The sequence below is a fragment of the Leucobacter insecticola genome (genome assembly GCF_011382965.1).
Lineage (GTDB): Bacteria > Actinomycetota > Actinomycetes > Actinomycetales > Microbacteriaceae > Leucobacter > Leucobacter insecticola.
In genome coordinates this window covers 515,470-628,246 of record NZ_CP049934.1, presented here as the reverse complement: position 1 = coordinate 628,246, position 112,777 = coordinate 515,470, and the positions used below count along the sequence as shown (strand labels likewise).

Here is a 112,777-nt window from a genome sequence, read left to right as displayed (position 1 = left end):
TCGCCCTCACCCCCGCCACCTACATCGGCGACGCGGTGCGCCTGCTCGACTACCTGAAGCGGTAGGGGTTCAGCCACGTTCGTCGCGTGTGCGCAGATGGTTCTTATGATCAGGGTTAAGAACAATCTGCGCACACGCTGGAGTGGATCTTCCCCGAAATGAGGGCGGCATGACCAGCGGTGCGAACAGGATCAGTGAGGTGGGTGCAGCGCAGCTTGCTGACCTGAACTCCGGCCACGCGGAGGCGCGAACCCTCACCGAGGCGCTCGCAATCGATCATCTCGTTTTATTGGCCGCGGTGATACCGAACGCGCCCGCCCAGCTTGTGTCCGCAGTGGCCGAGGCACAAAGCCTCGGGATTCTGAAACGCATGGCCGCGATCGGCTCAGCTCTCAAGCACCATCTCAGCAGTGGTGACCTCGCGGCGCTCGCGATCCACCCCTCCGACACCGTGCGCGGATGGTGGTGCTTTGCAACAGCATCCAGCGCCACCGATGGCAATGCCGCGTTGCTCGCAGCCTGCAGGCCTCTAGCTGACGACAACTGCTTCACAGTCCGGGAGTGGGTGTGGATGGCGGCGCGGCCAAAACTCGTCACGGATCTTGAAGAGTCAATTGCGCTGCTGACGCCCTGGACCAGTGAACCATCGGCGAATCTCCGTCGTTTCGCGAGCGAATCACTTCGACCCCGCGGCGTCTGGGCCAGCCACATCGCCGCGCTCAAGACAAACCCGGCCCTTGGCGAGCCGCTCCTTGAACCGCTCCGCTCGGACCCATCCCGCTATGTCCAAGATTCAGTAGCCAACTGGATCAACGACGCATCCAAAACCTCACCCGAGTGGGCTAAGGAACTCTGTTCCCGCTGGAGCACTGAAAGCACTACGCCCGAGACTGCACGCATCACCTCCCGAGCTCTCCGCTCACTCAAGTAGAGGTTGGGCGAGACTTCCCTGCCTCCCTTACCCTTCAGTCCTTCGCGCCCTCTTTGGCAACGCACGAAAAGGGCAGGGAGGGAGCCGCGGTTCTCGCCGAAGCACTAATCCGCCAAGACCGGGAAACATACCTCGGTGACCCAGCTGCTCGGGTCAGGGTTCTGGGCCGGGCTGACCCGGTAGATGTTGAACATCGGCCCGGTCGAGAGCGCGTGCTCCGCAATGTAGGCACCGATGGCCCCGGTCACCGCGGGCATCTGTGAGTAGTCGCCCAAGAGTGTCGCGCTGACAACCTTTTGCGGCGCGACGGCGCGATATTCCAGCGGCGCAATAGGCGTGAACGGTCCGTCAACCTGAATCCACACCTCAACGTCCACATCGGATTCCCGAAACTCGGGATCGTGGAACGTCGCACCGGAGATTCCACCGGCCGGAAAAGCGACCCCGGACTGCTGCAGCAACGGCCACATCTCTTCCCACAGTGTGCCCTCGTCGCCGTAGCTTGGCAGGGTTTCTCGAAGACTTGCAAGATGCATTGCGGGCAGTGTTGTGAGGGTTACATCGGTCATTTCTGGCCTTCCTTTCAGAGTGATACTGACAAGGTCCAGGGCAGCCAGACGCTCGTGAAGCCTCTCACGCTCAGCGGAGAGCATCTCGCGCTGCTGCGTAATCGCGGCAGCCACCTGGACAGGATCAGAACTCTGGGCAAGCTGAGCGATCTTCTCAACCGCAAAGCCAGCTTCTCGAAGCTGCACCACAAGGTGCGCCTGCATCAGCTGATCGGCCCGATAGAAACGATGTCCGTTGAACGGGTCAATCACGGCGGGCGAGAGCACGCCATGCTCGTGATAGTGGCGCAGCATCCGAATACTGATGCGAGACAGTGTCGAAAACGTGCCGATCTTGAGCAGCTGTTCTTCCTGATCCATGATTCCAGTCAACAATCTCCCACAGTGTCAGTTTCAAGTTCGTATGCACTCATTCTGCAGGCTGTGAAACATCCAATACGGTCACAGTGGTGAATGAAGGCGTGCATCGGCTCAGCCTCTGCTCACAGCAGCACGGCTGTGAGCAGGATCCGGCGCACCATCTTGCGGGTCGGGGCAGACTGAGCACATGAGCGATCAAGCCAAACCCCCCGTCTTCACCGAACCGCATCGGCGCGAACTCTACGAGCAGCGCGTGCTCATGCTCGATGGTGCCCTGGATGACGACAACGGCACCCTGCTTGCCACACAGCTCGTGGCGCTCGCGGCGGCCGATCCCGCAGCAGACATCGCACTGTGGATCCACTCGCCCGGCGGCTCCGTGCCGGCGATGCTCGCGATCCGCGATCTGATCCGACTCATCCCCAACGATGTCTCGACGCTCGTGTTTGGTATCGCCTACAGCGCGGGGCAGTTTCTGCTCACCTCCGGCACGCCGGGAAAACGGCGTGCGCTACCCCACGCGCGGGTGCTGATGCACCAGGGGTCCGCTGGCATCGGCGGATCAACGGTCGACGTCGAACGGCAGGCCGGGGATCTCCGGCACACCCGCGACACACTCCTGCGGCTGACATCCGAGGACACGGGCCAGCCGATCAAGAAGATCTACGAAGACTCTCTGCACGACCACTGGTATTCGGCGCAGCAAGCCGTGGAGTACGGCTTCATCGACAGCATCGTGCAGAGCTTCGACGAGATTCTGCCACGCAGTCCGGCGGCAAACCCGACGGCAGGAGCACGGCGATGAGCGGCAGTTACACGATCCCGAACGTCGTCTCGCAGAGCCCCCGTGGCGACCGGATCATGGACGTCTACTCGCATCTTCTGACGGAGAGGATCATCTACCTCGGCACCGCAATCGACGCCGGCGTCGCCAACACCACCATCGCACAGCTGCTCTACCTTGAGTCTGCACAGTCTGCGAGCGACATTCACCTCTACATCAACTGCGAGGGCGGTGACCCGAGCGCCATGCTCGCGGTCTACGACACGATGCAGTTCATCCGCTCAGACATCGCGACCACCTGCGTCGGCCAGGCCGTGGGGGTTGGTGCGGCGCTTCTTGCGGCGGGCACCGCGGGAAAACGACTGGCGCTCCCGCACACACGCATCGTGCTGCACCAGCCCGGCACGCAGGGGCAACGAGGCACCATTCCCGACCTAATCCTGCAGGCAGACGAGGCCGTGCGGATCCGTGCCGATCTTGAGGGGGTGCTGTCGCGTCACACCGGCCGATCAGAAGCGGAGCTGAGGAAGGACACCGACCACGACCGCGTGTTCACCGCCGAGGATGCCAAGCAGTACGGGCTCGTGGATCACGTCATCGCACAGCGCTGACGGCGCAGCGGGAAGATCGGGGATCGCTCGGCGCTCAGGCCGCCAGCGCCAGTCCGGTCAGGCACACGCCATTCTGCACGGCCGATCCCAGGCTCTGGGCCGCACGCGCCGCGGGCGCACCGTGCGCATGCTCAGATACGGCGCGGGTGAGATCCACCAGCGTCACCCGGAGCGCGCCGGCGACCGCCGCAATCATCTCGCTGGACGGGTCCTTGACGCCCCGCTCCATCTCGGAAAGGTACTGGGGCGACACGCCAGCATGGCGCGCGGTCTCCTCCAGGGTCTCTCCCCGCTCATGCCTGAGTCGCCTCAGCTCATCACCCAATAGGTGCCGCCACAGCGGCAAGAAGACGACGGATCGCGGCTTCGCCGGCCCCGGCGCGCTCGCGAGCTGCGGCGTTTCAACGGCTTTCTGCAAGCGATCACTCATGGTCTGATCGTACTGGGGCGCAGGCATCGGGGCGCGACTCTCTGCTGAGAGCAGAATCTTGGTTTGTTGCGCGGGGAGGAATCCGGATCGCCCGCATCGAGCGCGGCTCGCTGCAGGAGCGCTCGAGATCACAGCATGTCAATCGAGCGAGAAACCAGGGACCGTCATTCAACGCCCGAACGCCAGACCAAATCCCAACACACCACTAAATATCTTCGACGACGGCTGTGAGTTCACCGCCCGCGTCGCCGGTGTTGACAACCCCAGCTGGTTCCATCAGCAGGGCCTGCACCTCTTCATCGGCGCGTGGGCAGTGTTCGACTCCCTTTGGCACGACGTAGAGCTGCCCGGGCCCGAGATGTACGTCGCGATCCCGCAATTGAATGGTGAGCTGCCCAGAGATAACAAAGAACAGCTCGTCAGTGTCGTCGTGACTGTGCCACACAAATTCGCCCTGCAGCTTGACGAGTTTGACGTCGTAGTCGTTGAGCTGGGCGATTCGCTTGGGGAGCCAGTGCCCGGAAAAGAGATCAAATTTGGCCTGAATATCCACCACATCGTTTGGCATGCTTCGACTGTAGCAAGTGTTCTAAGTTGAATCGCGATGGCGGTGTGCCTCACGCAATATGCCCGCGAAGCAGCACGCTGCCGATGAGAAACACGCAAGGAGTCGCCCTAAACTCTAGGCATGCAGCAGTTCGTCGAGATCCCCGCGGGCGCCGTGCATCTCAACGACGCACGGCGCGGCGAATCACGCACGGTACAGCTTCGCTCGTTTCAGATCGGGGTGGTTCCCGTGACCGTGGGCACTTATGCCCCTGCAGCTTCCTCAGCTGAGGCGCCCCTCCCCGCAACTGGAGTGCGCTGGATCGACGCCGTGAGGTGGTGCATTTCTGCGGCAGAGGCCGAGGGCATACCGCCGGCGTACGCAGTTCAGGGCGACGAAGTGTTGTGGGATCTCGCCGCGGATGGCTGCCGTTTGCCGACTGAAGCCGAGTGGGTACGCGCGTGCCGTGCGGGCAGCAGCGGTGCACGCTATGGCGAACTCCCAGACATCGCCTGGACCGCCGCAGATGCTGTTGAAGGGCCGCAGCCGGTGGGGCTCAAACAGCCAAATACCTTCGGTGTGTATGACATGCTCGGCAATGCTTGGGAGTGGTGTTGGGATCGCCTCGATCCGGCACGCTACGGCGACTATCGATTGCTGAAGGGGGGCGGCTGGGCCGACCCCGAGTGGAGTTGCCGAGCTGGAGTGCGCAGGGGCGACTCACCCACTGCACGGCTCGAAGATGTCGGGTTTCGGGTGGTTCGTGGTGCCGCCGGGCCTGAAGGCCAGGGATGGTCGGAGACCGTCGATCGTGCCCGCGCGGCGATCACCGGCCCGCGCCCGGTCGGCTGGACTCCACTGAGGTAGTTATCGCACCACCGTCGATGCGAACTATGGGGCGGGCTTCAGATCAAGGTTCGAGCCCCGCATCACACACTCGCCGGTTCGGTGTGATCCGGCGGGAGCGCGGGCTGCGGTGGCTGCAACTCCGGGTGGTTGGCATCAAACGCCGGTGACTCCGAGCGGATGCGCGGGATCGACACGAAGTTGTGCCGCGACGGAGGACACGAGGTGGCCCACTCCAACGACCGGCCATTACCCCACGGATCGTTCACTTCGACCAGCGGGGCCTTCCGCGCGGTGACGTAGATGTTGAGCAGGAACGGAATCATGGAGACGCCCAGGATCATCGCGCCCACCGTCGATACCTGATTGCCCCACGTCACGCCGTCCGCCGGCAAATAGGTCGCATAGCGCCGCGGCATCGCCATCACCCCCAGCCAGTGCTGGACCAGGAAGGTGGTGTGGAACCCAACGAAGAGCGTCCAGAAGTGGATCTTGCCCAGGCGTTCATTCAACAGCCGCCCGGTCCACTTCGGCCACCAGAAATAGAAACCGGCGAACATCGCAAACACGACCGTGCCAAACACGACGTAGTGGAAGTGGGCGACCACAAAGTACGTGTCGGAAACGTGAAAATCGAGCGCTGGAGACGCCAAGATGACGCCGGTCAGCCCGCCAAACACAAAGGTCACCAGAAATCCGAGCGACCACAGCATCGGGGTTTCAAAGGTCACGGACCCTCGCCACATGGTGCCGATCCAGTTGAAAATCTTGACGCCGGTCGGCACGGCAATCAACATGCTCATCAACGCGAAGAATGGCAACAGCACCGATCCAGTCACGTACATGTGGTGCGCCCACACGGTCATCGACAGGGCAGCAATCGCGATAGTGGCGTAGACCAGGGTGCGATAGCCAAAAATGGGTTTCCGGCTGAAGACGGGGAGGATCTCCGAGACGATGCCGAAGAATGGCAACGCAATGATGTAAACCTCGGGGTGGCCAAAGAACCAGAACAGGTGCTGCCACAGGATCGCGCCACCCTCGCCGTTGAAGATCATGGCGCCGAAGATCCGATCCGCCGCCAAGCCAAACAGCGCCGCCGCCAGCACGGGAACACCAGGAGCACCAGGATCCCTGTAACGAGTGTGTTCCAGGTGAAGATCGGCATGCGCCACATCGTCATCCCGGGCGCACGCATCGTAATGATCGTGGTGATGAAATTGACGGAGCCCAGGATCGTACCGAAGCCGCTGACACCAAGCCCCAAGACCCACAGATTTCCGCCGACACCCGGTGAGTACATCGTTTCCGAAAGCGGGGCATAGGCGAACCAGCCAAACGATGCCGCGCCCTGTGGCGTCACAAACCCTGCAAGTGCGATCACGGAGCCGAAGCTGTACAGCCAAAAGGCAAAAGCGTTGAGCCGCGGAAACGCGACGTCTGGCGCACCGATCTGCAGCGGCATCATGACGTTCGCGAATCCCGAGAACAGCGGCGTCGCGAACATCAGCAGCATGATTGTGCCGTGCATCGTGAACAGCTGGTTGTATTGCTCTTTGGTCCCGACAATGTCGAGGCCGGGAGCGAAGAGTTGGGCCCGGATCAGGAGCGCGAGGACACCCCCTATCAAGAACCAGACAAATGACTCAATCAGGTACATGTACCCGATGACTTTGTGGTCGGTGGACGTGATCCAGGAGAGGAGGACGCTGGTGCGTTTCATGTTTGCTCCGAGCTTTGGCTCGGCCGACGGCAGGATCACCTGACGTAGCCATGGCCCCCACACAACCGGAGTGGTTTCGTTAGCCCCGTGAAACTCTCTCGCGACACCGCGAACCGTGTTGCTCCCCTGCCGCGCAGTGGTGGGGGGTTCCGATCCCCTCATCTCCCAAGGAAGAAGGTTGCCTTGAGGCTAGCAAGGGCGGGAACGGGTGTCAACGAATATTCGACACTGCCCGAACTAGCCTCACAACAGGCGACAACATCGGGTAGGCGTTCGAGAGAGCACCGACCCTGAGCGCAATCGTCTACGGCTTCGCGATGCTCTTGAACCCACGCAGACGCAAACTGTTGCCAACAACAAACACGCTCGAGAGTGCCATCGCCGCCCCCGCGAGCATTGGGTTGAGCATGCCGAGGGCCGCGACCGGGATCGCCGCGACGTTGTACGCAAACGCCCAGAAGAGGTTCGTCTTGATCGTTCCGAGAGTCTTTCGTGAAAGACGAATCGCATCGACTGCGCTACGCAGGTCGCCCCGCACGAGCGTGATATCAGACGCCTCAATCGCCACATCCGCTCCGGTACCCATTGCGAGCCCAAGATCCGCCTGCGCGAGAGCCGGGGCGTCGTTGACACCGTCGCCGATCATCGCAACAGTCCTGCCTTCACGCTGCAGCTTCGTCACAAGGTCGACCTTTTCTTGCGGAAGAACCTCGGCGAAGACCTCATCGATACCCACTTCGGCGGCGATCCGGCGTGCCCCTGCGGTGTTGTCCCCGGTCAGAAGTATCGGAGTCAAACCGATCGCCTGGAGCTGTGCGATCGCCTCGGCGCTCTGTGGCTTGACAGTATCTGCCACAATCAAGATGCCTCGCGCCTGCCCATCCCAGCCGACGGCAACGACGGTCTTGCCCTCCGCCTCAGCAGCGGACTTCTTCTCCCGCAGTTCGTCGCTCAAGCTTTGAGACCACTCCGCGAGTAACGATTCTCGGCCCACGAGCACCGCATGGCCGTCAACGATTCCCTGTACGCCCTTGCCCTCGATATTGGCAAAGTCTTCCGGTGTTGGGAGGCTACCAACCTGCTGTGTTGCCCCCTTGGCAATCGCCTGCGCTATGGGATGCTCGGAAGCATCCTCCAATGCACCCGCGAGCCGCAAGAGTTTAGCGCGGTCGGTGTCACCCTCAGCAAGCACCTCGACCAGCGTCATCTTCCCAGTGGTGACCGTTCCGGTCTTGTCGAGCACAACAGTGTCGATCTTGCGTGTGGATTCCAACACCTCAGGACCCTTGATGAGGATGCCCATCTGAGCCCCACGACCCGTGCCAACAAGCAATGCTGTGGGCGTAGCGAGTCCCAAGGCGCAGGGGCAGGCGATCACGAGCACCGCAACAGCGGCCGTGAACGCCGCAGAGACGGGGAATCCGGCGCCGAGCCAGCCACCGAGTGCGGCAATCGCGATCACGATCACAATCGGCACGAAAATGCCGGAGATCCTGTCGGCGAGCCGCTGCACCTCGGCCTTCCCGGTTTGCGCATCCTCAACAAGCTTCGCCATTTGCGAGAGCTGCGTGTCTGCGCCGACCCTGGTGGCGCGCACGACGAGCCGCCCACCAACGTTCGTTGTGGCTCCGGTAACAAGGTCGCCCTCCGCTACCTCAACGGGTACCGCTTCACCAGTGAGCATCGACGCATCGATCGCGGAAGTTCCCGAGAGCACCGTACCGTCGGTGGCGATCTTCTCCCCCGGCCGCACGATGAACTCGTCGCCAACGCTCAGATCCTCGACTGGCACGAGGGTTTCGACGCCGCCGCGCAACACGGCAACCTCTTTTGCGCCGAGCTCCAGCAGCGCGCGGAGTGCTGCACCCGCCTGCTTCTTCGAGCGTTTCTCGAAGTATCGACCGGCGAGAATGAACATTGTCACCCCGGCACCTACTTCAAGGTAGATGTTCGCGGCGCCGTCAGATGGAGCCAACGAGAATTCAAAGCCGTGAGTCATTCCCGGCGTACCGGCGCTGCCGAAGAACAGCGCGTACAACGACCACAGAAACGCTGCCGAAGTCCCCATCGAAATGAGCGTGTCCATCGTGGCGGTGCCGTGTTTGAGGTTCATCCACGCTGCTTTGTGGAATGGCCACGCCGCCCAGACAATCACCGGAGCCGCCAGCGCGAGGGATGCCCACTGCCAGTACACAAACTGAAGTGCGGGGATCATCGCCATCGCTACGACCGGCACCGTCAAAATGATCGACCCAATGAGGCGCCGCCTCAGCGACGCCAGCTCAGGCGCAGCGGAGTCTTCGCCGTTTTCTGCGGCCGCGACGTCCCTCTTTCGCGTCTTCGGGGCGGGAAGTTCGGCGGTGTACCCAGTCTTCTCGACCTCGGCGATGAGCAGTGCAGGATCGTATCCCTCCGGCACGCTCACTTTCGCCTTCTCGGTTGCATAGTTGACGGTAGCGACGACACCTTCGAGCTTGTTGAGCTTCTTCTCGATCCGCATCGCGCACGAGGCGCAGGTCATTCCGCCGATCTGTAACTCGATGCCGGTGGCCCCACTTGGGGGTGCTGAAATACTCATTGTTCTTCCCTTTGTTGCGTGTGAAGGCACAGACCCGACGGTCAGTGGCTTTCGGTGTGCGAATCGCTTCGCTTGCCCGCGTCGTGCTGGGACCCGTCGCCATGAACAGCGTCGAGCACGAACTCAGCGGTGTGTACGTTTCCTTCAACCTGAAAGTCGAAATACAGCAGGTAGCTGCCCACGGTTGGGGCAGATGCAGCGAAGCCGATCTCTGGCCCAGATGTCGTGCCGACGGCCGGGGTTTCTCCCGCGGGATGGACGTGCAAGTAGGCCAAATCTCCTTCGCGTAGCGCGACGAGGTGACCAAATGCGCCGAGATAGGGCTCTAGGGTAGTGACCGGCTTCCCGTCACGAGCAACGCTGACGACGAGATTGCTTGATGCCCCTTCCACCAATTCACCCTCGACGGTCACCGTGAATCCGTCAACCTCAGCGACCCGAGTGAGCTGCGGCGTCCAGGGGGCATAGTGCCCGGCGACCTGAACCGTGCGCGCCAGGGTGAGCGAGGGCGCATTCGGTCCCTCGGGCGTGAAATCTGCGAACACACGGTACCCGCCGGCCTCGGTCCACTCCCAGGGAGTCGACCATGTGCCAGTGGTGTGGTCGAGTTCGGGGTGCACATGCCGATACTGGCTACCGTCGGAGCGAACCACAATCAGGTGCAGGTCTTTCTCGTGCGCGGTCGCATATTTCGACACGGCCTCGCCGTTGGGATCAAGGATCTGGAAGCTAAGTGTGCCGGGGTCACCTACTATCGTCGGTGCCTGAACCGGCGACAACAGGTACCCCTCGGCACCGAGCGAAAGGCCCTTCAAGGCTTCTGTTGTTGCGGACGTATCGTCTGCGGCGTGCTCATTCATTTCGTTGCCTGTTGTCCAATCGGCTGCGGCGTTGTCTGGTGCGACGGCGGCAGCAATTCCAAATGCGCTGCCAAACGCCACCACCAGGCCAAGCCCGTATAGTGCGAGGCGCGCCCCCGCGTTCATGCCTGACGCACCGCCTGGTAGCCCGCTTCGCTCACGGCGCTTAGCACCAGCGCATCATCAATAGGGTCGGAGCTCGTAACAACGAGCTTGCCAGTCTTCGCACTGACCTGAATATCCTCGACGCCCGCGATCTCACTGACTTCTTCGCGAACTGACATCTCGCAGTGTCCGCAAGTCATTCCGGTGACCTGAAACTCAGTAGTAGCCATGGTCTGTTCCCTTCAGTTCCGCAAATACCCCCTGCGGGTATGCACGACATCAATATATACCCCTGGGGGGTATAACGCAAGCAAATTCTTTCCCTTCTGCGCCGATCTTGAGAGAGCAGAATCTTGGGGAATCGCAGTGCTCACGCCCCGCGGGCTGCCTTCTCGCTCCAGGTCAATCGCACCCGGCCCAGCAGAGGCTCATGCGACCCTCATGAGCAAAATCCAACACAGCGACGCCATCTCCCAAAAATGGCGCAACCACGCGGTAGTGAGACCTTGGAACTCAGACAACCGTGCACGATCGCCCCGCCGCTCGGTCACCAACATCCACGCGGGCACCTTCCTGCCCGACACAACGAGGCGCTCGACGCGTGATCGGTGTCTTGCGGGCGAAGGATGACTGTCTGCAGGGGTTCTCGGCCTTCAGCGTGCGGTTCGTTGTTGCCGAGGTGGCTCACTGCTGCCGAGGTGGCTCACTGCTGCCGAGACTGACTTCCACCGCCGAAACGGCGGTTCCTGACAGCAGGTTCGACGGTGAACAGCAGCTTCGCTGAGGACGGTCTCGACGAAGCAAGCTTTCGGGCCGTTTCGAGGAATCAGATCAACCTCGTGACGAAGCATCTCTTCCGCGATACACCGCATGCGCAGCAGCGGATCGGATCCCCTACACGGCAGCGACGCGGGCAGCGGCGGGCAGCGCACTGACCACACGCTCCAGCGCCGCCGCGTCGTGGGCGGCCGACACGAACCACGCCTCGTAGGCGCTCGGTGGGAGCGAGACTCCCGCGTCGAGCATGGCGTGGAAGAACGCACCGTACTGCGCCGTGTTTTGGCGCTGCACCTCGGCGTAACCGAGCGGCGGCGTCGGGAAGTCACCGAACAGCACGCTGAAGAGGGTGCCGGCGCGCTGCACCCGGTGCGCGACGCCCGCAGCCCCAAGCGCCGAGGCCACCTCTGCGGCGAGCGCATCGGCCGCAGCGGCCAGGCGAGAGTAAGCCGCATCGTCGGCCGCACGCAGTGTCGCAAGTCCCGCGGTCGCGGCGATGGGATTCCCGGAGAGCGTGCCGCCCTGGTAGACGGGCCCGAGCGGCGCGAGCAGATCCATGATCTCCGCCCGACCACCGACCGCAGCGAGCGGCAGCCCGCCACCCACCACCTTGCCGAAGGTGAAGAGATCAGGCCGAAGCTGAGCGGGCACCTGATCCCGTTCGAGCCCCCAATACCCGGTGGGTCCGGCACGGAACCCGGTCAGCACCTCGTCGGTAATCACCAGCGCGCCGTGCGCGTGGGCAATCTCAAGCAACCGCGCGGTAAAGCCGGGGAGCGGCGTGACGATCCCCATGTTCGCCGCGGCTGCCTCGGTAATCGCGCCCGCGATCTGCGCGCCGTGCTCGGTAAACGCCCGTTCCAGCGCGGGCACATCGTTGTAGGGGAGCACGATCGTCTGCGCCGCGGTTTCGGCCGTGACGCCGGCGGACCCCGGCAGTGCGAGCGTCGCGAGCCCCGATCCTGCAGCCGCCAGAAGCCCGTCGGAGTGCCCGTGATAGTGCCCGGCAAACTTGATGATCAGCGGCCTACCGGTCGCGCCACGGGCGAGCCGGATCGCCGTCATCGTCGCCTCGGTGCCGGTCGACACGAGCCGGACCTTCTCGACGTCGGGCAGTTTTGCGACGATCAGTTCGCACAGCTCAACCTCCGCCGGGGCGGACGCCCCAAACCCGAAGCCGCGCGCCACCGCCTGCTGCACCGCCTCGACGGCGACCGGCAGCGCGTGCCCGAGCAGCGCGGGTCCCCACGCCCCCACGAGGTCGACATACTCGCGGCCCTCAGTGTCGGTGACGAACGCGCCGCGCCCCGAGACGAAGTAGCGCGGCGTGCCGCCGACGGAGCCGAACGCGCGCACGGGCGAGTTCACGCCGCCGGGGATCACCCGCGCCGCGCGCGCCGCGAGTTCTTCGTTCGTTGCGTGAGCCGTCACATCGCTGCTCATCAGTTCCATGCTGCTGCCTCCAGTGCGTAGTAGGTCAAAATGGTGTCGGCCCCGGCCCGGGCGATGCTCAGCAGGGACTCGCGGATCGCCGCCTCCCGGTCGATCCATCCGTTCTGCGCGGCGGCCTCGATCATCGCTGCCTCCCCCGATACCTGGTACGCCCACACGGGCACGGTGCTGAGGCGGGCGACATCGGACAGCACGTCGAGGTAGCTCATGGCCGGCTTCACCATCACGATGTCGGCACCCTCGTCGAGGTCGAGCTGCGCCTCACGCAGACCCTCGCGGCGGTTCGCCGGATCCTGCTGGTAGCTGCGCCGGTCACCCTGCAACTGCGAATCAACCGCCTCGCGGAACGGACCGTAGAACGCGGACGCATACTTCGCCGCGTAGGCGAGGATCCCGGTGTCCGCGTGCCCCGCCGCTTCGAGCGCACCGCGCACCGCCGCGACCTGGCCGTCCATCATGCCGGACAGCCCCAGGATCTCGGCGCCCGCCTCGGCCTGCGCAACGGCCATCGCTGTGTACCGTTCCAGCGTCGCATCGTTATCGACGAAGCCCGCCGCATCGAGCACCCCGCAGTGCCCGTGCGAGGTGAACTCGTCCAAGCAGAGGTCGCTCTGCACCACCAGTTCGCCGCCGACCTCAGCGACGACCGCGCGAAGAGCCCGGTTCAGGATGCCGTCGGGATCGTCACCCGCGCTGCCCTCGGCGTCGCGCTCCGCGGGCACCCCGAACAGCATGATGCCGCCGAGTCCCGCTTCGGCTGCGGCCGTGGCGACCTCGCGCAGCGAATCAAGCGTGTGCTGCATCACCCCGGGCATCGAGGTAATGGGCCGGGGCGATTCGATCCCCTCGCGCACAAACACGGGCAGGACGAGGCTCGCCGGGTGCAGTCGGGTCTCGGCCACAAGGCGGCGCATCGCCGGCGAACGGCGCAGACGGCGAGGGCGGTGGGTGAGTGCGGGAGAAGGCCTTGAGCTAGCGTGCATCTGGGTCATTTCTGTGAGGGATCGTAAGACTGTGGATCGCTGAGCTGGTCTGCAACCGCGTCGAGCAGCCCGTCGATGGTCTGGGTGGGAGCAACGATCTGTGGCTGGATCCCGGCGCCCGCAAGCGCGGCCGCCGTGGGCGCTCCGATCGCTGCGATGGTGGGAAGTGCCTCGGCAATCGCTGACTCCGGCAAGGCGGAGAGGCGGGATGCGAGTGCGCGGGCCGCGGATCCGCTGGTCACCAGCACCGCTTCACAGCCAACGAGTGCCTCAGCAAACTCGACGGCAGATTCTTCATCCTGGGTAATCTCGACGGTGCGATACGCCGTGACTCGTTCGACCAGATGCCCCGCCGCACGCAGCCGCGTCTGCAGCCGTTCGTCGCTCAGATTCGACAGCGGTAGCAGGAAGCTCCGGATCCCCTCCTCAGCTTCTGCGCCAAAAGCCGCTTCGAGGGCTGTCAGCAGCCCGTCCGTTGAGAAGTTCGACTCCGGCACAAGGTCGACGGCGATCCCGGCGGCCTCGGCCGCAGAGGCGGTGCCGGGGCCCACAGCGGCAACCCGGGATCGCGGCACCGACTCCGCCACCACACCGGCGGCCACCACCGCGGCCACCGCGTTCGCGCTCGTCAGGATGACCCAGTCGTAGTCCCCGCGGTTCCAGCGTGCGACCGCTGCGGGAAGCTCGGGAGTGCGCTCGGGCACAATCTCGATCAGGGGCCGGATCACTGGCACTCCGCCGCGCTCGCGCACTCGCGCCGCGACCTGCTCGCCCCACGGGCCGCCGCGCAGGATCAGCAGGCGGGCGCCGTTGAGGGAGGGCGACGAGGTATCAAGTCCCTTGATTTCGACTCGGCCTTGGGGCAGTGGCCCCAACAGCGAATGTGAGAAAACGCGATGCGTTTTCTGTTCAACATTCGCTGCGCTCAATCTGCGGCCGCCGTCAGCGCGCTCCTTAGGCGACACGAGCGGCCCTGAGATCTGTAAGCTCGGCAGCACCCAGGCTGAGCAAAGCTTCGGCCACGCGTCGGCCCAGCTCATCAGCAACTTCGGTTCCTATCGCATAGGCCGCGACGCTCAGCGGAGCGCTCAGCTCCACCTCCAACTTCTCCGCGCCGTCGGTGCGATACACGGCCGCGTGCAGACGGAGCGTGTCACCGTCAACGCTCGCGGTCGCCCCAATCGGTGCCGCGCAACCCGCTTCGAGCGTCGCGAGCACAGAGCGCTCCGCCGTGGCGGTTAGGCGTGAGGCTGGGTGTTCCAGTGCCCGAAGCGCGGCCGTGATCGCCGACCCCGCGGCCGCATCGGCGCCGCGTGCCTCGACAGCGAGCGCCCCCTGGCCGGGCGCCGTCGGCATCGCGCTGAGGGCGAACCGCTCGGTAATGTGCGCGGTGCTCCCTGCTCGCTCAAGCCCCGCGGCGGCGAGCACTACCGCGTCGAGCGTGTCTCCTACAAAAGCGAGCCGGGTATCGACGTTGCCGCGCAGATCCACCACCTCTAGATCAGGACGCGCCGCGAGCAATTGCGCCGTGCGTCTGGGCGATCCGGTGCCCACCCGCGACCCAGCGGGAAGCTTCTGTAAACTCAGGCCATCGCGTGCGCACAAGGCGTCGCGCGGGTCCACCCGCTCCGGCACCGCCCCGACCACGATGCCTTCGCACGGGCCCGTTGGTAGATCCTTGTACGAATGAACGGCGAGATCGCAGCGACCATCAGCAAGTGCCTCGCGCAGGGCGCTCACAAACACACCCGTGCCGCCAAGCTCCGCAAGTGGCGCGCGCGAAATATCCCCTTTGGTGGTCACCGTAACAAGCGCGACATCGCGACCAGTTTCACGTGCAACATGTTCCGCCACCTGCGTCGACTGTGCAACCGCGAGCCTGCTGCGGCGCGTACCGATGCGGATGAGGCCCGGCTGCGGGGGCAGATAGGTGTCGCCGTACACTCCAACCCTGGCCGCGGGGTGGCTCCCCGGAGCAAATACTCTTCCGGTCACGGCGCAATCCCAGCCGCGGCGGGTTTGAATCCGGCGCGTACGTTTTCGCAGCAGGCGGGGCGGCAGACATCAAACCAGGGTCCGAGCTCGGTCAACGCGGGGCGCTCGCTCGCGGGGGTCCCATCGCGCCGCTCAAGCACCAGATCGATGAGCCCGCTGACGTAGGCGCGGTGTGTGCCGGGGGTCGGTACCCGCACCGCAGCGAGTTCGTACTCTTCGCAGGTCTCCAGCGCCTCGGTGTCCAGATCCCACAGCACCTCCATGTGGTCGCTGACGAATCCGATCGGCACGATCACGACGGCCCGCACGCCCTCGGCGGGCAGGAGCGCAATGGCGTCGTTGATGTCCGGTTCGAGCCACGGCTGCGACGCGGGGCCGCTGCGTGACTGGTACACGAGCTGCCACGCGGCACCCGCACCCGCGGCGTGCGCGACCACCTCACTGACGGCGAGGTGCTGCGCCGCGTAGGCACCGCCGGCACCGAAGTCGCGATACTCAGCCGCGCCCTCGCGGGGTCCGGATCGTTCGGCGTCTGCGGTAGGGATGGAGTGGGTGGCGAAGAGGATCCGGACCTCCTTCGCTACATCAAGATCCGGGAGCTGTTCGCGCAGCTGCTGGATCCCGGTGCGGACGCCCTCAATGAACGGCTCCACGAATCCTGGATGATCAAAGAACGGGCGGATCTTGTCGATGGTCATGGTATCCGCGAGCCCCGTGTCTTCAAGGGACTGCGCAAAGTTCTCGCGGTACTGTCGGCACGACGAGAACGACGAATAGGCGCTCGTCGCGATCGCGATCAGCTTGTTGTGGCCGCGCGCGTGCGCCTCACTCAGCGCGTCGGTGATGTACGGGTCCCAGTTCCGGTTGCCCCAGTAGACGGGCAGGTCGATGCCGCGCGCGGCGAGCTCCGCCTCAAGCGCGGCCTTCAGCTCCCGGTTCTGGTCGTTGATCGGGCTGACCCCGCCAAAGTGTCGGTAGTGGTGCGCGACCTCCTCGAGGCGTTCGTCGGGGATCCCGCGCCCGCGGGTGACGTTGCGCAGGAACGGGATGACATCGTCCTGCCCCTCGGGCCCGCCAAACCCGGCGAGCAGGATCGCGTCGTACGCGGTCGGGGATTCGACGTGTGCGGGGCCGGATCGTGCGGCGTCGCTCGCGTGCGGCACGATCGTGGTGGCCGCGGCTGTGGGGGCTGCGGTGTTGCTCATCGGATGACCTCCAGGATTTCGGTGGCCGCGATGCGACGGCCGGTGTAGAAGGGGACTTCTTCGCGCATGTGGCGGCGGGCGTCGGTCGCGCGCAGATCCCGCATCATGTCAACCAGTTCGGTCAGTTCATCGGCCTCCATCGGCAGCAACCACTCGTAGTCGCCCAGCGCAAACGCCGAGACCGTGTTTGCCACCACCCCGCGGTGTGCCGCGCCGACGCGGCCGTGCTCGGCCAGCATCGCGCTGCGTTCGGCGGTCGGCAGCAGGTACCACTCGGTGCTGCGCACGAAGGGGTAGAGGCACAGCCACTCGCGTGCGTGTTCGCCGCGCAGAAACCCGGGGACGTGCGCGCGGTTGAACTCGGCGTCACGGTGCACACCGAGCGCCTGCCAGCTCGGAATCAGCCGCGCGAGGGCCGCCGTGCGACGCAGCCGCCGCAACTCGGCCTGCAATCCTTCAGCGGTGGGGCCGTGCAGCCACACCATCAAGTCGGCGTCGGCGCGGAGGCCCGAAACGTCGTACCAACCGCGCAGCGTCACCCCGTTGGCCAGGGCCTCGGCCTGCGCACGCTGCAATTCGGCTGTCTCTGCCGCGGCATCGAAGCTCGGGTCTTCGCTGAGGCGCTGCTGCGGATCGCGGCGGTAGATCGCCCACAGGGCGTACCCCTGCGGGGACTCGGTGCTTTCTGTGGCGGCTTCACGCGTGTGGCCGGTGCTCATGGTGCGCTCCTTCGTGTGGGGTCGGGCTGGAAGATTGAGGCGTTGAGGGCCTGCAGGACGGTAGCCGCGGCGGCGCGGGCAGAGGGCACCACCGCAGCGAAGCCGGTTCCGGCGACCCACTCGCCCGCGCAGACAACGCCGGGCGGAGTGAGCGCAGTGGGCTCGACGGACTCGGTGGACTCGGTGGACTTGGTGGACTCGGGCTGCCGGGAAGTGGGAAGGGTGTGCTGCTGGCGCACGATGCCGCGCAGACTCAGCGCCTCAACGGGCACGCCGAGGATCGCACTGGCATCAGCGAGCGCGAGCCGTCCCGCGGCTTCGTCCGCGAGCGGAAGGGTGACCGCCTCACTGCCGCGCTGCCCGTATGACAGGCGCAGCAGGTGGTGGTCTGGGGGCAACTGCTCGGCCAACCATCGCCACTTCATGTTGGCGTGAGTGAGCGCTTTCGCCGCGATCGGAGGCGTCGCGTACCGCGCATCATCGGCGACCAGCACACCGGTGCCGCGCGGGCCGGCGTTCAGCGCCGCGGACTCGACGAGCAGCGCAAGGACCTCGATACGCTGTGCTGGGGCCTGGGTTTCGACTCGACCTCCGGTCTCGCTCAACCGGCGGGGAGGAACAACACCGGGCACGGTAACAACCACCGCATCAAACCGCTCCACATCATCCCCGGCACTGACCTCCCAAGCCGCTCCGGCACCCGACACGAGCTCCCGCATCGCCGTCACCTCAGCGTTCAGCCGCAGCTCGACCCCAAGGAGCTCAAGTTCGTCGACCAGCCGGGTGACGAGGGTGTGGATCCCGCCGCGCAGTCCGGCGACGGCGGCCCCTGAGGCGCGGGCGCTGCCGCGCTGCGTGCGCGCTGCAGCGCGGAGGGTGCCGCGATCCCGATAGGCGCGAGCGAGTCCGGGGACCGCCGACAGCGGCAGGGCATCGGCGCGGGCGGAGTAGACACCGCGCACGACGGGATCCACGAGTCGGTCGAGCGTGCGCTGGCCGAGCCGCGCCCGCACGAGTGCGCCGAGCGAGGGGGCTGTCGCGCCCACGGACCGTGGCAGCCAGGGTTCGATGGCGCAGCGCAGGGCACCCCCGAGGCCAATGATGCGCCTGACCTCGCGGCTGAGGGGCTGCGCGGGGATGCCAATGGCGGCGGCAGCGGGGAGCGGGGCTGCGCGGCCGTCGCCGACGATCCAGCTGCGGCCGCCCGCGGTGGGAGTGATGCACTCGCGCATTCCGAGATCGACGAGGAGGCGCTCAACCTCTCCTCCACGCGTGGCGTACGACTCGGGGCCGACATCGAAGCGGACGCCGTGGATTTCAGCGCTGGCGATCCGTCCGCCGAGCCGTTCACTCCGTTCGAAGAGGCTAACCCCGACGCCGGCGCGCGCCAGTTCCCAGGCGGCGACGAGACCCGCGAGGCCGCCGCCGATAACGGCGACGCGTGGCTCAAACTGCTCGGTCACGCCGCACGCCGCCGATTCATCAGATGAATCCTGTTCATCAGATGTTTCCGAGCGCGTGAGCCCGCTGCACCAGCCAGCTCAGGACCTCGGGATCGGTCTCCGGCGGCACGCCGTGCCCAAGATTCAGCACGTGCGCCGGCGCGCTGCGGCCGGCCTGAATCACCTCACGCAGGTGCGCCTCAAGCGCCTGCTCGGGCGCCGACAGGAAGGCGGGGTTGAGGTTACCCTGCAGCGGCACGCCCCCGCCAAGCCGCGCGCTCGCCTCATCGAGTGGGATCCGCCAGTCGATGCCGAGCGCGTTCGTGCCAAGTCGAGCGAAGTCTTCGAGCAGATGATCGGCACCCACCGCAAAGTGGATCGTCGGCACGGGTTGTTCCTCGCCGTCGGCAGACGCGGGATCAACCCAGCGCAGCTGCCGTACGCGTTCGAGGGTGTGCATCGACGACGGCGAAACGTGCGCCGTGTAGTCGCGGGCGCTGAGGGATCCCGCCCACGAATCGAAGAGCTGCGCGGCGCTCGCGCCCGCGCTGACCTGCGCCTCAAGGAACACTCCGCTGAGCTCCGCCGCCCAGGCGAGCAGCCGTTTCCAGGCCTCGGGATCGGTGTGCATGAGCGCGCGTGCGCGCAGGTGGTCGCGGGAGGGCCCGCCCTCCACCAGGTAGGCCGCGAGCGTAAACGGCGCCCCCGCGAACCCGATCAGCGGGGTTGCGCCGAGTTCAGCCGTGACCCGCTGCACAGCCTCGCGAATCGGCGCAATCGCCTGACGTAGACTCTCGGCGGGATGCTCCGCGCACAGGCGCTCGACGTCGGCGGCCGTGCGCACGGGGCGCGGAAAGACGGGGCCCCGGCCCGCGACGATATCGACCTCCACGCCGGCGAGTTTCAGCGGGATCACGATGTCGCTGAAGAAGATCGCGGCGTCGACGCCATGGCGGCGCACCGGTTGCAGTGTGATCTCCGCGGCCATCTCCGGATCGAGGCAGGCGTCGAGCATCGGGGTGCCAGCGCGCAGCTGGCGGTACTCCGGCAGTGACCGCCCGGCCTGGCGCATAAACCACACCGGCAGGCGATCCGGGCGCACCCCCTGGAGTGCACGAACGAGTGCTGAACTGGCCGTGCGGCCGGCAGCGAGCGGGTGGGTGGCGGGCAAGATATTCATCAGATGAAGATGCTAGCATGTTCATCTGATGAAGTTGTTTGCAGGATCCGGGCAGCAATCGCCCGGCAGCGCACGCCACAGCAGGGTCCCGGATCCGGCCAGCTGCGCCCCCGAATCGACGAAAGTTGGCGCCACGACGTGTTAGTTTGCCTCTCCTTTGAGCACCGCAACGTCGATCTCGATTTTCTTGGCGCTCTCGAGCGACACACCGCACCAGTGGTCGAAGCGCTCGCGGATCCCACGCTCACCGAAGGCTCGGTGGTGCTTGCGACCTGCAACCGCTTCGAGGCCTATCTCGACGTCGCGTCACACGCCGCGGTCGAACAGAGCATCAGCCGCGTCTCGGGAATCACGGGCATCGCAGAACCGCAGCTGCGTGAGCGGCTCGTCGTGCGCTCAGACCTCGACGCCGTCGAGCACCTGTTTTCCGTCGCCGGCGGGCTCGAATCCGTCGTGGTCGGCGAGGGCGAAATCGCCGGTCAGGTGCGGCGTTCGCTTGAGCAGGCCCGCGAGCGCGGAAGCACCTCCAGCGAAATCGAACGCCTGTTTCAGACCGCAGCGCGAACCTCCCGCCAGATCAAACACCGCACCGGCGTGCAGACCGCGGGCCGCTCCCTGGTGCGGCTCGCGTTGACGATGGCGCAGAGCCGCATCGGGGACTGGGCAACCGCGCGCGTGGTGCTCGTGGGCACCGGGATGTACGCGGGGGCGAGTCTCGCTGCGCTGCGTGCACGCGGTGCCGAGCGGGTCGCGGTGTATTCCCCTTCCGGCCGCGCGGAGGGGTTCGCGGCATCGCACGGGATCGCGGCGATCGCCGAGACCGAGCTAGAGGAGGCCCTCGCGCAGGCCGATCTCATCGTCACCACCAGCCTCGCGCACGAACCGATCTTCAGCGCCGACATCTTGGACCGCACACAGCGGTCAGCGCGACAGCCCTTCTGCCAGACAGTCGCGGGGCGCGCGAACCGGGGTGAGTTCGGCAGGGCAACCGGATCCACAACCCTTGCCCGCGCGGCGGCCAGACCGCGCCTGGTGATTGATCTGGGAGTCCCCCGTAACGTCGAACACGCGGCCGAGCTGGTGCCCGGCATTGAGCTGCTTGACCTCGACCTCATCGCCAAACACGCTCCGCTCGCCGAACTCAGCGCCGAGGTAGAGGCTCGCGGTATCGTGCGTGACGCCGTGTCAGAGTTTTCGGCCGCGCGAGCCGAGAACGACGCCATGCCGGCGCTGGTCGCACTGCGCGAGCACGTTCACGAGCTCCTCAACGAGGAGCTGCAGCGCATTGCGCCCGACGACGCGGCAGAGGTTCGCGCGCGCACCGAGGCGGCACTGCGCCACTTCGCGGGCCGCCTGCTGCACCGCCCCGCCGTGCGGATTCGGGAGGCGGGACGCGCCGGCGAGGCCACCGAGGCCCACGCCGCGGTGGAACTGCTGTTTGACGTTCGCGGGTGAGCGACAGAGAGCCAAACGGCAGCAATACGAGTCACTGCCCCGGGAGTAATTTCTGCATGTGCGGGCGCGCCTTCATCGCGTGAATCACCAGTTCGTTTCCGCTATCGAACACCAGCACGACGGTCTCGAGCAGACGTCCGCTATTGTCAAACCCAAGCCTCAACTGCCGGGCTGGCGAGGCTTCATCAATGTCCTCAATCCACACCGCCCACGTCGCCGCCTGAACCACGTCCTCGGCCAGAATCCCGTGTTTCAGAGCCGAGTCGTTGACCCTCACGTGCCTGAAAGGTGTAGCGCTTCGCGAATCACGTCCGACCGGGTTTTGCCCGCATTCTGGGCGCGTTCGTCAAGAACTGTGATCTCATCGACAGTCAAACGAAGCGCAACCACCTGAGACGGCTCAGCACCTCTCCCTGGGCGCCCACGTCCGCGTTGTTTCAGCACCTCGGCGTCGTAGCCGGCTTCAGCCTCAGCGACCCATGCGGCGATCTGCTCTTCAGTGACCGGAACACCGTTAATCGTCTCGTTCGTTTCCATGACATTATTGTATAACGAAAATGCGCCCCCGTCAGCTTGTCTGATCCAGCGAGGCCCCTAGGCTGTCTGTCTAACTAGATTGCAGTACGATCTATTTATGGAAGAGGAGGCGTGGCCGTCAGAATGGCTTCGCGGAGTGCTCGGACCCGCGATCCTGTCGATCCTGTCTGAGGGCGAGGCCTACGGATATCTGATCGCGCAACGACTGGAACAGGGCGGCCTGGGTCGCGCCAAAGGCGGGACGCTATACCCGCTGCTTTCAAGGTACGAGTCCGCGGGGCTTTTGGCGTCCTCTTGGCGAGAAGGAGAGGGTGGACCGGGGCGCAAGTTCTTTACGATTACCGGGGAGGGGCCGCGGAACTCGAAAGATTGCGTAAAAGGTGGGCAGAATTTTCCTTTCGCACCGGGACACTCATCAACCCACAGGAAGGAACGAAATGACTGGCACCAAGGTCGACGCATATCTCGACGAGCTCCAAGCTGCACTGGAAGTGCGCGATACAAACGATGATCAGATCACAGATATCATTCGCCAAGCACGAAACCACCTGATCGACACCGGAGAAAACCCCTACGAGACTTTCGGCAACCCCCGTGACTACGCGAAGCAGTACGCGCCGCACTCGACACCCCCACTCGATACTGGGTGTTTGTCATCAGTGCGGTGGCGCTGGCCACGAGCGGTGGGTGGATCCTCGTGAACGGAATTATCAACTTCGTCGGCGAGAGGACCATTCTCTGGGGCCTCAGCCCGCTCGTGGGGATCATCGCCGGCAGCTTGCTCATCGCGCTATGGATAGCGATTCTTGTTGTTATTGGATTGAGGCGCGCTCGGCAGAACCGAAACTGAGTGGCGTTCTTCCGCCCTTCAGTTTCCAGACAACCATCCAAAGAGCTTTCTGAAGCACTCACGAGACGAGGATTCCACTACGAGCGGTAGTACACCGCGACCGGGTGCCCGCCGTGCTGGATCACCTCGACCGGGGTCTCAAACACCCGCTCGAGCACCTCGGCGGTGATGATCTCCTCGGGAGTACCCGACGCAACCACCTTGCCGTCGGCGAGCGCCACGATCCGATCCGCGTAGGCGGCGGCAAAGTTGACGTCGTGCACCACCAGAATGATCGTCTTACCGAGCGCATCGGCGGCGGCCCGCACCTGCCCCATCATGCCCACCGCGTGCCGCATGTCTAACCCGGTCAGGGGTTCATCGAGCAACACAAAGTCGGTATCTTGTGCCAGCACCATCGCCACAAACGCGCGCTGCCGCTGCCCACCCGAGAGTTCATCGATAAAACGATCCTCCAGGCCGGCGAGATCAAGGAACGCGATCGCGGCGTGAATCGCGCGCCGGTCAGCCTCGGTCACCCGGCCAGCGGAGTGCGGAAACCGTCCAAACGTCACGAGCTGGCGCACGGTCAACCGCGCGGTGAAGTGGTTCTCCTGCTTCAGGATCGACACGACCTTCGCTAGCTGCTGCGATTTGGTCGCCCGGACGTCAAAACCGCCGACCGTAATGCGGCCACTATCAGCATCGAGCAGGCGCCCGATGATGGTCAGTAGCGTCGACTTTCCGGCACCGTTGGGGCCGATCAGCGCCGTCACGCCGCCGCGCGCGATACTCAGATCGACCGGGCCCAAGACCAGACGACCGCCGTAGCGCTTATCAACACCGACCACCTCGATGCCCGCGTCACGCGCGGTCTCGCGCTCGGCGGCAACACCGTCAGAAAGCGCAGCAGATCCCGAACTCACCGCATTCCCTTCCTGAGCAGCACGACGAGAAACAGTATCCCACCCGCAAACTCAATAATCACCGTCACAAGTCCGGCGGCCGCGAAGACGTGCTTCAAAACAAACGTTGCCCCGAGCAGCGTCGCCATCCCAATCGCGATCGCGAGCGGGATCTTCTCCGCGTGAGAATCACCCCGCGCAAATTGATACGTCAGGGTCGCCACGAGGAACCCGAAGAAGGTCATCGGCCCGACCATCGTGACCGCCACCGACACCAGCACGGCGACGAGGATCAGGATCGTGCGCACCTCACGCCGGTAGTTCACGCCGAGCCCGATGGCAACATCACGGCCGAGAGACACAACATCGTAGGTACGGCGGCGCAGCCACACAAACACGAGGATCGCGCCAACAATCGCGGCCGCAAAGGGCAGATACTCGGGATTCCCCTTGCTGATACTGCCGAACAACCGAGCGCTCAGCACATCGAACTCGCTTGGGGTAAGCAGCCGCTGCATCAGCGTGGACACGGATCCGAAGCCGATCCCGAGCACCACGCCAACCAGCAGCAGCAGGTGCAGATTTTGGCGCTTGCCCGAAAACAGCCAGCCGTAGAGCAGCGTCGCAAACAGCACCATCAACGCGCTCTGCGCCAGGATTTTCGGGATCCCTTCCAAGCTTGAGGCCGACGCACCAAACACGAACACCAGTGCCGTCTGCGTCAGCACATACAGCGCGTCAAAGCCAAGAATGGAGGGGGTCAGGATGCGGTTGTTCGTTGCCGTGTGAAACAGCACCGTCGCGAGCGCCTGGCTCACCGCGACAAAGGCGATCGTGCCGAGCGCCGTCAGCCGCGACTGCACGATGATCCAGTACCCGGGGCTGTCGATCGGCACCGGGTTTCCGTAGCTCAGGATCCCGGCCGCGAACACCAGCGCGAGTGCCGTGACGGCAAGAATCGGCCATGCTCGGTGCCACCAGGAACTTTTCGCGTACGTCTCGAGTGCGGGCAGACCGCTGCTCGGAACCGTAATTATGCTTGCCATGGTGCTGCTAGCCTCGCTGCCGCCGCAGCAACAGCGTGATAAACACCACGGCTCCCACGAGCCCGAGCACCATCGACACGGGCACTTCGAAGGGACGAATGATCACGCGGCCAATAATGTCACACACTGTCACCAGCGCGATCCCGCCGAGCGCAACCCACGGCAGGTTCGCACGCACGTGATCGCCACGAATCATCGACACGATGTTGGGCACGACGAGGCCCAGCAGCGGCAAGAACCCCACCACAACCACGGTCACCCCTGCGGCAATGGCGACGAGCGCCGTGCCGCTGTAAAGGATCGCGCGATAGTTCAGGCCGACGCTCGTCGCCACGTCCTTGCCGAGGCCCGCGACGGTGATGCGATCCGCCAGCAGAAACACCAGGAGCGTGACGATCGCCACGACCCACAACACCTCGTATCGCCCGCGGGTCACCGCGGTGAAGCTGCCCATGAACCACGTGCCCAGCATCTGCAGCAGGTTGAACTGCGCCGCGATAAACGTCGTGGCCGCGCTCACGACCGCGCCGAGCATGATCCCGATGAGCGGCACCACCAGAGTGGTGCGTATCACTACCCTGTTCAGGATCAGCATGAACAGCATCGCGCCGACAAACGCGAAGCAGCTCGCGACAACCATCTTGCCGACGAGCCCCAGATCCGGCAGCAGGAGGGCGCTGAGCAGGAGCCCCAGCGCCGCCCACTCCGTCGTACCGGAGGTGGTCGCGTCAACAAAGCGGTTCTGCGTCAGCATCTGCATCACGAGCCCGCTCGTCGCGAGTGCGGCTCCGGCGAGCACCAGCGCGAGGGTCCGCGGGACGCGGGTGATCCACACCAGTTCGCCACCAAAATCGTCGGCCGTGATGTCGTAGACCCCGATGGCGATGGAGGCAACAAGCAGGCTCGCGACCACGAGAATCGCGGTCGCGAGCGGCCACCAGCGCTGTTTCAGCCGCGGTGGTTCTTCAACAGTTGAGGCGAGCGTGCTCACTTCGCCGAGAAGGCAGTGCCCAGTTGCTTGAAGAGCTCCGTGTAGGCCTGAATCCCCTCGGTCAGGTAGAAGTTGGCATCGAGAATGACGATGTGTCCGTCTTTCACCGCGGTGACGTTCTTCAGCGCCTCGGCGTTGCTGATGAGCTCGGTTGCGGGCGCGGATCCGGCCTCACGATCCTCGACCGCAAAGGCGGCGTCGCGGTCGAGCGCCACAATCCAGTCAGGATTCGAATCGGCGATCGCTTCAACCGAGATGTCGTCACCCTTGTGGTTGCTGGTGCCACCCTCAACCTCAAGCGCGGGCACCCAGCCGAGGGCAGGGAATACGGGGCCGAGCGCGCGGCCTGTCTCCGGAGCGATGTACCCGATCTTGCCGGCGGAGGTGTTCACGGCCATCACGGTGTCAGTGCCGTTGTACGCGGTCTTCGCGTCTGCCATTGCGGCCTCGAGCTTGTCGTTCAGGGCCTTGGCGTCGTCTTCACGGTCAAATATCTGGCCGAGGATCTCTGTCTGACGCTCAAGCTCGGCGAAGACGTCTTCGCCCTCACGCGGCGCAATCTCGATGACGACCGCCTGCGGGTTCTGCTTCTTGATCTCGTCGTAGTAGTCGCCGAAACGGTAGCCCCCGATGATCAGGTCAGGCTGCGCGGCGACGATCGCCTCGAGGTTGGGCTCGCGGTGGTTGCCCACGTCGATGACCTTTTCGTCATCAGTGTATTCGGGCCACACGGAACCCATGACGCCCTTCGGAACCGCCGCCAGATCGACATCCCAGGCACTGAGCGTGTCAAAGGAGGTGTTGTCGAGGGCGACCACCGTCTTCGGGTTCACCGGCACCTCGACCTTGCCGTGGTTGTCGGTAATCGTGACCGTGGTTGCGTCTGCACTCTTTTCGTCGTTCGCGGGACCACCCCCGCTACACGCGGAAAGCAGCAGGGCTGCCCCCAGTACGAGAGCGACTGACGTCACACCACGAACGGCAGACTTCGGGCTGAGGAACCTAGTCACGTTTACTCCTTATATCGAAACACGCGATCAAGGTAAGCATACACTTATATTCATCTGATGATTAGAAATTAAGACAATTCGAATCCCGCCGCCCGAAACACCTCAGCCGGTTCTCACACGTCAGCCGGTTCATTTCGGACGTTTTTTACCGGCTGAGCAGTGAGAACCGGCTGAGGTGCCGGAGCGCTTCGCTATCGTTTGGCGCGAACCGTGGGGCGACGCGCGAGCTGGATCGCTCCAGCCAGCACAGCTACACCCGCGAGCGCTGCCCACCCAAAAGGACCGCCGCTGCCGGTCTCAGCCAGCGGAACCGCATCACTACCAATGGGGCTGCGGTCACTGGGAGCTGCACCACCACCAGACCCTCCCTGGTTACCTGTCTCGCCTCCCCCATCCGCGCTGGCGGCGACCAGAAAACCACGCTGCACCACCGTCCCGCTCGGGTCGGCACGCAACTCCATTTCCACTGCCTTGCCCTGTAGCGCCTCGGGCACGGCAAAACGGACGCGCGCTGCGCCATCGATGACGGGGGCGGTGAGCTGTGTCTTTCCGTTCAACAGCACGGTCAGCTCGGTGTTCTGGGGTGCCCCAAGGCTCGTGAGATCGAGCGCCGAAACTTCAAACTCGATCACGGCTCCCGGCTGCACAGTCGGAAGCTGCGTCCCTTGAGCAGAAACACCAGCGGCGGCAGGATCACCGCTCAGCGCGGAGCCTTCGACGTCAACGATCTTCACCCCGTGCTTCGCGAACGACGGCGCAATCGGGCCCGCGGCACTCTGTTGAGCGAAATACCGCTGAAACCCTTCGACATCGAGCAGCCCAGATTCCGTCACACCGCCAAGGTTCACACCCTCGTGGAAGTTCACGATCCCAATCAGAATCGCCCCTGATAGACCCACCCGATAGCTCATCGCAGCATCGACCGGGTGCCCATCGAGCGTGATCGACGTGACGCGATCCCCCACCGGACGGGTGTCATCGTAGGTGTAGCTGATGTTGTCTGAGAGTGCCAGTTGGATGTAGCCCTTCGCTTCTCCCCCGAGCGTGTGCTGCCACTGCTGTTCAAAGAGTGCCTTGAGCTGCGCCCCCGTAACGTCAGCTGCCACAATGGAATCGCGAATCGTGAAGGTCTCTATCACTCGCATCACCGAAACATTCCCCTGGTCATCCGGCATGAGGTCGTTGCGGATGAAGTTCGGAATCGTGAGCCCAAACTGCGGCGGTCGCGGCTGATCCTGTTGTACATCACGGAACATATTGGCGACGAGTGTGCCGAGTGACGATTCGAGCGTTCGATTGCCGGATGATCCGCCCGCGTAGCCGCCCTCGCCGTAAGCGCCGCCGCTGAACGCCGTCGTGATTGGGGCTGTCACTTGTCCAGCTGGCCGGTTTCCCTCCTGCTCCGCGACCTCGAGCGCCGCGTCGACGATCCCGCTCACCGAAGCAACGCGCGGGTAGTTCGCGATGAGGCTCTGCTCAGGCGTAACAGTCAGCGCAACAGCGCGGGCTGACGATGCCACCACCTTGCCCTGATCGCGGCTGTATCGCAGTTTCACCTCCCCAACCCCCTGACCAAACGCGGCCCCTTGAATCACCGGGCGGGTCCGTTCGGGATCCCCCGGCACTGGAGCGTTGTAGACGTACTGGTTGTGCGTGTGCGCGGTGAGGAGCGCATCGATACTCGGAGCGGCCTGAGTGATGATAGTCGCGAGCATGCCGCCGGTGGCCATCTCATCCTCGAGCGTGGCGGGCGGCGCGTTCAAACCCCCACCTTCGTGTATGAGCGCGATCGTAACATCAGCGAGGTTTTGATCCTCGATCTCTGCGGCCGCCTCATTCAGCGCGGGGACGAGAGGAAGAAACTTGGGGTTCCCCCCAGGGAACTGCACCTGGGTGTCAGGTGTCACCACGCCAATAATCCCGACGCGAACCCCTCCGAGCTCCCGAATAATATAGGGCTCAAACAGGGGAGCACCCGTGGTGGCATCAACAATATTCGCTGCCAGATAGGGCGACTGCATACGTTCTGAAGCAAGTTTCTTAAAGTTGTCGTACCCGATAAAGAGATCACCGTTGCCGACAGCCGAAGCTTCAAGCTCAAGCGCGTTGAGTACATCGACTGTTGGCTTCTCGCCCTGCACGGATGACGCGTAGAGGGAGTTGCCAAAGTTGTCACCAACGCTCAGGAACATCGATGGCTCCGCGTCCGCCCGCAGTTCCTCAATGGTGCCGGCCCAGCGCACCGTGTTTGCGTCGATACGGCCGTGAAAATCGTTTGTCACGACAAAAGTAAGCTCAGTCTCGCTTCCTGCCGTGGCGCTAGCGGTGCTCGGCGAGCCGAACCCCGAGAGCATCATCATGAGCGTGGCTGCCCCCGCAAGCACTGAACCCGTTCGACGCGTTGCCATTTTTGTCTCCTTCGACACTTCAACTGTTTCCTGCGCGGCACCTAGCTGGATCGGGATCTCCGTCGAGAACTACGCGCCCTCAGAGCCAAATGCCAGTAAAGCACCCGCTACAAATTTCGTCAACGTACGTAGAATAAAACTTGTTTCGCGAACAGCTCCCCAAATCTACGTAATTCCCACGGTGCCGGATCCGCGAGTGACTGCATAGCGTGATCGGCAAGAAGGCGCTCTATGGTGGGGTTGCCAAACTTGGCAGGAGCTGATCATGTTTCGAATCAACGGAGATTCTTCTCATCCCTCCGGGTACATCATGGCTTTCGTGTTAACGCCGCTGTTAGTCAGTGGAATGACATTTATGGACCTGGGAAGTGGCGTTGTAGCGCAGGCGAGCGACGACACGATGACAACCGTGCCCGTCGATCCTGAGCCCGAACCCACTGCCCCGGTTACAAAAGGGGGCAAAGAAGGATCGCAGGAAACGCCCACCCCGAGCACCCCGAGCACACCTACTCCCGAGCCGTCGGCGCCACCAACGCCGTCTCCGACGCCGACAGAAGCGCCAACACCGACGGAGGCGCCCGCCAAGGAAAAAACGAAGAAGGTGGACACGACCGCAGAACCCCAAATGGCAGCAGCGGAAATCACCCCGTTCCTCGTGCCGGCTCCCTCCGCCACATCCTCGGTGATCACCGTTTCCGTCGCGGGTGATCGCACGAGCATCACCAGCGTCTCGGGCCTCGCGGGCGTCACCCTGCAGTTGTACAGCGGTGGGGGTGGCGGCCCGAATCCCGCGCCCCGCCCCGAACCGTGGGCAAGCTGCGTGTCTGACAGCGCCGGCGACTGCAGTTTCACCATCCCCGACACCCAAGACGCGAGCGGCGGCAACCCCGCGGGCGTCAACCGCAACGCCCGTTTTTGGATCAAGCAGGCTGGCGCACCCACGGGCTATTTCGCCAACTCCACGCTCGCCGCGGGCACCACGCCAAGCAGCCTCGCATACCAGTTCCGCACCGGAAACCAGTTACTCGCGAACACCACCTACCGCTCGACCGTGAACTTCATGATCGCCTCGGGTTCAGAAAACAACGCCTCGGGCGGCATTTGGCAGAACTCCCGCAACAACCCCTCGTTCCCGCAGCAGTGCGGCATTCGCGTTGCCCTGGTGGTTGACCTCTCGGGCTCGGTGTCGCCCTACATCACCCAGATGCGGGCTGCGGCCAAGGGCTTCGTGGATGCCCTCACCGGCACGCCCAGCCAGGTGGCACTGTTCACCTTTGCCGCGAATGCGCCAGCTCCCACGGGGCGAACCTGAACTCGACGAACGTCTCGACGACCGCGGGCGCAACCACCGTCAAGAACCGGATCGATAGCTACACCGCGGGCAGCACCACCAACTGGGACCGCGGCATCTATCAGGTCGCCGCAAGCACTTCGCAATTTGATGTTGCTATCGTGCTCACCGACGGCAACCCAACCTCCTACGCCGAAGCCGAGGGACCCGGAAACAGAACCCGTTTCCGGGAAGTTGAGAACGGCATTTTTTCCGCGAATGCGGTCAAAGCGGAAGGCACCAAGGTAATCGCCTTTGGTGTGGGCGACGGCGTCAACGGTTCCCCCGACAACCTCCGCGCCATCTCCGGACCGATAGCCGGATCGGACTACTACCAGAGCAGCGACTACGCCGCCGCCGGCGAGGCTCTCCGTGAGCTCGCCCTCGGAAACTGCGCGGGTTCGGTGTCCGTCGTCAAGCAGGTCGTTTCGGCGACCACCTCAGGCGAAGACATCACGGGAGCATCTCCTGCCGCTGGGTGGAACTTCACCGCTACGACAAGCTCCCCGGGGTCACGCCAGCATCACAGAGCAGTGTCACCAATGACACCGGCGCGGTGAACTTCCCCCTCAACTATGCAGGCGGAACCACCGTGGGAACCATCACCCTCGCGGAAACCCAGCAGCCCGGCTACACCCTCGTCACCCAGGGAGGTGCCCGCGGCGTGTGTGTGAACATCTCGACCGGAGCCTCCGTCCCCGTCGTCAACGATCCGCTTCACGCAACGGCCTTTTCGGTTGAAGCCCCCGCGAGTGCGGCAATTTCATGCACCGTTTACAATCGCCCACCGGCTCCGCTGGCAAGCCTCGCCGTTGACAAAACCTGGGTGGTCAATGGCGTCACGTACAGCAACGGCAACCAGCCCATCGGCATTGACGGTCAGCTCACGCTCGGCGGCACCGACCAGGCGTGGGGCGATCCGCGCGGCGGCCTCACCGTTGGCAGCACCTTAGAAATCAACGAGGAGGTAACCTTCACCGGACGCGAGCTCTGCTCCCTGACCAGCCAAAGGATCACCCTCCACAACGGCGCCCCGGTTGATCTTCCGCTCCCCTACTCCGCCACGATCACGGCGGACAACACCTACACGATCACGAACGTGGTCACCTGCACCGCGCAACTCACCCTTAAGAAAGTGGTGCAGGGAGGCAACGCGGATCCGGCCAGCTGGACCCTCGACGCCGTCGCACCAGCGGGCGCACTGCCCGGACCGAACGGCGCTTCGGGCTCAAGCGGTGCCACCGCGGAGGTCACCCCCAACACCCGCTACCCTCTTGCGGAGTCGAGTGGCAGCCAGCTCTACACCCAGACCATCACCCAGGGCGGCAACCCGCAGCTCCCGTCAACCGGCAGCTGGCAGTGCCTGCAGGTTGACGACCAGGGAAACGTCATCCCCGGTTTTGCAGACGGGATCAACGGTGCCGTGATCGTACCCCTGGGATTCCGCGTCCAGTGCACCGCCGTCAACCAGACCGCGTCACTCACGCTGATCAAGCAGGTCACCAACGATGACGGTGGCACACGCGAACCCGCGGACTGGGAACTGACGGCAAGCCCAACGGGCACGTTCCCCTCCGGGCTCGAAGCCGAGACAGTGACGGGGAGCGAAACGGGTGAGACCGTTTCAGTTCGCCCCGGCACCACCTACGCGTTGAGCGAGAGCGGTCCCTCCGGCTACGCCCTCGAATCCCTCAAGTGTGACACCGGCCCGAACGGCACATTCGAGGCGACAACGTCGGTCACTGTCCAGGCCCTCGGAAACGTCCGCTGCGTATTCGTGAATACGGATCAAGCGGCGACGCTGAGCCTCGTCAAGGTCGTCGATAACGGCACCACCGGCGCCACGACGGCTGCCTCCGCCTGGACGCTCAGCGCGACCGGAACCGACACCGTCAGCGGTGCAGCCGGAAGCCCCGAGGTGACGGCGCAGTCGGTGGCCGCGGGCGTATATGACCTCGCGGAGACCGGCCCCGGAGGATACGACGCCTCCGACTGGAGCTGCACGGGGGCGACATCTTCGGACGCGTCCTCCGTCACCCTGTCCCCCGGAGAAAATGTGATCTGTACGATCACGAACACGGCGATCGCGCCAACTCTCACCCTCGAAAAAGAGGTTCAGAATTCCCACGGCGGCAGCCGTGCGGAGAACGAGTTCCCGCTGAGCGCCACGGGCCCCACCACCGTAAACGGCCTCAGCGGGACACCTGCCACCACCCAGGTTCCGGTCCAAATCGGCACCTACACTCTGGGTGAAACCAACATCGACCCCATCGGCTACGAGCTGAGCGGCCTCGTCTGCAGCAACGACGGCGAGCTCCTGGGCACGAGCCTTGCGGATCCGACCGCGACACTCGCTCTCGGTGACGAGGTCGTGTGCACCTTCACCAACGCGGATCGTCCCGCAACGCTCACCCTCATCAAAGAGGTTGAGCAGGGTGACACTGGCAGCACGAGGCTCCCTGCGGAGTGGACGCTAACGGCCACCCCCAACGGTATCGCGGGCCAGGAGTCAGTATCAGGCAACGGAACGGGCGTCAGGGCGGGCGGCGGCGTCGAAACCGTCTCGGTCTTCGGGGGGGACTACACCCTCTCTGAAGAAGGACCGGGCGGTTTCGACGCCGGTGACTGGATCTGTGAGGGTGGTGTGGTCTTCGATACCGTTCTCGGCGGCCAAGCCGTTACCGTGCCCACCGGCGGCAATGTCATCTGCACGATCACGAACACCGCGCTCTCCCCGAACTCACGCTCATCAAGGTCGTCGAAAACGGCGCCACGGGCGGCAGCGGGGAACCCGGTGATTGGACGCTGACAGGATCCGGCCCCACCCCGATCACCGGGGTCACCGGGGACGCCAGCATTACCAACGCACAGGTGAAGGTGGGATCCTACGATCTCTCCGAAGCGGGCACCGCGGTGGGATACGAGGCAGGCACGTGGAGCTGTGATGGCGGGGTGCTTGCGGGTTCCACGATCACCCTTGCCGAGGGTGAAAAGGTGAGCTGCACGATCATCAACACGGCTCTTGCACCCACATGGACCGTTTCGAAGTCCAGCACCCCAGCGAGCGGATCCACCGTCCTCCCCGGCACCACGGTGACCTATACGATTACCGCGACCCACACCGGCGGCGTGTATCCGACGGACCTGCTCATCACCGATGATCTCGCTGATGTGCTTGACAACGCTACGCTGCAGGGCGAGCCGAACCCGTCAGTGGGCACGGCAACACTGGGCGCGGCGAGCAGCACGCTCGACTGGCAGATCGACACGCTCACGGGCACCGCGACACTCGAGTACACCGTGCTCATCAACGACGACGCATTCGATGAGACGCTACACAATGTGGTGACGCCGCCCGTGGGTTCAAGTTGCGAGGGATCGTGCGAGACGACCCACGTCACGCCGGGTTGGCGCCTCACCAAGACCAGCGATCCGGCATCTGGCAGCATCGTTGATCCCTCATCGACGATCACCTACACACTGCATGCACTGAACACGAGCGACGCAACCGTGACGGGGGCAACCGCGCTCGACGATCTCAGCGATGTCCTCGATGAGGCCAACCTCGTGCAGCCGCTCTCCCGGGTCTGACGTTTGATCCGGTCACGAAGCAGTTGCGCTGGGACATCCCGACAATGGCGGCGGGCGATCCGGAGGCCACCATCAGCTACGCGGTCACGGTGCACGCCGATGCTCACGGGGAGACGCTCAACAACGTCGCCACCCCGGGAACCCCCGGCGGCGAGTGCCCGGTCAGCATGCCGGATCTTGCCAATCCGTTTGCAGACCCACCCGCGGTGCTCCTCGAGCCCGATGACTGCGACACCACCGACCGTGTGCGGGACGTCAATCTCGGTATCGAAAAGACGCACGCACCGATCCCGGAGGGCGCCGTCGATACCGGGAAGGATGAGGTAATCAGCTACACCATCACGGTAACCAACACGGGGCAGGATCCCGCTGAGGCGGTGACCGTGACGGATCCGCTGCCGACCGGCCTGAGTTACGTGGAAGGCACGCTGTCCGCCCCGGATGGCTGGACCGCCGCATTCAGTGACAGCGTATTCATCGCGGACTATCCCGAGCAGTTCATGGCCGGCGAGGTCGCCGTGTTCACCTTTGACGTGAGCGTCGGCGCCCTCCCTCGTCCGAGCGAATCGGATCCCTACCCGCCGATCGTCAACACGGCGTGCGTCTCGGAGGGTGCTGGCACCGACAACATCGAAAGCGACAACTGCGCGAGCGTCACGACTCCGGTGAAAACGATCGCAGTTGAGGCCGATGCGGTCTGCCGGGCAGACACGCCCTATGCAAGCTACTCGGTAACCCCGTTCAACGTGGCCGATGTGCCAACAATCTCGCTCATCTGGTGGACGCTTGACGCCTACGAGAATCGGGATCCATCGATTGACGCGGGTGACGCCGCAGCGTTGCTCGCGGACGGTGCATCGCAGGTCGACCCCATCGACGTGCCGAGTGGGTGGGCAGATGGCACCCCTCTTGAGGGACAGTTGCTCTGGCCGGGCGCCGCGGTCGACGCCGCGGGCAACCCCATTGCTTGGCCCGGTTGGACTCAGAACCCAGACGGCAGCTGGGTGCTCGATCCAAACGCTCCGTTCTACAACCTCCGCGGGGAGGCCGTGATGGAGATCCGGATCAATCCCTCCTCTGCGGCGGTGGTCGTCTACCCGCCGGCCACGCCAAACTGCAACGCGACACCGCCGACAAACCCACCGGTGCCGCCGACGCCGCCAACACCGCCGACACCATGGACGACCCCGGTGAACACTCCAAGGAGCGGCTGGCTGGCCTCAACCGGCAGCGATGCCTGGGCCGCGTGGCTCGGCGGACTCGGACTCCTGACGTTGGGCCTCGTACTCGGACTCCCGGCTCTTCGCCGCCGAGCACGAGGTGGCGGGAGAGTCTAGCGACCCCGCCGGTTGAGCGAGCGCTAGCGAGTCGAAACCAAGGAAACTGCACCCTTGGTTTCGATACTTCGACTCGCTGCGCTCACTCAGCACGGCGCTCGGCCCTAGGGCCTCCCTCAACCAGCGGGGCACTGACTACGATGTGAACATGGGATCAAAGCACACGGTACCGGCCACCCCGGCACGCCGCCGCGCGTCTCTGACTGCCCTTTTCGACCACTTCTTCTTTGTGTACGCGGGCCTGGCGGCGGTGTGGCTTGCCTGGCTCATTTTCACCGAGAGCTTCCAGTTCGGCTGGTTCGGAATCCTGTTCTTCGTCGTGTTCTGGGTGATCCTCGCCTACCTGGTGCTTCCTCGTCTCCACCGCATCCTCACAACCGTATACGTGCCCAACTACTTCATCGGCAGAACCCGCACAAGCGACGGGCTGCTGGGTGATCCGATCAATATTGCGGTGTTGGGGAGCGAGGATCAGCTCCACGCCGCCATGAAACGCGCCGGGTGGATCCAAGCTGATCAGCTGACACTACGCTCCTCCTGGAGAATCGTGCTGGCCACACTCACCAGACGCAGCTACGACGAGGCTCCGGTGAGCCCGCTCTTTCTGTTCGGCAACATGCAGAATTTCGCCTACCAGCAGGAGGTCTCTGGGAACCCCGCAAAGCGACACCACGTCCGCTTCTGGCGCACACCCGATGACTGGCTGCTCCCGGGCGGTGCACGCGTCGACTGGCTCGCGGCCGGCACCTTTGATCGCGCCGTCGGGTTATCGCTCTTCACACTACAAATCACGCACAAGATCGACGCAGACACCGACATCGAGCGCGACCACGTCGTGCAGACAGTACTCACCAGCGATCCCGATATCACTGTGGAAACCCTCATCGACTTTTCGACCGGGTATCACTCCAGAAACGGCGGTGGTGACACGATCCGCACCGACGGCTCCCTCCCGATACTTGATCTGCGCGGCATTACGGGGGTGGCGGATGACTAACTCCCGGGCCAAACGCTCCGCGGTCGAGCCGGCCACCGCCATCCTCGGCCGGGATCCCGTCCTCTCCCCGATGCGCCCCGTCCTGCACCCATCATCGGCGGCACTCTGCTCGTGCTGCTGCGCGCTGTGGCTGCGGTGATATGGAGTATCGGATTCGTACGGACCTGGCCACAGACACTGGAAAACCTCAACCTTGAAGAGGATCTGGAGGTCGCTCAGATCGTGCTCTGGATCCTGCTCGGATTCGGCGCGGCATGGACGCTGTTTCTGCTGTTGCTCGCACGCTGGCTGTGGCGCGGCAGCAACGTTGCCCGTTTGCTCGTGATGCTGTGGTCAACGGTCAGTATCTCGATCGCGGCCGTCGACTACTTTGTGAGCGGTGCAGAAATCACCGTGCGAACAACACTCCTCACGCTCGCGCTCGACATTTTGGTGATGCTTGCGCTCTCAAGCCAGGGTGCGCGAGCTTGGGCGAGGCGCCCTCGCCCTCGCCCTCGTGACCAGCGTAGCTAGCCGCGGCGGGCTCTCACGAGAATGCACTATCTCGACGACAAAGCACTCCCGTGCGTCGGCAGGATGGTTTCTCGTCGAGATAGTGCATTCTCGTTGAGAGATTCACCGATCGCGGGTAGCGGCGTGTTCCCTAGTGCCAGTTCTTCCCGTTTTCGGGCTGCTGTAGATCTTTGCGGGCCTCGTCGTCTTCCTTGCTCGGTTTGCCACCGAGACCGAGGAGCGCCACCACCACCACACACGCGATGAAGGCAATGCCTGCAGCAAAAGCGGTGAGGATCCAATCGCCCTTTGTGACCATCAACACGATGAGGCCCGCAAACACTGCGAGGACCCCGGAAAACCCGAGCAGCTCGAGCGGGCGCAGTCGATCCCTACGCGACGGCGTCACGGGATCGTGGGGTACGGACTCTGGAAGCTGGCTCATCGTGTGCTTTCTACGGGACTGCGTGGTTGGGGTGAATCGAATGCTGAAATACCAAGGAACACCGCGGCGATGAATGCGTAAGCTCCGAAGAAGCCAAGGATCGCGACCTGATCCTCACGCACTAGAAGAATCAGGATCGAGAGCAGGATCCCAAGGACACCGAGAAGCGTCGCGTCGCGTCGCTCACGCGTCGTCGCTCCGACAAACTCCAGCAAGGCGCTCGCGAGTGCCCACGAGGCGACCGTGACCGCAAAGCCGATGATCGAGCCCGTGAACGGCAGGATGACGGCAGCGATGAGCGCGACCACGGCGAGTAGCAGAGTGACCGGGCTTCCTGATTGCGGCCGAATTGCAAACCACTCAATGAAGAGGGAGACGCCGACCGCCCCGAGTGTAAACGCGGTGATCAAGGTATTGAAGCCGAGTTGCTCGTGCATGGGCGCTGTGAAGGCAATCGCAACGCCCGCGATGAAGAGCACGGCGATACGGATCAGGCGGATCGCGCGCGCGTGAGCTATCGGGTTCGGGGTACGTTCAGCTGTTACATCATTAGCAGCCATGTCGCCCCTCTCTTGAACTCCGCACAGTCTACCGTGCCCGAATCCGAGAACCACCCGCATTGGCTTCTGTGCATTCAGACCTGCAAAGGTACGACATGGGGAGCCCGCACCTACGCACGCAGGCCCCACGAGTGGCGCAGCCCGGCGCATCTACGCTTGCGGGATGCGCCATAGATTCAGACGCCCTGGGGCATGTCTTGGAAGCGGGAGTAGTGGCCCTGGAAGGCGACGGTGACGGTGCCAGTGGGACCGTTACGCTGCTTCGCGAGGATAAAGTCTGCTTCGCCAGCCCGCGGGCTGTCGCGATCTGCCACGGCTTCCCGGTGCAGCAGGATCACCATGTCGGCGTCCTGCTCAAGCGAGCCGGATTCGCGGAGGTCTGAGATAGCGGGCATCTTGTCAGCGCGCTGCTCCGACGCACGGTTGAGCTGTGAAAGCGCGATGACAGGCACGTCGATCTCTTTCGAAAGCAGCTTGAGCGCCCGCGAAAACTCACTGACCTCTTGCTGTCGGCTCTCAGACTTTTTGCCGCTGGAGAGGAGCTGGAGGTAGTCGATAACGACCATTTTGAGGCCGTGCTGCTGCTTCAGTCGACGGCACTTTGCGCGGATCTCAACGAGGGTGAGGTTGGGGCTATCGTCGATGAAGAGCGGGGCTTCGGCGATCCGCGCCTGGGTTGCCGCGAGCTTCTGAAAGTCGCGGTTGTCGAGGGCTCCCTTGCGCAGCGTCTGCATGGGGATCGTAGCCTCTGCAGCGAGCAAACGCATCGCGATCTCGGCGCGGCCCATCTCGAGCGAGAAGAAGACGGTGGTTGCACCCGCGTGCACAGAGGCGTTACGGGCGACGTCAAGCGCAAGCGTCGACTTACCCATTGCCGGCCTGGCCGCGATGATGATCATCTGGCCACCCGCGAAGCCGTTGGTCATCGCGTCAAGTTCGCTGAACCCGGTTGGTACCCCCAGCATGCCGCCAGTTGCACTGTTGGCCTTGTTGATCTCTTCAAGAGCGGCGTCGACCGCGAGGGAGAGTGGAACGTAGTCTTCTCCCTGGTTCTCCCCGTGACCCCGTAAATCTCTGACTGGGCGACGTTGACGAGGTCAATGGCTTCGCCCTCACCCGCGTAACCCATCTGCACAATGCGAGTACCGGCCTCAACGAGGCGCCTCAGCAGTGCCTTCTCGGCAACGATCTCTGCATAGAAGCTCGCGTTTGCTGCGGTGGGAACAATGCTGGTGACGGTGTGCAGGTATTCAGCGCCGCCAGCGCGCTGCAGGTCACCGGACTTCGTGAGTTCGTCGGTGACCGTGATGACATCGGTCGGCTCGCCCCGGGAGTAGAGCGCGAGCACGGCTTCGTAGATGACCTCGTGCTTGGGTACATAAAAGTCAACACCCTTAACGAGACCGGTGACATCGGCAACAGCGTCTTTTGAGAGCAGCATTCCGCCGAGCGCACTCTGCTCGGCGAGCAGATCGTATGGAGGGGTCCGCTCATTGCCGCGTGTGTTGCTCTCCACAAATGGATCGGGGATCCCCAAGTGCGCGATCGACACTCGTTTGCTCCTTCGTTACGGTGTTTGCCTGTTACGAATCCATCAGATACCGGACCACCGACATTCACGGTATGTGCACCCTCACGAAGCGCAAAATGCCACCCTTGAGGGGCTGTGGATAACTAAGTGCAAAACTTGACGCTTTGAGCCACATCTTCTCCACAGGCCTGGGGACAAGCTGTGGAAGAAAATCCAATTTTGGTGCTTTTTATCTACCGGATCAGGCATTTCAGTATTTCACAAAAGCAAAGTTATTCAAGTTTAAGGTAGAGCTTGAGGTTTGCGAGTAATCGCGACATGTGGACAACCAACCCCGTTTCCGGCGTTTGTCAAATCGAAACTCGGAACCTCAAGACCCCGCTCATTCACGCGCCGTTTACGCCCATTGAGGCGCGCAGAATGCGCAAAAACGCCCGGTGAGAGGTGAAAGAATCCGAAGATTCTTCACCCCACCGGGCGTTCGGTGCTCGCGTCTAGCGCTGCGAAATCACCTGGAGCGTGACCGTGGCGTCAACGCCCTCGTGCAGGTGCACGATTGCCTGGTACTCGCCGGTCGTCTTGATCGAAGGAAGCGTGATCTTACGCTTGTCGATCTCGCCGAGTCCAGCCGCGGAAACCGCTGCCGCAATCGCTGCGGGCTTCACCGAGCCGAAGAGCCTTCCGCCGGTGCCGGTCTTCGCCTGCAGGCGAATCTTGTTCTCCTGCAGCTTTGCCTTCAACGCCTGCGCGTCTTCGACCGAAGCGAGCGCACGAGCTTCGCGTGCTGCACGCAGCTGCGCAACCTGAGCCTCGCCACCGCGGGTCCAGTGCACCCCGAAACCCTGAGGAACAAGGTAGTTACGTGCGTAGCCGGTCTTGACGTCAACAACGTCGCCGGCGGATCCGAGGCCCTGGACCTCGTGAGTAAGAATTACCTTAGCCATGTTTCTCTACTCCTCAGCGGCCGGAGCCGGCGTAGGGGAGGAGTGCCATCTCGCGGGCGTTCTTCACTGCCTTGGCGATCAGACGCTGCTCCTGGACGGACACACCGGTGATACGGCGGGCGCGGATCTTTCCACGCTCAGAGATGAACTTGCGCAGTGTCGCGACATCTTTGTAATCGATGACGCCGACGGTCTGCTTCTTCGGGGGTGCGACAACCTTTGCGTTCTTGCCGCGGCCCGGCTTGCGGGCTGCGCCGCTGGACTTGCCTGCCATGTTATGGACTCTTTTCGTGAATGATTCTTAGGTGCCCGGAAGCACGGTCTAAGAAAACTGCTTTAGAAGGGTTGCTCGTCGTCGAAGCCGCCACCGAAGTTGCCGCCCGAATCGCCCTGACCTGAGTTGGCCCACGGGCTATCTTGTTGCGCGGCCGCGGGAGCTGCGGGCTGACCCCAGCTGCTCTGGCCGGCGGGCTGACCGCCACCTGAGCCGCCGGCGGCACCGAAGCCACCAACCTGGCCGCGTGAGTGACCACGAGTGATCTGCGCGGTAGCGAAACGGAGCGACGGCCCAATCTCCTCGACCTCAAGGTCAAGAGAGGTGCGCTGCTGCCCCTGATTGTCGGTGTAGCTGCGCTGGGTAAGACGGCCCTGAACAATCACACGCGTTCCCTTGGTGAGGGATGCGGCGATGTTGTCGGCGTACTCGCCATACGCGCGGCAACCGAGCCACAGGGCCTCACCGTCAGACCAGTCACCCGACTGACGATCGCGCACGCGCGGCGTCGAGGCAATACGGAAGGTCACCCAAGACTTTCCTGCCTGGCTAACGCGAGGCTCAGGATCGGCAACAAGGTTACCGACCACCGTGATCAGCGGCTCGCCGGCCATGAGCTACGCGCCCTGCTTCGCGGCAGCGCGGGCGGCCTTAGCCTGATCGCGCTTGGACTGTGCGGCGCGCTGCGCGAGCAGCTCGTCAGCGCGGAGCACCTTCGTGCGGAGCACGGCCTCGGAAAGACCCAGCTGGCGATCGAGCTCGGTCGTTGCCTCGTGCGATGCGGTGAAGTTCACTACAACGTAGATACCTTCGGTGTGCTTGTTGATCTCGTAAGCGAGACGGCGCTTGCCCCAGATGTCGGTGCTCTCGACAGTGCCACCAGCTTTGGTGATGACACCGAGGAACTTCTCGATGCTGGGGGCGACAGTGCGCTCGTCGATACCCGGATCGAGGATCACCATGAGTTCGTACGGATGCATTACTGACCCACCTCCTTCGGACTTCACGGCCACAGGATTTCTGTGGCAGGAGGGTGTTTGTGCAACGTGCCAGCCGCAGGGCAGATCGCTCTACAGGCAGACAACTTGTCCATACTAGCACTTCAGCGGGCCTTGGAACACCCGAATCTCCTTTACAGTAGGGGCATGCGAATCGCGCTCGTGTCGGTGCACACCTCGCCCTCGGCCGTGCCCGGCAGCGGCGACGCCGGTGGCATGAACGTGGTGGTATTGAAGGCCGCCCGTGCGCTCGCCGAGCGCGGGCACGACGTGACGGTATTCACGCGCGCCACAGGTGTACTAGCGGCGGGGGAGTACCCGCTAACACCCGGTGCGCAACGGGATGCGCGGCTCGCGGTGGTGGCCGCAGGGGATCCCGAGCTGCGTAAGGAGCAACTGCCGGCGATCCTGCCCGATTTTTCCAGCGCGATCATGCGCTTCGGCGCCTTCGATGCCGTCCACGCTCACTACTGGCTGAGCGGGATCGCGGCCGGCCCGCTTGCAGCGGCGAGCGGCGTGAGGCCCGCCACCACGCTCCACACGGTGGCCGCGCAGAAAAACGCTCGACTCGCCGCGGGCGACACCCCGGAGCCGGACTTGCGCCTCGCGGGGGAGCGCGCACTCGCCCACCAGTCCTTCGTCATCGCTGGCAGTCGCAGCGAGCTCGAGGGAATCATTGCGGGCTATGGCACGCCGAAACTCGGTTCAGCGGTCATCCACCCGGGCGTCAACACCGAGCTGTTCCGGCCGCTGCCCGCGGATACCGATACGGAGCTGCTGCGCCTCACGGTTCTCGGTCGTGTGCAGCCACTCAAGGGTCAGGAACTCGCCGTGCGCGCCGCGGCCGCACTGGCGGAGCGGGATCCCGAGCTCTGGGCGCGCTGCGAGTTGGTGATCGCGGGGGAGCCGACGCCCGGATCCGAGGCCTATGCGTTGGAGCTGCGGGATCTCGCGCGGGATCTCGGGATCTCAACTCGGGTGAGATTCTTGCCGGCTCAGGATCGCGCACACGCAGCCGAACTGCTCGCCTCAAGCGCGCTCGTGGTGGTGCCGTCGCACTCGGAAACCTTCGGGCTCGTTGCCCTCGAGGCCGGGGCGAGCGGCGTGCCGACGATTGTGGGGGCGCACACCGGACTGCTCGAGGCGGCGCCGGCAGGAGTTTCCGGCGTGCAAGTGAGCGGGCGAGATCCAGCGGAGTGGGCAGCGGCGATGCGGGATCTGCTGCGGGACCCTGCGCGGCGGAAAGCGCTCGGCGCCTCCGCCCGGGAGTACAGCGTGCGCCACAACTGGGCGGCGCACGCGGCTCACCTGGAGCGGGTGTATGCGGGGCTTCGGCGCTCCGCCGATTGAGCGATGAGCAAAGCGAAGAGTCGAAATCACGGGAACCGTCAGTTTGGTTTCGACTCACTTCGTTCGCTCAACCGGCGGTAGGGCGGGACTATCCGAGGAAGGCCTCGAGCTCCTCGCGGGCGGTGTGATCCGGCTTCTGCACGGGCGGGGACTTCATGAAGTAGGCCGATGCGGCTTCCACCGGTCCCGCAAGGCCGCGATCCAGCGCGACCTTCGCCGTGCGGATCGCATCGATCATGGTGCCCGCGGAGTTGGGGGAGTCCCACACCTCAAGCTTGTACTCCAGGCTCACCGGAACGTCTCCGAAGCCGCGACCCTCAAGGCGCACAAACGCGAACTTGCGATCCTCAAGCCACGGGACGTGATCGCTCGGGCCGATGTGCACATCGTCGGGTCCGAGATTCGCGGAGATATTGGAGGTAACCGCCTGGGTCTTGGAGATCTTCTTCGACTTGAGCCGCTTGCGCTCCAGCATGTTCTTGAAATCCATGTTGCCGCCGACGTTCAGCTGGTAGGTGTGATCGAGCGCGATGCCGCGGCTCTCCATCAGCCGCGCCAGCACGCGGTGGGTGATCGTCGCACCAACCTGGCTCTTGATGTCGTCACCAACGATCGGGAGCCCCGCCGCCACGAACTTCGCCGCCCACTCCGGATCGCTCGCCACAAACACGGGCACCGCGTTCACAAACGCGATTCCGGCATCGAGCGCGGCCTGCGCGTAAAACTTGACGGCTTCGTCGCTGCCCACCGGCAGGTAGCACGCAAGCACTTCGGCTCCCGAGTCACGCAGCACCTGTGCCACGTCGACGGGTGTCGCCGTCGATTCCTCGACCGCGTCCTGGTAGTACTCTCCAAGACCGTCGAGAGTCGGCCCGCGCAGCACGGTGGTGCCGAGCAGGGGCACATCCGAGAACTTCACGGTGTTGTTGTGCCCCGCCCAGATCGCCTCACCAAGGTCGAGGCCGACTTTCTCGGCGTCAACCTCAAACGCTGCGACGAACTCTAGATCTGACACGTGATACCCACCGAGGCGGACGTGCATGAGGCCGGGAACTTGGTCATCGTCGGCGGCGCCACGATAATATTCGACGCCCTGCACCAACGAACTCACGCAATTGCCAATACCCGCCAGGGCAACTTTCACAGTCATCGCACCAATTCCTTAGATCGTGACGCAGCGTGCGTCCATCATGCGATCTTATCTCTTTCGCGTTGGAGAGAACGCACCAACGACTACAGCTGCGGCATCCTTCGGAAAACTTCGAACCGATCAATGGGCTGCCGTTGACCGCCGACGTGCACGATCTCTTCGCCGTCGACACTGAGCTGGGTGCCGTGGGCCCTGAGGGCAGCAACCTTGCGATCGAACCAGGGGGATACATCGTGACGCTCTATCGCGGAATCATCGCGAGCCTGATCTAGGGAGTCAGGATCCTCACCGTCCGCTCCTGTGACGATCACCCAAAAGGGAATCTCGAGCCCGTGCGCCACCGCGCGCGCGAGACGATGCGCAAACACGTGATCCGGGTGACCGTAGCCACCGTCATCGTCATAGCTCACAATGGCTCCCGCACCAGCAGTCGCGGCAGCCGCAATCAGATCGTTCAATGCCTCGGCCACGGGCACCCGTGTCAGTGCGTCGGCGCTCGAATCAGGGGCGGCCGTGGCCCGGCCATCGGCCCCCCACACCATCCCCGAATCCTCGTAGATCGTTGGGGGAAGTCCCTCGGCTCGTGCCGGAGGAACTCCGAGAAAGACATGCCGTTCGACACCGAGCATCGCAAGCGCGGTTGCAAGCTCGTTCTGACGGTGTGGCGCAAGATCCTCTGTTCCCTGCAGTGCCGCGAAGGGGCCAGGCGTCACCTCACCCTGCTCGCCGCGGGTGAGCGTCACCAAAAGCGGCTCCAAGCCTGCCTCAGACAGGGCGGCGAGCGTGCCACCTGAAGAAATCGTCTCGTCATCGGGATGGGCATGCACAAACATGACGCGGGGCACCCCGCCAAACCACGTCGCCTGAACCCTGCTCTGATGCTCGCTCACCGGATCCTCATCCCTGCTCGGCATACCACGCTCGCAATCTTGCCTCCGCAGCATCCGCCCCGATTATGCCCTCATCAAGACGCAGCTCAAGCAGGTACTTGTATGCCTTACCCACGAGCGGACCGGGTGGGATCCCGAGCAGCGCCATTATCTGTTCACCATCGAGCTCCGGTCGCACCGCGGCCAGTTCCTCTGCCTCCGAGAGTTCGACGATGCGGTGCTCAATATCGTCGTAGGCGTGCTCCAGCCGCTCGGCCTTTCGCCGGTTACGCGTGGTGACATCGGCGCGCGTCAGAATATGCAGTCGCGCAAGCTCCTCGCCCGCGTCGCGCACGTAGCGACGCACCGCCGAATCACTCCACTGCTGATCGCTGTAGCCAAAGAAACGCAGGTGCAGCTCGATAAGTCTGGCGACTCGTTTCACGCTGTCATTGTCGAAGCGCAGTTCACGCAGCCGCTTCTTCGCGAGCTTTGCCCCCACCACATCATGGTGGTGGAAGGTGACACCGCCCCGCTCAAATCGCCTGGTAGCTGGCTTCCCGATGTCGTGCAATAGCGAAGCGATCCGCAGCACCGTGTCGGGCTCGGGATCGACACCCTCTGGGCGCCGCTCATTCTCCAGCTCAATCGCCTGCCGCAGCACCGTAAGGCTGTGCTCATAGACGTCTTTGTGGCGCCCGTGATCATCCTGCGTCGCCTTGAGCGCGGGAAGCTCGGGCAAGAACTGATCCGCGAGCCCGGTGTCGACGAGCAGACGAATGCCGGGCACAGGATCGTCCGCGGCCATCAGCTTTACGAACTCATCACGGATTCGCTCGGCGGAGATGATCTCCAAGCGCGGAGCGAATTCCACCATCGCCGCCTGAGTGTCGGCCACAACTTCAAAGCCGAGCTGCGATGCAAAACGGGCCGCGCGCAGCATCCTGAGCGGATCATCAGTGAACGAGGATTCGGGGGATCCTGGGGTGCGGATCCGGCCCGCGAGCAGATCTTCAACCCCTCCAGACACATCAACAAGCCTGAGCTCTGGCAACATCAGCGCGAGCGCGTTCATGGTGAAGTCACGCCGCACCAGATCGTCCTCGATCGTGTCGCCGTAGGTCACCTCTGGTTTTCGGGAATCGTCCCGATATATCTCCGCGCGGTAGGTCGTGATCTCGACCGTTTCGCCGTACACCTTCGCGGCGATCGTACCGAAGTCTCGCCCCAGGTCCCACACATTCTTTGAAATTCCGTCAAGGATCGCGCGGGTTTCGTCGGGGCGAGCAGAGGTCGTGAAATCTAGGTCGGTGACCTCACGGCCAAGCAACGCATCTCGGACCGGCCCGCCCACCAGGGCGAACTCGTGCCCGGCTGCATGGAAGGTTTTCGCCAACGTGGCGACGGCGCGAGACTCCGCAATTGTGCGCAGCGCGTCCATTGATTCAGCGAGGGAGGGCATTCCTCAAGCGTACTCAAAGCTTGCGGGTCGAACGCACTCCATAGACTGAGAACATGGATTCCCCGCACCCCGCACACGGCCGAGGCTTGCGCAGTTTCGCCGCGGCGGTGCTCGCGCTGATGCTCTTGGTGTGTGCCGCGCCCGGAGCTTCGGCCGTCGCTCGCGCCGAAGACCCCACGAATGAGACCGATGTGGTGGATCCGGACACCACGCAGTCAGACGTCGACGAACCGGCCGCGGTGGAAGAGCAAGTACCCGAGCTGGTGGTTGCACCCGAGGACCCGCTGTTCGAGGACACCGGGACAGAGTATTCGGTGAGCATTCTCGTTCGTAATCCGAGCGATTCACCCGTTCCCGCAGGCACCCTGAGGCTCGAAATCGATCAGCAGCGAACCAAAACGCTCGCAGAACTCGGTAGCGAGGATCCGAGTGCCCGGCACCTGCTCGCCGAGAGTGAGCTCAGAGAGACGAAGTCCCGAGACGCACAAACCGTGGACTTCACCGTGCGTCGCGCAGATATGCCGCTCACCGCGCTCTCAGAGCCCGGTGTCTATCAACTCCACGCAACGTTCGTGCCCGAAGACGAACCCGAGGAGCCCGCCGCATCAAGAACCCCAGATCACCCTGCCACCGACGAACTGATCAGCTCAAGCACTCCGGTGGTGTGGCAGGGAACCGCGGGTGCGAAGGTGAACGTCAGCGTGATTGTCCCGCTCGTGTTGCCCTCGGATATCGATACGCTGCCGACTCCGGATCAGCTGAAAGACGTGGTCCCCGGGCTGAACCGCTTGTTGGTCACCGCCACTGCGCAGCGGGCGACGCTCGCGATTGATCCACGCATCATTGCGAGCATCAGGGCATACGGCGAGAATGCGCCCGAGGAAGCGAGGAGATTCCTCACTCGGCTCGAGTCAAGCTCCCTGCAGAGTTTCCTGCTGCAGTTCGCCGATGCGGATCCCGCCGCGCAGGCAGCGCTCGGTTTTCCGAAGCTGCTTGAACCCACAAGCCTCGATTTCGCGTCGCGTCTGGGGGAGTTCCCCGCACTCGACACCGAGGAAGAGCCCAGCGCACCAGAGACCACCATCCCCGGCGCGGAGATCGACGCAGATCCCGAACAGGCCGCTGACGCGGACAACCCTGCAAGCGCCGCAGACGGACTTCCCGACAGCGACGTACCATCGGACAGCTCCAGCACACTGCCAAAGCTTCGTGAGCTGTTGAGCTGGCCGAAGGGCACCGCCACGGCTTGGCCCGCGGAGGGGGCCGTCGATGCGGCCACTCTGGCGCTGCTCCGCACGAGCGGGATTACCACTGTCGTGCTCGATTCAGAAAATGTGTGGCAGGAAGACACGCCACGCACCACGCTCTCCGACACCTCGGCTCTCATCACCGACGCGGGTCTTGGCGAGGCCACACGCGCAGCTCTCACGGCCCCCACCGACACGGAGAAAGCGGCAGCGCTCGCGACCGCGGCATCCAGACTCGCCCTCGCCGCACAGAATAATTCTCCCGGCATCATTATCGGCCTTGACCGGGGTGCAACGGCGGACTCAGAAAATCCCGAACAGATGCTTGAGGCACTCGCAACCCTGAGCTGGGTCTCCCCGAGCTCACAGACGGATCTCCCGACAGCGCCCGCCGTGCTCAAAAGCGCTGAAACACTCGAAGATCGCCGGGAGCTGCTGCGTACGGCGGCCGGTCGTGAAGACTCGGTTGACGAGGTCGGGGCGATCCTGGTGCACCCCGAATACCTCACCGGCTATCAGCGCACCCGCCTGCTTGAGCTGTTTGCGACCCGCTACGCTGCACCCGACACCGACTTTGCGAGCGTCGCAGCGGACTTCAAGAAGCGTGATACTGAGTTGATGCGGGGGGTGGAGGCCATCAGCACCCAGAGAACGCAGCTCGTTGGGGTGTCGACACGCGTCCCTGTGCAGTTGCGCAACTCCCTTCCCTTCGAGGCGCTCGTGAAGGTGCAAGTCGTACCCGCCTCGGCAGCGCTCAGCGTTTCCGAGCCCACGTTCTCCAACGTCTCCGTGAGAGCAGATGGCAATGAGCGGCTTCTTGTGCCCGTGCGCAGCCGCGTGTCATCGGGAGAGTCTGGCCTGGTGGTGACCATCTCATCTGCTGATGATCAAGTCACCGTGTTCACCGGTACCCTCGCGATCTCAATCAGCAGCGTGATCGAATCAATCGCACTCTGGACCCTCGGCGTTCTCGCAGCGCTTCTCCTGAGCTTCGGCATTTGGCGCAGTGTGCGCAGGCGTAGGCACGCCGTCAGCGGTGAGTGAGGTCACGGGAATAGCGAAACCCTAGGATGGGTTGTAGTCCCTGGAGCGGCGAAGGCCGCGACGTTACCGCAATGCGTGCGAGGAGTCTCATGCACCAGATCATCATCATCGGGTCCGGCCCGGCGGGCTTTACCGCAGCCATTTATGCAGCGCGTGCTGGGCTGAAGCCCCTGCTGTTCGCGAGCTCCGTGGCCATCGGCGGCGAGCTGATGAACACCACCGAGGTCGAGAATTTCCCGGGCTTCCCCGAGGGGATCCAGGGCCCAGACCTGATGCAGAAAATGCAGGAACAGGCCGAGCGCTTCGACACCGAAATTGTGTACGACGACATCACCGAGGTTGACTTCTCCGGAGACATCAAGCGGGTCACTTCGAGCGACGGCACCGTCCACGAGGCACACGCTGTGATCTATGCGACCGGCTCCGCCTATCGCAAGCTCGGTCTCGCGGACGAGGATCGCCTCTCGGGACACGGCGTATCCTGGTGTGCCACCTGCGACGGCTTCTTCTTCCGCGAGAAGACGATCGCGGTGGTTGGCGGGGGAGACTCCGCAATGGAGGAGGCGACGTTCCTCACCCGTTTCGCAGACAAGGTCTACGTTATTCACCGCCGTGACGAGCTGAAGGCATCGAAGATCATGCAGCAGCGCGCCTTCGATAACCCGAAGATCGAGTTCATCTGGAACTCCGGTATCTCCGCGATCCACGGCGAGAGCCAGGTCACCGGTGTCACCCTGCAGAGCACGGTTGACGGCACCGAGCGCGAGCTCGCGCTTGACGGCCTCTTCATTGCAATCGGGAATGATCCGCGGACCCATCTCGTGCACGGCAAGCTGGAGCTTACGAGCGAGGGAACGATCGCGGTCGAGGGCCGAAGCTCACGCACCTCGGTACCCGGTGTCTTTGCCGCCGGAGACGTCATTGATCCGAGTTACCGCCAAGCAATCACCGCGGCGGGATCGGGTACCGTTGCCGCGCTCGACGCGGAACACTACATCGCCGCACGTGACCAGCAAGAGGCCACAGCAGCGGCAGCGGTGTAACGCAGACCATCAAGAAATTACAAGGGAGACGAATTATGAGCACGGCAGTTATTGTCACCGAGGCGACGTTCGACGAGGTCGTACTGAAGAGTGAAATTCCGGTGCTGGTCGACTTTTGGGCCGAGTGGTGCGGTCCGTGCCGCATGGTCGCCCCGGTACTCGATCAGATTGCCGCGGAACACGACGGCAAGATCATCATCGCAAAGCTGAACGTCGACGAGAACCCGAACCTGTCGGCTCAGTACCGCATCACCTCAATCCCCGCGATGAAGGTGTTCAAGGGCGGCGAAGAGGTTCGCGAGATCATCGGCGCGATGCCGAAGCAGATGATTGAGGAGCACCTTAACGGGATCATCTAGTGTCGTGTGTCGCAGGTAGCTTTGCAGATACGGTGCTCCGGGAGATGTGAGGCGAATTTGCGACACGCGGCACTAGTCCGCGCAGCAAGTGGTGGGGCATGACTGTGGTCGTGCCCCACCACTTGTGTATACGGCCAACAGCGCGCCCGTTGCGCGTGAGCGCACGGGACACCGGAATACACTGTGAGCATGCCCGCCATTGAGTTGCACACAGCACGAACCATACTCACGGCGCCCACCCTTGACGACGTCCCCGCCATCTTCGAGGCTTGCCAGGACCCCAGCATTCAACGCTGGACAACGGTGCCTGCTCCCTACAAGCGCGAGCACGCCGTTGGTTTCGTTGAGCATGTAACTCAGGCCTGGGAGTCCGGCGAGGAGCACACATGGGCGATCCGCCACGCAGGTGTGCTGTGTGGCATGATCGGCCTCATTCGGCAAGAACCCGGTGCCGCGGAGATCGGCTACTGGGTTTCCCCTACTGCGCGGGGCCAAGGCCTGTTCGCGGAAGCGGGCCGCGCCGTCCTTGACTGGGGCTTCGCGGCACACGGCGGAGAGCTTGAACGCATCGAATGGCGTGCATACGCCGGCAACGTTCCCTCGGCCTACAGTGCTCGCGCGCTCGGCTTCCGCTATGAGGGTCACCTGCGCCGCGGCTTGCCTCAAAGAGGTAAGCGTTTTGACGGCTGGATCGCAGGGCTACTCGCGGTCGATGACCGTGAGCCGCGACCCTGGCCCGTCTTGAACGGGTGATCCCGCACGATCCATCAAGCGCTCTGTATGTCTCCCAGCGGAGGTTGCGCTTTAGCTGAACCCGGGGTCGCCCAGCTCAGACAAGATCCGCTTCAGGTCAGCGATCGTCGCGAAGTCGATGATGATCTGGCCTTTCTTCGCCCCAAGCTTCACGGCGACACGGGTGTCAAAGCGATCCCCCAGACGATCTGAGATCTCTCCGAGCTGCGCCTGCACCCCACCCGCACGCGGCTTCGGGATCTTTCGCTTCGGCTCTTCGCCGGCAACGGCCTCGGCCGCCCGTACCGAAAGCCCCTCGTTCACAATCTTGTCGGCAAGACGCTGCATCGCTTGTGCATCACCGTCAAGCGACAGGATCGCGCGCGCGTGCCCCGCAGAGAGTACACCCGCGGCGACCCGCGCCTGCACGGTCTCCGGGAGCTTGAGCAGGCGGATCGTATTTGAGATCTGGGGCCGCGAACGGCCGATACGGGTGGCGAGCTGATCCTGCGTGATGCCGAAGTCCGCAAGCAATTGCTGATAAGCGGACGCCTCTTCGAGCGGGTTCAGCTGTGCGCGGTGCAGGTTTTCGAGCAGCGCGTCGCGAAGCATATGCTCGTCCGCCGTGCTGCGAACGATAGCGGGGATCGTCTCAAGACCCGCACGCTTTGAGGCGCGAAGCCTCCGCTCACCCATAATGAGTTCGTAGTGCGGGCCTTTCGCTGGCGCGTTGTCAATTGCGCGCACCACGATCGGCTGGAACACACCGAACTCACGCACGCTGTGCGTCAGCTCGTCGAGCGCTTCCTCGTCAAACTCGGTGCGCGGCTGCAGCCGGTTCGGCACAATATCGCTGACATCCAAGCGCGTGAGCTGAGCGCCAGGAACCTCGCGTAGGGCCTCGCCCTTGGGCGTCTCTTCCGTATCAGACACCGCTGAAGCCGCCTCGCTTTCGGCGGCTGCAGCCATAGCTGCCGCCGATCCTGTGCCATTCGCTGGAAAGAACACGTCGACAGGGCGCTCGCCGGATGCTGGCGCCTGGGGGATCAGCGCGCCGATGCCGCGCCCGAGTCCGCCTCGTTTTTTCGTCGCCATCGCCTACGCTCCTCCGTCGTTCACAGGATCATTCTTGCTACCGTCCGCACCACGTTCGGCCATTTCAGCCGCGGCTTCAAGGTAGGCCAAGGCGCCGATCGAGGCGCCGTCGTAGGCGTGCACCGTCTGACCATAGCTCGGGGCCTCCGAGATTCGCACGGAGCGCGGAACAACAGCATTCAACACTTCCTTCGGGAAGTGGGCGCGCACCTCGCCAGCAACCTCTTGCGCGAGGTTCGTGCGGGCATCGTACATGGTGAGCAGAATCGTTGAGACACGGAGGCTGGGATTCAGGTGCTTCTGGATGAGTTGAATATTGCCAAGCAACTGACTCAAGCCTTCAAGCGCGTAGTACTCGCACTGGATCGGGATCAGCACCTCGTCGGCGGCGACAAAAGCATTTACGGTGAGCAGTCCCAAAGATGGCGGGCAGTCGATGAAAACGTAGTGGTAATCGCGCTCTGATTCACGCAGGAAGGTTTCAACGGCCGTGCGAAGGCGCTGTTCACGGGCAACGAGTGAAACAAGCTCGATCTCAGCGCCCGCAAGGTTGATAGTGGATGGCACACAGAGGAGATTCTCGTGGTCACTCGACACTTGCAGTGCGTCAGCCAGTTCGCTATCCCCGAGCAAAACGTCATAGACACTCGTCACCTCTGGACGGTGATGCACGCCGAGTGCCGTGGAAGCATTGCCCTGTGGATCAAGGTCGATGACGAGCACGTTCGCACCGCGTCGCGCAAGCGCCGACGCGAGGTTCACGGTAGTGGTGGTCTTTCCGACGCCGCCCTTTTGGTTAGAAACCGTGATGACACGGGTCTTCTGGGGGAGCGGGGAGACCGTTTCCGCAAGCCTCCGGCGTCGCCTAATCTTGTCGACGAGGTGATCGCCAACGAGTGATTTCTCAGCTTCAGCCATGACTCCCAAGCCTAGCCCGAAAAACGCGCGTCGTTTCCGCGAGTTGACCCTTACCGAGCTCTTCAATAGTGATATCTCGAAGCCGGTACTTGCGCAAAACCTTTTCAGCGGCGTCAATCTCGTTCTCAATCGCCGCACCCTTCAAGAACAGCATTTCGCCGCCGTCCTTGACAAGGGGTGCCGTGAGAGGAACAAGCTTTCGGAGCGCCGTAACCGCTCGGGCGGTAATCTGATCCACCTCAAAGGCACCGTGGAATTCCTCAGCACGCCCTCGCCGCACCTCGGCATTGCTCAACCCGAGCCGCTCGATCTGCTCATTGAGCCAGATGCAGCGCCGCTCCATGGGTTCAACCAGTAGAAAGTGGGCGTCAGGGCGAACAATCGCAAGCACAAGTCCGGGCATACCGCCACCGGTGCCAATGTCGGCGACGCGCGCATCAGACTGGATCAGCGGCGCGAGTACGGCACTGTTCAGCACATGCCGGGTCCATAAGCGGGGGAGCTCGAGGGGGCCAATGAGCCCAAGCTCTTCTCCTCGCGCAGCAAGATCGGTGGTGAACTCGCGCAGCACCTTAATACGGTCGCCCGCCAAATCGACGGCTGCGGCCGGTTCGGTCTCGAACTCTACGTGTTTCACGTGAAACGAATCAGGCGCTTCTGATAACCAGGCGACGATCCCGGCCCTCACCGCGTGACTCAGAGAAGTATCCGCGCTCGGCAACGTCATCGTGGACCAGCTTGCGCTCATAAGAAGACATCGGTTCGAGTTCAACCTGCTCGCGACCCGCTGCTATCTGCGCAATAGCCGCATCAACCATGCGCTTCAGTTCGTTCTCACGAGCACTACGAGAGCCGCCAATATCAATGATCAGTCGCGAGAAACGGCCCGTCTTTGCCTGCACAGCAAGCCGGGTGAGATCCTGAAGCGCTTGCACCGTGTCACCACCGGCAAGCCGATCGAGCTCTTCATCCCCTCCGGTAACGGAGACATAGGCGCGGCCATTCGCAACGTCAATGTCGATGTCGCCATCGAGATCCGCGATATCGAGCAAGCCTTCGATGTAGTCAGCTGCAAGATCACCGTCAGCCTCAAGATCAGCTAGGCTGAGCTCCTCGTTTGCTCGGGACATGGCGTTTTGTTCAGTGTTCATCGGGTCACTTACCCTTCTTCTTTGCGCGCTTAGCACTCATGGGTTGCTGTCGCTGTCCCTGGTCAGCCGCGCGCTTCTCTTCGATCTCGAGTTCTTCAACGCTTAGCTTGCCCTTTGCTTTCAGACGTGCCTGGCGAGCACGCCACGCCTCACTACCCGGGGTCGGCATGCTCCGGATGACAATGAACTGCTGCCCCATCGTCCACAGGTTAGAAGTGAACCAGTAGATGTTCAGCGCGAGCGGGAAGGCGACGCCTGAGAACAAGAAAGCAAAGGGGATGATGTAGAGCAGGATCCGCTGCTGACGGTACATCGGCGAGTTCTTCGTTTCGTCCGAAACGTTCTTTGACATGATCTGGAGCTGCGTGAAGAACTGTGATGCGATCATCAACACCATAATGATGCCGAGCATGGTGACGATGACCCAGTTGCCTTGCTCCCAACCCTGGGTAAAGGTCATCTTCAACGGCGCACCAAATAGATCCGCCTTGTTGAAGCTCGACGTGAGATCCGCATTCATGAGGCCAATTCCCGGCCTGTTATCTGCAGCATGGCGCAGCACATAGAAGAGCGAGAAAAAGATTGGCATCTGAATGAGTATGGGCAAGCACGAGGAGAACGGGTTTGTCCCGTGTTTCTTGTACAGAGCCATCGTCTCGCGGCTCATGGCCTCACGCGAGAACTGATCCTTCTTGCCCTTGTACTTGTCTTGCACCTTCTTGATATCGGGGGCAAGATCCATCATGCGTCGTTGCGAACGGATCTGTCGCACCGTGACGGGGATCAGCGCTGAACGCACCACCACCACCAGGCCGATGATTGACAGTAGCCAAGTGAGGCCGCCGGCGGGGTCCATGCCCATCCAGGTGAATACCTGGTGCCACACAGCAAGGACGACCTCGACGAGCCACCGCAGGGGCCATAGTACTGTCTCGAAAAAATCCACCGGGTTAGGCCTTTCGCTGGGTGGGTCTGATAAAACCCCGAGAATTTATCACGAGATAAGACCGGAGCCCGGGAGGAACATCATCGATGCCTCCCGAACTAAAGGGATTACACCGCAGAAGACGCCAGACGGTCAAAACCAGTCCAGCGACAAAACCGCGTTGTTGGTATGCCTCCAAAGAATACCTGGAGCAGGATGGATAATACCTGCACACCTCACCGTACAGCGGGGAGATGATCCGGCGATAACCCTGCATGAGGGCAATAGCGAGATTGCGAGGGAGAATCCAAAGTTCAAGGAGAAGTGTTCTCATGCTCGAACACTTTCCGACTGGAGCTTAGCAAGGGCGCGTGAGACTTCTTTATCGAGATCCAAAAACGTTGCCGCCGCACTGGCCGGTAGAGCACGAAAAACGATATCTGCACCTGAGAATCCAGCGTTGATATGTCCCTCGGTGATCGCCTTGAGTCGACGCCGCACGCGATTACGCACGACCGCGTTTCCCACGGCCTTCGAAACGATGTAACCAAAGCGAGCTGGATGGTCCGAAACGTGGAAAACCGCGTGGGTGATGCACAAGGCACCACCCACGCGGCGTCCGGAACGCATTACGTACCGGTAGTCTTCACCCCGGGTCACTCGATTTCGCCGAGCCGGCATGTTCGTCCGGGATCGGGATTACGCGGTGAGCTTCGAGCGGCCCTTGCCGCGACGAGCTGCGACGATGGCGCGACCTGCACGAGTACGCATACGCGCACGGAAACCGTGTACCTTTGCACGACGACGATTGTTGGGCTGGAAAGTGCGCTTGCTCATGAAAAACTCCGTGACTTATGGAACAGATCCCTGAAGCTCAGCGTCCTCAAGGAAGTCGGATGTAGGCGACATGCGGCACCAAACAACGAATACTGAAGTTTTGATCTCCAGTTATTCAACGTCTTGCGCTTTCTGGCACCAAAGCACCAGGCCTATCGCCCATACAAGGTATTGAGTCTACGCGCAAAGCCGCTGTGCGTCAAAGTTCCTTGTTTTCTTCGAATTCTCTTCGCGTGATTGGCCCACAAGACTTGCCTGTGGACAATTCTGTGGCTAGCGTGGGCGCAGATGATCTCCGGCTTGGCCAGATTCCCGTGTTTGCGGGGATTCCGCCTTGTGCTCTTGTGGATAACCACGGGGATAACATCGGGGATAACATGGATACCGAACTAGCCTTACAGACGACACAGGGTGCAGTGTGACTGAGCAAGAATTACAAGATGTATGGGCGCAAGTTACCCAAGCGGTGATGAGCGACCCCGCCGTTGGTCCCGCAGTCGGCGCTCAATTGGCTCTTGCTGTTCCCCGCGGCCTCGCTGGTGGCACTCTATATCTCGCGGTTCAGCTTGAATTCACACTGAAACTACTCGAAAACCGCCTGAGACCCGCGATAATGGCCGCCGTTGCGCAGATCCCAGATGCGCGCGGCATTGAGAATTTCATTGTAATTGTTGATGAGGATGCACACCCGGCCATTGATCCCGAGCCCGATGCAGGCACCGTTGAACTCTCGCCACCGCAACAAGCGGTCTCTGAACCGCAGCGCCCGCTCACCGAACCTCGCCGCAGGCACGGCGCCGACGATCAGCCAGTCGACAGCCAGCTAAACGAGAAGTACCGATTCGACAGTTTCGTCATCGGACAATCAAATCGTTTTGCCCACGCGGCTGCCGTCGCTGTCGCTGAAGCACCCGCACGCGCCTACAACCCACTCTTCATCTACGGTGATTCGGGCCTGGGGAAGACTCACCTCCTGCATGCGATCGGCCACTACGCACGTGAACTTTTCCCGGATGTGCGCGTTCGCTATGTGAGTTCCGAGGACTTCACGAATGATTTCATTAACTCAATTGCGAACAACCAAGGTGCGGCATTCCACGCGCGTTACCGCAGCGTCGACATCTTGCTCGTTGATGACATCCAGTTTTTGGAAGACAAGGTTGAGACCCAGGAAGCGTTTTTTCACACCTTCAACACCCTGCACGATCACAACAAACAGGTCGTCATTACCAGCGATGTGCAGCCCAAGCAGCTTCGAGGCTTTGAAGATCGAATGCTCTCACGGTTTGAGTGGGGTCTTCTGACCGATATCCAGGTTCCGGATCTCGAAACCCGAATCGCTATTCTGCGCAAGAAGGCGCAGCGCGAAAATCTCGAAATCGACCACAGCATTCTTGAGTTTATTGCGAGCAAGTTTTCTTCAAATATTCGTGAGCTCGAGGGCACGCTCATTCGGGTAACGGCCTATGCAAGTTTGAATCAGCAGCGTATCGACATGCAGTTGGTACAGACCGTCTTGAAAGATCTCATCACCCTCGATGCGGATAACGAAGTGCAGCCGACTGACATCATTAGCCGCACCGCGGAGTATTTCGATCTCTCGGTGGATGAGCTTCACGGTGCTTCCCGCACTCAACAAATCGCGACCGCACGGCAGATCGCAATGTACTTGTGTCGTGAACTTACGCCACTCTCGCTTCCAAAGATCGGACAGCTATTTGGCGGACGAGACCACACAACAGTGATGTATGCCCACAAAAAAATCACTCAGCTCATCACTGAGCGCAGGTCAATCTATAACCAGGTAACCGAACTCACAACCCGGATCAAACAGGGAACCCGGTAGCCCATCATCCACACATCACACCCCGTCTGTGGATAACTGGGGACAAGTCGTTGAAATCTGTGGACGAATAGTCACCCGCTGTGGAATCAGCTCGACCCACACTGATCTGCATCATTCCGGGGATTGTGAGTCATCCACCACGCCCCAACAACTCACAAAGATGTAGTTCTCTACAGATTGCTGGGAAGTAGCGAGTTATCCACAGTTTCCACAACTGTTAACACTGTTAACAGTTCTCTTCTCTTTAATGGGCACTCGATCACGCTGTGGGGAAGTGGTCTTCTGTGCCCGAAAAGAATGACACGGATGCTCCACCCCGTGGGAGTATGCAAAGATTGTCACGCACCCTCAGTGCGAACTCACTCAGAAAGGAAGCCAAATGCGATTCACCGTCAATCGTGACGTGTTTAGCGAGTCGGTTTCATTTGCGGTGAAGCTACTTCCTCAGCGGCCTACGCAACCACTGTTGAGCGGCGCGCTCATTGAAGCAGCGGGTGACCAGCTCACGATTTCGTCTTTTGACTACGAAGTGTCAGCGCGCACCTCGATCACCGCTGAGGTCAGCGAGGCAGGGCGTGCGCTGGTCTCTGGCCGACTGTTGAGCGAAATTGCTCAGCGCTTGCCACATTCTGATGTCGAGGTTTCGCTTCTTGACGCTCGTGTGGAAGTGCGATGTGGTTCGGCCACCTTCAGCCTGCCGGCCATGCCCGTTGAGGAGTACCCACAAGTTCCCCAGGTCGACACCGTTTCGGGTTCTGTGCCAGCCGATGTGTTCGCGGACGCGATTGCTCAGGTCTCGCTGGCAGCATCAAAGGACGATGTTACGCCGGTGATCACCGGCGTTCAGTTTGAAGTCACTGAGAACTCGCTTACACTGACCGCTACGGATCGATACCGTGTGGCAACCCGCGGCATCGATTGGGAGAATCAAGGCGGACAAGAGCAGCTCAGTGCCCTGGTTCCTTCAAAAATCGTGACTGAGGTCGGCAAGACGTTTGCGAATGATGGCCGGGTACAGGTTGCAATCGTGAAAGACGGTGAGCGTGAGCTGATCGCTTTCACCGGGGGAGCCAAGACGGTCACCTCTCTCCTGATTAAGGGGAATTACCCGCCGGTTGGGCGTCTCTTCCCGACTGAAGTAGATAACTACGCTGTGATGAATACGGCTGAACTCGTCGAAGCGGTAGGGCGTGTTGGTCTTGTGCTTGAGCGGGAAGCAGCGCTTCGTTTTTCGTTTGCTGAGGGAATGGTTACCCTTGAAGCCGCGGGCACCGAAGCTGCTCAGGCTGTGGAAACTGTGGATGCCCACTTGGTCGGTGAAGAGATGATCGTGTCGCTGAAACCACAGTTCTTGCTTGATGGGCTTCGTTCGACCCATTCCGAATTTGCGCGCATTGCCTTTACTCGTACCGATAACCCGGGTAAGCCCGGTCCCGTCCTCATTACGAGCCAGCGAAGCAAAGACGAGGCAGACGAGGAAAGCTTCCGTTACTTGCTGCAGCCTAATCTGCTGCTGCGATAGGGAGGCACGATGCGGGTTTCGCATCTGTCACTAGGAGACTTCCGTAACTATCGCTCGGGCGAATTGACACTCGAGCCTGGCCCTAATCTGTTGCTTGGACGCAACGGTCAGGGCAAGACTAATCTTGTTGAAGCGATCGCTTATTTTGCGAGTCTACGTTCGCATCGGACGACGGGGGATGCGCCGCTCATTCGAGCCGGCGCTGACTCAGCAATCATGCGAATGAAGATCGAGGCTTCCGAACGAGAAGTGATTCTCGAGATGCAATTGAATCGGGATCGGCCCAACCGAGCCCAGGTAAACCGAAACGTGGTTCGCCCCCGTGAAGTTACTCGCTGGTTTGCGGCCGTTGCATTTATGCCCGAAGACCTTACGATCGTTCGTGGAGAACCATCTGCGCGTCGGCGCTTTCTTGACGACGCGCTTGTTGCGAGACTTCCGATAGCAGCAGGGGCGCTCGCAGACTATGAGCGGGTCGTGAAGCAGCGTACTTCGCTCCTCAAATCTGCGAGAGGCGGGCGGGCGATTACGCCTGCAGCACTCGAGATTTGGGACGATCAGCTTATTGAGTATGGAACCCAGATCATGTTGGCACGCCGCGAACTTGTGCGGGATCTCGGGGATCCACTTCGCGCGGGTTATGCCGCACTGGTTGAACAGGACCACGGCCCGGGTCTTTCTCTGAGTGAGTCAGTTGCTTCTGCGATCATTTCGGATCCCGATGTTTCACGTGAAACAGAGGATGCTAGAACGCTGGCGAGTGTTTCACGTGAAACAGTCGCCGAACAGTTCCGGCAAGCCCTAGAAGTTGTTCGCCCCAAAGAGCTCGAGCGAGGTGTGACTCTTGTGGGTCCTCACCGAGATGACCTCCTGCTGTCGTTGAACAGTCTTCCCGTGAAGGGATACGCGAGTCACGGAGAGTCGTGGTCCTTCGCGCTGTCTCTGAAAATGGCGTTGGCAACGATTCTGAGAGACGACTCACCGGCGGGGGATCCTGTGATCATTCTCGATGATGTGTTTGCTGAACTAGACGCTCGGCGTAGACAGCAGTTGATGTCAGCGGTTCGGGAATTTGAGCAGGTGATTGTGACCGCGGCCGTTGAGGACGATATTCCCGACGATGTCCCATGGCATCGGATTCGAATTGACTCGGGGACGATTCTGGATGTAGATGCTACTCCGGAGGTGCCTTGATGACACACGGGAAAGAATCCTCCGATTTTGTCAGCAATGCCTATTTGCGGGCCAAGTCGGTGTGGCGCGGCAAACCGGTGCGGAAGAGGGCAAAGTCCGCTCTTTCCGAAAGCGGAGAAGGAGTTCCGTTTGGATTTGGGCGTGATCCAAAACCACTTGGAGATCTTCTGAGCAGTGTTGCCAGCGATATGGGGTGGAGCGTTGAGCTTGACCAGGCACGTATCATCGAGGAGTGGCCTGAGTTCGCAGGCGCCGCGACGGCGGAGCATACAACGGTCGCAGGAATCAGTCATGGCGTGCTTCAAATTCAGTGTGATTCAACGACCTGGGCTACTGAGCTGAGGCGTCTCAGAGCTGAAATGCTTACACGTTTACTCAGGGAATACCCAGATGCAGAAATACGAGATCTTCGATTTATAGCTCCGGGAGCCCCGAGTTGGCGACATGGGCCGCGTACTGTGCGGGGAGAGGACCCCGAGACACCTACGGATAGGACGTCCAAAAATCAAGCTGTAGGCTTTCAATTTCCCCTTTTCGCGGCGAATTGCTCCGAAAATTGGCCGCACACTGTGCGCTGTTGTCTGAATGCCTTAGCAAGGGAACGATCCCTCCTAAATGATTACCCGGATTGGGGCGCAGTGCCACCTCCAACACCGGAATCTTGATAAGCTGGTGTGCGGAAGTATCCGGGGTGAAAATGCGCTCTGAGACGCCCAGAGAAGGATCATTCAAGGCATGAGTTCAGAACAGACCGCGGCCGCGGAAGAGTATGGCGCTGGCGACATCCAGGTGCTAGAGGGACTTGAGGCGGTGCGGAAGCGACCCGGTATGTATATCGGTTCGACGGGCCCCCGAGGCCTGCACCATCTCGTCTATGAAATTGTAGATAATGCTGTCGATGAGGCGCTCGCTGGCCACTGCGATACCATCAATGTCACTATCCTTGAGGATGGTGGTGTCCGCGTTATTGATAATGGGCGCGGGATCCCGGTCGACATGCACCCGACTGAGGGTCGATCAACGGTAGAAGTTGTTCTTACCGTGCTGCACGCTGGTGGAAAGTTCGGTGGCGGTGGTTACGCGGTCTCCGGTGGATTGCATGGCGTGGGATCCTCCGTTGTTAACGCGCTTTCGAGTCGCTTCGATGTCGCGGTCAAGCGTCAAGGTTTCACGTGGAACATGTCCTTCACAGACAGCGTTCCAAACGCACCGCTCGCCGCGGGTGAGGCCACAGAAGAGACCGGCACGACCATTACTTTCTGGCCGAGCGCTGAGATCTTCGAGACTATTGAGTTTGACTACGGGACACTGCGCACTCGATTCCAGCAGATGGCCTTCCTCAACAAAGGTCTCACGATCGAGCTGACCGATCTGCGTCCGCAGGAACCCATCGAAAATGATGAGGGTGAACTTGTAGCGCCCCCGGCCCCTCATGACCTGTTCATGTACGAGAAGGGCATCGAGGACTACGTCGAGCACATCAACGCCGCGAAGCGCGCCGAGGTTGTCAACGAAGAGATTATTTCTTTCGAATCCGAAGACACAGAGAAGCACATCTCCGTTGAAGTTGCTATGCAGTGGACCACTTCCTATTCGGAAAGCGTGCACACCTACGCAAACACCATCAACACTCACGAGGGTGGCACCCACGAAGAAGGGTTCCGTGCAGCACTCACCACACTGGTGAATCGCTACGCGCGCGAGAAGAACATCCTCCGCGAGAAGGACGAGAATCTCTCGGGTGATGATGTTCGAGAGGGCCTGACAGCCGTGGTGTCCGTGAAGCTTGGTGAACCCCAGTTCGAGGGCCAGACGAAGACTAAGCTTGGAAATACCGAGGCGAAAGCCTTTGTGCAGAAGGTCGTGGGAGATCAGCTGGGAGACTGGTTCGAGCGTAATCCTGGCCCCGCAAAAGACATCATACGTAAGTCGATTCAGGCCGCGACAGCGCGCTTGGCTGCTCGTAAAGCGCGTGAAACCGCGCGCCGTAAGGGTCTTCTTGAGTCGGGCGGCATGCCGGGCAAGCTTTCGGATTGCACCAGTAAGGATCCGGTCGTCTCTGAGATCTTCATTGTGGAGGGCGATTCTGCGGGTGGCTCCGCGAAGACGGGGCGAAACCCGCAGACACAAGCGATCTTGCCACTCCGGGGCAAGATCCTGAATGTCGAGAAGGCTCGTCTTGATCGTGCCTTGAACAACAATGAAGTTCAGGCCATGATCACCGCATTCGGCGCTGGAATCGGAGAGGATTTTGATCCTGAGAAGGTCCGATACCACAAGATTGTGCTCATGGCCGATGCAGACGTCGACGGCCAGCACATTACGACGCTGCTGCTGACGCTGCTGTTTCGGTATATGCGTCCGCTGATTGATCTTGGTTATGTATATCTCGCGCAGCCACCGCTGTATCGCATTAAGTGGACTAACGCCGACCACGAGTTCGTATTCACCGATGATGAGCGAGATCGAGCACTTGAGGCTGGCGCGGCAGCAGGACGCCGCCTACAAAAAGAAAGTGGTGTGCAGCGCTACAAAGGCCTGGGCGAGATGAATTACGAGGAGTTGTGGGAGACCACAATGAACCCGGAATCGCGAACCCTGAAGCAGATCACTATGGACGACGCGGCCATTGCCGACGAGGTTTTTGCCACCCTGATGGGCGAAGACGTCGAGGCACGCCGTGGATTCATTCAGCAAAACGCGAAGGACGTGCGCTTCCTTGACATCTGAGAATCAAACCCCCGAAACCGAGTCAGAGCGGGAGTTCTCCGACGCCGAGGTTCCCCAGCACGGCAAGATCGCCCAGGTGGATCTTCAAGCCGAGATGGAGAGCTCGTACCTCGAATACGCGATGAGCGTGATCGTTGGACGCGCCCTGCCCGATGTTCGTGATGGGCTCAAGCCCGTTCACCGCCGCGTGATCTACACGATGTACGACGGTGGCTACCGCCCGGACAAGGCCTTTTCAAAGTGCACCCGTGTCATCGGCGATGTGATGGGTCAGTTCCACCCTCACGGTGACGCCGCGGTGTACGACTCGCTTGTGCGGCTCGTGCAGCCATGGGCGTTGCGCTACCCGCTCGCCCTCGGACAGGGTAACTTCGGCTCACCCGGCAACGACGGTGCCGCCGCGCACAGGTACACGGAGACCAAGATGTCGCCGCTCGCCCTCGAGATGGTGCGCGATATCGAAGAAGAGACTGTCGACTTCGAACCCAACTATGACGGCCGCACGCAGGAGCCCACGGTCCTCACCTCACGGTTCCCGAACCTCCTGGTGAATGGATCCGTAGGTATTGCTGTCGGCATGGCGACGAACATCCCGCCGCACAACCTGCGCGAGGTGGCTGCCGGCGCCAAGTGGCATCTTGAAAACCCCGGCGCTACTCGTGAAGAACTGCTCGAAGCGCTGATGCAGCGGATCTCGGGCCCCGACTTCCCAACGGGTGCGCAGATTCTGGGCACCAAAGGCATTCGTGACGCGTATGCCACGGGGCGTGGATCCATCACGATGCGTGCCGTTGTCAACATCGAAGAGATCCAGAATCGCACCTGCCTTGTGATTACGGAGCTGCCGTACCAGGTCAACCCAGACAATCTCGCGATCAAGATCGCTGAGTTGGTCAAGGACGGCAAGGTTCAGGGCATCGCGGATATTCGGGATGAGACCAGCGGCCGCACCGGCCAGCGCCTGGTGGTGGTGCTGAAGCGTGATGCCATCGCTAAGGTTGTCCTCAACAACCTCTACAAGCACACTCAGCTGCAGGACAACTTCGGCGCGAATATGCTCGCCATTGTTGATGGGGTGCCGCGCACGCTCGCGATCGACGGCTTTATCACCTACTGGGTGAAGCACCAGATCGAGGTCATCGTTAGGCGTACCGAATTCCGCCTGAAGAAGGCCGAGGCTGAGGCTCACATTCAGCGCGGCTATCTGAAAGCGCTTGATGCGCTTGACGAGGTTATTGCTCTGATCCGGCGCTCACAATCTGTGGAGGATGCGCGGACGGGCCTGATGGCCCTGCTCGATGTCGATCAGATTCAGGCTGATGCGATCCTGGCCATGCAGCTTCGCAGGCTGGCGGCTCTTGAGCGGCAGAAGATCATGGATCTTGCGGCCAAGCTTGAGGCCATGATCAAGGAGTACGAGGGCATTATCGCCTCGCCCGAGCAGCAGCGCGGCATTGTCGTAGACGAGCTTGATGAAATCGTTGCAAAGTTCGGGGACGAACGACGCACCACGATCCTGCACGGCTACGACGGCGACATGTCGATGGAAGACCTCATTCCTGAAGAAGAGATGGTCGTGACCGTGACCCGTGGTGGGTACGTCAAGCGCACCAGGATCGACAACTACCGCTCGCAGCACCGCGGTGGCAAGGGTGTGAAGGGTGCGCAGCTACGTGCAGACGACATCGTTGAACACTTTTTCGTAACGACGACACACCATTGGCTGCTATTTTTCACAAATACCGGCCGTGTGTATCGTGCAAAAGCCTACGAGATTCCCGAAGGCGGCAGAGACTCTAAGGGTCAGCACCTTGCAAACCTTCTCGCGCTCGCACCCGATGAGGTCGTGACGCAGATTCTTGACGTTCGTGACTTTGACGATGCCGGGTATCTTGTGCTCGCAACACGCAATGGACTCGTGAAGAAGACGGCGCTGACCGACTACGATACGAACCGCACCGGCGGCATTATCGCGATTAAACTGCGCGAAGGTGACGAGCTCGTTTCGGCCCTGATTGCGGAGTCCGAAGACGATGTCCTGTTGATTTCTAAGCAGGGAATGTCGGTCAGGTTTACTGCCTCTGACCAGGCGCTTCGCCCGATGGGACGCTCCACGAGTGGCGTGCGCGGCATGAACTTCCGTGAGGGAGATTCGCTGCTGTCGGCATCGCGCCTCAGCGAGGCGAGCAGCTTCGTGTTTGTCGTTACCGAGGGCGGATACGCCAAGCGAACTGCGGTTGAGGAGTACCGTGTGCAGCAGCGTGGCGGCTACGGGATCAAGGTTGCGAAACTGGATGAGGCGCGCGGCGATTTGATCGGTGGAATTATCGTCGATGAGGCCGATGAGGTCTTGGTAGTGCTCGCAAGCGGCAAGGTCGTTCGATCGGCTGTCGCCGAGGTTCCGGCAAAGGGACGCAACACAATGGGTGTGGTCTTTGCACGATTCCCAGAGGGGATCGTATTATTGGCATCGCGCGTAATTCGGAGCGTGGGCTCGATGACGAGGAGTCCGAAGCCCAAGACGCCGAAACTGCAGGACTTCCCGAGACTGCACAGACCAAGGAAGACGTGAATGAGTAATACTGTCGCCGACAAGCTGGCAAAGAAAACCCGCAAGAAGGCCCCTTCAAAGCAGGTGCGCCTGAAGCTCGTGTACATCGACTTCTGGTCTGCCGTGAAGTTTTCCTTCCTGGTGTCCATCTGTCTCGCCGTTGTGGGGATTGTGTCGACGATCCTGATCTACACGGTGCTGATGCAGACGGGCGTCTTCGGCTCGGTTGACACCGTATTCATGGATATTGTCGGCGAAGAGAACAGCCTGATGAAGATCATCGGTTTTCCGCAGGTGCTCGGCTTCTCAGTAGTGGTCGCGATCCTGAACCTGATCGTTGGCACGGTGCTCGGCGCTATCGCTGCTCTCGTGTACAACCTGCTCGTGCGTGTGCTGGGCGGATTCCAGCTCGGCTTCACCAGCAACTAGGACGGCTCTCACCGGATCCGGGTGTCGAATTGCGGTTTTTCACTCGTTTCCGGTAGAGTCAATCCTTGTGTTGCGGGGCTATAGCTCAGGTGGTTAGAGCGCTTCACTGATAATGAAGAGGTCCCAGGTTCAAGTCCTGGTAGCCCCACCAAATAACGCGAGGGCGGTCGAGCAATCGGCCGCCCTTTGTTGTATCCGGCAGTCGCTCGAACGTCTCGCCTGAGCACCGGGAGTGGGTTTGCGGCGTCTGAGAGAATTGTTCGATGGGACAGATCGCATGAACTGGGGCCAAACGCGGAGGAGGAAGAAGCCTCCGAGACGCGACTGGGCGGCACCGTGGGTCTTTGGAACCGTCTCGCTGATGTTTGCCGCGCCAATGCTGTATTACCTCTGGGCGATCGGCACCGGACGAGCACTTTACGACGGACAGCAGATGCTCGTGGTGTTCCTCCTTGGTGCCGCCGCTGTCGCGCTCCTGAGTTGGATCCCGCACGTCGTTCTGATTGGTGACGGATACCTGCCGAAGTTCTCCCATGACAAGAACACGCCGTTCACGTTCTGGTACTTCGTAATCACCCTCGGCATCTGCGCGATGCTCTTGGGCCTTGCCCCCGTGCTCCCTCTCTTAGACGGGTACCGGTTCGCAGATGATGGCCTGACGCTCACGAGAGGCCCACAATCGATGCCGATCGCACTGTGGATTGTGGCTCCACCGGTCTGGGCATTGTCCGCCCTGCTGAGCTATCTCATTGGGCGAGGTCTCTGGAGGCACTATCGGCCCGAGACTCAGGAGCGCAGCGACCCTGCGCTTCACGCCCTTGCAGCGCGCTCTTCCCAGCGCTTCGCCGGAGGCTGTCCCCCACCGATGCGCAGCGGGAAGAGCGCGCAAAGCGGTCAGCGAAGTGGTGGGCTGAACTAACGAAGCAACCAGAGGGCGGTTCGAGTCTCCCAGCCCCAATAGAGATGCTCCTGTACCTCTCTACGGGTCTCCTTGGGTTTGCGCTACCGCCGATCCTGATGTCGGCGTGGCCCGAGAACGTGCGTCGAGCAGGCATCCCAAACTGCGCCACCTCCGCGGGAAGATCGTAGGGCTTGCCCGAGAACGCGGGGAAGCGGGCCGCGTAGATCTCGAACCGTTTCCAGGTGAGATCGTGGCGGTGGGATAGGCGGTGCCGGAGCCCTCCCAGAAAAGCGCACGGATGCGGTCTGAATTGGCCTGGGTTTAGTTCCGATCTTTATACAAGGATGGGAACACCATGGCAAGAAAATACGATCTAGAATTCCGTGAACGCGCACTCCGCATGCTCACCGAAGCGCTCCCCGAGCATGCAAGTCTCAACGCAGCGAGTAACCACGTCGGAGGCTTGCTGGGTGTCTCACCAGACACGCTCCGTATTTGGCACCGTCAATTCCTGATTGATACCGGCCATAAACATGGCGTGACGACCGACATCACTGAGGAGAACCGGCGTCTGCGCCGCGAGGTCGCTGAGTTGAAGAAAGCGAACGAGGTTTTGCGGGCTGCGAGTATATTTTTCGCCAAGGAACTCGACCACCCACGAACGAAATGATCAGATTCATCGATATGTATCGTGATCGTTTCGGGGTCGAGTTCCTCTGCCGAACACTCCGTGCGGTAGTTCGTGGTTTCCTTACGTCTCGCGGGTATCGGGCTGCGAAGCACCGCCCGCCCTCTGGGCGGCAGCTTCGCGATGAACTCCTCGTTCCTGAGATCCAGCGCCTCCACGAGAAGCATTACAGCGTGTATGGGCGTCGCAAGATGCACGCGCTCCTCAACCGTGAGGGGTGGGACGTTGGCCGTGATCAGACCGAACGTCTCATGAAAGCTGCCGGGGTGCGCGGAGTGCGCAAATCGAAGCGAGTGTTCACCACGCGCTCGGACCGGTCGGCGGTCTTGCCATCTGATTTGGTGAACCGGGAGTTCACCGCTGCAGCGCCGAAACGATTACTCGTGTGTGATGTCACCTACGTCGCGACATGGTCCGGGTTCGCGTATACCGCGTTCGTCACTGACGTATATTCACGCAGGATTGTGGGCTGGAACGTCGCTTCGACACTCAGATCAGAGGTACTCCCGATGCAGGCGCTTGATATGGCTGCCTGGCAACTCGGGGGCGACCTGAACGGAGTAATTCATCACGCTGATCACGGATCGAATTACACCGCGATGGTCTACACCGATCGCATTGTGGAACTGGGTGCGCTCCCCTCAACTGGAACTGTTGGAGACAGTTTTGACAATGCGATGGCAGAAGCGGTGAACAACCTCTACAAGACCGAGCTAATCCGTCAGCAACGTCCTTGGAAGAGTGTCGAGCAGGTCGAGCTCGCGACTTTGAAGTGGGTGTGGTGGTGGAACCATGAGCGCCTCCATGGCGAGCTGGATATGCGCACCCCTCTCGAGGTCGAAGAAACGTACTACGCTGGCATTACAGGGCTTCCGGCGCTGAGCAGGTGACGGACAAACCGGACGGAACTAAACCCAGGCCAATTCAGTCTCGTTCTGATGCAAGATCGGCGGTGGATTGGAGTGCAGATTCGAGGAGCATGCCGGCGACTCGATCCGGGCGTCGTGCCCAAATGCGGAGGCGAGGTAGCTGCCGTAGGAGGAGCCCGCGATACGGCAGGATCGAGGCGGGCCCCGGTCCGCCCGGGATCACCACCGTGGGGGTGGTGCGGGGCCCCGCGCGCCTGTAGCGAAGCATAAGGGCTGTGCTGAGCTCGGTGGCAGGGCGCAGGATCTGGCGGACGTGTCCGCTGCTTAGTGTTTTCAGCATGTGCTATCCGCTCAGCTGCTGCCTTGTTTGCGTGTTGCACTTGATCCTCGGCCTACAAGGATTCGCCCACGGTTCCGCGTGAGTTTGCTCGGAAAATTGGTGTGGCGTGGTCGCATGACACACCGCACGCTGATACCGATTTGCGCCCGGGAACCCACGTGGGTACAGTAGTTTCGTTGGGTCGGCAGCCGAGATTGTTACGCGGTCACGAATGTAGAGCTAACACCAATCCGTGTGACACGATAGTGTGATTCGGTACGGGTCCTTAACTCAGTTGGTAGAGTGCCTGCTTTGCAAGCAGGATGTCGGGAGTTCGATTCTCCCAGGATCCACAATTTCAGACGTAGTCGAACCCCTGACATGGGTGTTTTCGCCTGCTGTGACGGCGAAGGGCTCCGCGAGGCGGAGGGTTGCTTCTTCGTCTTCGTTGATGTCGATGCCGTTCGTGAAGGTCTGGTTGGCCAGGCGTTTCCCGTGGCCGTCGGTGCTCTTGTAGAGGTGCTGGCAGTTGATCAGCAGGCGTAGCGCCTTGTTGAGATGACGTCTCGGGCCTTGGTCCTGATCGTGCTCGCGGGCGATGCGGCGCTCGATGTCGGCCAGGCCTGCGCGGATGCGGTCCTGGTGGCGTTTCAGCGTGGTGAGGTCGATGGCGTCGGCGAAGTGGGCGGCGAGGAGCTTGTCGGACTCGTCTTCCAAGCGTCGACGGTTCGCCGCGAGTTCGGCCAACTCGTCGGAACGTGCCGCGAATCTCTCGTCGAATGCCGCCTCGACCTTCTTGGATAATCCGACGTACTGGGCCTCGTTGATGCTGATGCGGGCGTAGCAGTCCGCGACGAGCTTCTCGGCGACCGCAACGGGGATTGCACGCCGCGTGCATCGGGTCTTGCGGGTGCGACGGCCGCTGCATGAGAAGTAGGCGTACTGGATGCCCTGCTTGTTTGTTGGGAGGTCGAGTTGCAACCGTGATCCGCACGCCCCGCAGAACAGCGACCCTTTCAGGTAGTGGTCGTGGACGCGCTTGCGCGCTCTCGCCTTCTTCGCAGTGTCGAGGATCGACTGCACCCGCTGCCATGTCGCCAGATCGATCAATGGCTCGTGAGAGCCCGGATGGTTCGCGCCCTTATACGGGACGAGGCCGATGTAGTACGGGTTCCGGAGAATCTTGAAGAACGTCGACCTGCCAACCGGCCCGGACGGACGCTGAGGCGTCGGAATCGTTGTCAGCCCGCGTGCGGTCGCATCGGCCAGCAGTTCGACCACGCTGTGCTCGCCCGTTGCGTACTGGTCGAACGCCCACCGGATGAACGGTGCGCGTTCCTCGTCGATTTCAACGGTCCGGTACTCGCGTCCCTGTTCATTCCGTGCCCGGACGTTGAGGTAGCCGAGTGGTGCGCGCATGGGTGTGCCGCCGGTTGCAACTTTCTGCGTGAGCCCCTTCGTGACCTCGGTGGCGAGGTTCTTGGAGTAGAACTCGGCAATGGACGACATGATCCCGTGCAGCAGCATGCCCGAGGGCGTCTCGTTTATGTTCTCAGTGGCCGAGACCAGTTTCACTCCGGCGTCGAGCAATGCGCGGTGGATCTCAACGTCGTCGAGGCGGTTGCGGGCGAGCCGGTCGACCTTGTGGACGATGCAGTACGTGACTTGGTGGGAGGCGATGTAGTCGAGCATCCGCTTCAGGTCGGGCCGGTCAGCGGAGCGAGCGGATTCCCCGGCGTCGACGAACTCCGCCACGATCCGCGCGCCCAGCGCTTCTGCCTTCCTGCTGTTGGCTTCCCGCTGCGCGGGGATCGAGAACCCCTCATCGCGCCCGCCCTTCGCCGCTTGTTCCTTGGTCGAGACGCGTTGGTAGGTCACCGCCGTGAAAGCGGGCTTCTCGTCAGCCTCAACTGGTGCGGGGATTAGGAGTGTCATTGTGGTGTCCTTCCTCGACCTCGCCAGTGTCGTCACCGGGGCCGATGGTTTGATCGTCTCGCGCGTGAATGGCGAGGTCCTGGGCCTCTTCGTGGTGGAGCTGTTCGGCGAGGTGCAGAACGAGCGCAACGAGCCTGTCGATGTCTGGTTCGTCTTGCACGCGCGGCGTCGCGATGATGCGACGACCAGACGGTGTGCTGCGGGAGAAGGACATGGAGGAGAGGTACGCACCCCCGCGCCGCAATCCCCGCACCCGTCTCCTTCATGGCGTCAGAGAGCCTTCAAATGTGCGCGTCTATCCTTCTGCCGACCTCGTTGCTCCGGCGGCACTTCCTCTCGCGCGGCGTCGAGCTGCTTGGCGAAGGTGTTGCTCCCGTCGAGAGTGGCGTGGAATCCCTCGATCTGCTCATCGGTCAGCTCGACCGCGAGCTGGTGCAGGTCGTAGCGTTCCCACCAGTTGGTCAGTTCGCCCCAGGTCAGCACGAACGCCCGCGTCGGAAACGGCCCGTCACTGCGACGGATCGGGATGGGTTTACGGATCTTCTTCCGCTTCCCCCGCCGCTCCGCCTTCACGCGAGCGAGAGCTTCCTCGGCGAGCTGACGAAGTTCGGCAGTCGTGCTGCCTGGTAATGCTTCGACCTCGTCGTGGACGCGAGCATAGGCAGGGCCGACTGCTCCACCGGCTTCGATTCTGTCGAGTTCAGCTCGTGCTCTGGCACGGAGATCGTCGTGCATGGTGGTGTCGGCGGCGATCTTTTCGAGGTAACCGATCTTGTCGAACGTCGCATACGAGACCCCGCCGGGAACCATCGCGGCTTGTTTTCTGACTGCCCCCGGTGGCTCCGAGTTCCGGTGGTGCAAACCGCGCATCACCGCCGGGCTGATGCTCACGACTGAACTGTGTGGCTTCCTGGCGCTCCTGTGCGTCCTCAGCAAGCAGCGCCTTCAGCTCGCGGTAGAGCGCGGCACCCTCCATCGGCGTGAACGGCTTATGCAGCGCGTTCTCGTCCTGTTCCGCGAGCAACTGCCCGAGCCGATCAGAGAGGCCGGAGCGCACCCACACGCGAACGGTCTTCCACCCAAGCAGTTTGATCGCTGCGAGACGCCGAGCCCCACAGATCAGGAACCCGTCCGGGGTGATCGTGATCGGCTGCAACAGCCCGACCCGCTTGATTGACGCGACCAGTGGATTGAGATCACCGTGATCTTTGCGATGGCGGTTCCCTACCCGGATCGCGGGAACCGCCCATTCCAGGCCAACCATGCCTTTGTTGTCCGACATGGCCCGCTCACCACTCAGCTCCGGGAGCGACTTCGGAGAGCGCGACGACGAGATCATCGTCCGCGAGCAGCAGCCCTACGGTTTCCCCGATAAGGAGCCGCATCAGCACACCGCGCCCGGCATTGGTGGCGGCATACATGGGTTCTGGGTGCCCGAGCATCGCCCGCGCAGCGCCATCCACGATGGGGCCGGGATGTCGAGCAGCACGCGGACCTGCTTGTCGTGACGGAGAGATTCGTATGCCGTGTGCCTGGCTCCGGTGCGCATGAGGGCGTCGCGGATCTGCTCCACCCCGCTCTGCGCGACATCAGCGGGCCAGCCCAGCAGGACAAGCAGTTCGATCGCCCGCGCGACGGCAACCAGCACCGGCGTCGAGGTGTCCTCCGCTTCCTCGGCACGGTTGTAGCGCTCGTCGATGGCCGCGAGTACCGGGTGGTCGTCAACGATCGGATGCGCCCGAGTGCTGAACCGGTCGGGATCATGGAACGAGGAGATGTGGGGGCGTCGTGCTTGGTGGACGGAGCAGAGGAGTCCTTGGGCTCGTTTTTCGTAGATGCAGGTGATTCGCACCGCGTGAGTGATCACACCCCACGGATCACGAGCCTCCCGCGTCGATTCCGCCCGCATGACTTGGAACGCGGCAGCGACCGCCTCCCACGGGTCGAGTTCATGCCGCCGGGCGAGGTTTGCGTAAAGGGGTATCCATTTAGCTCCCGTGACCCACTACCGATTCAGCGGTCAGCACGCCAGGGCCTACCAGCAGAACCAATGTCCAGTGACCCCGGCTGGCGACGTGGCCCCAGCACTCCCCTCGGAGACACCAATTTCGCTTTTGAATCACGCACCAAGTCCCGATAGGTGACCTGCTCGTGAGCGACCGCGCGTTGCAGTAGCCGCAAGAACAGTAGGCCGCGCTGCCGACTATGTCTTCGGTTAAGCCGGAACACGAACTCATCCAAATATTCTGGAAGATGCGCTGCGGTTCCAGCTCCTTGATAGGTGCCATCGATCAGACGTTTCACGAGCGAGAACAGGCGGTGGACCGCTGGCAGTACCTCGTGTGCTGGTTTCCCTGACGCAGACACATTCACCGGGTCATGCACGTACCCGTCAAGCGCGCCAGGGTACGCAGTCCATCCATCAGAGATCACGGTGGAACCCAACGCAATGTTCGCGGTCACGAAGTTCCGCAAAGAACCAGTCGAGGCATCAGGAATGACTGCGAGACGAGCCCGCCCCACCCCGCATCCGTGTATTCGATCGCTCCCGCAACCAAGGTCTTCCCCTTCGCGCCACGACCGGGGCTTCCGGGCCTCGGACCCCCAAAGAAGGTCTCGTCGACCTTGACCACACCTGAAAGTTTCGCCGCAGGATCAGGCTTCATCACTTGTCGGAGCTTACCGAGCATCGTCCAAGCTGTCTGATAAGACGAGATCGGGAGTACCCGGTGTAGATGCGCCGCCGAGACGCCACCTTTCGGGCTCGTCATCAGCCAGATCGCCTCAAACCACACCGTGAGCGGGATCCTCGTCTTCTCGAACAGTGTGCCCGCAGTCGCTGAGATCTGCTTCTCACAGTCACGACATCGATACCGGCCGGTCTTCTCACGCCAAGAAGCCGTGGCCTGACAGTGTGGACAGACGAACCCGTCCGGCCAACGCAGCCAGGCAAGATAGTCCAGACACGATGCGTCATCAGGGAACCATGCCCGAAACTCGGCCGCGTCACCCGGGTAATCGTGCCCTGGGACAGGATGACCCTGCAACGGGACATCGGTATTATCGACCATTGACGACACCCCTTCTTGGTGTAGTCCACGCCCCGGGCTGTTAGCGCAGCGCCGGGGTCTTTCAACGTTTAGCTCAGAATACAGGCTTCACGGGAGCTAAATGGATACCCCTTTCTTGGCATTGGAGTGGGTGTTTGAGTTGGGGAGAAGACGTGCCAGCAGATGTCGTTGCGGCGCCGTTGATCTTCGAGTACGAGGTCGCGGATCTCGGGTGGTAGCTGGTCGCGTTGCCAGTCGCGTTCGCGGATCCCGGCGAGCTCCGCTTTCTCAGGGGTTGCGGCCGCTTGGATGGCCTTGATCGCGTAGGCGGCGGCTCCGAGGTCGTGTTCTGCAACGTGGGGAACACATGCGGCTTGGCCGGCAGCGTAGGCGGCGAACCGTGCCGCGCCACGGAGCGGACGCGCCGCGCCCATGGAATGGCCACCGACGGCCCGGGCCTGCATCATATTCATGTCCCCTCGAACCCAGGTCCTTGCGGCATCGATTGCGAGACGTGGGCGCAGGTCGTCGGGACAGACGTTCTCGAACAACGGCAGAACATGCTCAGCACAGCGAGCTGCCCACAATGTCAGCAACTGATGGTGCTCATCGGTGAGCGATCCTCCGCGTCGAATGGTGATGAGTCGAGGGTCACGAACCTTAGAGAGAATCATGAGCGCACTCCCGACCGAAGATTCTCACCCATAGCGGCCTCGGGCAGAGCGTCATCAAGAAGAGCCATGTACTCGCTGATACGACTCGTACCTTGGGAAGCTCGTGGGTATCTCATCAGCACCGCCAAGAGTCCGGGAGTTGCACGCTCGACAGCTCTCGCCAGGGAGGCTTGCGACGCTTCGGAACCGTGGACTGCTGCGTGTTCCCAGGCACATGCGGTGTGGGCTGGCGCTCGAAGAATGTGCGCGACCTGGCTGGCAGGAGCCAAGGGGTGAAGATACATCGAGGCCCCGGCATCACCGGCTGCCATAGCGGCATGGCGCGCCGCAGGGGAAGGAGCGAGCTTCGCTGCCCGGTGCTCGGCAGGCGCAGCCAGACGCTGGATACGGGAACGTGGGGCACCATCGATCACAAGCTGAGCAGCCTCGATCGCTTGCCGAGGCCTCATGTCTTCAGGGCAAACGTCCTCGAAAATCGGCAAAACCTCCAGTGCCGCCGCGACGGCGAAGACCGTGACTGCACGCAGTTCTTCGGCAGACAAGGTGAAGTCGCCGCGTGTTGTTTGGCGACCGGAAAGTGTCTGGGTGCCAGGGCGCGAGGAGGGTGCCGTCATGTGATCTAATGGTAACCCTGAAGAATCTATTGAGGGTTTGGAGGGTATACAAGCGTGACTACCGTACCAACCTTCAAATCTAGAGTGCTTCGCCCTATCGATCTTGCCCGAGCGGTCGGGCTATCCGCCCAGGCCGTGCGCAACTATGAAGACGACGGCATTCTGCCGCCCGCTGTCCGCAGTGCGAACGGCTACCGCCAGTACACCTACCTGCATCTGTCGGCGCTCGAAGCCTTCCTCGCTCTCGCAAGAGCGGCCTCACACTCGTCAGCCCGCGACATCATGCGAGCTGTCAACAGTGACCGACTCGATGACGCGCTTGAAGTCGTCGACACTGTGCACAGTCAGCTGCTCAAGGACCGCCAGACGGTCCGTACGATCCAATCGTCTCTCGCAGCCATCGACTCCGAGGCCCCAGGGAAGCAGTCGAGGATTTCGACTTTCACCATCGGAGACCTGGCCCATCGCCTGGGCGTTACTTCCACCACCCTGCGGGGGTGGGAGCAGGCAGGCATTCTTTCGCCAACCCGCCACGCGAGTACCGGGCACCGTCACTACACAGGCGAGGATGTCCGAGACGCCGAGCTTGCCCACCTGCTACGGCGGGGAGGGCAACGACTCAGCAGCATCGCGATGATCATCCGAGAGATCCGAAACGCAGGAAGCACCACCGCCCTGCGAGAAGCAACCACCCAATGGCACGCGCGACTGAACGAGCAAGGCAGAGCCCTCTTGAGGGCTTCCGGACTGTTAGCGAACTACGTCAACGAGCGAGCCGTCCCGAATGAGAACACACCTTCTGAAGCAGCCCCGTTTTAGCTGCCACGCGTCTTGCAATCGTGGAGCGACTCAGCCCCTGATCAACAATGAGTCCGCCGCATGGACGCTGTAATCTGAGGAAAAATGGAAGCTGTCCCAGTGCTTGAAACGTTTGTCTCGTAGCAGCAGAAGGGTTTACAAGGTTGAATGAGTCGTCGGATCCTCTTGAGGAACTAGTCACAGCCATTGCAGCAACGGCACCGCCCATGCTTTGGCATTACACGACCGCTGAGGGGCTTTTGGGAATCTTGTCAGAAGGCAAGATCCGGGCGGGATCCCTAGACTCGCTTAATGACTCATCAGAGGGTCTGTATATGTCGCAGCGCGTGATTGAGTCGGCTCGCAGGAATCTTCGCGAGAAGGATGGTGCAGCGCTCGCTAGTATTCTCGGACAGCCTAGTTATGGCCCTCTTTCCACCGCAGTCGCGTGCTTCTGTGCAAGCGATGACCTATTAGGCCAATGGCGTGCTTACAGTCAGGGCAAAGGATTCGCGATTGGTTTTGACAGTAAAGCTCTCGCGAAACGATGGATCACAGAAACGCGTGAGGGTGTTTTTGCTCCAGTTCGGTACTCCCTCGAGACTGCTATGGAAACCGCCGACCGGCACGGAAAAGAAATTGCGGATGCCTGGAAAGCCGCACTTCCAGGTGGGATTGAAGCAGTCGCCGCCGATTCCTTTCGCGGAGGCGAAATCTTGGAGAGCGATGTCGAGTCTCTGGCGCGTCAATTGTGTGGGTTGGATTCGTTAATCGGCCCACTGTTGATGTCGGCGGCTTTTCATAAGGATCCACATTTCACTGATGAACGTGAGTGGCGATTGGTTACCAGACTCGCAAGTCCGATATCGAAGAAAGACGACGGAGGCGGCGCGCGCAGCAGGGATGGCGGGCTTGCCATTTATCGGGCGGTAAAATTCCAGGAGTCTCCGGACGATGGTCCGATACGCAGGGTCCGGGTCGGTCCGGGCCTACCTTTCGAGGAGCAAGGTCGGGCGCTAGAATGGACCCTCTCTGCTTTCGGGTACAATGGAGTTGACGTCCTAGAGTCTGCGGTGCCACTCCGGTTTGTCTAGGTGTGGGGTGTTCCGAAGGAGGAACATGCTGGCGCATGAAGAACGTCAGTATCTGCGAGCTGAATGCAGTGCCCTCGAATTGCAAGAGGCGTGGCGCCTAAAAACGGGGACTCGTAGGGAACGGAGAAAGCTCGCAGCGTCGGAAGGTTCCACGAAGCCCTGGGTGTTTCGGTCATCCTCAGCGGTCGTTGTCGGGCTCGATGACTGCGGTCTCAGGTTTCAGGAATAGAGATGGTCCGTACTGTGACAGCGCCCAGTGCCCGGATTCCCACTCTGTAGCCGTGCTCCCCGTGTCATCCACTCGAACCCAGCGCAGATCGGTGCGGTACATGGTGCCGCTCACGAGCAACTCGACGTCGGTGTGCGCGACTGCCGCAGCAACGTGGCGTACGCGTAGAACTGTCCACTCCGACAGTTCAAGCGTCCCGTACAGGTCTTTGGCGAGGACGGCGAGTTTGCCCACTGATGACCGGGCGCTTCCAAGTTCCATGAAGTGCGCTCCGACCGGCCCCCACCGTCGCTTCTCCCAGCTCTCTAAAAAGTCTCTAGAGGTCTGTGCGACGTCGGACAGTTCCTCAGTAGCAGGGTCGGTCTCGTATTCGTAGGGCTGCCATTCTTCGATTCGGGTCTTTTGGTCCTGAGTGTCTTTCCATTGACGCAACGCCTCGCGCAGTGTGGGTGTCGGCTCGACAGGCTTGGCTTGACGTTCTCGTGAGTCAGCCCAATCGGCGACGGCGAAGAGGCGGTTCCACGCTTTGGTAGCGACGACCTCATTGTCGAAGTTGACCAGGGTGCCGTGCATGATGCCGTTGCGGAATAGCTCGGTCACTTTCGTGTCGTCGGTTTTGTAGAAGCCTTTGAGGAAGGACTGGTGGGCGTGGCTTAGGCCGAGGTGGTGGCCCGCCACGCTGTCCCACGCCACCATGTCCTCCACAGGGCGGGCGTGGAGTCCTTGACGGACTGCCGTGTCCAGATCATTCACGAATCCGTCCATCACTGAGAGAACCACAAGCACTGTGCTGTAGTAGCGGCCAGCTTCATAGTCCGTGAGCGCCTTCTGGAGCAAGCCGATGCGCGGCCGCATCGCGTCGAAGCGGGAACGCGATCCGATTGTCTTCCTTGTAGTAGCTGATGAGGCGCGCCTCGGCGGCCCCGGCATCATCGGTGTCAACGACATGCTCAATCGCGGGCAGACTCAGGTCACCGGTAAACACCCAGTTTCGTGTTCCGAGCAGTGCGTAGAACGTGTCGACGAGGCCGGTGATGCGCCTGTGCTCGTGTTCGAGCTCTTTGACCTGCTTTCGTTGCTCCTTGGGCAACAGAATGCCGAACAGCTTGAAAGCCGCGAGCTGCTGTTCCATCTCTTGGACCGAAGGCAGGTCTCGCGCGGAGCCGTACGGGCTCACCTGGGGGCTGTCAGCCATGGCCATGAGCGTAACGAGTAGTGATGGTCAACGATATCCTTAGGTAGATAGTAGCCAGCGATCGTCTTCTGAAAGACGTGTGGCGGTTCCAATCAGTTGCCGACGTCCTGAACGACGTCGGCGATCTCTTCGGCGATTTCTGCCACGGTGTGAATCGCGGTGTTGCGCGCGATCTTGTCTACAAGGGAGGGTGATCTTGCGGCGATCTCGTCCCGAGAAATCTCATGCCAGATGGGGAGCATCCGTTGATCTCCGTTGACGCTCATCCCGATGATGCCGTCCAGTTCGTACTGAGGCCACCCCTTGGCGAAGAAGGATCTTGAGAGGACGACGACGCCGAACGTGCTGTGAGCGAGGCCGAAATCAATCTTTCGACGCAAGCTGTCCCCAATTCGTAGCTCCGTCTTGTCGAGCCATACTTTGAGGCCTCGATTGCGAAGTTCGAGGGCGAGCGGTTCTGCGACTGCCTGCTTATCCTCACTGGCGTGTGAGATGAACACGTCCCAGGTTTCTCCGTCATCGTCAGGAATGATTGGTGGACGCTCATGCTGGATTCCGCTCAGCGACATCAAGGGTGCAGACTTCGCAGTCGGGAGCGGTGGCGGTTCGACCGTGGCGGAGTGCCGGATGCTCGTCGCCTTGAGTCCCATGAGGTCGATCGTTAGATACCAACTGCCAGAGCGGGGACGGTAATTCGGAACGGCGACTTCTTGACTAGTCCGCCGACAAAACGATGGCGCCGCCCATTTTTGTAAGCGTTGAAGTTGGTGCTGTCCATGAGACGGACGTTTGCCCAGGTGCTCAGGGTGACTACAACGGTCGCACCCTTCTCCAGTCGAGTCCAGTGGTATTTGATGAAGTTCTGCCCCGCCACGTTCTGTCCGCCTTCTTCTTAATCGGTTGGGTGATCGGCGGCCTGGGCAGCGGGTGCTTCAGGCCGCCGACCGATCGTCTTACTTGCCCCGTTTGGGGGTCTGGGACAGGGCGCTGCCAGCGGCCTTCTTAGCTGCGGCGCTGTAGTTGCCGCGAAGAACCTTGCTGGCGGCCTTCGCTGCGGCCTTGCCGGTCTGCTTTGAGTTGCGAGCCATGATCTCTACCTCCTCTCGGGTTTCTCATGCCCGAGAGGAGAGTTCTCCACTACTGTCGAACGTGTACGGGTTCTGCGTAGTTGTTCTCGGAGCTTTGTGGTGGCCCGTCTCGTCGGAGCGAGGCGGCCCACTTGTGTTGCAGGACACGGTGCCTTGCGGAACCGATGCTACTAGGGTAGCATGATTCATGCAAGGGGTGATGAACCTATGACGAGTAGATCGATAAGAGGATGCGATAGCGTAGACCTGACCATGTTTTCTGGGTGGGGTGGAGCGCTTGCGTGTCGTCTTCGAGGATGATGATCTTCGGCGTCTGGCCGAAGATGCGTCCTATGCGCCACGGCGCTGGGGTGCAGACATCATCAAGGCGTACCGGAAGAAGATCCAGGTACTGCGCGCGGCCACTGACGAACGAGACCTATATGCGATGCGGTCCCTCCGGTTGGAGCAGCTCAAGGGCAACCGGGCCGGAACCTCATCCATCCGCCTGAATGACCAGTTCAGGCTCATCATCAAGTTCGAAACGGATGACGACGGCCGGATGGTCATCGTCATCGAGATGGTTGATTACCACTGAAGGAGAGTGACGATCATGAGTACGCCTATGGCTGCCGAGGTGTTCCCGGCCGGGGAACACCTGGCTGACGAACTCGACGCACGCGGCTGGACTCAGGCCGACTTTGCGGAGATTCTGGGACGACCAGCACAGTTCGTCTCCGAGATCATCTCCGGCAAGAAGGAGATCACTCGCGAGTCCGCCGCGCAGATCGCGGCCGCGCTCGGAACAAGCGCAGAGTTCTGGCTCAAACTTCAGGACTCTTATCTCCTCTGGAAGCAAGCACAGGACACGCGTACCAGGGAGAGCCTTGACGCCGTAAAGACCCGCGCCAGGTTGCGCGAGTTAGCACCGGTCGCCTTGCTGAGGAAGCGTGGCTTCATCACCGCGTCTGATCCAGACGGCCAATCGAAAGAGGTCCTTCACCTCTTCGGGATGCAAAGCCTTGAGGAGGAGCTGACGGTTAGATTCGCCGCCAGGCGAAGCAACACGGACGAAGCAGTGACAGTGCTTCAGCAAGCCTGGGTGGCGTGCGTCAAGGCCAGCGCGCGCGAGCTGCAGGTTGCGCCATACTCCCGTGATCGGCTTCGAGAGCTGGCCGAGCAACTCTCGGAAAGGGCACGCAACCCGGAGGAGTTCGCTGCCTTCCAAGCGTCTTTCGCGGAAGTCGGAGTGAAGTTGATCTACGTTGAAGCGTTCCCTGGAGGGAAGCTCGATGGGTGCGCGCTGATCGTCGATGAGACCCCCGTGATTGGTATCTCGGGTCGATGGAAGCGGTTGGACAAAGTGCTCTTTACCATCCTCCACGAGACCGCCCATGTTCTGCTGGGTCACGTCTCAGAGGACGGGGGAGTCATTATTGATGACCTATCTGAGGAGAGCCAGGACGAGGAGACGGAAGCAGATCGGCTCGCTGGAGAACTGGCTATCTCAGGACCACTCCCTGTCGTTCCCGAACGGCCAAGCGTGACTTGGGCGCAGACACACGCGGACGCATTGGGTGTGCATCCAATCACGCTGATCGGCAGGCTCCAGAACGATGGTCTGCTGTCGTGGAAAACTACCCTCGTTCGCGACGCGCCTAACGTTACCGATCAGCTCGAACGATGGACGGCACTCGTCCCAGTCTGAACGACCTCACCGCGTCTTCTCCCACACCGTCATGCGGCTGACCTCGAATCGTCGGGCGATCAGAATGACGCTCTCGCCGCTGTCGCGGGCCGTTTGAATCGCGTCTATCTGCTTGGCCGTCAGAGGTGTCCGAGTCCGTCTCTTTGGTTCCGTGATCGCTCCGTCGAGCCCCGTGTCGGCCGCAGAGCTCGACAAGCCGAGACCCCGTTTCGTCAGTTCCCACACGGCTTCCAGCCGCTCGACCCGCTTCCACTCATGTGGTTGGAGTCCGCCCCGGTCCACAGTTAAAGATCAGAGCCGTTGAGATTAAGAGGTTCTGGTCTCTCTTTCTTTTACGGATTATGTCGATGGCACCAAGTAGCTTTGGCCTGTAAGACGGAGAACCCGAAGTGACCGGCGAGGTCGAAGTGCGAGTCATCCAGCTGGCGTGCAGCAGTCCGCCGGAGGGGTACGAACGGTGGAGCCTGCGGTTCCTGGAGAAGCATGTCGTGCTGACCAACACGATCCCCGACCTGGATCACTCAACCATCGGGCGGATCCTACAAAAACGGAACTTCGCCCTCACCTGAAACAGTGCTCCACGATTCCAGCGAGAGGGAACGGAGAGTTCGTCGCCAGAATGGAAGAGGTGCTGGATGTCTATGCCCGCCCGATGGTTGAGTGATCTCGACGTACTGGATCGGGAACTCAGGGTTGGCAGCACGCCACAAACGAGGATCAACGGCAAGTGAACTGGCATTTCACAAACACGGAAGCGACTGCTCCACCTAGGCGCAAAGCATTCGCAGCGACACACTGCTAGCTGAGAAATGCATCCCAGACTGCGAGGTAGCCTCACTATCTAATATAGGCTTCTATACTGCGAACTCGATACAGAGTTTGGGTGATGTTCAGCATTTTGATAGCCGGGGGTTTTGTGAAAGTACGTTCTGCGCGCGCCATTGTCCAGTCATTGTCGACGCTTGGAATCGTCGCGTTGATGACAGTTGGGTTGGTCCCAGCCAGCAACGCCCAAGCGGCGGCGACACCGGATTCGGGGATCTCTGCGGGCGGAACCGTGGTCACGGGCACCGTCAGCCCAGTCGTTCACCTGAGCCAGCCCTCTGCGGGTTCGCAATGGGTAGTGACGATGGGTGACGATGGAAACGTCTATGCCTGGGGCCGCCAAGATAACGGTGCGTTCAACCCTGCCAGCAAGCAGTGGCAACGACCGACGCTGATGACGAATGCATCCGACAAGGGATTCACGAGAGTTATTGCTGGCAGCACAACTGCATACGGCCTCTCTACATCGGGTGAGGTCTTCGCCTGGGGCAGCAACAGCTATGGGCAGATTGGTGACGGAACTGTTGGCACCAGTACCTCTACCGTTCCCGACCCAGTCAAAGTGCAGTTACCCGACGGTGTGATCGTTGATGTCATCTCAGCGAGCGGCCAAAACGTTCTCGTGATCGGGTCTGACGGAATCACGTACGCCTGGGGCACCAACTCTAACGGACAGATTGGAGATGGTGCAGTTGGCGGCAACCGTCCGCTGCCTACACCCGTCCAGATGCCCACTGGAGTTACTTTCACCAGTGTGGTGAGTGGAGGGACCAGTTCGTACGGCCTTGGCTCAGATGGCCGAGTCTACGCCTGGGGGCTCAACGCCTCAGGACAGCTCGGCGACGGTACCACAACGAACCGAAGCGTTCCGGTGGAAGTAAAACTTCCCCTCGATAAGACCTATGTAGAAATTGCAGCTTCACCTTTGGTTGGTGGCTTCGCACGTGCCGACGACGGCAGTGTCTATGCGTGGGGAGCCAATGACAAAGGACAGTTGGGTATTGGCACCACATCCAATCGACAAGCTACCCCGCACAGGTTCTTGTTCCCGCGGGAGTCACGTTCGCTAAGTTCGCGAACGGCGCTTCCCCCAGCTTCGGAGCAATCTCCACCGAAGGTGACATTTACACTTGGGGCGACAACGCCTGGGGGCAGATCGGTGACGGAACCACAACGGCCCGACTCACTCCGACGAAGATTTCTTTGCCTATCGGAGTGAAGGCAGAGAGCATCGGTGGCTATTTTGGAGCGTTCTACGCAACAGGCTCCGATGGCCAAATCTACACCTGGGGGCAAGGGGCTAACGGAAAGCTTGGTCAGAGTACCGCGCACAACGTGATGCAGCCTACGGTGATTGACGCCGAACCCAAGCTGGTGTCAATTCGCTTCGGAGACAACGCGGCGACCAACACCTCGATGAGTGAAGGTACCTGGACAGCGACGTCGCCCTCTGGGTGCGGCGCGGCGCAGATCACGGCTAGCTGGTTCCAATTCGATACTCAGCCGACGGGCCAGAAAATTGTCAAGACCAATGACTACGACTTCGTTTGGGGCTCTGCACCAGCGGTGACCTCTACGCCGCAGGATGCCGCCGTTACTGCGGGCAGCAACGTGACGCTTACGAGCAGTGCGACGGGAGATCCCGCTCCAACTGTGAAGTGGCAAAGGTCAAGCACAGCGCAGGGTCCGTGGACAGACGTTTCGGGCCAAACCTCCACAACCTTGACCTATGGACCCACCGCAACTGAGTGGGTACGAGCGGTGTTCACTAACTGCGTGACACAAGTAGCTACGAACCCGGCAAAGGTCTCCCTTTTGTACTCGGTAACCTTCAACGCGCAGAACGGTTCAGCTGCCACAACGGCGATGGTCGCGGATGGCGGGCTCCTGATACTTCCCGAAGCACCTACGCTTGCTGGCTACAGCTTTGTGGGCTGGGCCACAACTGCTGACGGCGCGACGATGTTCGACCCTTCGACTCCAGTGACGGGTGACCTGACACTCTATGCACAGTGGGCGAACGTCGTACATACCGTAACCTTTGACGCCCAGAACGGTTCTGCTACGACTACCGCTGCCGTCGCTGATGGAGGCACGGTAATGTTCCCCACGGTCCCATCGCGTCCGGGCTACGCCTTCGCTGGCTGGGCCACAGATCCTGCCGGAACGACCATGTTTGATCCGAGTTCCAATATCACGAGCGACCTAACACTGTACGGCCAGTGGACAAAGGATGCCGCGAAGTACATGATCTCGTTTGACCCTCAGGGCGGTTCAGCCGTCGCATCTGTCGAGGTCGTGGAAGGCGAAGTAGTCGCTCTTCCTGAAGCTCCGTCTCGCACAGGGTATACCTTCGCAGGGTGGACGACTGATGCCGCAGGCGAGAACGCTTTTGACGCTTCGATGCCGGTCACAGGAAACATGACCCTGTACGGGCAGTGGAAAAAGAGCACCACTAGCCCAGGCGGCGGCAGTGGTGGCGGTGAAAGCGGGAACGGCGGCGACCTAACCGGGAACGGCGGTGGCGGAGGCCAGCAAACTGGGAACGGGAATAGCGAAGCTGGCAACGCCAGCTCAGCACCGAACGGGAGAAACCTCGCAGCTACGGGCGGAGACCCCATGGTTCTGTTTGGGGTCGGGGCGCTCGCCCTCGTGGGTTCCGCACTGGGCAGTATCCTGTTGCTTCGTCGTCGCCAGGAAAACGGCTGACGTGTAGCGCATCGCCGGGAGCAAACACTCCCGGCGATGCGTATTTCGATGCCTGCAGCGCCAACTCCGATCCGTACTGAGTTGAGGCCTGCATGCGCAATGACCGGTGCGGAGCGCGGCAAGCATAATGTCGGGAGTTCGATTCTCCCAGGATCCACAGTTCAAGTCGTAGCCAAGGTTCTGCTAGAAGACGCTCCAGCAGATGTCGTTGCGCCGTGCCTGGTCTTCGAGCACGAGTTCGCGCACTTCCTTCGGAAGTTGTTGCCGTTGCCAGTCTTGCTCGCGAGCACCAGCCTCGATTTCATCGGCGGGTGAGACCGCGGCGCGTACTGCTTTGATCGCGTAGGCGGCTGCGCCCAAATCGTGTTTAGCGACGTGGGGCACACACGCGGCCTGTCCCGCCGCGTATGTGACGAAACGCGCTGCACCGCGAAGGGGCCTGGCCGCACCCATTGCGTGACCGCCGACGGCTCGGGCCTGCATCATCTTCATCCCGCCGGACGCCCAGCTCTGGGCGGCCTCTACGGCGAGCCGGGGTCGCTGGTCGTCGGGGTGCTCAGTTTCGAACAGTGGCAGTACGTGTTCCGCGCGGGATGCGGCCCAGCGGGCGAGAAGCTGATGATGCGCATCGCTCAGGGAACCGCCGCGCCGGATCGTGATGAGTCGTAAATCGCGGACCGTGGGAAGGATCATGACGTGCCTCTCCTTTGGGATTCTTCGATCTTTCGCTGGTTTCGGAGTGCGGCGCAGTGGACAACGCGAAGGCGGCGCCCGATTGGCGCCGCCGACCCTCTGTCTCGGTTTGAGGAAGTTGAGGCCCTGGGGATCCAATGCTAACTCTTACCATCGCGTGTAGGGTCAAGTCCTGACGCGGAATTAATGATTCCCAGGAGGGGACCGTGAGCACCTGGCACTACCTGCCGGTCTTCGTGGAGGACGAGGCAAAGGTTGAGTATTCGATCTGTGAGGTCTTTCTCGACGATGACGGTCTTCTTGAAGCTTGGACGGAGATTTGTTCAATTGCCGCGTCGGGCGAAAGTGCCGACGAGCTTCGTAGCGATCTGGAATACATGTTGAACGACGTCGCTTGCTGGGCACCCGTGCGGTTCTCTGATCTTACGGTCGGGATGCGGCTCCACCCGACTCAATCGCACTCTGCTTGATCGGGCGAAGGCCGAGGTTCCTTGCGACACGTTGGTATCCGGCCGTGCCAGAGATCTTCCGCGCAGAAGTAGAACCGGACAGCACGGTGGCGTTCCGGCGGCGCGGGATCTTGCTTACGAGTTGGTCTCTGGCATGGGCATGACATCCGAACGGTTGGACGCGGGGCGGGTTCGTGCCCTGCTCCAAGAACTATCACATCGCATGCTGCACGAACTCGGGCGGTGGCAGGATGAGTTGCCCATTCCAAACCGGGCCGCGCCTAGCAGATCCGAGTCTCGAGAGACGATGATGTCAGCATCGACGGTTCCATCTTTCGCGGGGGCGAGGATGTGCGAATCTTCATAGTCACCGATGCCGGCATCGCGAACGACGGGATCAACGACTGCGCCGCCTGAGAACTCGCATGTGTCAGCGAACACCACCGATACCGCAGGTACTAGCGCGCGATCCTCACCCGTATCGCGGCAGCGCTCGCACTGGTAATGTCGGTCTGGCCGGCCCCGGTCTCCTCAGACCCAATCGCGACAGACACGGTGCCAACAGCCAGCGCAACCTCCAAAACTTCGAGTCTCGCGCCGACAGTGACGCCGCGAGCGTGGAGGTAGCGAAGCACGTCGGGTGAACGGTCAGACACCCGCGCCACTTCCAAAGCGACGTTTCGCTGCGCATCCAGCAGAGGCACCGTGTCGGGTTCGGGTGTGTCGCCCTCAAGCCGCGGGATCGGGTCACCGTGGGGATCCTCGGTTGGCCAGCCGAGCACCTCGTCCATGCGGGCGAGCACCACCTCAGAGACCGCGTGCTCGAGCTGATCCGCCTCGTCATGCACCTGGTCCCAGCTCAGCCCAAGTTGCTTCACGAGATAGGTTTCAATGATCCGGTGCCGTCGCACGATGCCGATGGCGAGTTGGGATCCGATCTCGGTGAGTGTGATGCGACCGTAAGGCTCGTATTCGATGAAGCCGTCGCGGGCGAGCTTCTTCAGGTTGGCGGATACCGATGAAGCGGTCACGCCCAGCTGGGCCGCCATATCGGTGGTGGTGGGCTCGCCGCCGGGCCACTCGTAGGCTTTCCAAATGAGGGTGAGGTAATCCTCAACCATGCGGGTGACAGGTGCCTGTGACATCTTTATCATTCTAGGCAGCCCGGGCCTCTACCGGGTGAGGGCGGGGGCAGGCGCGGGGCAGGCGGGTCAAGCTCCACGGGCTGCGGTGCGGCAGGCCTTCGGAACGGCGCACGCAGGGCCGGCAGGATCGTGCGCCGGTGAGCGACGAGATAGCCGATCGCGAGCACTGCTTGGATCGCGCTGAGCACGTAGCGCCCGGTCGTGTCGGTGATGGCGAATTGCAGGGCGAAGAGCGATGCGAGCCCCAGCGCAGACCCCCAGTGAAAGCGAAGCGCCACGATCATCGCAACGCCGAGCAGTGTTTGTGTCGCGGTCAGCGTGAACTCCTCGATCTGGCGCGCGTCAAGCAGCAGAGAGGCGGGCCCGCCCCCGGCAAGATGTGCGAGGGGGAGCGAGCCAACGAGCAGGCTCCACTGATTCACCTTGGAAGCGATGAGTGTGCCGATCGCTGCTGCCCCCATACCGCGAACCGCAAACATCACGGCGATGATGAACTCGGGTGCCTCGGAAGCTAGGGGAGCGAGCCACTGCACCAAGAAATAGCTGTCGATGCCGAGAACAGTGCCCGAGGCAACGAGCGCTTCCGCAAACGGTTCTGCCGAGAGCAAGATGATGGTCGCGGATCCGAGAAAGAGTCCCAGCACGGTGATCCGACGAATGCGAGCGGGCATCGCGGCAATCTGTGCGGCGGCACCCACGAATTCAGCTTCCTCGTCACCGCCTGTGCGGCCTGCGCGCCAGAGATACAGCGCGAACATCAGAATGAGCGCGATCCCGAACCACAGCGGAATGCTCCCCATGAGCGGGATTGCGAACGCTACGACGGCGAGAATTGCCAAGAAACCGATGTCGAGTCGGCTCGCGGTGGGAAGAACCAGCGAGCGTGGGGAACGAATTCTGCCCCGTCGACTGACCCGTCGAGCGGCGCGACGAGCAAAGAGAAGCGCGACAAGGGCGACGAGCGGCCACCCGAATCCCAGCAGGAGACGATTGGATCCCGTCATATTCGCCGCGGCGTAGTGCAGGAACTCGGGATCGGATCCTGAGCGAAATGCGTAGTAGAGATCGACCGCATACTCGGGAAGCACAGCGATGAGCGCAAGGAGCGCGATCGCGAGGGCACCCGAGATGTCTTTCTGCGCGGCCTCTGCGGCCCAGGCAAGCAAGAACGCCGCCGCAACGATCGCAGCGCCGAAGAGCAACATGTTGACGACGGGCGCAACATCGATGCCTGTGAAACGAAGCACGAGCGCAGGTGCTGCCAGCGCGGCGCACAGAATGATTCGGCGCACGAGCGTGCGGGGCATGGTCAACCTCCTGATAGTTCCTATCTCCCACCTTGGCTACGCACACGCGGGTGTGTCTACGCACACCTGGAAGTGTGGCAACCCACACAATTCGGGAAAACCCGAACCGAGCTTTCCGGGTGCCGGGGTGCCGAGGCGACAAGCAGCGCCGTAGCGTAGAAGCATGACAACACCTCACCTCGAAGCTTCCGCCGCCGATCAGCGCACGGTGGCCTCCCCGAAGCGCCCACCGCTGCGCCTCGCTATCACGACCTTGCAACTCGGCGCCCTCGGCCTCTTCGGCTGGATTGTGATCAGCATTCTGTTCATGCTGCTGGGCCTGGGCCTTGGCGGGGTCTTCTTGCTTGGGCTCGGGATCGTGCTCCTCATCGGCCTCGTCTACAGCCTCTTCGGCATCGCGTGGTTTGAGGCTGAGCGCGTCGCCGGTCTCTACCGGCTTGAAGCGCCCCGCGTGAGGTTGCTCCCCCGTGAAGCCCCCGGATTCGGCGGCTATCTGCATACGATCGCGCGGCAGTCGATCGACGGCCAGATGTGGCGAGGGGTCGCGAGTTTTGTGCTCGCGACGACCTGTGGCACCATCGTGCTCGCCTGTTTCCAGGGCTTCGTGTGGTCGGTGTTCAGCATGTTTGCCTCGAACCCGGTTGTCGGGAGCCTTCGAGGTCTGTTCGGGATCGGGCTGACCGGCCCAGACGCAGCCGATGGTTTCACGTACTTGATACTGATCCTGAGTGCGCTGCTCTGTCTCGCCGGCATTTTCGGCCTCGTTCTGTTGCACCGCGTGATCACCGTGGCAATTGCTCGGGCCGGCGCCCAGAAGGACCAGCTCACCAGGCAGGTACAGACCTCGGCCCGCCAGCGCGAGGGGGCCGTGCGCGCTGCAGACGTCGAGCGCACCCGCATCGAGCGCGACCTCCATGACGGCGTGCAGCCCCGGCTCGTGTCCGTCGGCATGACCCTCGGGCTCGCGCAGCAACAGATTGAAGAGGATCCTGAGGCAGCCAAGCAGCTCATCGCCGAGGCACACACCTCAACCAAGGCGGCGATCACCGAGCTGCGTCAACTTGCGCGCGGGATCCACGCCTCGGTGCTTGACGATCGTGGCCTCGATGCGGCGCTTTCCGCGCTCGCCGGGCGCTCCCACATCCCTGTGAACCTCGACGTGCGGATCCAGGGCCGGTGCAGCCGCGAGGCCGAAACAGCCGTTTACTTCGCCATCGCAGAATCGCTGACGAATGCGGCCAAGCACTCCCGCGCGAGCGAGTGTCGCGTGGTGGTCCGGCTGCGCGAAGACAGAGTCCTCTGGGCACGAGTTGAAGATGACGGGATCGGCGGTGCGCAGGTGCTGCCGGGTGGCGGACTCGACGGGATCTCGAACCGCGTGCTCGCTGCCGGGGGCACGATCCGCCTCGACAGCCCACAGGGTGGACCAACCGCAATGGAGGTGAGTGTGCCGTGCGCATCCTAATTTGTGAAGATTCCGTGCTGCTGCGCGAGGGGCTCGTGCGTCTGCTCGAACACAGTGGCCACACCGTGTCCGCGGCGTTGCCCGACACCAGCGAGGTGATCGACACCGTGCTCGCCGATCCGCCCGACATCTGCATCTTGGATGTTCGACTTCCTCCGACGTTCACCGACGAGGGGATCCGGCTCGCCCTGGAGCTGCGCAAGCGGCTCCCCGAACTCCCGCTGCTGGTGCTTTCGCAGTACGTCGAGGAACGCTACGCGAGTGATCTGATCGCGGCCAAGGGCGGGGCTTTTGGGTATCTCTTGAAGGATCGCGTCGCTGATGTCACCGACTTCGTCGATTCTCTCGAGCGGATCACCCAGGGTGCGACCGTGCTCGATCCCGAGGTGGTCGCGCAGCTGCTCACCCGTCGCGGCCGCGACGACCGCATGGACAGCCTCACGCCGCGTGAGCGCACGGTGCTCGCCGCGATCGCGGAGGGCCGCTCAAACCAGGCGATTGCAGCGATGCTGTTCCTCTCAGAAGCGAGCGTCGAAAAGCACATCACCTCAATTTTTCAGAAGCTCGGCTTCGAGGCCGATGAGTCGGGGAACCGCCGCGTTCTTGCCGCCATCGCCCACATCGAAAGCACGGGCGGCCCGGCTGGGCCGAGCCCGATTGATTCCACACAGACAGGATCCGCATCATGACCACGAACGACGGAACGACGCCCCAAGCAGCACAGGCGCCCCAAGCAGACGGTGCGGCCACCCAAGACCCGGCTAGCACCCCCACCCGCTCGGCGGCTGCCCGCCCGATCCTCGTCGCCACCTCCATCATTGGCGCGGTCGCTCTTCTCGCAGTGGGTACCTCTGCCGCGTCTGGGGTGGTAGGCCTCGGGCTCGGAACTTCGGGGGCGGTGTCTACCGTTGCGGGGCAGGAAACCCGAGGAATCACGGCGCTCAAGATCAATGCGAGCGCGGCCGATGTCACGCTCGCATTCGCGGACGTCGGCGAGGCAACGCTTGAGGCAGTCGGCCCGCGCAGCGCGCAGTGGAACATGAGCCGTGACGGTGATGAACTCAGGGTTGATGGCCCCAGAGGTGTCTTCGGGTTCTGTTTCTTTGGCTCGTGTAATCGTGAGCAGACCGTGACCCTTACGCTCCCGCTTGAGCTTCAGGATCGCCTCATCGACGTTGATGCGAAGCTCGGCGCGGGAACCTTCGAGGCAGAGGGCGCCTTCGGGGAACTCGATTTTGAGGTCGGGGCGGGGGACATGACGGTGACGGGATCCGCGCGCGCCCTCGGCCTGGATATGGGTGCGGGTGACTTCACCGCAGATCTTGCCGATGTGAGCGAGGTGGATTTGAGTGTGTCTGCTGGCACCGCGCGGGTGTCGCTCACCGGCTCCGCCCCGAGCGACGTCGATGTTGAGGTGAGCGCCGGAACCCTTGATCTCACGCTCCCCAATGCCGCGTATCGCGTGGAGGCGAAGGCCACTATGGGCGACATCGACAATCAACTGCGCACCGACTCTCAGTCCCGCAACCTGGTGAGTGCGCGGGTTTCGGCCGGAGACATCACGCTCCGCCAGGGCAAGTAGCGCGGGGATCCGCCACGATCCCGCGCTTCGCCCCCGCCCGCCCCCGCACGCCCCGCGTCGCGTCGCGATCCCGCGCCGCACACCCCGCCCGTGTGTGCGCAGATGGTTCTTATGCGCGTCGTTAAGAACGAACTGCGCACACAGCGACCTATTTGAGCGAGGATGCGGGTGGGTGCGGGGGGTATTGGGGTGCGGGGGCCGGGGTGCTGAGGGTATTGGGGCCCCGGGGGTCCCGAGGGTGCGGGATCCCGGCCGCAACGCCCCAATAGAATGGCCGCATGACCGTGTGGCGTGAAGATGTGCTTGGGGCGGGGTTTGAATGCACCGACCTTGAACTCGGGAGCGATAGTGAGGGTCCGCTCGTCGCGGCACTGGTGCGCGCACTCCCCACCCCGCGGGGGCTGTGGGAGCGGATCCTCGGCCGCGAACGAAGCCTCGAAGACGTTGACGTGCTCTACGTGCACGGCTGGTCCGATTACTTCTTCCAACGGCAACTTGCCGAGTTCTGGACGAGCAGGGGCGCGCGTTTTTTCGCCCTGGATCTGCGCAAGTACGGGCGCAGCCTCCGCGAGGGCCAGACTCCCGGGTACATCGAGGATCTCGACGAATACCGCGTTGAGATTGAACTTGCAATCAACGAAATACGCGAGAGCCAGGATCCCGCCGCAACACGCAGAAAGCTGGTGTTGCTTGGGCACTCAACCGGGGGGCTCGTGCTGAGCCTGTGGGCGCACAAGCACCCGGGATACGCGGATGCGCTGATCCTGAATAGCCCCTGGCTGGAGTTCCAGCTCACCGGCACTGTCCGGCAGGTGGTCGCTCCGATCTTCAACCTGCGTGCGAAATTCAGTCCACACGATCTCGCGCTGCAGGCTGATCTCGGGTTTTACATGCGCGCCCAGCAACAGACGTGTTCGCCGCAGGAGCTCAACACAATTAACCTGCAGTGGCGCCCCGAACGGGCACACGCGGCGCTCAACGGCTGGATGCGTGCCGTGTTGCTGGGGCACGCTCGGGTGAGTGAGGGGCTCAGTATCGATGCCCCTGTCGCGGTGCTCCTCTCGAAGCGGTCCGTGCTCGCTCTGAAATGGAGCGAAGACATGACGCGAGCGGACACGGTATTGGACGTCGGCACGATCGCGGAGGCGGCGCTGCGCCTGGGCGACTGCGTCACCGTGTGCCGGATCGATGGAGCGCTGCACGACGTGTTTCTTTCATCGCCGGAACCACGAGCCGAAGCGTATGCGCAACTGGAGCGGTGGCTGATCGGCTGGCAGGCCGCCACTCGGCACAACGCATAACTCTGAGTGCGACGCGGCGGGGCTCCTGTCCGGGCCTGACAGGATAGGCTCTGAACATGGATCTTCGAGTGGCCGCCTACGCGGTAGTGGAACGGCGGGGCAAGCTCCTGCTCACCCACTGGCGACGCGGTCATCTGCACGGCTGGACACTTCCAGGCGGTGGCATTGAGAGCGGCGAGGATCCGCGCGATACCGTGGTCCGGGAAGTGCTTGAGGAGACCGGTCTCGAGGCTCGCGTCGGCAAGCTGATCGGGGTGGATTCCCGTGTCATGGTGCGCGAAGAGGTGCCTCAGGATCAGGATCCCGAACTGCACACGATCAGGATCGTCTACCGCGCGACGGTGAAAGATGGCCCGCTGCAACATGAAGTCGGCGGATCTTCAGACGAAGCTCGTTGGGTGCCGATCCGGGAGATTCGCGCGCTCCGCACGCTTTCGCTCGTGCAGACCGGCATGCGGATGGCTGGGATCGGCCAGCGCCAGCCCGGGAAGCCCCGCGGCAAGTCGGGAACGAAACAGGGCGGTTCAAAGCAGAGCAACAAGCCTCGCAAGTAAACACCGGCGGAGGGTACCGCCCGCGCAATCGGCGAGGGGAGCGCTACTCGTTTTCGGGGGCGACCCAGAGCTCGTCGTCTGTGCGGAAGGCCTGCCACAGCGCGTACCCGACGCCCGCGGCGGCTGCGATCCCGAGGGTCAATGCGATGACACCACCGGCAGTGCGCTTCTTCTTCGCGGGCTGCAGGTAGCCCGTACGCTCGCCGAATCCGCGGATCTGCTTTGCGGCATCACGCTGCTCAAGCTGATCGAGCTTATGAATGGTGCTTGCGAGGGCACTCGCCACGAACGGCGTGGTTGCGCGACGCACCGTGTGTGCGACGCGACGGGCTGACTCGACGCCACGATCCACGGTTGGGCGCACTGCCTCATACGTCTCTTCGACTCTCGGTGCGAGGTGCTCGTCGTTTAGCTTTCTCGCCTGGCGACCCGCTTCCTGCAGGACCTCACCGGCCTGGCCCAGAACGAGGCGCTGGTGATCGAGCAGTTCCTGGGCGTGACCGCGCAGCTGGCGGAGTTCGCGGCGGCGCTTACGTGAGAGTTTCATAGGTGGTCCTCCTACCTTGGCGAGGCGTTGACTCGGGTGACAACGCTTACCCCCTCCACGCTACACCGTAGGGGCTGGGTTTGTCCGTGGAACGAGCGGGGGCTTGACATAGACTCTCACGCCGCTATGTCAGTCGTCACATCTAGACTAGGGATCATGACTCTTCACACTGCAGTAGCAACCGTTCACACCAACCACGGCGACATCGTCATCAACCTCTTTGGCGACCATGCTCCCAAGACCGTCAAGAACTTTGTTGATCTTGCCGAGAAGGGGTTTTACGATGGCGTGATCTTCCACCGGATCATCCCGAACTTCATGATTCAAGGCGGTGACCCCACCGGCACCGGCACCGGCGGCCCCGGCTACACCTTCGACGACGAAATCCACCCCGAACTCGTCTTCGACAAGCCGTATCAGCTCGCCATGGCCAACGCGGGCAAGCGTCCCGACCTGACCGGCCGCCTTGCGGGCACCAACGGTTCGCAGTTCTTCATCACCACGATCGCCCCCGATTGGCTGAATGGCAAGCACACGATCTTTGGCGAGGTTGCGAACGATGAGTCCAAGGCCGTCGTCGACGCGATCTCGGCGGTGCAGACCGCTGGAGCAGATCGTCCCGTCGAAGACGTCGTGATCACCGGCGTCGACGTCGTCGCGGCCTAAGGGGCGATGGTGGCGAACGGACAGGGGCCGGCCTTCGGCGAACGAGTCGAGTTTGGGCCGAATGACGTCTGCTATCGCCACCCCACTGAGCACAGCTTTACGCTGTGCCAGCGCTGCGGGCGGACGATCTGCGGTAGATGTCAGGTCACGTCTCCGGTGGGAGTGCTCTGCACCGACTGCGTGAAACAGACGCAGCCGAGCGCGGCGAAGCAAGCCTCGCGTTCGATGCGGGTGACGGGCAGGCGTATCAAGGCGCTCGAGACGCCCGTCACCTACGGGATCATGGCGCTGTGCGTGCTGGTGTTCATCGCGCAGTCGCTCAGCCACTACTTTGGCGCCGACGAGGTGACGTTGGCGCTGTGGTACGCTCCAGTGCACTCGGCTCCCGGTGATGTTTTCACCAATGCCAGCTTTGAGCCGTGGCGCATGTTCACCGTCATGTTCACCCACTCCCCGGGAACGCCGCTGCACCTTCTATTTAACATGTTGGCGCTGTGGATGTTCGGCCGAAACCTCGAGACCATGATCGGCCACATGCAGTTCTTGGTTCTGTATCTCTTCGCGGGTGTGGGTGGGTCCCTCGGCGTGATGTTTTGGGCCTATGTTGTCCCCGGCACGATCGGGACGCCGACCGTTGGCGCATCGGGTGCCATTTTTGGCATCCTCGGAGCGACGCTCGTGGCGTTCAAAGCGGCGAACATCAATGTCACCTCGCTGGCAGTGCTTATCGCAATCAACCTCGGGATCGGGTTTCTCCCGGGTGTATCCATTTCCTGGCAGGCCCACCTCGGCGGGATGATCGTGGGTGCCTTCACCATGTGGCTGATGCTCGGCGCTCGTGGCCCGCGCAAGAAGAATCGTCGGATCGTCTCGCTGGTGTCGCTCGGAGTGATTTTGGTGGCGCTCTCCTGCGCCTACCTGGTCGTGATGCCGAACATCTTCGGGGCTTAGGCGACATCCCGCCGATTGAGCGAGGAGTATAGCGAGGAGTCGAAATCAAGGTGACGTTTCCCTTGGTTTCGACTCCTCACGTGCGTTCGTCGCTCAACCGGCGAGCGGGTGGATAAAGTTATCCACAGGCTTATCCCCATCTGGGGAGGAATTACACCGGTGTGATTTATCCCGTGTGAAGGGTGTGGAGGGTTACTTCCACCACGGAGTCATCAAGAACCCGACAAGCACGAGGCCAAAGCCTACAAAGATGTTGGCTTGGCCAAGTTGGGGGATCGGCAGGCCCAATCCGGTGCTCGTGACGTAGTAGAGCACGATCCAAATGAGCCCAAGAAGCATAAACCCGAACATGACGGGCTTGAACCACACTGGGTTCGGAGCGTTCTTGCGCGCCGCCGCGGCCTCCTCCTTGCTCAGAGAGACCTCTGCTGCCTTGCGCTTACTCACATCTTTTGCTGCTGCTGCCATGCGTAAGAGTCTACCCGGATCGAGCCTGAACTCAGCATGCGCACCTTACAATAAACAAATGGTTCACACTCACGCGGGATCTCGAACACGGCGCCGACGTGCCCGGCTGAGCCCGCTCACTGTTATTGGCGAGCTGTTGCTGCTCGGGGGCCTGGGCGTGCTCGGATACATCGTGTGGCAACCTTGGCACACCGGCGTCACGGTGACAATGAAGCAGACGGAACTTTCGGCTGAAGAGTCAGCCGTGTGGGATCAGGCGGCACCGGCGGCGGCGCCGTGGGACGGCACGGTCCCCGTGACTGCACAGCCAGCTGAGCCGGACGTATTTGCGGTGTTGCATGTGCCGGCCTTCGGTACGACTTACGCCAACCGTGTCGCCGAGGGTGTCGGTTGGGAGACGGTGTTGAATCTCGATGAGAAGGGCGTCGGCCACTACCCAACCACCCAGTTGCCCGGTGAGTTCGGAAACTTCGCGCTTGCCGGTCATCGGTCCGGACCGCTGATCAACGCTTTCCGCGAGGTCATGAATTTGCGGGTTGGCGATCCCCTGTTCGTAGAGACCGCGGACGGCTGGTACACGTACCGCTTCCGCGACATCGAGTACGTACTTCCCGACGAGACGGACGTGCTCAATCCGTTCCCCCGACTTGACGGAACACCGGGGGAGGATCGGATCCTGACACTCACGACGTGCCACCCCAAATGGGCCGGCAGTGCCGAGCGGGCGATCGCTTACTCGGTGTACGAAGACTTTCAGCCGCGTAGTGCTGGTCCGCCAGCCGAACTCCTTGAACTGAACCCGACGATGGGTGCTACCCAAGCCTCGAGAGGAGACTCTGAGTAATGTTCTCACTCGTGTGGCGATTCTTCCCGGGCCCCGCATGGCTTCGGGTGATCGTGCTCCTGATCGTGTTGGCTGCCGTCGTGTACGCGGTCATCACCTACATTTACCCGTGGGTTGCCCTGCAGTTTCCCCCGGAGGAATCTACGGTGGGTTCATGACGAACATTCTGGTCATCGACAACTACGACAGCTTCGTGTACACCCTGAATGGGTATCTGCAGCAGCTCGGCGCGAGCACCAGGGTGATCCGCAATGATGAGGTCACCGCTGGCGAGCTCGAGAGGCTGGTTGCCGAAGTTGATGGTGTGCTCATTTCTCCTGGACCCGGGACACCCGCTGACGCAGGCATCTCCATAGCGATGGTCGGGATCGCCCTCCGCACCGGCGTACCCGTACTCGGTGTGTGCCTCGGACACCAGGTGATCGCCGAGGTGCTTGGTGGTGTCGTGACCCACGCTGACGAGCTGATGCACGGCAAGGTATCGCGAGTGCGCCACACGGGGGATACCTTTTTTCAGGGCGTCACCTCGGAGTTCAACGCCACAAGGTACCACTCGCTCGCTGTGGTGCGCGATACATTGCCCGAAACGCTCACCATCACTGCCGAGACGGCGAGCGGAATCGTCATGGCGATTCGCCACCGAGAGCTTCCGATCTATGGTGTTCAGTATCACCCCGAGTCGGTTCTCACCGAGGGGGTTACCAGCAGCTAGGCAATTGGTTGCGGGTAACGGGGCTTACGAACGCCGCCGAGGTTGCGGCCTCACTCACACCCCTGCTCACCAACGATCGGTAGTCTGCAGGCTTGGTAAGGCGGGACTCTAACCCGAACAGTACGCGAGGTCGAGCGTCGCTGCTTGCGGCTGCTGCCCCGCGATCGACTGCGAGATAATGGGGTAGCCGCCCTGCACCACACAGCCCGTAGCTGCGACCGTCTGAGGGTTGAAATTGATCTTTAGACCAAGGCCGTCGAGCATCGTGCGGGCAACCTCTTGCGGTTGCCCCACCACGTCTGGGACGACGATGTGACCGCTGGAGACCGTGATCTCCACGCCTTCACCCGATTCGAGTAGGGTACCGGCCTCCGGCGACACCGAAAGCACCCGTCCCTCCGGCTCAATTGGGTTGTCGACTTTGGTGACCAGACTGACCGTAAGGCCGAGGTCTTCGATGCGGTCCGTGTACTCCTGGATCGACATGCGCCCAATCTCAGGCACCTTTGCTGATTCTGGACCGGTCGAAATGTACAGGGTCACTCGGTCACCCGGCTCCAATACAGTACCTGCCTCGGGATCCGTAGAAATGACCTTCCCGCTCGGCACCGTCTCATGGGTTTGCTCGATCGTGAGCGGAGTCAAATCGAGGCCCTGCAGTGCAGCAATGGCTTCGCTACGCTCCATATCGACGAGCGATGGCAACTCGCGAGCGGTATCAGGTAGGAACTGCTTGGGAGCGAGCGTAACAAGCCAGAAAATCACGGCAATAATGACCGCACCGATGGTGAGGATCGCAGCCCACGTCCACATTACGGGAGGTCTGCTCTGCGTGCGGGATCCGCCCCCGCCTTCGGCAAGTTGGCGAAGCGCGAGGTCTGACTCCGAAACCTCTTCGCCGCCAGAAAAGAGCACTGTGTCCTGCTGCGTCTGCAAAGAGAGCTTCGGCATTTCGCCATTTGAGGCGAGGCGCAGTGCCTCACGGAACTCAGAAGCGGATTGAAAACGCCTCGCCCGATCCTTTGCGAGCCCATACAGCACCACACGGTCAAGTTCAGGCGGAACATCCTTCTTGCGCTCACTTGGCGGTTTAGGCCGCTCACTTACATGTTGGTAAGCAACGGCCACCGCAGTGTCACCACGGAACGGCACGTCTCCGGTGAGAAGTTCGTACAGCAGCACCGCGGTTGAGTAAAGGTCGGTACGGGCATCAATTGACTCGCCTTTCGCCTGCTCGGGCGAGAAGTAGGCGGCTGTGCCAAGAATCGCCGTGGTCTGTTGGAGCGTCGACGAAGTCTCGGAGACGGCGCGGGCGATCCCGAAGTCCATCACCTTCACCTGGCCACTCTTGGTGACCATAATGTTCGCCGGCTTGATGTCGCGATGCACTATCCCGGCACGGTGGGAGTATTCGAGCGCGGTGAGCACGGAATCGACGACGCGGCAGGCTTCTGTTTGCGAGAGACTGCCCTCGGAGAGTAGCTGGCGAAGATTCTGACCCTCGACGTACTCCATGACGATGAAGGGCAGACGCTTGGGACCTTCGGCGGTCTGAATGAGATCGTCTCCGGCATCAAACACCCGTACTACGGTGGGATGCGCCATGCGCGAGGCTGACTGTGCTTCCTGGCGGAACCTGGACCTGAACTGATCGTCCCCCGCAAGGTCGGCCTTCATCACCTTGATCGCAACCTGGCGACCGAGCTTCGTGTCGGTGCCACGGTACACGGTTGCCATGCCACCCTGGCCGATGAACTCCCCGATCGCGTAGCGTCCGGCGAGGATTCGCTGCTCCTCGCCATCTGACGTACCGGGCATAGTCACCTCTTCCGTGCTCATAGCTTCTCTCCAGTTTAGGTGTTGATGAGGGCTGCTCCCTGTGGGCTCAGCTGATTGGCGTGTCGGTTGCGGGGAGTTTAGCCGGTGGGATTCTCGTTGCCGCCGCCACCATTACCGCCCCCGCCGCCGTTTGGAGCGGGAGGCGCCTTGACCGAGATTGTGATCGTAGGGGACGGATCCGAAGTGCGGGTCACCGAGGAGCCATCACCACAGGTCACCGAGTAGTTGAAGGTGATCTGGCCGTCGGGGCCACCGGCCGCAAGCGTGTTCGCGGTGACGGTCACGCTGGGGCTTGAAACTGAGCCGGGCGCGGATCCGTCACCAGATACGAAGACGTTGTACGCCTGCACCCTAAGCCCGGTGGGGCAGGTGGCGACAGGCCAGCTCACTGAGGACGTGGTCGATCCCGTGTTGATCGTATTCGGGCTCGCACTGGGTGCCGCTGGCTGCCCGACCTGCCCGAATCCGATGTTGTAGGTGACGGTGATCCGTTCATCAAACGGCACCTTGGTGCCCTTCGGGTTCACCGCGGTGACAAGGCCAACCTGGTCGTCAGGGGCGGTGTTGCCCTCTTGCGCAACCACATTGGTGAAGCCCTGGCCCTGCAGGTAGGCGACCGCCTCGTCGACGTTCATGCCGAGCAGCGCGCTCTCATCAATGGCCGCCGTCGTCGGCGCGGCGGTTGTTGTCGGCTTCGTGGTCTTCGGCTTCGTTGTTGTGCTGCTCGTGGTCTTCGGTTTGTCGTCGCCGTTGTTGCTCAAAATGGCGTAGGCGGTGCCGCCGCCAATGATGAGGAGGAGAGCGGCGAGTGTGATCAGTGGCCAGGTCCAGCGACTCCGCTTCTTTTTCTCCTCGCCATCCTCAAGTTCGGCTTGGTCCGCAATCAGCGATTCGGCTTCCGTGGAGGGGAGCGCCGTGGTGCGTGGCAGCGCGGTGGTGGCTGCATCCATCACCTGCGTGGCCTGCGGCAGCGCGGTCGTCGCCGGCGCTTCTTCTCCGAGCACCTGGGGTACGTAGCTTGCTGCGAGCTGCACGTTGCCGCGATGCAGGGCGGCGGCGGCTTGGGCGAGTTTCGCAGCCGTCTGGGGACGCCCAGCCGCATCCTTCGCAAGGCAGGCGTACACCAGGTTACGCACGGGCTCGGGAACATCGGCTGGCAGATCCGGCGGGGTGTCGTTGATCTGGGCCATCGCAATCGCGACCTGCGACTCACCAGTGAAGGGGCGCTTACCCGCAAGGCACTCGTAGGAAACGATACCGAGGGAGTAAATGTCGGTCGTTGCGGTTGCGGTGTGACCGCTCGCCTGCTCGGGTGCGAGGTACTGCACCGTACCCATCACCTGGCCGGTCGCGGTGAGCGGTACCTGGTCGGCAATCCGTGCGATCCCGAAGTCGGTGATCTTGACGCGCCCTTCGGGCGTGATCAGCAGGTTACCCGGCTTGATATCGCGGTGTACAAGGCCGGCATCGTGGGCAGCCTGCAGAGACGTAGCTGTCTGCGCCACGATCCCGAGCACGCGGTTGGCCGGCAGTCTGCCCTCACGCTCAATAATCGAAGAGAGAGGTTCGCCGGGCACGAGCTCCATCACGATGTAGGCGGATCCTTGTTCCTCGCCGTAATCGAAGACGTTTGCGATGCCCTCGTGGTTGACGAGCGCGGCGTGGCGGGCCTCGGCGCGGAAGCGTTCGAGGAAACCGGGGTCCCCCATGTACTCGTCTTTGAGGATCTTGATGGCAACTGAGCGGCCGATAATGCTATCTGTTGCCTTCCACACCTCGCCCATGCCACCGACGGCGATTCTCGAGCTGAGCTCGTAGCGTCCGCCGAATGTGATCCCTGCAGCTGGTCTCATTCGCTCAACACCGCTTCCATTACTTGTTTTCCGACTGCTGTGGGGAGGTCGAACGATCCTCCCTGATTTTCAAAAGCTGCTCCGCCGCCGTTTGCGATAACAACCGCTACCGCAACTTTAGGATTATCGACCGGCGCGAACCCTGTGAACCACAGGGTGAAGGGGAGATCGTTTCCGTCAGCGTCCACACCATTCTCTGCTGTGCCGGTCTTCCCGGCAACGCGCACTCCTGGGATCCCCGCATTTTGCGCGAGGCCTTCGGGGTCGGTGACGCCAAGTTCCATGATTCCTGCCACTGCATCGGCCGTCTTCTTGGAAATGGGCCTGCTGAACTCTTCCGGCGGAAATTCCTTCTCAACCCGAAGATCCGGAGTGATGACCTGCTCCACGAGTTGCGGCTTCATCACGATGCCGCCGTTCGCGATCCCCGCAGACACCATCGCCATTTGCAGCGGAGTTGAGCGGACATCGAGCTGGCCGATTGAAGACAGTGCGACCTGGGCCTGATCCGCCGGCACGGGTGAGATGCTCGGTGTGACCTTGAGCGGGATCTCGATTTCCTGCTCAAAACCGAAGTCGTGGGCCATCTTCGGCACCGCGTCACGGTTCATGCTCATCGCGAGCTCCGCGATCGGAATGTTGCAGGAGAGTGCCACGGCACGCTCAAGCGACACCTTGGCACCCGGGCCACAGGTGGTGCGGGAGGCGTTCTGCATGATCGCGGTCGACTGCGGCAGGGTGAGCTGCGCAGGGTTGTCGAACTCGGTTGTGGCGGTCGCATCGCCGTTTTCTATGGCGGCCGCGGCGACGAGCAGCTTGTAGACCGATCCAGGGTGGTAGAGATCGCCCGCGATCGCTCGGTTTTCGAGCGGGCGGTTCGGATCCTCTTGCAGCGGGCGGTAGGCCTCGTAGAACTTGTCAACGTCGTTGGTGGCGAGCACATTTGGATCGAAGCTGGGCGTCGAAACGAGCGCAAGGATCTTGCCCGTTGCGGGTTCGATAGCGACGACAGCGCCTTCAAAGCCGTTCTCGACCATTGCGTTGTAGGCTGCGGCCTGCACCGCTGGGTCGATCGTGGTTTCGATAGAGCTGCCCTGCGGCGCGACGCCGTTGATGGTGTTCATGATGCGGGTAAAGAACTGCGCATTGCCGATCCCCGCGAGATCCTGGTTCATGGCGGACTCAAGACCCGTCTTGCCCTGGCTGTGTGAGAAGTAGCCTGTGAGGGGAGCGTAGAGCGCTCCATCGGTGAACTGGCGCATGTAGCGAAACTCGTCACCGGTCGGCGTCGAGTACGCGATCGGATCCCCGCCAACGAGGATCGAACCGCGCTCTACCTTGTAGCTGTTCTTGAGCGTACGATTATTGAACTCGCTCGCACGGAGTTCATCGGCGGTCACGAACTGGATCATGGTGAGCGCGAAAAAGAGCGCGATGAACATCACGAAGATGGCGCGGGTCATCACTCTGAGTGGTTTGTTCATGATCGAATCACCAGCTTCGGTCGGTTGCGCACCGAGTTTGATAACAGTAGGAGCAGCGCAATGATGATCCAGTTCGACACGAGCGATGATCCGCCCGCCGCCAAGAATGGTGTGGTCAAGCCGGTGAGGGGAATCACGCGCGTGACGCCGCCAACAACGATGAACACCTGAAACGCGAGTGTGAACGCTAGGCCTGAGGCGAGCAGTTTGCCAAAGTCATCCTGACCCGCGAAACCGATGCGCAGGCCCCGGCCCACGAGCAGCAGGTACGCGGCGAGGATCACAAAGATGCCAATCAGACCGATTTCTTCGGCGAGACTCGGGATGATGTAGTCGCTCTGGGCGAGCGGCGTATCGCCGGGGTATCCCTGGCCGAGACCCGTGCCCGTCATGCCACCGTTCGCCATTCCGAAGAGACCCTGCAGCATCTGATGGCTGGCGTAGTAGGGATCTGCGAACGGGTCGAGCCAGTTTGCAAAGCGGTTACCCACGTAATCGAGGGTCTGGCTCGCGATCAAGCCGCCCACGAGGAACAGCCCACCGCCAATGACGATCCATCCGATGCGTCCGGTTGCGAGGTAGATCATCGCGAGGAACAAGCCGAAATACAGCACCGAGGTACCGAGGTCGCGCTGGAACACGAGCACCGCCATCGCAGCGAGCCAGAAGACGAGCAGCGGACCGAGATCCCGGGCACGCGGGAAGCGGATCCCGAGCACCTTTTTGCCCACCATCGCGAGTGAATCACGGTTACGCACGAGATAGCCTGCGAAGAAAATCGCGAGCAGGATCTTTGCGAGCTCACCCGGCTGGAACGAAATCGGGCCGATCTCGACCCAAACGTGTGCGCCGCTCTGTTCGCGACCGAGCCCGGGCACCATGGGCAGGACAAGTAGGATAACCGCGGCGAAACCGGTGATGTAGGTGTAGCGGAACAGCACCATGTGATTTCGGATCAGCACCAGCACGAGGATGGCGCCGACAAGAGCAACAGCCGACCAAATCAGCTGTTTCACAGAGGTCGCCTCCCAGCCGAAATGCCCACGGGACAGGTCGATCCGGTAGATCATTGCGACGCCGACCACGTTCAAGAATGCCGCGATCGGCATGATGAGCGGATCCGCATCAGGTGCGACCTTGCGAACAGTGAGGTGTAAAGAAAGGAGCGCCGCCGTGAAGATGATGCTGGGCACGAGCAGGTTCGTCGTGACTGTGCCGACTACGGTGAGGTCGACACTGATAACGGCAGCGATTCCCACCACGAGTGCGAATAGCAGTAGCGAGAGCTCGAGGCCGAGCAGTTTGCGAGGAGCACGCAGTGCCGTAATTCGCTGCAACACCGTTTCGCTGGTGCGAGTCTTTTCGAAGGTGCGGGGCTCAGTGGTCTGGGGCTCAGTCATCACCGCTCCCTATTCTCAACACGATCTCGCGTGCTTCCTCAAGAGAGCCGGCACCGAGGGTGCGCTCAACTTGGCGTCGCTCGAGCCCGTCCAACTTGTCGAGGGTGATACCGGTGTCTTCCGCCACCGAGTGCAGGGAGATAGACCCGAGATCCTGCTGCACACCGCGGTAGATAATCACGGTATCACCGTCGGTTCCCACAAAGTATCGGCTCTGAGTCCACTGGTAGCCAAAGAGCAGCGCGCCGCCGATCGCGACCAGTACAGCGAGCACCCCGAACAGCCAGAGCAGGCGGCGGCGGCGATTTCGACGCTTGGTCTCGGCGATCAGCTCGGCGAGGTATTCATCGACCCGTGGCTCAAAGTGGCTCTCTTCAACCTGCGGTGGCTTCCGCACTGGACGACGGCGGTTGAGTAGCCGGGTGCGGGCAGTGGTGACCTCGCCGTCGCGCGGCGAGGGCGCATTCGCGGCGGATCCCGCGAAGCGGGGGTTCGGTTCCAGGATCGGCTGAGCTTCTGCAGTCGTCTCAACGAGCACGACTGTGACATTGTCGGGAGCGCCGTGAGCGAGGCTCTTGTCGATCAGCGCATCAACCGCGCTCTGGAGTGAGAGGCGGCGTCGCAGAATCTTCTCAATATCGACGTCTTCGACGTAACCGCAAAGACCATCAGAGCAGAGCAGCCAGACATCGCCCGGGCGTGTGGTGAGTACCTCGGTGTCGATGTCTGGGGAGGAATCGACATCTCCGAGCACGCGCATCAATACGGAGCGGCGCGGGTGGGTCTTCGCTTCTTCCTCGGTGATTTTTCCGCTGTCAACGAGCCGCTGCACGAAGGTGTGGTCGCGGGTGATCTGGCTGAGCGTATTGTTGCGAAACAGGTAGAGACGCGAATCACCGATATGGGCGAGTGCAAGCTTGTCGCCCACTGTGAGGAAACCCGTAAACGTGGTTCCCATGCCCGACAGCTCTGGTCGATCTCCCACCGTTTCGCGGATCTTTGTATTCGCTTCGAGCACGGCCTTGCGCAGCACGGCTACATTCGATTCAGCGGTGCCCTCGGGTTCCATGTCGAGTGAGGCGAGGGCTTTGCTGGCTAGAGCAGAGGCGACATCGCCGCCCGCGTGACCGCCCATGCCGTCAGCGACAAGAAAGAGGTGGTCTCCCGCATAGGCGGAGTCCTGATTATTGGAGCGCACCATCCCGACATGGGAGCCGATGGCACTCTCATAGCCGACCGACACGCTCAGGGCCTCAACTCAAATGTGGTTGTGCCGATCGTGACCGGCGTGAACAGCGGAACAGGAACGGAGCCTGAAATCCGATTACCGTCGAGACGAGTACCGTTCGTGGAATCAAGATCGGTCAAGATCCAAGTGTCACCCTCGCGCGAAAGCCTGGCGTGGTAAGTCGAGGTGTATTCGTCGACGATGACGAGCGTCGACTCACTGCTGCGACCGATGGTGAGAAAATCGTCATCGAGAGGGATCGCGGTGCCTGCGGCGACGCCAGAGGTAATGACAAGCTGTCTGGCCGTCCCCCCACCCGCCGAAGGTAGGGCACCACTACTCGGGGTAATCGGTGCTGGTGCGGGGGAAGCAGCCTGCACCGCCGGAGCCGCCGCGACATAGGGTGCCTTGGAGCTTGACTTGGCACCTGACTTATCGGAGCCTTCGGCCTTCATTCGGCGCACGGGGGCACCGAAAAGATCGCTGCGTAGCGCATAAACGATGGCAAAAATGAAGAACCACAGCAGTAGCAAGAAGCCGACACGCATGATGAGAAGAACGAGTTCACTACTCATAGTCCACTCCAGAAGTCTTCGTCGATACTGGGGTTTTTACGTGGTTTCGGGTTCGGCGTGGGGGTGGCTGCGGCCGAGGGCATCTCCGACAGTGGGATGTCTGCGAAGGACTGCGCCGGAGCTTTGGGTGCTGCAGAACGTTTAGGTGCTGCGCTCGTAGTGTTTGCAGCGGGAGTGCGGGTGGCGGCCGGCGCGGGCTTCGCTTTACTGGGCTGGGCGTTGCGGCCGGGCACAAGTTCGAAGGTGAGGGCGGTCTGGCCGATGCTGATGGTGATCCCGGGTGCCAGGGCTGCTTCTTTGAAGCGCTGACCATTGATCTTCGATCCGTTGGTGGAGCCGAGATCGCGGGCGAGACCGGCTGCGCCGTCCCAGATAATCTCTAGATGCTTGCGCGACGCCGCGTTGTCGGTGATCCTGATCCCGCAATCGCTGCCGCGGCCGACGGTGGTGACACCGCGGGGGAGTTCGTGGCGGGCGCCGTTGACCTCAATGACCGCGATCCAGTCCACCGCGCCCTCGACCCTGCTCGCATCGATCTCTAAGACGCCGACGGTGAGGGAATCATCGGCACGGATCTCAACGTCGGGCTCGCCGAGAAGCTGGTAACTATGGCCCCGCGCGTGTTTGACGACAACGCCGCGTAGTTCGCTCTCAAGGGTTTCACCGAGTCCCTGCAGGCGTGCAGCGTCTTTCGGGGAGACGCGGGCGATGAAGCGGTTGGGGGCAAGTACGCGGTCGCGGTCAACGATAACCGCACCGATATCGAGCTCCCGTTTCAGCGCTGACGCGATTTCCACGGGCTGCACCCCGGAGCGAAACGTGCGGGCGAAGGCACCATTGACGGCGCGTTCGAGCCCGCGTTCGACGCTGTCCAGAATACCCACGTGGTGCTCTCGCCTTTCTGCTTTTGCTCGTTCCTCCCGGGGGAAGTGTCTTTAGTTTAGCCCGCTTTGGTGAGAGCAAGTTCCTGCTGCTAAGCTAGTGGAGTTGTCCGAGCTGTTTTTTGCTTTGAATGACATCGCGCGCGGGTGGCGGAATGGCAGACGCGCTGGCTTCAGGTGCCAGTGCCCGCAAGGGCGTGGGGGTTCAAGTCCCCTCCGCGCACGAACAGAGGGTGTAGTGCTGGGCCAAAGGCTCAGCGCTACACCCTCTCCTCGTTTAGTTGAGGGGACTTGAACCCCGTGAGGGCGCAGCCGGCGAGAGCAAGCAACGCTTGCGATCCGGCTGCGACGCGAGTGGGGTTACCGGCCAAAACGTGTGGATGCGGTTGGGCGTGTCTAGTGTCTGCCGCCCCATCCGGTGCGTAGCCAGAGACCTTCCTCACTGCTGAGCGCGGTGTCGTAGAGGGCTGGACCTGGGTCGGGTTCGGTGAATCGTGGCCGTTGTTTCTGGGGCGGCGCGATGGCTGCTTCGGTGATCATTGCCGGTGCGGTGTGTAGGAGGCCTGCACGTTCAACGAGCACCCATTCTGCGGCACGTTTTTGGTGGTCGATTGTCATGCCTCGGTGAAGGCGGAGTGTCTGCTTGATGAGGGCGTTGATCCCGCCTTCGAGACGGCTTGTTGTTTTGGGGCCTCCGGCGGTCAGATAGGTGAAGAGGTGGCCGCGGCGTTGGAGTTCCGCGAGGAGGTTGTACGCCTTTCTGAGACGGTCGTGGGTGTACCACCATTTCTTCCCGGTGGGTGAGTCCCAGAGCCCGCCAGGGAGACGTTTCTTTGCGTAGGAACGTTCTGTGGTGAGGTGACCGTAGATGCTGTGCCAGTCGTTGAGTTGCTGTAACCAAGCGACTGCGTCATCGGTGTTTGTCACCCGGCGGAGTCGTTTCCCGAGTTCAAGCAATGCTTGGCCTGCGGGGGTGCGGGGCCGGAGAGTGAGGTGGGTTCTGAGGTTCATCCAGATGTGGAAGAGGCAGCGCTGGGTGAGGGTGTCTGGCCATTGTTCCCGGATCGCGGCACGTACCCCTGACCCGCCGTCACAGATCACGACGAGCGGGGCAGGGATCTGCCTGAGGAGTGCTTCCCATGCGGCTTGAGATTCGGTAGAGCACCATTGCCAAGCGAGGGGTATCTGGTGTTCCTCAGTTGCGATGAGCAGACACCAGGAACCGATGTAGGTGCCGTCAATAATCACATATTTGGGTGGGAGTGTGACTGTCGGTAGACGCGGGGTGATGCGCCAGCACCAGGCGGCCTTCCGGCGAAAGGATCGGCCAGTCTGGGTGCCGGTGATTTCTGGTTGAGAGTGTTTCCCGAGGAGCCAAGTGAAGAATCTGTCGAGTTGGTGTTTGCGGGTGACATCGTCGCGTTTGCGGGAGGTTGAGGCTCCACATGAGGGGCATTTCCAGCGTTGGGTGCCGGCTGCTGTTTTCCCGTTCTTGACGAGCTTGATAGTGCATAGCAGACAGGAGGTCGTGTTTGATGGTTTGGGCACAGTTAAGGGTGTCGGAGCATAACGATCCCTGTTTTACCGCGTGATCATGCGGCTAGATCAAGCTTCCATCCACACGTTTTGGCCGGTAACCCCGCGAGTGACGCCAGTGGCGTCGCGAGCGGGGCGAATGCGAAGCATTCGCGTCAAGTCCCCCTCCGCGCACGAGATATTAAACGGGAGTGTTGCTGGGCCTTGAGGTCCAGCAACACTCCCTCTTGTTTTGTGCGGAGGTATCTTCCCGTTCACGAAAGTGGGGCTCGATCGTTGCCCCCGATTTCAGGGTTAAATTAACGACATCCGGTATTTGGGCCTGTCAAGAGGTTTGTGTAAGCTGCGGGATTTAGTTTTCTGGGTTGATGTTGTTTGAGGTGGTCCGGGTTGTCGCAGCAAGCTCGTCCCAAGAGCTGTAGCGCCCCCGATGTAGCCGAGCTGGTCCGTGATCTCTCGTTTCGCTTCCCGACTCAGTTTGGGCAGAAACTCGGCCAAGGTCCAGAGAACATCATCGGCAAGAATCAGCCAGGCTTCTTGCGCGGTGAGGCCTTCTTCAATATCGAGTGTGGCGGTCATGATAGGTGTCCTTTCGGGTGCAGTTTTAGAGGTAGGGCTCGATACGGTCGGGGTACGCGAGCGCGAGCTGCGCGAGCGCTGTCTTCCAGTTCGTAGTCACTGCGCCCTCGATCAGGCGAGGCTTCGCGTTGCGTTCTTTGGCAGGCTTTCCCCGTTCTTTCTGGCGTTCCCGGGCACGCTTGTCTTCGATGTTGCAGATCGCGAGCCACAATAGCTTCACCGCCGCAGCATCGTTGGGGAAATGACCACGGTTCTTCGTCACCTTCCGCAGCTGATAGTTCAACGATTCGATCGCGTTGGTGGTGTAGATCACCCGCCGAAGTTCCGGCGGGAACGCGAGGAACGGAATGAAACGATCCCACGCGTCTTGAAACGATTTCACCGCCGATGGATATTTCTTCCCCAACGTCGAGTTCGAGAACTCTTCGAGCGCTTCAAGCGCGGCATCCTCGTTGACGGCCTGGTAGATCGGTTTCAGGGCCGAGGCGACAGCTTTCCGGTCTTGGTAGTTCACGAACCGCATTGCGGCACGGATCAGGTGCACCACGCAGGTCTGTACCGTCGCTTCAGGCCAGGTCGCCTGGATCGCTTCGGGGAACCCGGTCAAACCGTCACACGCGACGATCAACACGTCACGCACGCCACGGTTCGCGAGCTCTGCACACACGGCTGCCCAAAACTTTGCCCCCTCGGTTGCTTGTACCCAAATCCCGAGGACGTGCTTGATGCCGTCCATATCGACGCCGACCGCGATATGTGCGGCCTTGTTTCGGACGTGCCCACCATCACGGATCTTCACGATGATCGCGTCGAGATAGATCACCGGGTACAACGGCTCCAAGGGGCGCGTCTGCCAGGCAAGGACCTCGTCTTGAATCTGGTCCGTGATCTTCGAGATCGTCTCGTGTGACAGGTCAGTGCCCAGCGTTGAGTACAGGTGATGCTGGATCTCACGGATCGTCATCCCGCCCGCATAGAGCGAGATGATCATGCCGTCTAATCCGTCGAGGCGGCGCTGGCCTTTCGGGACGAGCATCGGCGTGAATGACCCGTCACGGTCCCTGGGGATCGCAAGCTCAATATCACCGACCTCGGTCGATACGGTTTTCGCTGACGTCCCATTCCGGGAATTCGGGTAAATGTTTGCTTCGGGATCTCCTTTCTCATACCCGAGATGGTCACTCAGCTCCGTTTCCAGGCCGCGTTCGAGGGCGGCCTTCACAATCCCGCCGAGTAGCCCGTTGTCGCCGGTCAACGGGGCACCCGCGTCCATCTGCGCGAAGATGTCATCCAACGCGCCAGAGGCCCTCAGCTGGTCAGCGATCTCTTTCTGTGTACGACGCCTTTCGGCGCGTTCCTCGTCTTGATACGACATGGTCTCCATAGTGTTGCGTTCCTTCCGGGGATCCCCGGCTTACACAAACTATTTGACACCCTCCGGTATTTTGCTAGGGTGGCCCAACTGACGGGCACATCAAGTTGCCATCTACTCCAATTACGGTAGCTGTGGCCAGGACAACGGGACTTCATTCCCAGCGGTCCGAGCTCTCTCCAGCTGGTCTTTTCACCTAGCACCTGAGTTGACCGGTTTAGTGACCACCACCCATGACAGTCAGACCCTTCAGTAGCAATGCAACTTCGTCAGTGATAGCCGCGGGAATTGTGTGCTCGATGCCCTCAACCACGATCACCGCGTCTTTCACCGGAGCCAACACCTTTACGAACCGCTTAATCGAGACCCCGGTGACTTCCTGGATATGCCGCGATACCGCGATTGCACAAAACACGACCGTGAGATGCGCCTCGATCTTTTCCCGCTGTCGATGAAAAATTGGGCGAGCCCGTAGATCAGTCTTCGCCATCCGAAACGACGCTTCCACGTTGAAGAGCTGATGATACGCATCAATTACTGTCGTTGCTGAGGCTGTCAATATCGGCAGATTTGTCACATACCCCTTCACCCCGGCTCGCTGCTTCGCTGATTCCACGAGCGCCTCATCAATACTCTTCTTGGCATCCGTGATCTTCAAGAATCGGCCCTTCTTTACGGCACTCGTCCCCGCAACCACGTTGCGGGCCTTCTCGACTTGCTTCTCAATGTTGCGCAGATCGAGACGGGCACGCTTCTCGCGATACTGGTACACCACCCGACGTTGTCTGCGGGTCTCACCTCGACCAAACCACTGCTGCGATTCAAAGATTTGACCATCGTTCAGGATCCCGCCATCGTTCTGGAATTCGGCAATATCGTATGGAGTTTTCGCGATCCTCGACCCTACAATGAATGAGTAGCCGGCGTCCTCTAACGCGAGGAGGTTCGCGGCAGAAAGCATGCCCGCATCACACGCCACACTTACTGCCACGTCGGGGTGCTGTGCTCTGAACGCGTCAAGCACCGGCACCAGGGTGAGCGTCTCTGCTTTGTTCCCCTCGAAGGAGTGCAATTGCAGGGGGAACCCCCGCTCATCAACGAGAAGACCAACCACAATTTGGGGTTCCAACCGGCGTTCTTTGGAGAGCCCCGGGATACGGTAGTCGTCTTCTTGTTCAACCTGGAAGAACAATGTCGTAACGTCATACAACACGAGGGTGAGTTGCTTGGTGCCACGAAACTCGACACACGCCTTCGAGAACTGGTCACGATAGTTCTCATCGGCAGCACGATTGAGGGAACGGTGAATGCCTGTGTTCGAAGGCGGGGTGAGCCCGAGTTCGTCAAGGATTCGGATGGTGTCGAGCTTTGAGGCGGGTTCGATGATGCGTGCGATCACCAGGTCACGGAACACGGCGTCATCGACGGCGGAAGCGAACCCGAGCTGCGCATATACGCCCGCGAGGGTGTCGTAGAGCAGTCGCGAGTATGCGCGTGCCAGCAGCGCAGTCGACGCGGGAGACGGGGCAAGACCGAAGTCGAACTCACCTTGCCCGGCATCGCGCTCACGTTCACGGATGCGTTGTCTCGCGATATCGGTCAGGAGTGCCAAGTCGGTGTCAGTGTGCGCGGACCCGATGTGATCGATTCCGGTGACCTGTCGCCCCGTTTTGGTGACGATCTGAACCGCGGTCGCACCAGATTTCGTCTGAACTTTCCGAACGAATACTGACATGCGTTCAGCCTACATAGGGGCACGTTAGTAACCACATTCTCCGCAGAGACCCGCATAAAATCAACGTTCTCGCGTTCAAATCCCACAAAACCACCCCAAAGCGGTCAACTCAGGTGACGGGCACATCAAGTTGCCATCTACTCCAATTACGGTAGCTGTGGCCAGGACAACGGGACTTCATTCCCAGCGGTCCGAGCTCTCTCCAGCTGGTCTTTTCACCTAGCATGACTGTATGGGATTCCGAGTTCCTCACGAGGATTTGTTCACACGTTCGATCGCCGCACTGTTCTTAAAGGCAAGCCCAGAGTTGAGCATGATGGCTGCTCGGGCGATGATGGACGCGGCCGAGAAGAGGAAGCCTGGTTGCTCCAGTATCCGGGCCCTCGATCTTGGAGACGGGCCATTGCTCCGAGCGTACCCAAGTGGAAAGTTCGGCCCCGACCTGTGTTTGGCCCGGACAGACACCAATGAGCTTGCGGCCGTCATCGAGGTAAAGGGGCATGCCGACTGGAACGCGACTGCCTACGAAACCTGCGAGGGGGACGGGAGAGAGGAAAGGCATGCCCCGGGCAAACGCGCTGCGGAAATTCGGCAGCACTACAAGGACAACGAGGACTGGTACTGGACCAGCGGTCGAAAGCATCGTCCGAGCAAGCGAGGCGTTGTGCAGACCGACGCTTACCTCGGTTGGGTCTGGTGGATGGA

General features: G+C 61.8%; 115 protein-coding genes, 3 tRNA genes and 7 pseudogenes (2 of these 125 running past the window's edge). 55 read left to right on the top strand and 70 right to left on the bottom strand.

From position 1 onward, the window contains the following. On the top strand, positions 1-65 hold the 3' portion of the coding sequence (gene purB, locus G7067_RS02970) for an adenylosuccinate lyase (protein WP_166321872.1). The gene continues 1,321 nt to the left of window position 1, outside the view; 65 of the gene's 1,386 nt are visible here — the last part of the coding sequence; its start codon lies off the left edge, out of view; it ends in the stop codon at positions 63-65. A gap of 104 nt (positions 66-169) precedes the next feature. After that, entirely contained in the window at positions 170-931 is a 762-nt protein-coding gene (locus tag G7067_RS02965) for a DNA alkylation repair protein (protein ID WP_166321870.1), read from the top strand. A 104-nt stretch (positions 932-1,035) separates the two neighbouring features. Here G7067_RS02965 and G7067_RS02960 read toward each other — a convergent pair whose 3' ends face one another. Further along, entirely contained in the window at positions 1,036-1,860 is an 825-nt protein-coding gene (locus tag G7067_RS02960; RefSeq protein ID WP_166321868.1) for a MerR family transcriptional regulator, read from the bottom strand. Positions 1,861-2,047: 187 nt separating this feature from the next. On the opposite strand from G7067_RS02960, the gene G7067_RS02955 reads away from it, so the two are divergent. Both G7067_RS02955 and G7067_RS02950 read left to right on the top strand, forming a co-directional pair. Next, positions 2,048-2,665: a ClpP family protease gene (locus tag G7067_RS02955; RefSeq protein ID WP_166321866.1), complete on the top strand. Its 618-nt coding sequence runs from the start codon at positions 2,048-2,050 to the stop codon at positions 2,663-2,665. Further along, complete coding sequence (locus G7067_RS02950; RefSeq protein ID WP_166321864.1) at positions 2,662-3,255, top strand: ClpP family protease; 594 nt, start codon at positions 2,662-2,664, stop codon at positions 3,253-3,255. The genes G7067_RS02955 and G7067_RS02950 overlap by 4 nt, the downstream gene beginning before the upstream one ends. A 34-nt stretch (positions 3,256-3,289) precedes the next feature. Here G7067_RS02950 and G7067_RS02945 read toward each other — a convergent pair whose 3' ends face one another. Beyond that, positions 3,290-3,685 (bottom strand): helix-turn-helix domain-containing protein, encoded by a 396-nt coding sequence (locus G7067_RS02945; protein ID WP_166321862.1) that lies wholly within the window; start codon positions 3,683-3,685, stop codon positions 3,290-3,292. Positions 3,686-3,890: 205 nt separating this feature from the next. Then, on the bottom strand, positions 3,891-4,253 hold the full coding sequence (locus G7067_RS02940) for a cupin domain-containing protein (protein ID WP_166321860.1): 363 nt from the start codon (positions 4,251-4,253) through the stop codon (positions 3,891-3,893). A 120-nt stretch (positions 4,254-4,373) separates the two neighbouring features. On the opposite strand from G7067_RS02940, the gene G7067_RS02935 reads away from it, so the two are divergent. Further along, positions 4,374-5,099 (top strand): formylglycine-generating enzyme family protein, encoded by a 726-nt coding sequence (locus G7067_RS02935; RefSeq protein WP_166321858.1) that lies wholly within the window; start codon positions 4,374-4,376, stop codon positions 5,097-5,099. Positions 5,100-5,161: 62 nt separating this feature from the next. Here the strand turns inward: G7067_RS02935 and ctaD are convergent. The 4 genes and pseudogenes from ctaD to G7067_RS02915 all read right to left on the bottom strand — a co-directional run bounded on the left by ctaD (position 5,162) and on the right by G7067_RS02915 (position 10,574). Beyond that, positions 5,162-6,801: pseudogene (ctaD, locus tag G7067_RS02930) on the bottom strand (aa3-type cytochrome oxidase subunit I). 304 nt (positions 6,802-7,105) lie between these two features. Next, positions 7,106-9,379, bottom strand: a complete 2,274-nt coding sequence (locus G7067_RS02925; RefSeq protein ID WP_166321856.1) for a heavy metal translocating P-type ATPase — start codon at positions 9,377-9,379, stop codon at positions 7,106-7,108. 41 nt (positions 9,380-9,420) lie between these two features. Continuing rightward, complete coding sequence (locus tag G7067_RS02920) at positions 9,421-10,365, bottom strand: heavy-metal-associated domain-containing protein (RefSeq protein ID WP_166321854.1); 945 nt, start codon at positions 10,363-10,365, stop codon at positions 9,421-9,423. Continuing rightward, positions 10,362-10,574: a heavy-metal-associated domain-containing protein gene (locus tag G7067_RS02915; protein WP_166321852.1), complete on the bottom strand. Its 213-nt coding sequence runs from the start codon at positions 10,572-10,574 to the stop codon at positions 10,362-10,364. The genes G7067_RS02920 and G7067_RS02915 overlap by 4 nt, the downstream gene beginning before the upstream one ends. 371 nt (positions 10,575-10,945) lie before the next feature. Between G7067_RS02915 and G7067_RS02910 the strand changes: the two genes are divergently transcribed. Continuing rightward, the gene (locus tag G7067_RS02910; RefSeq protein WP_166321850.1) at positions 10,946-11,128 is read left to right on the top strand and encodes a hypothetical protein; all 183 of its coding nucleotides are present in this window, start codon (positions 10,946-10,948) and stop codon (positions 11,126-11,128) included. A 110-nt stretch (positions 11,129-11,238) separates the two neighbouring features. On the opposite strand, the gene G7067_RS02905 is transcribed toward G7067_RS02910, so the two are convergent. The 8 genes from G7067_RS02905 to hemE form a co-directional block, all read right to left on the bottom strand. Then, positions 11,239-12,573: a glutamate-1-semialdehyde 2,1-aminomutase gene (locus G7067_RS02905; protein ID WP_244301218.1), complete on the bottom strand. Its 1,335-nt coding sequence runs from the start codon at positions 12,571-12,573 to the stop codon at positions 11,239-11,241. Beyond that, the gene (gene hemB, locus G7067_RS02900; RefSeq protein WP_166321848.1) at positions 12,564-13,565 is read right to left on the bottom strand and encodes a porphobilinogen synthase; all 1,002 of its coding nucleotides are present in this window, start codon (positions 13,563-13,565) and stop codon (positions 12,564-12,566) included. Before hemB ends, G7067_RS02905 begins: the two co-directional genes overlap by 10 nt. After that, on the bottom strand, positions 13,562-14,431 hold the full coding sequence (locus tag G7067_RS02895) for a uroporphyrinogen-III synthase (protein WP_166321846.1): 870 nt from the start codon (positions 14,429-14,431) through the stop codon (positions 13,562-13,564). The genes hemB and G7067_RS02895 overlap by 4 nt, the downstream gene beginning before the upstream one ends. Positions 14,432-14,510: 79 nt before the next feature. Continuing rightward, positions 14,511-15,500 (bottom strand): hydroxymethylbilane synthase, encoded by a 990-nt coding sequence (gene hemC / locus G7067_RS02890; RefSeq protein ID WP_166325663.1) that lies wholly within the window; start codon positions 15,498-15,500, stop codon positions 14,511-14,513. A gap of 47 nt (positions 15,501-15,547) precedes the next feature. Continuing rightward, complete coding sequence (locus tag G7067_RS02885; RefSeq protein WP_166321844.1) at positions 15,548-16,756, bottom strand: ferrochelatase; 1,209 nt, start codon at positions 16,754-16,756, stop codon at positions 15,548-15,550. Next, positions 16,753-17,475: a hydrogen peroxide-dependent heme synthase gene (hemQ, locus tag G7067_RS02880; RefSeq protein WP_166321842.1), complete on the bottom strand. Its 723-nt coding sequence runs from the start codon at positions 17,473-17,475 to the stop codon at positions 16,753-16,755. Before hemQ ends, G7067_RS02885 begins: the two co-directional genes overlap by 4 nt. Then, positions 17,472-18,938, bottom strand: a complete 1,467-nt coding sequence (locus G7067_RS02875; protein ID WP_166321840.1) for a protoporphyrinogen/coproporphyrinogen oxidase — start codon at positions 18,936-18,938, stop codon at positions 17,472-17,474. Before G7067_RS02875 ends, hemQ begins: the two co-directional genes overlap by 4 nt. A gap of 37 nt (positions 18,939-18,975) precedes the next feature. Further along, complete coding sequence (gene hemE, locus G7067_RS02870) at positions 18,976-20,097, bottom strand: uroporphyrinogen decarboxylase (protein WP_166321838.1); 1,122 nt, start codon at positions 20,095-20,097, stop codon at positions 18,976-18,978. Positions 20,098-20,100: 3 nt separating this feature from the next. On the opposite strand from hemE, the gene G7067_RS02865 reads away from it, so the two are divergent. Then, on the top strand, positions 20,101-21,552 hold the full coding sequence (locus G7067_RS02865) for a glutamyl-tRNA reductase (protein ID WP_244301217.1): 1,452 nt from the start codon (positions 20,101-20,103) through the stop codon (positions 21,550-21,552). Positions 21,553-21,583: 31 nt separating this feature from the next. Here G7067_RS02865 and G7067_RS02860 read toward each other — a convergent pair whose 3' ends face one another. Continuing rightward, positions 21,584-21,829, bottom strand: a complete 246-nt coding sequence (locus G7067_RS02860) for a uracil-DNA glycosylase family protein (RefSeq protein WP_166321836.1) — start codon at positions 21,827-21,829, stop codon at positions 21,584-21,586. Continuing rightward, positions 21,826-22,089, bottom strand: coding sequence for a ribbon-helix-helix protein, CopG family (locus tag G7067_RS02855; RefSeq protein WP_166321834.1), 264 nt, complete (start codon positions 22,087-22,089; stop codon positions 21,826-21,828). The genes G7067_RS02860 and G7067_RS02855 overlap by 4 nt, the downstream gene beginning before the upstream one ends. Positions 22,090-22,186: 97 nt before the next feature. Here G7067_RS02855 and G7067_RS02850 point away from each other — a divergent pair, with 97 nt between their 5' ends. Genes G7067_RS02850 through G7067_RS14020 form a run of 3 tightly spaced genes read left to right on the top strand, consistent with a single transcriptional unit; the run spans position 22,187 to position 22,939 of the window. After that, positions 22,187-22,600 carry a PadR family transcriptional regulator gene (locus G7067_RS02850; protein WP_244301216.1) on the top strand — a complete coding sequence of 138 codons (414 nt, stop codon included), beginning with the start codon at positions 22,187-22,189 and terminating at the stop codon, positions 22,598-22,600. After that, positions 22,527-22,790 (top strand): hypothetical protein, encoded by a 264-nt coding sequence (locus tag G7067_RS02845; protein ID WP_166321832.1) that lies wholly within the window; start codon positions 22,527-22,529, stop codon positions 22,788-22,790. Before G7067_RS02850 ends, G7067_RS02845 begins: the two co-directional genes overlap by 74 nt. Beyond that, positions 22,736-22,939 carry a hypothetical protein gene (locus G7067_RS14020; RefSeq protein ID WP_244301215.1) on the top strand — a complete coding sequence of 68 codons (204 nt, stop codon included), beginning with the start codon at positions 22,736-22,738 and terminating at the stop codon, positions 22,937-22,939. The genes G7067_RS02845 and G7067_RS14020 overlap by 55 nt, the downstream gene beginning before the upstream one ends. Positions 22,940-23,016: 77 nt before the next feature. On the opposite strand, the gene G7067_RS02840 is transcribed toward G7067_RS14020, so the two are convergent. From G7067_RS02840 to G7067_RS02820, 5 genes are all read right to left on the bottom strand, one after another. Next, a complete protein-coding gene (locus G7067_RS02840; protein ID WP_166325657.1) occupies positions 23,017-23,775 on the bottom strand; it encodes an iron ABC transporter ATP-binding protein in 759 nt (252 codons plus the stop codon). A gap of 65 nt (positions 23,776-23,840) precedes the next feature. Next, positions 23,841-24,869, bottom strand: a complete 1,029-nt coding sequence (locus tag G7067_RS02835; protein ID WP_166321830.1) for an iron chelate uptake ABC transporter family permease subunit — start codon at positions 24,867-24,869, stop codon at positions 23,841-23,843. A gap of 7 nt (positions 24,870-24,876) precedes the next feature. Continuing rightward, the gene (locus tag G7067_RS02830) at positions 24,877-25,860 is read right to left on the bottom strand and encodes an iron chelate uptake ABC transporter family permease subunit (RefSeq protein ID WP_166321828.1); all 984 of its coding nucleotides are present in this window, start codon (positions 25,858-25,860) and stop codon (positions 24,877-24,879) included. Then, positions 25,857-26,870, bottom strand: coding sequence for a siderophore ABC transporter substrate-binding protein (locus G7067_RS02825; RefSeq protein ID WP_166321826.1), 1,014 nt, complete (start codon positions 26,868-26,870; stop codon positions 25,857-25,859). Before G7067_RS02825 ends, G7067_RS02830 begins: the two co-directional genes overlap by 4 nt. A gap of 191 nt (positions 26,871-27,061) precedes the next feature. Continuing rightward, positions 27,062-29,278, bottom strand: coding sequence for a bifunctional metallophosphatase/5'-nucleotidase (locus G7067_RS02820; RefSeq protein ID WP_166321824.1), 2,217 nt, complete (start codon positions 29,276-29,278; stop codon positions 27,062-27,064). Between the two features lie 265 nt (positions 29,279-29,543). On the opposite strand from G7067_RS02820, the gene G7067_RS02815 reads away from it, so the two are divergent. From G7067_RS02815 to G7067_RS02785, 7 genes are all read left to right on the top strand, one after another. Beyond that, positions 29,544-30,590, top strand: coding sequence for a VWA domain-containing protein (locus G7067_RS02815; RefSeq protein WP_166321822.1), 1,047 nt, complete (start codon positions 29,544-29,546; stop codon positions 30,588-30,590). A gap of 140 nt (positions 30,591-30,730) precedes the next feature. Further along, complete coding sequence (locus G7067_RS02810; protein ID WP_166321820.1) at positions 30,731-31,168, top strand: VWA domain-containing protein; 438 nt, start codon at positions 30,731-30,733, stop codon at positions 31,166-31,168. Continuing rightward, positions 31,087-33,417: a prealbumin-like fold domain-containing protein gene (locus G7067_RS02805; protein ID WP_166321818.1), complete on the top strand. Its 2,331-nt coding sequence runs from the start codon at positions 31,087-31,089 to the stop codon at positions 33,415-33,417. The genes G7067_RS02810 and G7067_RS02805 overlap by 82 nt, the downstream gene beginning before the upstream one ends. Beyond that, entirely contained in the window at positions 33,315-34,199 is an 885-nt protein-coding gene (locus G7067_RS02800) for a DUF7927 domain-containing protein (RefSeq protein ID WP_341872880.1), read from the top strand. Before G7067_RS02805 ends, G7067_RS02800 begins: the two co-directional genes overlap by 103 nt. 44 nt (positions 34,200-34,243) lie before the next feature. Then, positions 34,244-35,536: a DUF11 domain-containing protein gene (locus G7067_RS02795; protein ID WP_166321814.1), complete on the top strand. Its 1,293-nt coding sequence runs from the start codon at positions 34,244-34,246 to the stop codon at positions 35,534-35,536. A 148-nt stretch (positions 35,537-35,684) separates the two neighbouring features. Beyond that, positions 35,685-36,533: an LssY C-terminal domain-containing protein gene (locus G7067_RS02790; RefSeq protein ID WP_166321812.1), complete on the top strand. Its 849-nt coding sequence runs from the start codon at positions 35,685-35,687 to the stop codon at positions 36,531-36,533. A gap of 111 nt (positions 36,534-36,644) precedes the next feature. Continuing rightward, on the top strand, positions 36,645-37,046 hold the full coding sequence (locus tag G7067_RS02785) for a hypothetical protein (RefSeq protein ID WP_166321810.1): 402 nt from the start codon (positions 36,645-36,647) through the stop codon (positions 37,044-37,046). 130 nt (positions 37,047-37,176) lie between these two features. Here G7067_RS02785 and G7067_RS02780 read toward each other — a convergent pair whose 3' ends face one another. From G7067_RS02780 to rpsF, 7 genes and pseudogenes are all read right to left on the bottom strand, one after another. After that, on the bottom strand, positions 37,177-37,470 hold the full coding sequence (locus G7067_RS02780; protein ID WP_166321808.1) for an ABC transporter ATP-binding protein: 294 nt from the start codon (positions 37,468-37,470) through the stop codon (positions 37,177-37,179). Next, the gene (locus tag G7067_RS02775; protein WP_166321806.1) at positions 37,467-38,030 is read right to left on the bottom strand and encodes a hypothetical protein; all 564 of its coding nucleotides are present in this window, start codon (positions 38,028-38,030) and stop codon (positions 37,467-37,469) included. Before G7067_RS02775 ends, G7067_RS02780 begins: the two co-directional genes overlap by 4 nt. Positions 38,031-38,206: 176 nt before the next feature. Then, positions 38,207-39,582 (bottom strand): annotated as a pseudogene (gene dnaB, locus G7067_RS02770) (replicative DNA helicase). A 473-nt stretch (positions 39,583-40,055) separates the two neighbouring features. Next, entirely contained in the window at positions 40,056-40,505 is a 450-nt protein-coding gene (gene rplI, locus G7067_RS02765) for a 50S ribosomal protein L9 (RefSeq protein WP_166321804.1), read from the bottom strand. 13 nt (positions 40,506-40,518) lie between these two features. Then, entirely contained in the window at positions 40,519-40,779 is a 261-nt protein-coding gene (rpsR, locus tag G7067_RS02760; protein ID WP_166321802.1) for a 30S ribosomal protein S18, read from the bottom strand. Between the two features lie 62 nt (positions 40,780-40,841). Further along, positions 40,842-41,393: a single-stranded DNA-binding protein gene (ssb, locus tag G7067_RS02755; RefSeq protein ID WP_166321800.1), complete on the bottom strand. Its 552-nt coding sequence runs from the start codon at positions 41,391-41,393 to the stop codon at positions 40,842-40,844. 3 nt (positions 41,394-41,396) lie between these two features. After that, entirely contained in the window at positions 41,397-41,759 is a 363-nt protein-coding gene (gene rpsF / locus G7067_RS02750; RefSeq protein WP_166321798.1) for a 30S ribosomal protein S6, read from the bottom strand. Positions 41,760-41,924: 165 nt separating this feature from the next. Between rpsF and G7067_RS02745 the strand changes: the two genes are divergently transcribed. After that, positions 41,925-43,127 carry a glycosyltransferase gene (locus G7067_RS02745; protein WP_166321796.1) on the top strand — a complete coding sequence of 401 codons (1,203 nt, stop codon included), beginning with the start codon at positions 41,925-41,927 and terminating at the stop codon, positions 43,125-43,127. An 88-nt stretch (positions 43,128-43,215) separates the two neighbouring features. Here G7067_RS02745 and G7067_RS02740 read toward each other — a convergent pair whose 3' ends face one another. The 3 genes from G7067_RS02740 to G7067_RS02730 all read right to left on the bottom strand — a co-directional run bounded on the left by G7067_RS02740 (position 43,216) and on the right by G7067_RS02730 (position 46,608). After that, positions 43,216-44,277 carry an inositol-3-phosphate synthase gene (locus G7067_RS02740; RefSeq protein ID WP_166321794.1) on the bottom strand — a complete coding sequence of 354 codons (1,062 nt, stop codon included), beginning with the start codon at positions 44,275-44,277 and terminating at the stop codon, positions 43,216-43,218. Between the two features lie 83 nt (positions 44,278-44,360). Then, entirely contained in the window at positions 44,361-45,167 is an 807-nt protein-coding gene (locus G7067_RS02735; RefSeq protein ID WP_244301214.1) for a PIG-L family deacetylase, read from the bottom strand. Between the two features lie 7 nt (positions 45,168-45,174). After that, the gene (locus tag G7067_RS02730; RefSeq protein ID WP_166321790.1) at positions 45,175-46,608 is read right to left on the bottom strand and encodes a CCA tRNA nucleotidyltransferase; all 1,434 of its coding nucleotides are present in this window, start codon (positions 46,606-46,608) and stop codon (positions 45,175-45,177) included. Between the two features lie 53 nt (positions 46,609-46,661). Here G7067_RS02730 and G7067_RS02725 point away from each other — a divergent pair, with 53 nt between their 5' ends. From G7067_RS02725 to G7067_RS02710, 4 genes are all read left to right on the top strand, one after another. Then, positions 46,662-48,899, top strand: a complete 2,238-nt coding sequence (locus G7067_RS02725; RefSeq protein WP_166321788.1) for a DUF6049 family protein — start codon at positions 46,662-46,664, stop codon at positions 48,897-48,899. An 89-nt stretch (positions 48,900-48,988) separates the two neighbouring features. Next, entirely contained in the window at positions 48,989-49,942 is a 954-nt protein-coding gene (gene trxB / locus G7067_RS02720) for a thioredoxin-disulfide reductase (protein WP_166321786.1), read from the top strand. 35 nt (positions 49,943-49,977) lie between these two features. Continuing rightward, positions 49,978-50,301 carry a thioredoxin gene (gene trxA / locus G7067_RS02715; protein ID WP_166321784.1) on the top strand — a complete coding sequence of 108 codons (324 nt, stop codon included), beginning with the start codon at positions 49,978-49,980 and terminating at the stop codon, positions 50,299-50,301. 189 nt (positions 50,302-50,490) lie between these two features. Beyond that, complete coding sequence (locus G7067_RS02710) at positions 50,491-51,054, top strand: GNAT family N-acetyltransferase (protein WP_166321782.1); 564 nt, start codon at positions 50,491-50,493, stop codon at positions 51,052-51,054. 51 nt (positions 51,055-51,105) lie between these two features. Here G7067_RS02710 and G7067_RS02705 read toward each other — a convergent pair whose 3' ends face one another. The 8 genes from G7067_RS02705 to rpmH all read right to left on the bottom strand — a co-directional run bounded on the left by G7067_RS02705 (position 51,106) and on the right by rpmH (position 55,959). Beyond that, positions 51,106-52,128, bottom strand: a complete 1,023-nt coding sequence (locus G7067_RS02705; RefSeq protein ID WP_166321780.1) for a ParB/RepB/Spo0J family partition protein — start codon at positions 52,126-52,128, stop codon at positions 51,106-51,108. Between the two features lie 3 nt (positions 52,129-52,131). Beyond that, a complete protein-coding gene (locus G7067_RS02700) occupies positions 52,132-53,046 on the bottom strand; it encodes a ParA family protein (protein WP_166321778.1) in 915 nt (304 codons plus the stop codon). Further along, the gene (gene rsmG / locus G7067_RS02695; RefSeq protein ID WP_244301213.1) at positions 53,039-53,683 is read right to left on the bottom strand and encodes a 16S rRNA (guanine(527)-N(7))-methyltransferase RsmG; all 645 of its coding nucleotides are present in this window, start codon (positions 53,681-53,683) and stop codon (positions 53,039-53,041) included. Before rsmG ends, G7067_RS02700 begins: the two co-directional genes overlap by 8 nt. 10 nt (positions 53,684-53,693) lie before the next feature. Next, the gene (locus G7067_RS02690) at positions 53,694-54,197 is read right to left on the bottom strand and encodes a Jag family protein (RefSeq protein WP_166321774.1); all 504 of its coding nucleotides are present in this window, start codon (positions 54,195-54,197) and stop codon (positions 53,694-53,696) included. Positions 54,198-54,201: 4 nt separating this feature from the next. Next, positions 54,202-55,143 carry a membrane protein insertase YidC gene (gene yidC / locus G7067_RS02685; protein ID WP_166321772.1) on the bottom strand — a complete coding sequence of 314 codons (942 nt, stop codon included), beginning with the start codon at positions 55,141-55,143 and terminating at the stop codon, positions 54,202-54,204. Between the two features lie 4 nt (positions 55,144-55,147). After that, positions 55,148-55,399, bottom strand: a complete 252-nt coding sequence (yidD, locus tag G7067_RS02680) for a membrane protein insertion efficiency factor YidD (RefSeq protein WP_244301316.1) — start codon at positions 55,397-55,399, stop codon at positions 55,148-55,150. A 53-nt stretch (positions 55,400-55,452) separates the two neighbouring features. Continuing rightward, complete coding sequence (gene rnpA, locus G7067_RS02675) at positions 55,453-55,752, bottom strand: ribonuclease P protein component (protein ID WP_244301212.1); 300 nt, start codon at positions 55,750-55,752, stop codon at positions 55,453-55,455. Positions 55,753-55,821: 69 nt separating this feature from the next. Next, complete coding sequence (gene rpmH, locus G7067_RS02670) at positions 55,822-55,959, bottom strand: 50S ribosomal protein L34 (RefSeq protein ID WP_010155609.1); 138 nt, start codon at positions 55,957-55,959, stop codon at positions 55,822-55,824. 418 nt (positions 55,960-56,377) lie between these two features. Between rpmH and dnaA the strand changes: the two genes are divergently transcribed. The 10 genes and pseudogenes from dnaA (at position 56,378) to G7067_RS02620 (ending at position 68,710) form a co-directional block, all read left to right on the top strand. Beyond that, the gene (gene dnaA / locus G7067_RS02665; protein ID WP_166321766.1) at positions 56,378-57,805 is read left to right on the top strand and encodes a chromosomal replication initiator protein DnaA; all 1,428 of its coding nucleotides are present in this window, start codon (positions 56,378-56,380) and stop codon (positions 57,803-57,805) included. Positions 57,806-58,184: 379 nt separating this feature from the next. Beyond that, positions 58,185-59,327 carry a DNA polymerase III subunit beta gene (dnaN, locus tag G7067_RS02660; RefSeq protein ID WP_166321764.1) on the top strand — a complete coding sequence of 381 codons (1,143 nt, stop codon included), beginning with the start codon at positions 58,185-58,187 and terminating at the stop codon, positions 59,325-59,327. 9 nt (positions 59,328-59,336) lie between these two features. Further along, positions 59,337-60,521 (top strand): DNA replication/repair protein RecF, encoded by a 1,185-nt coding sequence (recF, locus tag G7067_RS02655; RefSeq protein ID WP_166321761.1) that lies wholly within the window; start codon positions 59,337-59,339, stop codon positions 60,519-60,521. Continuing rightward, positions 60,521-61,186, top strand: a complete 666-nt coding sequence (locus G7067_RS14015) for a DciA family protein (RefSeq protein ID WP_341872861.1) — start codon at positions 60,521-60,523, stop codon at positions 61,184-61,186. The genes recF and G7067_RS14015 overlap by 1 nt, the downstream gene beginning before the upstream one ends. A 70-nt stretch (positions 61,187-61,256) precedes the next feature. Further along, the gene (gyrB, locus tag G7067_RS02645) at positions 61,257-63,251 is read left to right on the top strand and encodes a DNA topoisomerase (ATP-hydrolyzing) subunit B (RefSeq protein ID WP_166321759.1); all 1,995 of its coding nucleotides are present in this window, start codon (positions 61,257-61,259) and stop codon (positions 63,249-63,251) included. A 67-nt stretch (positions 63,252-63,318) separates the two neighbouring features. Continuing rightward, positions 63,319-65,831 (top strand): annotated as a pseudogene (gene gyrA / locus G7067_RS02640) (DNA gyrase subunit A). Then, a complete protein-coding gene (locus G7067_RS02635; protein WP_166321757.1) occupies positions 65,824-66,231 on the top strand; it encodes a DUF3566 domain-containing protein in 408 nt (135 codons plus the stop codon). Before gyrA ends, G7067_RS02635 begins: the two are co-directional and overlap by 8 nt. A gap of 74 nt (positions 66,232-66,305) precedes the next feature. Further along, positions 66,306-66,382 (top strand) — tRNA-Ile (locus tag G7067_RS02630). A 126-nt stretch (positions 66,383-66,508) separates the two neighbouring features. Further along, positions 66,509-67,150, top strand: coding sequence for a hypothetical protein (locus tag G7067_RS02625; RefSeq protein ID WP_166321755.1), 642 nt, complete (start codon positions 66,509-66,511; stop codon positions 67,148-67,150). Between the two features lie 337 nt (positions 67,151-67,487). After that, positions 67,488-68,710, top strand: a protein-coding gene (locus tag G7067_RS02620) for an IS3 family transposase (RefSeq protein WP_166321753.1) whose coding sequence is annotated in 2 segments (ribosomal slippage) — positions 67,488-67,773 and positions 67,773-68,710 — 1,224 coding nt in all. Because the reading frame shifts where the segments join, the coding sequence is not laid out codon by codon here. 34 nt (positions 68,711-68,744) lie between these two features. On the opposite strand, the gene G7067_RS02615 is transcribed toward G7067_RS02620, so the two are convergent. After that, entirely contained in the window at positions 68,745-69,029 is a 285-nt protein-coding gene (locus G7067_RS02615; protein WP_166321751.1) for a hypothetical protein, read from the bottom strand. Between the two features lie 259 nt (positions 69,030-69,288). Between G7067_RS02615 and G7067_RS02610 the strand changes: the two genes are divergently transcribed. The 3 genes from G7067_RS02610 (at position 69,289) to G7067_RS14005 (ending at position 69,812) form a co-directional block, all read left to right on the top strand. Continuing rightward, positions 69,289-69,361: transfer RNA gene (locus tag G7067_RS02610), tRNA-Ala, on the top strand. A gap of 28 nt (positions 69,362-69,389) precedes the next feature. Then, on the top strand, positions 69,390-69,554 hold the full coding sequence (locus G7067_RS14010) for a hypothetical protein (protein WP_244301210.1): 165 nt from the start codon (positions 69,390-69,392) through the stop codon (positions 69,552-69,554). 12 nt (positions 69,555-69,566) lie between these two features. Further along, complete coding sequence (locus G7067_RS14005; RefSeq protein ID WP_244301209.1) at positions 69,567-69,812, top strand: hypothetical protein; 246 nt, start codon at positions 69,567-69,569, stop codon at positions 69,810-69,812. A gap of 102 nt (positions 69,813-69,914) precedes the next feature. Here the strand turns inward: G7067_RS14005 and G7067_RS02605 are convergent. The 8 genes and pseudogenes from G7067_RS02605 to G7067_RS02575 all read right to left on the bottom strand — a co-directional run. Beyond that, positions 69,915-70,943: pseudogene (locus G7067_RS02605) on the bottom strand (recombinase family protein); the annotation flags it as partial. Next, on the bottom strand, positions 70,915-71,196 hold the full coding sequence (locus G7067_RS02600; RefSeq protein ID WP_166321749.1) for a hypothetical protein: 282 nt from the start codon (positions 71,194-71,196) through the stop codon (positions 70,915-70,917). The pseudogene G7067_RS02605 and the gene G7067_RS02600, both read right to left, overlap by 29 nt. 17 nt (positions 71,197-71,213) lie before the next feature. Then, a complete protein-coding gene (locus G7067_RS14810) occupies positions 71,214-71,834 on the bottom strand; it encodes a hypothetical protein (RefSeq protein ID WP_341872892.1) in 621 nt (206 codons plus the stop codon). A gap of 205 nt (positions 71,835-72,039) precedes the next feature. Continuing rightward, positions 72,040-72,207, bottom strand: a pseudogene (locus tag G7067_RS14805) (ParB N-terminal domain-containing protein); the annotation flags it as partial. A gap of 120 nt (positions 72,208-72,327) precedes the next feature. Continuing rightward, complete coding sequence (locus G7067_RS02590) at positions 72,328-72,852, bottom strand: hypothetical protein (RefSeq protein WP_166321747.1); 525 nt, start codon at positions 72,850-72,852, stop codon at positions 72,328-72,330. Positions 72,853-72,956: 104 nt separating this feature from the next. Continuing rightward, positions 72,957-74,014 (bottom strand): annotated as a pseudogene (locus G7067_RS02585) (IS1595 family transposase). A 68-nt stretch (positions 74,015-74,082) separates the two neighbouring features. After that, the gene (locus tag G7067_RS02580; RefSeq protein ID WP_244301208.1) at positions 74,083-74,667 is read right to left on the bottom strand and encodes a putative immunity protein; all 585 of its coding nucleotides are present in this window, start codon (positions 74,665-74,667) and stop codon (positions 74,083-74,085) included. Continuing rightward, the gene (locus tag G7067_RS02575) at positions 74,664-75,281 is read right to left on the bottom strand and encodes a putative immunity protein (RefSeq protein ID WP_166321745.1); all 618 of its coding nucleotides are present in this window, start codon (positions 75,279-75,281) and stop codon (positions 74,664-74,666) included. Before G7067_RS02575 ends, G7067_RS02580 begins: the two co-directional genes overlap by 4 nt. 54 nt (positions 75,282-75,335) lie before the next feature. On the opposite strand from G7067_RS02575, the gene G7067_RS02570 reads away from it, so the two are divergent. Next, on the top strand, positions 75,336-76,100 hold the full coding sequence (locus tag G7067_RS02570) for a MerR family transcriptional regulator (RefSeq protein WP_166321743.1): 765 nt from the start codon (positions 75,336-75,338) through the stop codon (positions 76,098-76,100). Positions 76,101-76,306: 206 nt separating this feature from the next. After that, entirely contained in the window at positions 76,307-77,173 is an 867-nt protein-coding gene (locus tag G7067_RS15125; RefSeq protein ID WP_425280701.1) for a DUF2971 domain-containing protein, read from the top strand. 178 nt (positions 77,174-77,351) lie between these two features. Here the strand turns inward: G7067_RS15125 and G7067_RS02560 are convergent, their stop codons facing one another. The 5 genes from G7067_RS02560 to G7067_RS14605 all read right to left on the bottom strand — a co-directional run bounded on the left by G7067_RS02560 (position 77,352) and on the right by G7067_RS14605 (position 79,685). Further along, a complete protein-coding gene (locus G7067_RS02560) occupies positions 77,352-78,257 on the bottom strand; it encodes a hypothetical protein (RefSeq protein ID WP_166321739.1) in 906 nt (301 codons plus the stop codon). Continuing rightward, positions 78,211-78,597: a hypothetical protein gene (locus tag G7067_RS02555; protein WP_166321737.1), complete on the bottom strand. Its 387-nt coding sequence runs from the start codon at positions 78,595-78,597 to the stop codon at positions 78,211-78,213. The genes G7067_RS02560 and G7067_RS02555 overlap by 47 nt, the downstream gene beginning before the upstream one ends. 92 nt (positions 78,598-78,689) lie before the next feature. Continuing rightward, on the bottom strand, positions 78,690-79,247 hold the full coding sequence (locus G7067_RS02550) for a toll/interleukin-1 receptor domain-containing protein (protein WP_205881184.1): 558 nt from the start codon (positions 79,245-79,247) through the stop codon (positions 78,690-78,692). An 11-nt stretch (positions 79,248-79,258) separates the two neighbouring features. Further along, on the bottom strand, positions 79,259-79,471 hold the full coding sequence (locus G7067_RS15120; RefSeq protein WP_205881183.1) for a DUF1883 domain-containing protein: 213 nt from the start codon (positions 79,469-79,471) through the stop codon (positions 79,259-79,261). 79 nt (positions 79,472-79,550) lie between these two features. Next, positions 79,551-79,685, bottom strand: coding sequence for a hypothetical protein (locus G7067_RS14605; RefSeq protein WP_260437764.1), 135 nt, complete (start codon positions 79,683-79,685; stop codon positions 79,551-79,553). Positions 79,686-79,953: 268 nt separating this feature from the next. On the opposite strand from G7067_RS14605, the gene G7067_RS02545 reads away from it, so the two are divergent. The 5 genes from G7067_RS02545 (at position 79,954) to G7067_RS02525 (ending at position 84,906) form a co-directional block, all read left to right on the top strand. Further along, positions 79,954-80,262 carry a type II toxin-antitoxin system RelE/ParE family toxin gene (locus G7067_RS02545; RefSeq protein WP_166321735.1) on the top strand — a complete coding sequence of 103 codons (309 nt, stop codon included), beginning with the start codon at positions 79,954-79,956 and terminating at the stop codon, positions 80,260-80,262. Between the two features lie 15 nt (positions 80,263-80,277). Then, a complete protein-coding gene (locus G7067_RS02540) occupies positions 80,278-81,372 on the top strand; it encodes a HigA family addiction module antitoxin (protein WP_166321733.1) in 1,095 nt (364 codons plus the stop codon). Between the two features lie 389 nt (positions 81,373-81,761). After that, complete coding sequence (locus tag G7067_RS02535; RefSeq protein WP_205881182.1) at positions 81,762-81,941, top strand: helix-turn-helix domain-containing protein; 180 nt, start codon at positions 81,762-81,764, stop codon at positions 81,939-81,941. 317 nt (positions 81,942-82,258) lie between these two features. Further along, on the top strand, positions 82,259-83,416 hold the full coding sequence (locus tag G7067_RS02530; protein ID WP_166321731.1) for an RCC1 domain-containing protein: 1,158 nt from the start codon (positions 82,259-82,261) through the stop codon (positions 83,414-83,416). Next, the gene (locus G7067_RS02525; protein WP_425280700.1) at positions 83,302-84,906 is read left to right on the top strand and encodes an InlB B-repeat-containing protein; all 1,605 of its coding nucleotides are present in this window, start codon (positions 83,302-83,304) and stop codon (positions 84,904-84,906) included. Before G7067_RS02530 ends, G7067_RS02525 begins: the two co-directional genes overlap by 115 nt. A 183-nt stretch (positions 84,907-85,089) precedes the next feature. Here G7067_RS02525 and G7067_RS02520 read toward each other — a convergent pair whose 3' ends face one another. Then, on the bottom strand, positions 85,090-85,599 hold the full coding sequence (locus tag G7067_RS02520; RefSeq protein WP_166321727.1) for a putative immunity protein: 510 nt from the start codon (positions 85,597-85,599) through the stop codon (positions 85,090-85,092). 206 nt (positions 85,600-85,805) lie between these two features. On the opposite strand from G7067_RS02520, the gene G7067_RS02515 reads away from it, so the two are divergent. Next, positions 85,806-86,069, top strand: a complete 264-nt coding sequence (locus G7067_RS02515) for a hypothetical protein (RefSeq protein WP_166321725.1) — start codon at positions 85,806-85,808, stop codon at positions 86,067-86,069. A gap of 437 nt (positions 86,070-86,506) precedes the next feature. On the opposite strand, the gene G7067_RS02510 is transcribed toward G7067_RS02515, so the two are convergent. Further along, positions 86,507-87,193 carry a metal-dependent transcriptional regulator gene (locus G7067_RS02510; protein WP_166321723.1) on the bottom strand — a complete coding sequence of 229 codons (687 nt, stop codon included), beginning with the start codon at positions 87,191-87,193 and terminating at the stop codon, positions 86,507-86,509. A 5-nt stretch (positions 87,194-87,198) separates the two neighbouring features. After that, on the bottom strand, positions 87,199-88,500 hold the full coding sequence (locus G7067_RS02505; protein ID WP_166321721.1) for a sodium:proton exchanger: 1,302 nt from the start codon (positions 88,498-88,500) through the stop codon (positions 87,199-87,201). 163 nt (positions 88,501-88,663) lie between these two features. On the opposite strand from G7067_RS02505, the gene G7067_RS02500 reads away from it, so the two are divergent. From G7067_RS02500 to G7067_RS02480, 5 genes are all read left to right on the top strand, one after another. Beyond that, entirely contained in the window at positions 88,664-89,965 is a 1,302-nt protein-coding gene (locus tag G7067_RS02500; RefSeq protein WP_166321719.1) for a sensor histidine kinase, read from the top strand. Then, positions 89,953-90,654: a LuxR C-terminal-related transcriptional regulator gene (locus tag G7067_RS02495; protein WP_166321717.1), complete on the top strand. Its 702-nt coding sequence runs from the start codon at positions 89,953-89,955 to the stop codon at positions 90,652-90,654. The genes G7067_RS02500 and G7067_RS02495 overlap by 13 nt, the downstream gene beginning before the upstream one ends. Continuing rightward, complete coding sequence (locus G7067_RS02490; protein ID WP_166321715.1) at positions 90,651-91,547, top strand: DUF4097 family beta strand repeat-containing protein; 897 nt, start codon at positions 90,651-90,653, stop codon at positions 91,545-91,547. Before G7067_RS02495 ends, G7067_RS02490 begins: the two co-directional genes overlap by 4 nt. Before the next feature lie 278 nt (positions 91,548-91,825). Further along, positions 91,826-92,848 carry an alpha/beta hydrolase gene (locus G7067_RS02485; RefSeq protein WP_166321713.1) on the top strand — a complete coding sequence of 341 codons (1,023 nt, stop codon included), beginning with the start codon at positions 91,826-91,828 and terminating at the stop codon, positions 92,846-92,848. 56 nt (positions 92,849-92,904) lie between these two features. After that, positions 92,905-93,402, top strand: a complete 498-nt coding sequence (locus tag G7067_RS02480; protein WP_166321711.1) for an NUDIX hydrolase — start codon at positions 92,905-92,907, stop codon at positions 93,400-93,402. Between the two features lie 43 nt (positions 93,403-93,445). Here G7067_RS02480 and G7067_RS02475 read toward each other — a convergent pair whose 3' ends face one another. Then, the gene (locus G7067_RS02475; protein WP_166321709.1) at positions 93,446-93,949 is read right to left on the bottom strand and encodes a DUF5324 family protein; all 504 of its coding nucleotides are present in this window, start codon (positions 93,947-93,949) and stop codon (positions 93,446-93,448) included. 156 nt (positions 93,950-94,105) lie between these two features. Between G7067_RS02475 and G7067_RS02470 the strand changes: the two genes are divergently transcribed. Further along, the gene (locus G7067_RS02470; RefSeq protein ID WP_166321707.1) at positions 94,106-94,615 is read left to right on the top strand and encodes a peptidylprolyl isomerase; all 510 of its coding nucleotides are present in this window, start codon (positions 94,106-94,108) and stop codon (positions 94,613-94,615) included. Between the two features lie 6 nt (positions 94,616-94,621). Next, entirely contained in the window at positions 94,622-95,566 is a 945-nt protein-coding gene (locus G7067_RS02465; RefSeq protein ID WP_244301207.1) for a rhomboid family intramembrane serine protease, read from the top strand. A 192-nt stretch (positions 95,567-95,758) separates the two neighbouring features. Here G7067_RS02465 and G7067_RS02460 read toward each other — a convergent pair whose 3' ends face one another. Beyond that, on the bottom strand, positions 95,759-96,034 hold the full coding sequence (locus G7067_RS02460) for a cell division protein CrgA (RefSeq protein ID WP_166321705.1): 276 nt from the start codon (positions 96,032-96,034) through the stop codon (positions 95,759-95,761). Between the two features lie 58 nt (positions 96,035-96,092). Here G7067_RS02460 and G7067_RS02455 point away from each other — a divergent pair, with 58 nt between their 5' ends. The 3 genes and pseudogenes from G7067_RS02455 to G7067_RS02445 all read left to right on the top strand — a co-directional run bounded on the left by G7067_RS02455 (position 96,093) and on the right by G7067_RS02445 (position 97,673). Further along, positions 96,093-96,878 (top strand): class E sortase, encoded by a 786-nt coding sequence (locus G7067_RS02455; protein WP_166321703.1) that lies wholly within the window; start codon positions 96,093-96,095, stop codon positions 96,876-96,878. After that, entirely contained in the window at positions 96,878-97,036 is a 159-nt protein-coding gene (locus G7067_RS02450; RefSeq protein WP_166321701.1) for a hypothetical protein, read from the top strand. Before G7067_RS02455 ends, G7067_RS02450 begins: the two co-directional genes overlap by 1 nt. After that, positions 97,033-97,673: pseudogene (locus G7067_RS02445) on the top strand (anthranilate synthase component II). The gene G7067_RS02450 and the pseudogene G7067_RS02445 overlap by 4 nt, the downstream one beginning before the upstream one ends. Positions 97,674-97,698: 25 nt before the next feature. Here the strand turns inward: G7067_RS02445 and pknB are convergent. The 7 genes from pknB to G7067_RS02410 form a co-directional block, all read right to left on the bottom strand. Beyond that, on the bottom strand, positions 97,699-99,429 hold the full coding sequence (gene pknB / locus G7067_RS02440; protein WP_166321699.1) for a Stk1 family PASTA domain-containing Ser/Thr kinase: 1,731 nt from the start codon (positions 99,427-99,429) through the stop codon (positions 97,699-97,701). Between the two features lie 77 nt (positions 99,430-99,506). Beyond that, positions 99,507-101,282: a protein kinase domain-containing protein gene (locus G7067_RS02435; protein WP_166321697.1), complete on the bottom strand. Its 1,776-nt coding sequence runs from the start codon at positions 101,280-101,282 to the stop codon at positions 99,507-99,509. After that, positions 101,279-102,766: a peptidoglycan D,D-transpeptidase FtsI family protein gene (locus G7067_RS02430; protein ID WP_166321695.1), complete on the bottom strand. Its 1,488-nt coding sequence runs from the start codon at positions 102,764-102,766 to the stop codon at positions 101,279-101,281. Before G7067_RS02430 ends, G7067_RS02435 begins: the two co-directional genes overlap by 4 nt. Continuing rightward, on the bottom strand, positions 102,763-104,166 hold the full coding sequence (locus G7067_RS02425) for an FtsW/RodA/SpoVE family cell cycle protein (RefSeq protein ID WP_166321693.1): 1,404 nt from the start codon (positions 104,164-104,166) through the stop codon (positions 102,763-102,765). The genes G7067_RS02430 and G7067_RS02425 overlap by 4 nt, the downstream gene beginning before the upstream one ends. Then, positions 104,159-105,409, bottom strand: coding sequence for a Stp1/IreP family PP2C-type Ser/Thr phosphatase (locus tag G7067_RS02420; protein WP_205881181.1), 1,251 nt, complete (start codon positions 105,407-105,409; stop codon positions 104,159-104,161). Before G7067_RS02420 ends, G7067_RS02425 begins: the two co-directional genes overlap by 8 nt. A gap of 2 nt (positions 105,410-105,411) precedes the next feature. Next, positions 105,412-105,969 carry an FHA domain-containing protein FhaB/FipA gene (locus G7067_RS02415; RefSeq protein ID WP_166321691.1) on the bottom strand — a complete coding sequence of 186 codons (558 nt, stop codon included), beginning with the start codon at positions 105,967-105,969 and terminating at the stop codon, positions 105,412-105,414. Continuing rightward, positions 105,966-106,853 carry a DUF3662 and FHA domain-containing protein gene (locus G7067_RS02410; protein WP_244301206.1) on the bottom strand — a complete coding sequence of 296 codons (888 nt, stop codon included), beginning with the start codon at positions 106,851-106,853 and terminating at the stop codon, positions 105,966-105,968. The genes G7067_RS02415 and G7067_RS02410 overlap by 4 nt, the downstream gene beginning before the upstream one ends. 137 nt (positions 106,854-106,990) lie before the next feature. Between G7067_RS02410 and G7067_RS02405 the strand changes: the two genes are divergently transcribed. Beyond that, positions 106,991-107,074, top strand: a tRNA-Leu gene (locus G7067_RS02405). A gap of 172 nt (positions 107,075-107,246) precedes the next feature. On the opposite strand, the gene G7067_RS02400 is transcribed toward G7067_RS02405, so the two are convergent. The 4 genes from G7067_RS02400 to G7067_RS02385 form a co-directional block, all read right to left on the bottom strand. Next, a complete protein-coding gene (locus G7067_RS02400) occupies positions 107,247-108,398 on the bottom strand; it encodes an IS1249 family transposase (RefSeq protein ID WP_166321689.1) in 1,152 nt (383 codons plus the stop codon). Between the two features lie 282 nt (positions 108,399-108,680). Beyond that, positions 108,681-108,965 carry a hypothetical protein gene (locus G7067_RS02395; RefSeq protein WP_166321687.1) on the bottom strand — a complete coding sequence of 95 codons (285 nt, stop codon included), beginning with the start codon at positions 108,963-108,965 and terminating at the stop codon, positions 108,681-108,683. Positions 108,966-108,990: 25 nt separating this feature from the next. Next, positions 108,991-110,340 carry an IS256 family transposase gene (locus tag G7067_RS02390; RefSeq protein WP_166325648.1) on the bottom strand — a complete coding sequence of 450 codons (1,350 nt, stop codon included), beginning with the start codon at positions 110,338-110,340 and terminating at the stop codon, positions 108,991-108,993. Positions 110,341-110,554: 214 nt separating this feature from the next. Next, on the bottom strand, positions 110,555-112,072 hold the full coding sequence (locus G7067_RS02385; protein WP_166321685.1) for an IS1634 family transposase: 1,518 nt from the start codon (positions 112,070-112,072) through the stop codon (positions 110,555-110,557). 232 nt (positions 112,073-112,304) lie between these two features. Here G7067_RS02385 and G7067_RS02380 point away from each other — a divergent pair, with 232 nt between their 5' ends. Then, on the top strand, positions 112,305-112,777 hold the 5' portion of the coding sequence (locus G7067_RS02380) for a hypothetical protein (protein ID WP_166321683.1). 325 nt of this gene lie beyond the right edge of the window; 473 of the gene's 798 nt are visible here — the first part of the coding sequence; it begins with the start codon at positions 112,305-112,307; its stop codon lies beyond the right edge, outside the window.

Bases quoted from the DNA above. Each gene is read 5' to 3' on its own strand.
- recF (WP_166321761.1), top strand. From the start codon at position 59,337: ATGCGGGTTTCGCATCTGTCACTAGGAGACTTCCGTAACTATCGCTCG.
- G7067_RS02865 (WP_244301217.1), top strand. From the start codon at position 20,101: ATGAAGATGCTAGCATGTTCATCTGATGAAGTTGTTTGCAGGATCCGG.
- G7067_RS02850 (WP_244301216.1), top strand. From the start codon at position 22,187: ATGGAAGAGGAGGCGTGGCCGTCAGAATGGCTTCGCGGAGTGCTCGGA.
- G7067_RS14010 (WP_244301210.1), top strand. From the start codon at position 69,390: ATGGGTGTTTTCGCCTGCTGTGACGGCGAAGGGCTCCGCGAGGCGGAG.
- G7067_RS02485 (WP_166321713.1), top strand. From the start codon at position 91,826: ATGACCGTGTGGCGTGAAGATGTGCTTGGGGCGGGGTTTGAATGCACC.
- G7067_RS02455 (WP_166321703.1), top strand. From the start codon at position 96,093: ATGGTTCACACTCACGCGGGATCTCGAACACGGCGCCGACGTGCCCGG.
- G7067_RS02780 (WP_166321808.1), bottom strand. From the start codon at position 37,470: ATGAGCCAGCTTCCAGAGTCCGTACCCCACGATCCCGTGACGCCGTCG.
- G7067_RS02790 (WP_166321812.1), top strand. From the start codon at position 35,685: ATGGGATCAAAGCACACGGTACCGGCCACCCCGGCACGCCGCCGCGCG.
- G7067_RS02740 (WP_166321794.1), bottom strand. From the start codon at position 44,277: ATGACTGTGAAAGTTGCCCTGGCGGGTATTGGCAATTGCGTGAGTTCG.
- G7067_RS02385 (WP_166321685.1), bottom strand. From the start codon at position 112,072: ATGTCAGTATTCGTTCGGAAAGTTCAGACGAAATCTGGTGCGACCGCG.
- G7067_RS02960 (WP_166321868.1), bottom strand. From the start codon at position 1,860: ATGGATCAGGAAGAACAGCTGCTCAAGATCGGCACGTTTTCGACACTG.
- G7067_RS02925 (WP_166321856.1), bottom strand. From the start codon at position 9,379: ATGAGTATTTCAGCACCCCCAAGTGGGGCCACCGGCATCGAGTTACAG.
- hemQ (WP_166321842.1), bottom strand. From the start codon at position 17,475: ATGAGCACCGGCCACACGCGTGAAGCCGCCACAGAAAGCACCGAGTCC.
- G7067_RS02475 (WP_166321709.1), bottom strand. From the start codon at position 93,949: ATGAAACTCTCACGTAAGCGCCGCCGCGAACTCCGCCAGCTGCGCGGT.
- gyrB (WP_166321759.1), top strand. From the start codon at position 61,257: ATGAGTTCAGAACAGACCGCGGCCGCGGAAGAGTATGGCGCTGGCGAC.
- G7067_RS02500 (WP_166321719.1), top strand. From the start codon at position 88,664: ATGACAACACCTCACCTCGAAGCTTCCGCCGCCGATCAGCGCACGGTG.
- G7067_RS02590 (WP_166321747.1), bottom strand. From the start codon at position 72,852: ATGCGGGCGGAATCGACGCGGGAGGCTCGTGATCCGTGGGGTGTGATC.
- trxB (WP_166321786.1), top strand. From the start codon at position 48,989: ATGCACCAGATCATCATCATCGGGTCCGGCCCGGCGGGCTTTACCGCA.
- dnaN (WP_166321764.1), top strand. From the start codon at position 58,185: ATGCGATTCACCGTCAATCGTGACGTGTTTAGCGAGTCGGTTTCATTT.
- G7067_RS02530 (WP_166321731.1), top strand. From the start codon at position 82,259: ATGTTCAGCATTTTGATAGCCGGGGGTTTTGTGAAAGTACGTTCTGCG.
- G7067_RS02725 (WP_166321788.1), top strand. From the start codon at position 46,662: ATGGATTCCCCGCACCCCGCACACGGCCGAGGCTTGCGCAGTTTCGCC.
- rpsF (WP_166321798.1), bottom strand. From the start codon at position 41,759: ATGCATCCGTACGAACTCATGGTGATCCTCGATCCGGGTATCGACGAG.
- G7067_RS14005 (WP_244301209.1), top strand. From the start codon at position 69,567: ATGACGTCTCGGGCCTTGGTCCTGATCGTGCTCGCGGGCGATGCGGCG.
- G7067_RS02555 (WP_166321737.1), bottom strand. From the start codon at position 78,597: ATGGCTGACAGCCCCCAGGTGAGCCCGTACGGCTCCGCGCGAGACCTG.
- G7067_RS02855 (WP_166321834.1), bottom strand. From the start codon at position 22,089: ATGGAAACGAACGAGACGATTAACGGTGTTCCGGTCACTGAAGAGCAG.
- G7067_RS15125 (WP_425280701.1), top strand. From the start codon at position 76,307: ATGCTTTGGCATTACACGACCGCTGAGGGGCTTTTGGGAATCTTGTCA.
- G7067_RS02915 (WP_166321852.1), bottom strand. From the start codon at position 10,574: ATGGCTACTACTGAGTTTCAGGTCACCGGAATGACTTGCGGACACTGC.
- G7067_RS02635 (WP_166321757.1), top strand. From the start codon at position 65,824: ATGAGTAATACTGTCGCCGACAAGCTGGCAAAGAAAACCCGCAAGAAG.
- G7067_RS02705 (WP_166321780.1), bottom strand. From the start codon at position 52,128: ATGGCGACGAAAAAACGAGGCGGACTCGGGCGCGGCATCGGCGCGCTG.
- G7067_RS14605 (WP_260437764.1), bottom strand. From the start codon at position 79,685: ATGGCTCGCAACTCAAAGCAGACCGGCAAGGCCGCAGCGAAGGCCGCC.
- G7067_RS02745 (WP_166321796.1), top strand. From the start codon at position 41,925: ATGCGAATCGCGCTCGTGTCGGTGCACACCTCGCCCTCGGCCGTGCCC.
- G7067_RS02580 (WP_244301208.1), bottom strand. From the start codon at position 74,667: ATGATTCTCTCTAAGGTTCGTGACCCTCGACTCATCACCATTCGACGC.
- G7067_RS02955 (WP_166321866.1), top strand. From the start codon at position 2,048: ATGAGCGATCAAGCCAAACCCCCCGTCTTCACCGAACCGCATCGGCGC.
- G7067_RS02550 (WP_205881184.1), bottom strand. From the start codon at position 79,247: ATGGGACTCAAGGCGACGAGCATCCGGCACTCCGCCACGGTCGAACCG.
- G7067_RS02690 (WP_166321774.1), bottom strand. From the start codon at position 54,197: ATGAACACTGAACAAAACGCCATGTCCCGAGCAAACGAGGAGCTCAGC.
- G7067_RS02490 (WP_166321715.1), top strand. From the start codon at position 90,651: ATGACCACGAACGACGGAACGACGCCCCAAGCAGCACAGGCGCCCCAA.
- G7067_RS02390 (WP_166325648.1), bottom strand. From the start codon at position 110,340: ATGTCGTATCAAGACGAGGAACGCGCCGAAAGGCGTCGTACACAGAAA.
- G7067_RS02795 (WP_166321814.1), top strand. From the start codon at position 34,244: ATGGCGGCGGGCGATCCGGAGGCCACCATCAGCTACGCGGTCACGGTG.
- G7067_RS02540 (WP_166321733.1), top strand. From the start codon at position 80,278: ATGAGTACGCCTATGGCTGCCGAGGTGTTCCCGGCCGGGGAACACCTG.
- G7067_RS02965 (WP_166321870.1), top strand. From the start codon at position 170: ATGACCAGCGGTGCGAACAGGATCAGTGAGGTGGGTGCAGCGCAGCTT.
- G7067_RS02920 (WP_166321854.1), bottom strand. From the start codon at position 10,365: ATGAACGCGGGGGCGCGCCTCGCACTATACGGGCTTGGCCTGGTGGTG.
- ssb (WP_166321800.1), bottom strand. From the start codon at position 41,393: ATGGCCGGCGAGCCGCTGATCACGGTGGTCGGTAACCTTGTTGCCGAT.
- hemB (WP_166321848.1), bottom strand. From the start codon at position 13,565: ATGACCCAGATGCACGCTAGCTCAAGGCCTTCTCCCGCACTCACCCAC.
- G7067_RS02815 (WP_166321822.1), top strand. From the start codon at position 29,544: ATGTTTCGAATCAACGGAGATTCTTCTCATCCCTCCGGGTACATCATG.
- G7067_RS02700 (WP_166321778.1), bottom strand. From the start codon at position 53,046: ATGGCTGAAGCTGAGAAATCACTCGTTGGCGATCACCTCGTCGACAAG.
- G7067_RS02835 (WP_166321830.1), bottom strand. From the start codon at position 24,869: ATGGCAAGCATAATTACGGTTCCGAGCAGCGGTCTGCCCGCACTCGAG.
- G7067_RS02945 (WP_166321862.1), bottom strand. From the start codon at position 3,685: ATGAGTGATCGCTTGCAGAAAGCCGTTGAAACGCCGCAGCTCGCGAGC.
- G7067_RS02520 (WP_166321727.1), bottom strand. From the start codon at position 85,599: ATGATCCTTCCCACGGTCCGCGATTTACGACTCATCACGATCCGGCGC.
- G7067_RS02905 (WP_244301218.1), bottom strand. From the start codon at position 12,573: ATGGAACTGATGAGCAGCGATGTGACGGCTCACGCAACGAACGAAGAA.
- G7067_RS02480 (WP_166321711.1), top strand. From the start codon at position 92,905: ATGGATCTTCGAGTGGCCGCCTACGCGGTAGTGGAACGGCGGGGCAAG.
- G7067_RS02505 (WP_166321721.1), bottom strand. From the start codon at position 88,500: ATGCCCCGCACGCTCGTGCGCCGAATCATTCTGTGCGCCGCGCTGGCA.
- G7067_RS02940 (WP_166321860.1), bottom strand. From the start codon at position 4,253: ATGCCAAACGATGTGGTGGATATTCAGGCCAAATTTGATCTCTTTTCC.
- G7067_RS02425 (WP_166321693.1), bottom strand. From the start codon at position 104,166: ATGACTGAGCCCCAGACCACTGAGCCCCGCACCTTCGAAAAGACTCGC.
- rnpA (WP_244301212.1), bottom strand. From the start codon at position 55,752: ATGCGTTCCGGACGCCGCGTGGGTGGTGCCTTGTGCATCACCCACGCG.
- G7067_RS02625 (WP_166321755.1), top strand. From the start codon at position 66,509: ATGAACTGGGGCCAAACGCGGAGGAGGAAGAAGCCTCCGAGACGCGAC.
- G7067_RS02885 (WP_166321844.1), bottom strand. From the start codon at position 16,756: ATGAGCAACACCGCAGCCCCCACAGCCGCGGCCACCACGATCGTGCCG.
- G7067_RS02820 (WP_166321824.1), bottom strand. From the start codon at position 29,278: ATGGCAACGCGTCGAACGGGTTCAGTGCTTGCGGGGGCAGCCACGCTC.
- G7067_RS02710 (WP_166321782.1), top strand. From the start codon at position 50,491: ATGCCCGCCATTGAGTTGCACACAGCACGAACCATACTCACGGCGCCC.
- G7067_RS02470 (WP_166321707.1), top strand. From the start codon at position 94,106: ATGACTCTTCACACTGCAGTAGCAACCGTTCACACCAACCACGGCGAC.
- G7067_RS14015 (WP_341872861.1), top strand. From the start codon at position 60,521: ATGACACACGGGAAAGAATCCTCCGATTTTGTCAGCAATGCCTATTTG.
- G7067_RS02430 (WP_166321695.1), bottom strand. From the start codon at position 102,766: ATGAACAAACCACTCAGAGTGATGACCCGCGCCATCTTCGTGATGTTC.
- G7067_RS02615 (WP_166321751.1), bottom strand. From the start codon at position 69,029: ATGCTGAAAACACTAAGCAGCGGACACGTCCGCCAGATCCTGCGCCCT.
- G7067_RS02575 (WP_166321745.1), bottom strand. From the start codon at position 75,281: ATGACGGCACCCTCCTCGCGCCCTGGCACCCAGACACTTTCCGGTCGC.
- hemE (WP_166321838.1), bottom strand. From the start codon at position 20,097: ATGAATATCTTGCCCGCCACCCACCCGCTCGCTGCCGGCCGCACGGCC.
- pknB (WP_166321699.1), bottom strand. From the start codon at position 99,429: ATGAGCACGGAAGAGGTGACTATGCCCGGTACGTCAGATGGCGAGGAG.
- G7067_RS02560 (WP_166321739.1), bottom strand. From the start codon at position 78,257: ATGCGGCCGCGCATCGGCTTGCTCCAGAAGGCGCTCACGGACTATGAA.
- G7067_RS02435 (WP_166321697.1), bottom strand. From the start codon at position 101,282: ATGAGACCAGCTGCAGGGATCACATTCGGCGGACGCTACGAGCTCAGC.
- yidD (WP_244301316.1), bottom strand. From the start codon at position 55,399: ATGCAGGGTTATCGCCGGATCATCTCCCCGCTGTACGGTGAGGTGTGC.
- G7067_RS02460 (WP_166321705.1), bottom strand. From the start codon at position 96,034: ATGGCAGCAGCAGCAAAAGATGTGAGTAAGCGCAAGGCAGCAGAGGTC.
- trxA (WP_166321784.1), top strand. From the start codon at position 49,978: ATGAGCACGGCAGTTATTGTCACCGAGGCGACGTTCGACGAGGTCGTA.
- rpsR (WP_166321802.1), bottom strand. From the start codon at position 40,779: ATGGCAGGCAAGTCCAGCGGCGCAGCCCGCAAGCCGGGCCGCGGCAAG.
- G7067_RS02950 (WP_166321864.1), top strand. From the start codon at position 2,662: ATGAGCGGCAGTTACACGATCCCGAACGTCGTCTCGCAGAGCCCCCGT.
- G7067_RS02935 (WP_166321858.1), top strand. From the start codon at position 4,374: ATGCAGCAGTTCGTCGAGATCCCCGCGGGCGCCGTGCATCTCAACGAC.
- rpmH (WP_010155609.1), bottom strand. From the start codon at position 55,959: ATGAGCAAGCGCACTTTCCAGCCCAACAATCGTCGTCGTGCAAAGGTA.
- G7067_RS02465 (WP_244301207.1), top strand. From the start codon at position 94,622: ATGGTGGCGAACGGACAGGGGCCGGCCTTCGGCGAACGAGTCGAGTTT.
- G7067_RS02730 (WP_166321790.1), bottom strand. From the start codon at position 46,608: ATGCCCTCCCTCGCTGAATCAATGGACGCGCTGCGCACAATTGCGGAG.
- G7067_RS02415 (WP_166321691.1), bottom strand. From the start codon at position 105,969: ATGAGTAGTGAACTCGTTCTTCTCATCATGCGTGTCGGCTTCTTGCTA.
- rplI (WP_166321804.1), bottom strand. From the start codon at position 40,505: ATGGCTAAGGTAATTCTTACTCACGAGGTCCAGGGCCTCGGATCCGCC.
- G7067_RS02450 (WP_166321701.1), top strand. From the start codon at position 96,878: ATGTTCTCACTCGTGTGGCGATTCTTCCCGGGCCCCGCATGGCTTCGG.
- G7067_RS02845 (WP_166321832.1), top strand. From the start codon at position 22,527: ATGACTGGCACCAAGGTCGACGCATATCTCGACGAGCTCCAAGCTGCA.
- G7067_RS02395 (WP_166321687.1), bottom strand. From the start codon at position 108,965: ATGACCGCCACACTCGATATTGAAGAAGGCCTCACCGCGCAAGAAGCC.
- G7067_RS02510 (WP_166321723.1), bottom strand. From the start codon at position 87,193: ATGTCACAGGCACCTGTCACCCGCATGGTTGAGGATTACCTCACCCTC.
- G7067_RS02775 (WP_166321806.1), bottom strand. From the start codon at position 38,030: ATGGCTGCTAATGATGTAACAGCTGAACGTACCCCGAACCCGATAGCT.